This window comes from Streptomyces chlorus, from assembly GCF_042655885.1.
Lineage (GTDB): Bacteria > Actinomycetota > Actinomycetes > Streptomycetales > Streptomycetaceae > Streptomyces > Streptomyces chlorus.
Window position 1 is genome coordinate 56,812 of the sequence record NZ_JBHSOA010000051.1, and the last position, 96,727, is coordinate 153,538.

At 69.1% G+C, this 96,727-nt stretch carries 84 protein-coding genes, 2 tRNA genes and 4 pseudogenes (1 of these 90 cut by a window edge); 41 read left to right on the forward strand and 49 right to left on the reverse strand.

Annotation, left to right across the window (positions count from 1 at the left end):
- The 3 genes from ACFPZI_RS22880 to ACFPZI_RS22890 all read right to left on the reverse strand — a co-directional run.
- Positions 1-1,099, reverse strand: partial view of a serine/threonine protein kinase gene (locus ACFPZI_RS22880; RefSeq protein ID WP_381365988.1) — the 5' portion only. 629 nt of this gene lie to the left of the window's left edge; the window shows 1,099 of its 1,728 coding nt (coding positions 1-1,099); the start codon lies at positions 1,097-1,099; its stop codon lies beyond the left edge, outside the window.
- A gap of 141 nt (positions 1,100-1,240) precedes the next feature.
- Positions 1,241-3,487: a murein biosynthesis integral membrane protein MurJ gene (gene murJ, locus ACFPZI_RS22885; protein ID WP_381365991.1), complete on the reverse strand. Its 2,247-nt coding sequence runs from the start codon at positions 3,485-3,487 to the stop codon at positions 1,241-1,243.
- 44 nt (positions 3,488-3,531) lie between these two features.
- Positions 3,532-5,946 carry a DUF6049 family protein gene (locus ACFPZI_RS22890; protein ID WP_381365994.1) on the reverse strand — a complete coding sequence of 805 codons (2,415 nt, stop codon included), beginning with the start codon at positions 5,944-5,946 and terminating at the stop codon, positions 3,532-3,534.
- A 249-nt stretch (positions 5,947-6,195) separates the two neighbouring features.
- On the opposite strand from ACFPZI_RS22890, the gene ACFPZI_RS22895 reads away from it, so the two are divergent.
- Complete coding sequence (locus tag ACFPZI_RS22895) at positions 6,196-7,662, forward strand: CCA tRNA nucleotidyltransferase (RefSeq protein ID WP_381366376.1); 1,467 nt, start codon at positions 6,196-6,198, stop codon at positions 7,660-7,662.
- A 101-nt stretch (positions 7,663-7,763) separates the two neighbouring features.
- On the opposite strand, the gene ACFPZI_RS22900 is transcribed toward ACFPZI_RS22895, so the two are convergent.
- The 4 genes from ACFPZI_RS22900 to ACFPZI_RS22915 form a co-directional block, all read right to left on the reverse strand.
- Positions 7,764-8,267 carry an LppU/SCO3897 family protein gene (locus ACFPZI_RS22900; RefSeq protein WP_381365997.1) on the reverse strand — a complete coding sequence of 168 codons (504 nt, stop codon included), beginning with the start codon at positions 8,265-8,267 and terminating at the stop codon, positions 7,764-7,766.
- 123 nt (positions 8,268-8,390) lie between these two features.
- Positions 8,391-9,653 (reverse strand): MFS transporter, encoded by a 1,263-nt coding sequence (locus ACFPZI_RS22905; RefSeq protein ID WP_381365999.1) that lies wholly within the window; start codon positions 9,651-9,653, stop codon positions 8,391-8,393.
- A 97-nt stretch (positions 9,654-9,750) separates the two neighbouring features.
- Positions 9,751-10,833 carry an inositol-3-phosphate synthase gene (locus ACFPZI_RS22910; RefSeq protein WP_381366002.1) on the reverse strand — a complete coding sequence of 361 codons (1,083 nt, stop codon included), beginning with the start codon at positions 10,831-10,833 and terminating at the stop codon, positions 9,751-9,753.
- 43 nt (positions 10,834-10,876) lie between these two features.
- Positions 10,877-11,560 carry a PadR family transcriptional regulator gene (locus ACFPZI_RS22915; RefSeq protein ID WP_381366005.1) on the reverse strand — a complete coding sequence of 228 codons (684 nt, stop codon included), beginning with the start codon at positions 11,558-11,560 and terminating at the stop codon, positions 10,877-10,879.
- A gap of 397 nt (positions 11,561-11,957) precedes the next feature.
- Between ACFPZI_RS22915 and ACFPZI_RS22920 the strand changes: the two genes are divergently transcribed.
- On the forward strand, positions 11,958-14,666 hold the full coding sequence (locus ACFPZI_RS22920) for a transglycosylase domain-containing protein (protein ID WP_381366008.1): 2,709 nt from the start codon (positions 11,958-11,960) through the stop codon (positions 14,664-14,666).
- Positions 14,667-14,765: 99 nt separating this feature from the next.
- A complete protein-coding gene (locus ACFPZI_RS22925; protein WP_381366379.1) occupies positions 14,766-16,241 on the forward strand; it encodes a glycosyltransferase family 87 protein in 1,476 nt (491 codons plus the stop codon).
- 220 nt (positions 16,242-16,461) lie between these two features.
- Here ACFPZI_RS22925 and ACFPZI_RS22930 read toward each other — a convergent pair whose 3' ends face one another.
- From ACFPZI_RS22930 to ACFPZI_RS22940, 3 genes are all read right to left on the reverse strand, one after another.
- Positions 16,462-17,493, reverse strand: coding sequence for an alanine racemase (locus ACFPZI_RS22930; RefSeq protein WP_381366010.1), 1,032 nt, complete (start codon positions 17,491-17,493; stop codon positions 16,462-16,464).
- Positions 17,494-17,584: 91 nt separating this feature from the next.
- Positions 17,585-18,706 carry a peptidoglycan bridge formation glycyltransferase FemX gene (femX, locus tag ACFPZI_RS22935; protein ID WP_381366012.1) on the reverse strand — a complete coding sequence of 374 codons (1,122 nt, stop codon included), beginning with the start codon at positions 18,704-18,706 and terminating at the stop codon, positions 17,585-17,587.
- A gap of 163 nt (positions 18,707-18,869) precedes the next feature.
- Positions 18,870-19,184, reverse strand: a complete 315-nt coding sequence (locus tag ACFPZI_RS22940; RefSeq protein WP_381366015.1) for a hypothetical protein — start codon at positions 19,182-19,184, stop codon at positions 18,870-18,872.
- Positions 19,185-19,502: 318 nt separating this feature from the next.
- Between ACFPZI_RS22940 and rpsF the strand changes: the two genes are divergently transcribed.
- The 4 genes from rpsF (at position 19,503) to rplI (ending at position 21,214) form a co-directional block, all read left to right on the forward strand.
- Complete coding sequence (gene rpsF / locus ACFPZI_RS22945; protein WP_055571119.1) at positions 19,503-19,793, forward strand: 30S ribosomal protein S6; 291 nt, start codon at positions 19,503-19,505, stop codon at positions 19,791-19,793.
- Positions 19,794-19,870: 77 nt separating this feature from the next.
- Complete coding sequence (locus ACFPZI_RS22950; RefSeq protein ID WP_381366018.1) at positions 19,871-20,470, forward strand: single-stranded DNA-binding protein; 600 nt, start codon at positions 19,871-19,873, stop codon at positions 20,468-20,470.
- A 42-nt stretch (positions 20,471-20,512) separates the two neighbouring features.
- A complete protein-coding gene (rpsR, locus tag ACFPZI_RS22955; RefSeq protein WP_381366021.1) occupies positions 20,513-20,749 on the forward strand; it encodes a 30S ribosomal protein S18 in 237 nt (78 codons plus the stop codon).
- An 18-nt stretch (positions 20,750-20,767) separates the two neighbouring features.
- A complete protein-coding gene (gene rplI, locus ACFPZI_RS22960) occupies positions 20,768-21,214 on the forward strand; it encodes a 50S ribosomal protein L9 (protein ID WP_381366024.1) in 447 nt (148 codons plus the stop codon).
- Between the two features lie 93 nt (positions 21,215-21,307).
- Here rplI and ACFPZI_RS22965 read toward each other — a convergent pair whose 3' ends face one another.
- Positions 21,308-22,645 (reverse strand): MATE family efflux transporter, encoded by a 1,338-nt coding sequence (locus ACFPZI_RS22965; RefSeq protein WP_381366027.1) that lies wholly within the window; start codon positions 22,643-22,645, stop codon positions 21,308-21,310.
- Between the two features lie 458 nt (positions 22,646-23,103).
- Here ACFPZI_RS22965 and dnaB point away from each other — a divergent pair, with 458 nt between their 5' ends.
- The 3 genes from dnaB to ACFPZI_RS22980 all read left to right on the forward strand — a co-directional run bounded on the left by dnaB (position 23,104) and on the right by ACFPZI_RS22980 (position 26,885).
- Positions 23,104-24,582, forward strand: coding sequence for a replicative DNA helicase (gene dnaB, locus ACFPZI_RS22970; RefSeq protein WP_381366029.1), 1,479 nt, complete (start codon positions 23,104-23,106; stop codon positions 24,580-24,582).
- Positions 24,583-24,731: 149 nt separating this feature from the next.
- Entirely contained in the window at positions 24,732-25,409 is a 678-nt protein-coding gene (locus tag ACFPZI_RS22975) for a methyltransferase domain-containing protein (RefSeq protein WP_381366032.1), read from the forward strand.
- Between the two features lie 90 nt (positions 25,410-25,499).
- Complete coding sequence (locus tag ACFPZI_RS22980) at positions 25,500-26,885, forward strand: serine hydrolase domain-containing protein (RefSeq protein WP_381366034.1); 1,386 nt, start codon at positions 25,500-25,502, stop codon at positions 26,883-26,885.
- Positions 26,886-26,984: 99 nt separating this feature from the next.
- On the opposite strand, the gene ACFPZI_RS22985 is transcribed toward ACFPZI_RS22980, so the two are convergent.
- Together ACFPZI_RS22985 and ACFPZI_RS22990 are read right to left on the reverse strand one after the other, a co-directional pair.
- Positions 26,985-27,437 (reverse strand): GNAT family N-acetyltransferase, encoded by a 453-nt coding sequence (locus tag ACFPZI_RS22985; RefSeq protein WP_381366037.1) that lies wholly within the window; start codon positions 27,435-27,437, stop codon positions 26,985-26,987.
- Between the two features lie 38 nt (positions 27,438-27,475).
- The gene (locus tag ACFPZI_RS22990) at positions 27,476-27,940 is read right to left on the reverse strand and encodes a MarR family winged helix-turn-helix transcriptional regulator (protein ID WP_381366040.1); all 465 of its coding nucleotides are present in this window, start codon (positions 27,938-27,940) and stop codon (positions 27,476-27,478) included.
- A gap of 143 nt (positions 27,941-28,083) precedes the next feature.
- Between ACFPZI_RS22990 and ACFPZI_RS22995 the strand changes: the two genes are divergently transcribed.
- The gene (locus ACFPZI_RS22995; RefSeq protein ID WP_381366043.1) at positions 28,084-29,292 is read left to right on the forward strand and encodes an MFS transporter; all 1,209 of its coding nucleotides are present in this window, start codon (positions 28,084-28,086) and stop codon (positions 29,290-29,292) included.
- 161 nt (positions 29,293-29,453) lie between these two features.
- On the forward strand, positions 29,454-29,876 hold the full coding sequence (locus ACFPZI_RS23000) for a GlcG/HbpS family heme-binding protein (protein WP_381366046.1): 423 nt from the start codon (positions 29,454-29,456) through the stop codon (positions 29,874-29,876).
- A gap of 74 nt (positions 29,877-29,950) precedes the next feature.
- Here the strand turns inward: ACFPZI_RS23000 and ACFPZI_RS23005 are convergent, their stop codons facing one another.
- From ACFPZI_RS23005 to ACFPZI_RS23030, 6 genes are all read right to left on the reverse strand, one after another.
- Positions 29,951-30,823 (reverse strand): GNAT family N-acetyltransferase, encoded by an 873-nt coding sequence (locus tag ACFPZI_RS23005; protein WP_381366049.1) that lies wholly within the window; start codon positions 30,821-30,823, stop codon positions 29,951-29,953.
- 152 nt (positions 30,824-30,975) lie between these two features.
- Complete coding sequence (locus ACFPZI_RS23010) at positions 30,976-31,458, reverse strand: NUDIX domain-containing protein (protein ID WP_381366052.1); 483 nt, start codon at positions 31,456-31,458, stop codon at positions 30,976-30,978.
- Between the two features lie 87 nt (positions 31,459-31,545).
- Entirely contained in the window at positions 31,546-32,448 is a 903-nt protein-coding gene (locus ACFPZI_RS23015) for a LysR family transcriptional regulator (protein ID WP_381366055.1), read from the reverse strand.
- A 225-nt stretch (positions 32,449-32,673) separates the two neighbouring features.
- Entirely contained in the window at positions 32,674-33,846 is a 1,173-nt protein-coding gene (locus ACFPZI_RS23020) for a cystathionine gamma-lyase (RefSeq protein WP_381366058.1), read from the reverse strand.
- Positions 33,843-34,334 (reverse strand): low molecular weight protein-tyrosine-phosphatase, encoded by a 492-nt coding sequence (locus ACFPZI_RS23025; RefSeq protein ID WP_381366061.1) that lies wholly within the window; start codon positions 34,332-34,334, stop codon positions 33,843-33,845. Before ACFPZI_RS23025 ends, ACFPZI_RS23020 begins: the two co-directional genes overlap by 4 nt.
- Before the next feature lie 5 nt (positions 34,335-34,339).
- A complete protein-coding gene (locus ACFPZI_RS23030; RefSeq protein WP_332429359.1) occupies positions 34,340-34,717 on the reverse strand; it encodes a phage holin family protein in 378 nt (125 codons plus the stop codon).
- A gap of 59 nt (positions 34,718-34,776) precedes the next feature.
- Here ACFPZI_RS23030 and ACFPZI_RS23035 point away from each other — a divergent pair, with 59 nt between their 5' ends.
- The 4 genes from ACFPZI_RS23035 (at position 34,777) to ACFPZI_RS23050 (ending at position 37,018) form a co-directional block, all read left to right on the forward strand.
- On the forward strand, positions 34,777-35,094 hold the full coding sequence (locus tag ACFPZI_RS23035; RefSeq protein ID WP_381366382.1) for a cupin domain-containing protein: 318 nt from the start codon (positions 34,777-34,779) through the stop codon (positions 35,092-35,094).
- A gap of 150 nt (positions 35,095-35,244) precedes the next feature.
- Entirely contained in the window at positions 35,245-35,457 is a 213-nt protein-coding gene (locus ACFPZI_RS23040) for a DUF5326 family protein (RefSeq protein WP_055592340.1), read from the forward strand.
- Between the two features lie 302 nt (positions 35,458-35,759).
- A complete protein-coding gene (locus ACFPZI_RS23045) occupies positions 35,760-36,485 on the forward strand; it encodes a helix-turn-helix domain-containing protein (RefSeq protein ID WP_381366385.1) in 726 nt (241 codons plus the stop codon).
- 98 nt (positions 36,486-36,583) lie between these two features.
- Entirely contained in the window at positions 36,584-37,018 is a 435-nt protein-coding gene (locus ACFPZI_RS23050) for an SsgA family sporulation/cell division regulator (RefSeq protein WP_381366065.1), read from the forward strand.
- Positions 37,019-37,225: 207 nt separating this feature from the next.
- Here ACFPZI_RS23050 and ACFPZI_RS23055 read toward each other — a convergent pair whose 3' ends face one another.
- Complete coding sequence (locus tag ACFPZI_RS23055; RefSeq protein ID WP_381366388.1) at positions 37,226-39,001, reverse strand: YibE/F family protein; 1,776 nt, start codon at positions 38,999-39,001, stop codon at positions 37,226-37,228.
- Positions 39,002-39,318: 317 nt separating this feature from the next.
- Here ACFPZI_RS23055 and thiC point away from each other — a divergent pair, with 317 nt between their 5' ends.
- Together thiC and ACFPZI_RS23065 are read left to right on the forward strand one after the other, a co-directional pair.
- Complete coding sequence (gene thiC, locus ACFPZI_RS23060; RefSeq protein WP_381366068.1) at positions 39,319-41,133, forward strand: phosphomethylpyrimidine synthase ThiC; 1,815 nt, start codon at positions 39,319-39,321, stop codon at positions 41,131-41,133.
- Between the two features lie 142 nt (positions 41,134-41,275).
- A complete protein-coding gene (locus tag ACFPZI_RS23065; protein WP_381366070.1) occupies positions 41,276-41,962 on the forward strand; it encodes a TerD family protein in 687 nt (228 codons plus the stop codon).
- A gap of 183 nt (positions 41,963-42,145) precedes the next feature.
- Here the strand turns inward: ACFPZI_RS23065 and ACFPZI_RS23070 are convergent, their stop codons facing one another.
- The 3 genes from ACFPZI_RS23070 to ACFPZI_RS23080 form a co-directional block, all read right to left on the reverse strand.
- Positions 42,146-43,015, reverse strand: a complete 870-nt coding sequence (locus tag ACFPZI_RS23070; RefSeq protein ID WP_381366073.1) for a hypothetical protein — start codon at positions 43,013-43,015, stop codon at positions 42,146-42,148.
- A 183-nt stretch (positions 43,016-43,198) separates the two neighbouring features.
- Positions 43,199-44,290, reverse strand: a complete 1,092-nt coding sequence (locus ACFPZI_RS23075) for a metallophosphoesterase (protein ID WP_381366391.1) — start codon at positions 44,288-44,290, stop codon at positions 43,199-43,201.
- Positions 44,291-44,737: 447 nt separating this feature from the next.
- The gene (locus tag ACFPZI_RS23080; protein ID WP_381366076.1) at positions 44,738-45,850 is read right to left on the reverse strand and encodes a LacI family DNA-binding transcriptional regulator; all 1,113 of its coding nucleotides are present in this window, start codon (positions 45,848-45,850) and stop codon (positions 44,738-44,740) included.
- Positions 45,851-46,397: 547 nt separating this feature from the next.
- Here ACFPZI_RS23080 and hisC point away from each other — a divergent pair.
- The 5 genes from hisC (at position 46,398) to ACFPZI_RS23105 (ending at position 55,100) form a co-directional block, all read left to right on the forward strand.
- Positions 46,398-47,477 (forward strand): histidinol-phosphate transaminase, encoded by a 1,080-nt coding sequence (hisC, locus tag ACFPZI_RS23085; protein WP_381366078.1) that lies wholly within the window; start codon positions 46,398-46,400, stop codon positions 47,475-47,477.
- A 264-nt stretch (positions 47,478-47,741) separates the two neighbouring features.
- The gene (locus tag ACFPZI_RS23090) at positions 47,742-49,247 is read left to right on the forward strand and encodes a cytochrome ubiquinol oxidase subunit I (protein ID WP_381366081.1); all 1,506 of its coding nucleotides are present in this window, start codon (positions 47,742-47,744) and stop codon (positions 49,245-49,247) included.
- Positions 49,248-49,268: 21 nt separating this feature from the next.
- A complete protein-coding gene (gene cydB / locus ACFPZI_RS23095; RefSeq protein WP_381366084.1) occupies positions 49,269-50,273 on the forward strand; it encodes a cytochrome d ubiquinol oxidase subunit II in 1,005 nt (334 codons plus the stop codon).
- Positions 50,274-50,285: 12 nt separating this feature from the next.
- Positions 50,286-53,837: a thiol reductant ABC exporter subunit CydD gene (gene cydD / locus ACFPZI_RS23100; RefSeq protein WP_381366087.1), complete on the forward strand. Its 3,552-nt coding sequence runs from the start codon at positions 50,286-50,288 to the stop codon at positions 53,835-53,837.
- Between the two features lie 198 nt (positions 53,838-54,035).
- Complete coding sequence (locus tag ACFPZI_RS23105) at positions 54,036-55,100, forward strand: M23 family metallopeptidase (RefSeq protein WP_381366089.1); 1,065 nt, start codon at positions 54,036-54,038, stop codon at positions 55,098-55,100.
- An 81-nt stretch (positions 55,101-55,181) separates the two neighbouring features.
- Here the strand turns inward: ACFPZI_RS23105 and ACFPZI_RS23110 are convergent, their stop codons facing one another.
- Positions 55,182-56,108, reverse strand: coding sequence for an HAD family hydrolase (locus ACFPZI_RS23110; RefSeq protein WP_381366393.1), 927 nt, complete (start codon positions 56,106-56,108; stop codon positions 55,182-55,184).
- A gap of 147 nt (positions 56,109-56,255) precedes the next feature.
- Entirely contained in the window at positions 56,256-57,149 is an 894-nt protein-coding gene (locus ACFPZI_RS23115) for an LLM class flavin-dependent oxidoreductase (RefSeq protein ID WP_381366091.1), read from the reverse strand.
- Positions 57,150-57,250: 101 nt separating this feature from the next.
- Here ACFPZI_RS23115 and ACFPZI_RS23120 point away from each other — a divergent pair, with 101 nt between their 5' ends.
- From ACFPZI_RS23120 to ACFPZI_RS23135, 4 genes are read left to right on the forward strand one after another with little or no spacing between them, the layout of a single operon-like run.
- Positions 57,251-57,562 (forward strand): hypothetical protein, encoded by a 312-nt coding sequence (locus tag ACFPZI_RS23120; protein WP_381366094.1) that lies wholly within the window; start codon positions 57,251-57,253, stop codon positions 57,560-57,562.
- A gap of 52 nt (positions 57,563-57,614) precedes the next feature.
- Positions 57,615-58,820 carry a hypothetical protein gene (locus ACFPZI_RS23125; RefSeq protein ID WP_381366096.1) on the forward strand — a complete coding sequence of 402 codons (1,206 nt, stop codon included), beginning with the start codon at positions 57,615-57,617 and terminating at the stop codon, positions 58,818-58,820.
- 49 nt (positions 58,821-58,869) lie between these two features.
- Entirely contained in the window at positions 58,870-59,151 is a 282-nt protein-coding gene (locus ACFPZI_RS23130) for a hypothetical protein (RefSeq protein WP_381366099.1), read from the forward strand.
- Positions 59,148-59,540 (forward strand): DNA-binding protein, encoded by a 393-nt coding sequence (locus ACFPZI_RS23135; RefSeq protein WP_381366101.1) that lies wholly within the window; start codon positions 59,148-59,150, stop codon positions 59,538-59,540. The genes ACFPZI_RS23130 and ACFPZI_RS23135 overlap by 4 nt, the downstream gene beginning before the upstream one ends.
- A 305-nt stretch (positions 59,541-59,845) precedes the next feature.
- Here ACFPZI_RS23135 and ACFPZI_RS23140 read toward each other — a convergent pair.
- From ACFPZI_RS23140 to ACFPZI_RS23155, 4 genes and pseudogenes are all read right to left on the reverse strand, one after another.
- Positions 59,846-60,085 (reverse strand): annotated as a pseudogene (locus ACFPZI_RS23140) (LLM class flavin-dependent oxidoreductase); the annotation flags it as partial.
- Between the two features lie 113 nt (positions 60,086-60,198).
- Positions 60,199-60,561: a hypothetical protein gene (locus ACFPZI_RS23145; protein WP_381366104.1), complete on the reverse strand. Its 363-nt coding sequence runs from the start codon at positions 60,559-60,561 to the stop codon at positions 60,199-60,201.
- A 74-nt stretch (positions 60,562-60,635) separates the two neighbouring features.
- Positions 60,636-61,871 (reverse strand): SWIM zinc finger family protein, encoded by a 1,236-nt coding sequence (locus ACFPZI_RS23150; RefSeq protein ID WP_381366107.1) that lies wholly within the window; start codon positions 61,869-61,871, stop codon positions 60,636-60,638.
- Positions 61,868-64,717, reverse strand: a complete 2,850-nt coding sequence (locus ACFPZI_RS23155) for a DEAD/DEAH box helicase (protein WP_381366110.1) — start codon at positions 64,715-64,717, stop codon at positions 61,868-61,870. The genes ACFPZI_RS23150 and ACFPZI_RS23155 overlap by 4 nt, the downstream gene beginning before the upstream one ends.
- Before the next feature lie 277 nt (positions 64,718-64,994).
- Between ACFPZI_RS23155 and ACFPZI_RS23160 the strand changes: the two genes are divergently transcribed.
- A complete protein-coding gene (locus ACFPZI_RS23160) occupies positions 64,995-65,243 on the forward strand; it encodes a type II toxin-antitoxin system CcdA family antitoxin (RefSeq protein WP_381366113.1) in 249 nt (82 codons plus the stop codon).
- Positions 65,240-65,641 carry a DNA-binding protein gene (locus ACFPZI_RS23165; protein WP_381366115.1) on the forward strand — a complete coding sequence of 134 codons (402 nt, stop codon included), beginning with the start codon at positions 65,240-65,242 and terminating at the stop codon, positions 65,639-65,641. Before ACFPZI_RS23160 ends, ACFPZI_RS23165 begins: the two co-directional genes overlap by 4 nt.
- 162 nt (positions 65,642-65,803) lie before the next feature.
- Here ACFPZI_RS23165 and ACFPZI_RS23170 read toward each other — a convergent pair.
- From ACFPZI_RS23170 to ACFPZI_RS23185, 4 genes and pseudogenes are all read right to left on the reverse strand, one after another.
- Positions 65,804-66,022, reverse strand: a pseudogene (locus ACFPZI_RS23170) (LLM class flavin-dependent oxidoreductase); the annotation flags it as partial.
- Between the two features lie 83 nt (positions 66,023-66,105).
- Entirely contained in the window at positions 66,106-66,564 is a 459-nt protein-coding gene (locus ACFPZI_RS23175; RefSeq protein WP_381366117.1) for a hypothetical protein, read from the reverse strand.
- A gap of 32 nt (positions 66,565-66,596) precedes the next feature.
- Positions 66,597-67,145 (reverse strand): RNA 2'-phosphotransferase, encoded by a 549-nt coding sequence (locus tag ACFPZI_RS23180; RefSeq protein WP_381366119.1) that lies wholly within the window; start codon positions 67,143-67,145, stop codon positions 66,597-66,599.
- Positions 67,146-67,349: 204 nt separating this feature from the next.
- Positions 67,350-67,642 (reverse strand): annotated as a pseudogene (locus tag ACFPZI_RS23185) (SDR family oxidoreductase); the annotation flags it as partial.
- Between the two features lie 202 nt (positions 67,643-67,844).
- Between ACFPZI_RS23185 and ACFPZI_RS23190 the strand changes: the two are divergent.
- From ACFPZI_RS23190 to ACFPZI_RS23215, 6 genes are all read left to right on the forward strand, one after another.
- A complete protein-coding gene (locus ACFPZI_RS23190) occupies positions 67,845-68,864 on the forward strand; it encodes an ABC transporter ATP-binding protein (protein ID WP_381366396.1) in 1,020 nt (339 codons plus the stop codon).
- The gene (locus tag ACFPZI_RS23195; RefSeq protein ID WP_381366121.1) at positions 68,854-69,771 is read left to right on the forward strand and encodes an ABC transporter permease subunit; all 918 of its coding nucleotides are present in this window, start codon (positions 68,854-68,856) and stop codon (positions 69,769-69,771) included. The genes ACFPZI_RS23190 and ACFPZI_RS23195 overlap by 11 nt, the downstream gene beginning before the upstream one ends.
- Positions 69,768-70,679: an ABC transporter ATP-binding protein gene (locus tag ACFPZI_RS23200; protein WP_381366123.1), complete on the forward strand. Its 912-nt coding sequence runs from the start codon at positions 69,768-69,770 to the stop codon at positions 70,677-70,679. The genes ACFPZI_RS23195 and ACFPZI_RS23200 overlap by 4 nt, the downstream gene beginning before the upstream one ends.
- Positions 70,680-70,690: 11 nt before the next feature.
- Complete coding sequence (locus ACFPZI_RS23205; RefSeq protein WP_381366125.1) at positions 70,691-71,410, forward strand: ABC transporter permease subunit; 720 nt, start codon at positions 70,691-70,693, stop codon at positions 71,408-71,410.
- A gap of 271 nt (positions 71,411-71,681) precedes the next feature.
- Complete coding sequence (locus ACFPZI_RS23210; RefSeq protein WP_381366398.1) at positions 71,682-71,867, forward strand: SGM_3592 family protein; 186 nt, start codon at positions 71,682-71,684, stop codon at positions 71,865-71,867.
- Positions 71,868-72,236: 369 nt separating this feature from the next.
- Positions 72,237-72,321 (forward strand) — tRNA-Ser (locus tag ACFPZI_RS23215).
- Positions 72,322-72,386: 65 nt separating this feature from the next.
- On the opposite strand, the gene ACFPZI_RS23220 is transcribed toward ACFPZI_RS23215, so the two are convergent.
- The 9 genes from ACFPZI_RS23220 to ACFPZI_RS23260 form a co-directional block, all read right to left on the reverse strand.
- Positions 72,387-73,190 carry an HAD family hydrolase gene (locus ACFPZI_RS23220; RefSeq protein WP_381366127.1) on the reverse strand — a complete coding sequence of 268 codons (804 nt, stop codon included), beginning with the start codon at positions 73,188-73,190 and terminating at the stop codon, positions 72,387-72,389.
- Positions 73,187-74,464 carry a serine--tRNA ligase gene (gene serS, locus ACFPZI_RS23225; protein ID WP_381366130.1) on the reverse strand — a complete coding sequence of 426 codons (1,278 nt, stop codon included), beginning with the start codon at positions 74,462-74,464 and terminating at the stop codon, positions 73,187-73,189. The genes ACFPZI_RS23220 and serS overlap by 4 nt, the downstream gene beginning before the upstream one ends.
- Positions 74,465-75,061: 597 nt before the next feature.
- Positions 75,062-75,994, reverse strand: a complete 933-nt coding sequence (gene pheA / locus ACFPZI_RS23230) for a prephenate dehydratase (RefSeq protein WP_381366133.1) — start codon at positions 75,992-75,994, stop codon at positions 75,062-75,064.
- A gap of 91 nt (positions 75,995-76,085) precedes the next feature.
- The gene (gene efeB, locus ACFPZI_RS23235) at positions 76,086-77,378 is read right to left on the reverse strand and encodes an iron uptake transporter deferrochelatase/peroxidase subunit (RefSeq protein WP_381366136.1); all 1,293 of its coding nucleotides are present in this window, start codon (positions 77,376-77,378) and stop codon (positions 76,086-76,088) included.
- Positions 77,379-77,384: 6 nt separating this feature from the next.
- Positions 77,385-79,493, reverse strand: a complete 2,109-nt coding sequence (locus ACFPZI_RS23240; protein WP_381366139.1) for a copper resistance CopC/CopD family protein — start codon at positions 79,491-79,493, stop codon at positions 77,385-77,387.
- Between the two features lie 13 nt (positions 79,494-79,506).
- On the reverse strand, positions 79,507-79,950 hold the full coding sequence (locus ACFPZI_RS23245; protein WP_381366401.1) for a copper chaperone PCu(A)C: 444 nt from the start codon (positions 79,948-79,950) through the stop codon (positions 79,507-79,509).
- A gap of 110 nt (positions 79,951-80,060) precedes the next feature.
- Complete coding sequence (locus ACFPZI_RS23250) at positions 80,061-80,711, reverse strand: SCO family protein (protein ID WP_381366142.1); 651 nt, start codon at positions 80,709-80,711, stop codon at positions 80,061-80,063.
- A 92-nt stretch (positions 80,712-80,803) separates the two neighbouring features.
- Complete coding sequence (locus ACFPZI_RS23255) at positions 80,804-81,562, reverse strand: YcnI family copper-binding membrane protein (RefSeq protein ID WP_381366145.1); 759 nt, start codon at positions 81,560-81,562, stop codon at positions 80,804-80,806.
- 249 nt (positions 81,563-81,811) lie between these two features.
- Complete coding sequence (locus ACFPZI_RS23260; RefSeq protein ID WP_381366148.1) at positions 81,812-82,690, reverse strand: hypothetical protein; 879 nt, start codon at positions 82,688-82,690, stop codon at positions 81,812-81,814.
- Between the two features lie 220 nt (positions 82,691-82,910).
- Between ACFPZI_RS23260 and ACFPZI_RS23265 the strand changes: the two genes are divergently transcribed.
- Positions 82,911-83,375 carry an ATP-binding protein gene (locus ACFPZI_RS23265; protein WP_381366151.1) on the forward strand — a complete coding sequence of 155 codons (465 nt, stop codon included), beginning with the start codon at positions 82,911-82,913 and terminating at the stop codon, positions 83,373-83,375.
- A 168-nt stretch (positions 83,376-83,543) separates the two neighbouring features.
- Here ACFPZI_RS23265 and ACFPZI_RS23270 read toward each other — a convergent pair whose 3' ends face one another.
- Positions 83,544-85,055 carry an aminopeptidase P family protein gene (locus ACFPZI_RS23270; RefSeq protein WP_381366154.1) on the reverse strand — a complete coding sequence of 504 codons (1,512 nt, stop codon included), beginning with the start codon at positions 85,053-85,055 and terminating at the stop codon, positions 83,544-83,546.
- A 337-nt stretch (positions 85,056-85,392) separates the two neighbouring features.
- Complete coding sequence (locus ACFPZI_RS23275) at positions 85,393-86,943, reverse strand: PP2C family protein-serine/threonine phosphatase (RefSeq protein ID WP_381366157.1); 1,551 nt, start codon at positions 86,941-86,943, stop codon at positions 85,393-85,395.
- Positions 86,944-87,473: 530 nt separating this feature from the next.
- On the opposite strand from ACFPZI_RS23275, the gene ACFPZI_RS23280 reads away from it, so the two are divergent.
- The gene (locus ACFPZI_RS23280) at positions 87,474-88,139 is read left to right on the forward strand and encodes a bifunctional DNA primase/polymerase (protein WP_381366160.1); all 666 of its coding nucleotides are present in this window, start codon (positions 87,474-87,476) and stop codon (positions 88,137-88,139) included.
- A gap of 455 nt (positions 88,140-88,594) precedes the next feature.
- On the opposite strand, the gene ACFPZI_RS23285 is transcribed toward ACFPZI_RS23280, so the two are convergent.
- From ACFPZI_RS23285 to ACFPZI_RS23295, 3 genes are all read right to left on the reverse strand, one after another.
- Positions 88,595-89,584, reverse strand: coding sequence for a DUF5926 family protein (locus tag ACFPZI_RS23285; RefSeq protein ID WP_381366162.1), 990 nt, complete (start codon positions 89,582-89,584; stop codon positions 88,595-88,597).
- Positions 89,585-89,798: 214 nt separating this feature from the next.
- The gene (locus ACFPZI_RS23290) at positions 89,799-90,350 is read right to left on the reverse strand and encodes an ATP-binding protein (RefSeq protein WP_381366165.1); all 552 of its coding nucleotides are present in this window, start codon (positions 90,348-90,350) and stop codon (positions 89,799-89,801) included.
- Between the two features lie 242 nt (positions 90,351-90,592).
- Positions 90,593-91,420 carry a glycerophosphodiester phosphodiesterase gene (locus ACFPZI_RS23295; RefSeq protein WP_381366168.1) on the reverse strand — a complete coding sequence of 276 codons (828 nt, stop codon included), beginning with the start codon at positions 91,418-91,420 and terminating at the stop codon, positions 90,593-90,595.
- Positions 91,421-91,729: 309 nt separating this feature from the next.
- Between ACFPZI_RS23295 and ACFPZI_RS23300 the strand changes: the two genes are divergently transcribed.
- Entirely contained in the window at positions 91,730-93,343 is a 1,614-nt protein-coding gene (locus ACFPZI_RS23300) for a S1C family serine protease (RefSeq protein WP_381366171.1), read from the forward strand.
- A 65-nt stretch (positions 93,344-93,408) separates the two neighbouring features.
- Positions 93,409-93,495: transfer RNA gene (locus tag ACFPZI_RS23305), tRNA-Ser, on the forward strand.
- Positions 93,496-93,656: 161 nt separating this feature from the next.
- Here ACFPZI_RS23305 and ACFPZI_RS23310 read toward each other — a convergent pair.
- Both ACFPZI_RS23310 and ACFPZI_RS23320 read right to left on the reverse strand, forming a co-directional pair.
- The gene (locus tag ACFPZI_RS23310; protein ID WP_381366174.1) at positions 93,657-94,232 is read right to left on the reverse strand and encodes a hypothetical protein; all 576 of its coding nucleotides are present in this window, start codon (positions 94,230-94,232) and stop codon (positions 93,657-93,659) included.
- A gap of 498 nt (positions 94,233-94,730) precedes the next feature.
- Complete coding sequence (locus ACFPZI_RS23320; protein WP_381366177.1) at positions 94,731-95,612, reverse strand: bifunctional DNA primase/polymerase; 882 nt, start codon at positions 95,610-95,612, stop codon at positions 94,731-94,733.
- Positions 95,613-95,969: 357 nt separating this feature from the next.
- Here ACFPZI_RS23320 and ACFPZI_RS23325 point away from each other — a divergent pair, with 357 nt between their 5' ends.
- Positions 95,970-96,296: a hypothetical protein gene (locus tag ACFPZI_RS23325; RefSeq protein WP_381366180.1), complete on the forward strand. Its 327-nt coding sequence runs from the start codon at positions 95,970-95,972 to the stop codon at positions 96,294-96,296.
- 233 nt (positions 96,297-96,529) lie between these two features.
- Positions 96,530-96,727 (forward strand): annotated as a pseudogene (locus tag ACFPZI_RS23330) (lipid-transfer protein); the annotation flags it as partial.

Here is a 96,727-nt window from a genome sequence, read left to right on the forward strand (position 1 = left end):
GGGCCTTGCCCGTACGGCTCTGCAGCGGAGGCGGTGGGACAGGAACCGGCTGTGTGACGCGTACGCCCGGCCGGGGTGCCGGACGCCCGTAGGAGCCCTGCTGGTAGGTCGTGCGCTGGTAGTCCGGTGGGGTGGTGAACGCGGGCTCCGGCGGGCGGATGCGGGGCATCTCGCCGATCGCCTTCACCAGTTCCTCCGGTGTGGTGCAGGGGGACTCGTGGCGGGACGCGGTGGCCCCGTCGTTGGCCAGGGCGCGCATGGCGAGCTCGGACAGGCCGCGGTGGACGCCGGCCCGCACCTGGTCGGGCGGGATCAGACCGATGTCCTTCGGTAGCCCGGACAGACCGTAGGCGTCACTCTCGTACGGCCAGCGCTGAGTGAGTGCCGCGTACAGCAGGGCACCGATGGACTCGGTGTCGGCGCGCTGCGGGGTGTCGGAGTCGATACCACGCAGCGCCGCGTTCACCGCAAGGCCCCGGATGCGCCATTGGCCGGTCGAGGTGCGCAGTACCGCGTTGGGGTTCAGACGCAGATGGGCGAGTCCCCCGCGGTGGGCCGCGGCCATGGCGGAGGAAATCTGACTGGCCATCTGGTAGGCGTCGTACACCTCCAGCGGGCCGGCCGCCAGGAGGGCGGTCAACTCGGTCGCGTCGGGGAGCCATTCGTGGACGACGTAGACGATGTCGTCCTCCTCGACGGCGTCCAGGACCTGAACGAAGCGCGGGTCGCCCAGCAGGGCGGAGGAACGGGCCGCGGCCAGGACGGAGCGGGCACGCGAGTGATCCGCGGGCAGGATGTGCACGCCGACGGCGCGACGGAGCATCTCGTCCACCGCACGCCAACTGCTGAATCCGTCCAGACGGGTGACGCACTCTTCGAGGCGGTAACGTCTGGCGAGCTTGTGACCGCTGTGCAGTTCGAGCGGCGACGTCTTCTCGGAACCGTTGGTCCCTGTGTTCTCCTGTGCTGCGTCGCTGTCCGTGTCCTGCTCCCGGTTCTTGGCCACCCCGTCGGCCGTGGACTGGTCCGCCTGCGCGGTCAGCGACTGTTCGCCGCTGTTGTCTGCCACGTCGACGGCAGCTGTGCTCCGTTCTGCCACCGTCGTTCCCTGCCTCCCCATCCATGTACGCGTCGGGCGACGGCCCGTGCGTGCCGTCCGACGCCGAAACCAATTGTGCCCACAGTCTGCCGCTATGCACGACACGCAAGGGCTGACGATGGTTGTGCGCCTACCCCCGCCTCAGCGTCCCAGGCGCCCGCGGACCATACCGACCAGCGAGTTGACCTCCACAATGCGCATCCGGCGTGCGGCGACGAAGAAGACGCCGAGCAGCACGGCTCCTCCGACCAGCAGCGCGGCGAAGGAACCGCCGACGCCCTGACCGAGGGTGTGCCCGATCCCGTAGCAGACCGCACCGGCGAGGAGCGCGGCCGGAACCGAGGCGATGCACAGCCGGGCGTACGTCCGCAGGACTCGGGCGCCGTCCAGGTCTCCGCCCAGTTTCGTGCGCAGCCGCCGCCAGGCGATACCGACGCCGGCCGCGTAGGCCACACCGTACGAGGCGGCCATGCCGACCACGGCCCAGCGGGCCGGGAGGACGAAGTAGCAGACCGCCGAGGCGACCGCGTTGACCGCGGCCACGATGACCGTGTTGTAGAAGGGAGTACGGGTGTCCTCGTAGGCGTAGAAGGCACGCAGGACGACGTACTGCACGGAGTAGGGAATCAGGCCGAGGCCGAAGGCCATCAGCATGTAGCCCATGTTGGTTGCTTCGCTGGTGCCCGAGGAGCCGAAGATCAGGGTGCACATCGGGATGCCGAGCGCGATGAAGCCGAAGGCGATCGGCACGATCGCGACGGCCGTGGTGCGCAGGCCCTGGGAGATGTCGTCCCGGACGGCGCCGCCGTCGTCCTCTGCCGCCGAGCGGGAGATACGGGGCAGCAGGGCGGCCATCAGAGAGACGGTGATGATGGCCTGGGGCAGGCCCCAGATCAGCTGGGCGTTGGCGTAGGCGGCGAAGCCGGTGCCCTGGACGTCGGAGTCCAGGCCGGCAGCGGTGGAGAGCTGGGTCACGACCAGCGCGCCCGCCTGGTTGGCGAGTACGAACAGGATGGTCCACTTGGCGAGCATCGCCGCCTTGCCCAGCCCGTGGCCCTTCCAGTCGAAGCGCAGACGGATACGGAATCCCGTCTCGCGCAGGTACGGGATCATGGCCAGGGCCTGGACGATGAGGCCGAGCAGGACACCGATGCCGAGGAGACGCTGGCCCTCCGGCGGGATGCTCGTGACGGTCATCTGCGAGTTGGCGGCGGTGCCGTAGACATAGATGAACGTACCGAGCGTCACGATGATGACGATGTTGTTGAGGACCGGAGTCCACATCATCGCGCCGAACCGTCCGCGTGCGTTGAGGATCTGTCCCATCACCACGTGCACGCCCATGAAGAAGATCGAGGGCAGGAAGTAGCGGGTGAAGGTGACGGCGACCTCGTTGGCCGCGGGGTTGGAGGCGACCGGGTTCGACAGCGCACGCACGAGAAGCGGCGCGGCGAGCCACGCGACGGCGGTGAGCGCGGCCAGGGCCGCCATCACGAGGGTCAGCAGCCGGTTGGCGTACGCGATGCCGCCGTCGGCGTCGTCTTTCATGGCACGGACGAGCTGCGGCACGAAGACGGAGTTGAGGCCGCCGCCGACGGTGAGGATGTAGATCATGGTCGGCAACTGGTACGCGACCTGGAACGAGTCGCCGAGGAGGCCCAGACCGAGCGCTGAGACGATCAGCGCGGACCGGATGAAGCCCGTGAGGCGGGACACCATCGTGCCCGCCGCCATCACGGCGCTGGACTTCAGCAGTCCCCCGGCCCGGCCACCCTTCTTCGCGGGCGCCGCGGGAGCCGGTTCCGGCACTGGGGCCTCGGCGACCGGAGGCGGCGTGGCGCCCGCGTAGTGGCCAGGGGCCGCGGAGGCCGGGCCGGGCACGGAATCGTAGGGCTGACCGGGGTGCCCCCCGCCCTGCTGCTGGTCGCGGAAGAGATGGGCAAAGGCGCCGGGCTCATGACGTGGCTCCCCGACCTGGCCGACCAAGTCGTCCACGCCCACGAACTGCGTCGTGCGGGGGTCGTCCCCGTACGGGAGGTGCTGGGACGGACCGTCCGGCTCCGGCGCGGGGGCCTGGGCCCACACCCGGGGGTCGGGCGCGTACGGCGACCGGGGCGGCTGCCCGTACAGCGGCTGCTGAGGGGGGTATGTGCCCGGTGGGGGCGGGGGATGTGCCGCGCGGTCGTACAGGGCCTCGGCGACCGGGTCCTGGGCGGCGATGTCCTGCGCCCGGTAGGGGTCCTGGTCGTAGGTGTCCTGGAGGTACATATCGGCGGGCGGCTGCGGCGCCTGGTCGTGACCGGGCGGCGGGCCCCCCTGGGGGTCCGACTCGGGATGGCCCGAGTTGACCGCGGCATGGCCGCGGTCACCGTCGTACGGCGCGTTCATGGTTACCCCACCTCATCGTCCCGGGCCCACCGGCCACGACAACCTCAACGGTCCACTCTCTCACCCGTGCCGGACGGGCCTGCGTTTTCCGGTGCGGTGTCCGATACCGGGTCACTCGGCTGCTCCGGGTCGTCCGTCTCGGAGCCGGCTTCCGGTTGCTTCGTCTCAGGGCCGTTCTCCGGCTTCTTGGTAGGACGCTCCGCGGGGGCGTTCGGGTTCTGCGGGCCGTCGGGGCCCTCGCCCTCCACGCGGTTCTGCTCCTGGGCCTCGCGGGCTGCGGCACGCTTACGTTGCGTGTACATCCGGAAGCCGGCGAGGACGAGCAGCAGCACGCCGCCGCCGATGACCAGCATCACCGTGGCGGTGATCTCGGTGACCTTGACGTCGAAGGTGACGGGCTCGCCATACTTCTGGCCGTCCTGCGTGTACAGCTGGGCGATCACCGTGGCCCGGCCGTTGGCGTTGGCGGACGTGGTGAACTTCACCGACTGGCTGTGCCCGCCGGAGACGGTGACCGGCTGTTCCTCGTAGGCGTCGCCGCCGATCTCGAGGCGGGTCGGGTTGGTCGAGGTGAGCCGCAGCGTCAGGTTCTCGACGCCCTGCACCAGGTTGTTCTGGACGGTTACGGGGATGGTGGCGCTGCGGCCGGAGAGCTTCGTCTCCGACTTGTCGATCAGTTTCACCTGGTCGAGGAGTCCGTCGAGGTACGCCTCGACACCGCTGCGGTAGGTGGCAGCCTCGGCGATCCGGCCGCGCCAGGAGACGGACATCCCGCGGTTCAGGGCCCGGCCGAACGGGGTCACGACCCGGGACGGGTCCGAGAGGATCACCTTGAACGTGTCGAGCTTGTCCTGAGTCCTCGCGATCTGCTCGAACGCGGACCGTGGCAGCTCCTGCTTGCGCAGCGAGGAGGGGTACGAGGAGGCCGCGGGGACCTCGGTGGTGGCGGCAGGGTCCGGTTCGGCCTTCGCGGCAGCGGTGAGGTCCTCGGACTTTGACCAGTTCCCTTCCTGGACCGCCTTCAGCGCCTCGGCCATCGTCTGGGCCTGGCTGGCGGTGGGGGTGCGCTGCGGGGCGACGACGACGCTGCGCTGCCGGCCGGTCTGGAGGCCCAGCGCCAGGCTCTGGGCCAGGAACCGCTGCACGGCGAGTGTGGACGTTGAAGCCTTGGTCATGTCGCCCTGGAACACGGTGGACAGCTGGGCGTCCGCGACGACCGCCGTGGTGCCGCCGCCGATGGGGCGGGCGGCCGAGGGCGTGTACGCCAGATCGCCGGTCTCCCGGAAGTTGTCGCTGCGGGCGATCACCTTGTCGGCTCCTGCGGAGGTGGCGACCTTGAGGATGGAGGGGTCCACCGCCCCGTTGACGGGCCAGGCGAAGTCCGTGGTCGGTTTCACGTGGAGGATCGGCTCCACCGTGTTGACGATGACGTCTGTGGCTTCTTTGAGACGGCTCAGGGAGCCGGTGACCGAGGTGCCGTTGTGGGCGAGGGAGGCCAGATCCGGATCGCCGAAGGGCAGCGCGACGACCTCCTTGTCCTTCACCGCGCTCTGCACGTTGGCGAGCCACCGCTTGGCGGCGGCCTGATGGCCGCCGGCCGTGGTGGTGTCACCCGAGCCCTGGACTTCGTAGCTCTCGGTCATCGCGTCGACGGATGCCAGCAGATCCGGATCGATCACCCAGGTGATGTCGAGGTTCTTGCCCAGCGCCACCATCTGGTCCAGGCGGCCGCCAGGGGCGATCTCCTTGGCCAGATCGTCGTCACGGAGGACCGGAGTTTGTTGCTCGTTGGAGTCCGTCTCCGCCGTGGTGTGGACCGTGGAGATCAGCGGCCACAGAAATGTCGTGCTCGTCTTCGTGTCGACTTCATCGGGCTGCCACGGCAGGAGCGTCCGCCGGACACCGAGGGTCTGTTCCCAGGGCTGCGCGGCGGTCTGCCCGGAGAGGGCCACGGCCACTTGGTAGACGCCGTTCTCCCTCAGGTTCAGCTCGTCCACCGGTACGGAGATGCTGAAGCGCTGCGAGACGCCAGGCGTGAGTTCGGCGTACTCCTGGGCGTACTTGTCATCGACCTCCGGGCCGATGACGCTCTGGACGTCGTCGCTGTCCCGGGCGACGCTGTCGATCCCGGAGCGGGTGTTCAGCAGGGGACCCACACGCAGACCGACATGGGCGTCGGTGACCGCTTGCTTGCCCTTGTTGGTCACCGTGCCGGAGACCGTGACGGTGTCGTCCTCGCCGGGGACGCTGGGCGTGAGCGAGTTCACGGAGACGGAGACCGAGCCCGCGCCGGAGGCGGCCTGCACGGAGCTCTCTGCGGTGGCGGCCGCCGGGGGCGCGGTGGGCCACTGGAGCAGCCCCGTCAGCAGGGGGACTCCGGCGAACAGGGTGCCGGTGCGCCGCAGCCAGCAGCGGGCAGGTGAGGGACGCATCCCCTGGAAGTCTGCCGCCTCGGCCACGTGCTCGCCCGTCCCTCGTCGTCAGTGGTCGTCGTATGTGCGTCCACGCATGGTAACGATGCCCGGTGAGGCTGAGTGCCGCGGACCGGTCCGCAAGATCGGGTCAGCCGCCGTACTGTCCTGTATGTAGCTATATGGGAGAGTGCTTTCCGTATCCCGGGCACCGGTCCTGTGCGGGGACTGTGGGAGGTGACCGGGCAGATCAATGGAGGAGCTTCCGGCCGCCAGAGCCACGTACCCTTTTCTGTTGTGCCGAACGCCAACGAACAAACCAGTGCCCTGAGCCAGGTGCAGGACCGAGCGGTGAATGAACTGCTGCGAGTCGCCCCGGTCGCCGACGACCTTGCCCGCCGCTTCCAGGAGGCCGGGTTCTCACTTGCTCTGGTCGGTGGCTCGGTCCGGGACGCGCTGCTCGGCCGGCTCGGCAACGACCTGGACTTCACCACCGACGCCCGCCCGCAGGACGTTCTGAAGATCGTCCGTCCGTGGGCGGACGCCGTTTGGGAAGTGGGTATCGCCTTCGGCACGGTCGGGGCCCAGAAGGAGGCCCGCGTCGGAGACGTTGATCGAAGCTTTCAGATCGAGGTGACGACCTACCGCTCGGAGGCGTACGACCGCACGTCGCGCAAGCCTGAGGTGGCGTACGGCGACTCCATCGAGGAGGACCTCGTCCGTCGTGACTTCACCGTGAACGCTATGGCCGTCGCGCTGCCCGAGAAGGAGTTCATCGATCCGCACGGTGGTCTGGACGATCTCACGGCAGGTGTGTTGCGTACGCCGGGCACCCCCGAGGCATCCTTCTCGGACGACCCATTGCGGATGATGCGGGCCGCGCGCTTCGCCGCTCAGCTCGATTTCGAGGTGGCTCCTGAGGTGGTCGCAGCCTTGCGGGAGATGGCTGGACGCATCGAGATCGTCTCCGCCGAACGAGTACGGGACGAGCTGAACAAACTGGTTCTGTCCGCTTACCCCCGCAAGGGACTGGCCCTGCTCGTCGACACCGGGCTTGCCGACTATGTGCTGCCCGAACTGCCGGCCCTGCGTCTGGAGAGTGATGAACACCACCGGCACAAGGACGTCTACGAGCACACGCTGATCGTCCTGGAGCAGGCGATGGCCCTGGAGGACGACGGCCCCGACCTGACCCTCCGCCTGGCGGCCCTGCTGCACGACATCGGCAAGCCGCGCACGCGCCGCTTCGAGAATGACGGCCGGGTCTCGTTCCACCACCATGAGGTGGTGGGGGCGAAGATGACGAAGAAGCGCCTGACGGCCCTCAAGTACTCCAACGAGTTGGTGAAGGACATCTCGCGCCTGGTCGAGCTTCACCTGCGGTTCCACGGCTACGGCACGGGAGAATGGACGGACTCCGCCGTCCGCCGTTACGTTCGCGACGCGGGGCCGCTCCTGAGTCGACTCCACAAGCTGACTCGCTCGGACTGCACGACACGCAACCGTCGCAGGGCGGCCGCCCTCTCGCGTGCGTACGACGGCCTGGAGGAGCGGATTGCGAAGCTTCAGGAACAGGAGGAGCTGGACGCCATCCGTCCGGACCTCGACGGAAACCAGATCATGGAGGCCCTCGGCGTCAGCCCCGGGCCGGCCGTCGGTCAGGCGTACAAGCACATGCTGGAACTGCGACTGGAGAACGGTCCGATGGAATACGACGCGGCGGTGGCGGCCCTCAAGGAGTGGTGGGCCGGGCAGCAGGACTGAGAGCGTGGAACCGGCTCATGTTTCACGTGAAACATGAGCCGGTTCAGGATGCACGGAGGGGCGGTGTTTCACGTGAAACACCGCCCCTCCGTGTGCCTGCCTTACTTCTTGTAGTCCTTCAGGCAGAGCAGGAAGTCCTTGCCGTCGCCACTCTGGGTGTACACGTACTGGAAGTCCTTGGCCTCGACCTCGCACTTGCTGGAAGCCAGAGTGTCGGAGAGGAACGAACCGTCGATCTTGGCCAGCACCTCGTACTGAGCGTTCGAGGAGTTGCAGTCGACGACCTCGAGGTCGGGATTGTCGTCACTGGTGCTGCCACGGTGCATGCAGTCGCCGACCGCCGCGGTGTTGGCGTCGTCCCGGCTGGAGATGAAAGCGCCGATGGCCGCACCGACGAGCACCACGATGATGACGATGTTCTTGATCGTCTTGAAGCCGATCTTGCGGCGCGGCTGCTCCGGGGGGACGGGGGCGCCCTGCGGGGGGAATCCAGGCTGACCGGCCTGCTGGGGAAAGCCCGGCTGGCCCTGGGCGAAGGGGTTCTGGCCCTGGGGCTGCTGCTGGCCCTGAGCGAACGGGTTGCCCTGAGGCGGCGGAGTGGTCACTTGGAGGTCCCCCTGGAACACGAGTGCGTGGCGTGAATTACGTGTTGATCAGACGCACGTAAGTTACCGGGCGCCACTGACAACGCCCTTCCGTGCGGGAGTTCTGTGGCGTTGATGTGACACTTACTGCCGTTCAAAACGGCTGATAGCTATAGCTACTGCCCCGTAGATAACGGCGATTGTTACCACCAGAGGGGCCGATCGGCCGTCCGGCGGCAGCATCAGGGCGGCCGTTGCGGCGGCCCCGACGAAGGCCACGTTGAACAGGACGTCGTAGAGGGAGAAGATCCGGCCACGGAAGGCGTCGTCGACGGAGGACTGGACGATGGTGTCCGTGGCGATCTTCGCGCCTTGGGTGGTCAGGCCCAGGACGAATGCCCCGATCAGCAGGGGGACGCTGGCGAAGGGCAGGCCGAACGCGGGCTCCAGGACCGCGGCGGCCGCCGCACACAGCATGATCCAACGGCCGGGCCCGAACCGCCCCGCGGCCCAGGGGGTCACGACGGCAGCGACGAAGAAACCGGCGCCGGACACACCCAACGCCAGGCCCAGGAGGGCGAGTCCCTCCTCCGTCGTGTCGGTCAGGGCGTACCGGCACAGCATCAGCAGCATGACGAGCATGGCGCCGTAGCAGAACCTCATCAGGGACATCGCGGTGAGCGCCCAGGTGGCTTCCCTGCGCGAGGGCGCTGCCAGGTGGCGCAGACCTGCCAGCAGATCGTGAGCGGTGCCGGTGAGCGCCGTGGCCAGCCCCGGCTGCACCAGTACCCGGTCGGGGCCCAGCAGTTCCTTCGCGATACGCAGCGATGCCAGAGCCGCGCACAGGTACAGCGCCGCGCCCACGAGCACCACGGCCGCATCGGAGTCGGAGACGACCAGACGTACGAGGAAGGCGAGTCCACCGCCCGCGGTCGCGGCGAGCGTTCCGGCGGTCGGGGAGAGGGAATTGGCGACCATCAGCCGCTCGGAGTCCACCACGCGCGGCAGTGCGGCGGAGAGGCCGGCGAGGACGAAGCGGTTGACGGCGGTCACGCACAAGGCGGAGGCGAAGAGCAGCCAGTCCGGGACCTGGCCGAGGATCAGGACGGCGGTCACCGAGGCCATCAGCGCGCGCAGCAGGTTGCCGTACAAGAAGACCTGGCGGCGGCGCCAGCGGTCGAGCAGGGCCCCGGCGAAGGGGCCGACCAGGGAGTAGGGGAGCAGCAGGACCGCCATCGCGGAGGCGATCGCCACGGCCGACGTCTGCTTCTCCGGTGAGAAGACCACGTAGGAGGCGAGTGCGATCTGGAAGGCGCCGTCGGCGCCCTGGGAGAGCAGCCGGATGGCGAGCAGGCGTCTGAAGCCCTGAAAACGCAGCAGGATGCGTAGGTCACGGACGACGGCCATGGGGCACAGCCTCACATACGGGAAGGGTCCCCGGGACATACGCCCCCGGGGACCCTCAATCACCACACGTCAGGTTCTCACCCGCAGGAGGTGGGTCCTAGCGCTCGATCTCACCCGCGATGAACTTCTCCACGCTCACGCGGGCTTCGTCGTCGAAGTACTGCACCGGCGGGGACTTCATGAAGTACGAGGAGGCCGACAGGATGGGGCCGCCGATGCCGCGGTCCTTGGCGATCTTCGCGGCACGCAGGGCGTCGATGATGACACCGGCGGAGTTCGGGGAGTCCCAGACCTCGAGCTTGTACTCCAGGCTGAGCGGGACGTCACCGAACGCGCGGCCCTCGAGGCGCACGTAGGCCCACTTGCGGTCGTCCAGCCACGGGACGTAGTCGGACGGGCCGATGTGAACGTTCTTCTCGCCGAGGTCCCGGTCGGGGATCTGGGAGGTGACGGCCTGCGTCTTGGAGATCTTCTTGGACTCCAGGCGCTCCCGTTCGAGCATGTTCTTGAAGTCCATGTTGCCGCCGACGTTCAGCTGCATCGTGCGGTCCAGGACGACACCGCGGTCCTCGAACAGCTTCGCCATGACGCGGTGCGTGATGGTGGCGCCGACCTGGGACTTGATGTCGTCACCGACGATCGGCACCCCGGCCTCGGTGAACTTGTCCGCCCACTCCTTGGTGCCGGCGATGAACACCGGGAGGGCGTTGACGAAGCCGACCTTGGCGTCGATGGCGCACTGGGCGTAGAACTTCGCCGCGGCCTCGGAACCGACGGGCAGGTAGCAGACCAGGACGTCGACCTGCTTGTCCTTGAGGACCTGGACGACGTCGACCGGCTCCTCGGCGGACTCCTCGATGGTGGCCTGGTAGTACTTGCCGAGACCGTCGAGAGTGTGGCCGCGCTGGACCGTCACACCGGTGCCGGGGACGTCGCAGATCTTGATGGTGTTGTTCTCAGAGGCGCCGATGGCGTCAGCGAGGTCGAGGCCGACCTTCTTGGCGTCCACGTCGAAAGCGGCGACGAACTCGACGTCGCGGATGTGGTAATCGCCGAACTGGACGTGCATCAGGCCCGGCACCTTGGACGCCGCGTCGGCGTCCTTGTAGTACTCGACGCCCTGCACCAGTGACGCGGCGCAGTTGCCCACGCCGACGACGGCTACGCGAACCGAACCCATTCCGGTTGCTCCCTGTGTGTACGAGTGAGGCCCTGAGCGGGACTCACGTGGCGGTGTCGTCGGGCGAACCGGTCCGGGGGTTGTCCCCGGGCCGGGGCAGGTCGCCCGACGCTCCAGATGTGGTGTCCTGTTGAGGGGGCGCCCCGGAGGCGGGACCCTTCAGGTCCCGTCCGGCCCGCTCGCTCTCGATGAGCTCGTTCAGCCAGCGCACTTCCCGCTCCACGGACTCCATCCCGTGGCGCTGGAGCTCGAGCGTGTAGTCGTCGAGACGCTCCCGGGTCCGGGTCAGCGAAGCGCGCATTTTTTCCAGGCGCTCCTCCAGCCGGCTGCGGCGGCCTTCCAGCACACGCATGCGTACGTCGCGTGATGTCTGTCCGAAGAAGGCGAACCGCGCGGCGAAGGTCTCGTCCTCGTACGCGTCGGGGCCCGTCTGGGAAAGCAGCTGCTCGAAGTGCTCCTTGCCGTCGGCCGTCAACCTGTAGACGATCTTGGCGCGGCGACCCGTGAGCGGAGCGGCGAGGGCGTCCTCGGTGGTGTTCCCCGGTTCCTCGATCAACCAGCCGTTGGCGACCAGCGTCTTGAGGCAGGGGTAGAGCGTTCCGTAGCTGAAGGCACGGAACACACCCAGTGACGTATTGAGTCGTTTGCGCAGCTCATAGCCGTGCATCGGGGACTCGCGGAGCAGGCCGAGGACGGCGAACTCGAGGATCCCGGAACGCCGGCTCATCGTCGCCTCCTCTCTGTCGCGGTCGTGCCGTGACGGTCTCTTGGGTGGCTCATCGCCATCTTTATGCCGAGCTGATGTATCGACTCGATACATCATGACGATAGAACGACCTTGCGGCTGGGGCAAGAGGGGGTGTGGTGAACGGGATCACATCCCCGATTCAATGCGAGCAAGTTGCCTGATTTGAGCTGAACTTCTGTGCTCGGCGGGTTTTGGCGGTGCGTAGTCTGTGCGCCATGCACAACACCGGGAACCGAGCTACGCGTGGGGGCGTCCTCGTCCCTGGTGCAGTACGGGATGAATGCGGGGTCCACCGCATCCGTACTTCGGGGGGACCGGAAACCAGTTGCCGTTTCCAGGCGCGCGAGAAGGCGCCTGCCCGAGGAGTAGTCGTTCGATGAGCGAGCACCGTCGCAAACCGCCGCAGCCGCAGGGAGGCGGACGTGCCGAAGCCCGGCGCGGCCAGTCCGGCTCGTCCTCCGGCCGCCGCGCGGCACCGCGAGGCGCCACCGGGTCTCCGTCCGATTCCTATGAGTCGGACTCCCGCGACTCGGGTGGTGAGGGCCATACCTATGGAAGCCGCGCCGAAGCACGACGCGCGGCACAGAGAGGCGGGGGCCGTCGGGCCGGTTCCACCGGGCCCGGCCGGGGGCGGTCGACGCCTCCCGGCAAGAAGCGGATCATCGACTATCCGCGTCACGACAAGGAGGGCTGGCGTCGCTGGATGCCGTCCTGGAGGCTCGCCACCGGGCTGTGCATCACGTTCTTCGGCAGCATGGTGGCCGCCGCGGGGATCGGGTACGCACTGGTGAGCGTGCCCGATGTTGCCAAGACCGCCAAGGCACAGAACAACGTCTACTACTGGGCCGACGACACGCAGATGGTCGCGACGGGTGGTGAGCGCAACCGCCAGAACGTCAATATCGAGCAGATCCCCAAGGCGATGCAGAACGCGGTCATCTCCCAGGAGAACAAGACCTTCTACGAGGACAGCGGCATCGACCCCAGGGGCATCGCCCGCGCCGTGTTCAACATGGCCAGGGGTGGCGAGACGCAGGGCGGATCCACGATCACCCAGCAGTACGTCAAGAACGCCATGCTGGACGACCAGTCGCAGACGATCTCCCGAAAGGCCAAGGAGATGTTCGTCTCGATCAAGGTGGGCACCACTGTTGACAAGAACGAGATCCTCAAGGGCTACCTGAACTCGGCGTACTACGGACGTGGGGCCTACGGGATCCAGGCCGCCGCCCGCGCGTACTTCGACAAGGACGCATTCAAACTCAACGAAGGCGAGTGCGCCTTCCTGTCGGCGATCCTCAAGGGCGCCACCTACTACGATCCGGCGGGTGCGACCTCCATCGACCCGGTCGGCGCCACTCCCGAGGCTAACAAGAAGCGCGCCCTGACCCAGATGCAGGACACGCTGGAAAAGATGGTCGAGTACGACCGTCTGGATCCCGCGATCAGGGCCAAGTACACCAAACTGCCCAAGTGGCAGAACCCCCGGTCGAACACCGCGCTGAGCGGGCAGATCGGTTACCTCGTGGACCTCGCCAAGGCGTACATCGTCAACAACAGCGAGGAAACCGGAATCACCGCCAGACAGCTGGAACAGGGCGGCTACTCGATCTACACGACCTTCGACAAGAAGAAGGTCGAGGCGCTCGAGAAGTCGGTCACGAAGATCTACAAGAAGAACATCAAGCCCGAGGAGCGCCCGAAGACGGACACCCACGTCCAGTTCGGCGGGGCCTCGGTGGACCCGGCGACCGGGGCGATCGTGGCCATCTACGGCGGCGTCGACGCGACCAAGCACTTCACCAACAACGCCGACGCGACCGGTGCCCAGGTCGGTTCGACGTTCAAGCCGTACGTACTGGCGGCCGCCATGAAGTGGGGCGTCCGGGACCCCGAGGGGGACCCGGTACAGGCCCAGGACGAGCGTACGAAGGTGTCCGAGAAGAGCCTGTACAGCGGCAAGAACAAGCTCAAGATCAAGGAATACGACGGTTCGGTCTGGCAGAACGAGAAGGGCAAGCAGTGGGAGCAGACCAATGACGGCGACGAGTCGTACGGCACTGCGCCCGACTACAAGATCGATCTCCGTGAGGCGATGCGGGATTCGGTGAACTCCTCCTTCGTCCAGCTCGGCGTGGATGTCGGCCTGGACAAGGTGAAGAGCTCCGCGGTGGACTCCGGACTCCTGGAGAGCAGCCTCGCCGGAACGAACTACCCGTCGTTCTCCCTCGGTACCTCCAACCCCAGTGCGATCCGCATGGCGGGTTCGTACGCCACCTTCGCGGCCAGTGGCGAGCAGCGCGATCCGTTCTCGGTCAAGAAGGTGACGGACAAGGACGGCACGGTCTACACGCACAAGACCAAGACCGAGGAGGCGTTCACCGCTCAGGTCGCCGACAACGTCACGGACGTCCTGAAGACCGTCGTCGAGGACGGAACCGGTACCAACGCCCAGCTCGAGGGCCGCGAGGTGGCCGGCAAGACCGGCACCACGGACGGCAACAAGTCCGCCTGGTTCGTCGGCTACACCCCACAGTTGTCCACGGCGATCAGCATGTTCCGGTACCCCGATGACGAGAGCATCAAGAACCGCCAGTTCCTGAAGATGTACGGCACGGGCGACCAGGACAAGATCCACGGCGCCTCGTTCCCGTCCGAGATCTGGGCCGACTACATGGAGGCCGCGCTGAAGGGCCAGAAGGCTCTGCCCTTCCCGACGCCGGAGCCCATTGGCGAGATCGTCAACGACACTCCGTCGCCGACCGCGACTCCCTCCCCCTCGGAGACCGAGGAGGAGACTCCGTCGGCGTCCCCGACCACTTCGGAGCCGGAGCCGGAGCCGGAGCCCAGTCGCCCCACGCAGACCGAGACCACCACCTGTGGAGTCTTCGACTTCAAATGCGAGGACGACACGGGCGGCACCGGGCCAGGTGGCTCGGACGCCGGCGGCACGGACGGCGGGGTGACCAGTTCACCGTCGGCTTCGCAGTCGGAAGAGGAAGGCACCAACCGGGGCAACGGCAACGGCAACGGCAACGGCAACGGCAACGGAAGCGGCAGTCTCTTTGGAGGCCCGGCCGGGTAGCCGCACTTTCGCCCGACTTGGGTGTTTCACGTGAAACATGGGCCGCCGTACCCCTCGGGTGCGGCGGCCCTCGGCATAGGCCCCGGCACGTACGGCAGGATGTGCGGCATGCCCAGTGGAGAATCGACGCAAGCGAGCGTCCACGAGCCGGAGCTGGTGGAGCCGACCCGGGAGGACAAGGTCGCCAAGGCCGGTAGTGAGCTGATCGGCGGCCCGCTCGGGCGGCGTGCCCTGCTGGGGACGTCCTGGTGGACCCCGGTCCGGGTGATCGCGCTCGTGGCGATCGGTATGTTCACCCTCGGCTTGGTCCAGAAGGCGCCCTGCTACAACGGCGCGTGGTTCTTCGGCGCCGGCTCCCAGTACACCCACGCGTGTTACTCGGACATCCCGCACCTCTACCAGGGACGGGGCTTCGCCGACGGCCTCGTACCGTACTTCGACCAGCTCCCCGGCGACATGCAGTACCTCGAGTACCCGGTGCTGACCGGTGTGTTCATGGAGGTCGCGTCCTGGCTCACCCCCGGCAGCGGGAGCATCCAGGACCAGGAGCGGTGGTACTGGATGGTCAACGCCGGGATGCTCATGGTGTGCGCGGCCGTCATCGCCGTCTGCGTGACCCGTACGCACGCTCGGCGGCCCTGGGACGGCCTGCTGGTCGCCCTGGCGCCGGCCTTCGCCCTGACCGCGACCATCAACTGGGACCTGCTGGCGGTCGCGCTGACGGCCGCCGCGATGCTCATGTGGTCGCGTAGCCGGCCTCTTGCCTTCGGAGTTCTCCTGGGGCTGGCCACGGCCGCCAAGCTCTACCCCGTGCTCCTCCTGGGACCGCTGCTGGTGTTGTGCTGGCGTGTCGGACGCTGGCGGGAGTTCGGGAAAGCCCTGGGGGGTGCCGTCGTCGCCTGGGCCGTGGTGAACGGGCCGGTGATGTTCTTCGCCTTCGACGGCTGGTCGAAGTTCTACACGTTCAGCCAGGAGCGGGGCGTCGACTTCGGGTCCTTCTGGCTGATCATCGCCCAGAACTCGTCCGACCCGCTCAGTACCGAGACCGTCAACACCCTTGCCACACTGCTGATGCTGCTGTGCTGCGTGGGCGTTGCCGCGCTGGCCCTCACGGCTCCCCGCCGGCCGCGCTTCGCGCAGCTCGCCTTCCTGGTCGTCGCCGCGTTCATCCTCACCAATAAGGTCTACTCGCCCCAGTACGTCCTGTGGCTGGTGCCCCTGGCCGCCCTGGCCCGGCCGAAGTGGCGGGACTTCCTGATCTGGCAGGCATGCGAGGTGGCCTACTTCCTCGGCATCTGGATGTACCTCGCGTACACGACCAGCGGAGACGCCCACAAGGGACTGCCCGCCGACGGCTACCACTGGGCCATCGGTCTGCATCTGCTCGGGACGCTCTACCTGTGCGTCATGATCGTGCGCGACATCCTGATGCCGGACCGGGACCCGGTGCGCCGGTCCGGTGGCGACGATCCCTCGGGTGGGGTGCTGGACGGGGCAGAGGACGCCTTCGTGCTCGGTCCCGCTGCTCGGCCCGCTCGGGACACCGGGCACTTCGACGGGCCGCAGATCGAGTGAGGCAAGGCCGACGCCCCGGGCGGTTCGCTCTGAGCGAACGACCGGAGGCCGGGCGGGTGGCCGGTCCGATGACAGGTCACCCCGGATGCTGGTGAAGGCACGAGAGAAGGGCCGTGCACGGGAGCACCGTGCACGGCCCTTCTCGTTGTCCTGGCGCCCGCTCAGGCGCTTGCCACTGGCTTCCCCGCCTGCCTTCTCGCTCTCCCGTGCCTCGTGCCGCTCAGCGGTCGAGGATCCGGTCGAACTGCGTGGTGGTGTGCCGCAGGTGGGCCACCAGCTCTTCACCGACCTGCGGTTCCGGCGCGTCCGAGGGCACGAACAGGATCGACACCTGCATGTGCGGCGGTTCGGCGAACCAGCGCTGCTTGCCGGCCCAGACGAACGGAGAGAGGTTCCTGTTCACCGTGGCCAGTCCGGCGCGGGCAACGCCCTTGGCGCGCGGCATGACGCCGTGCAGAGCCTTGGGCGCCTCCAGGCCCACCCCGTGCGACGTGCCCCCCGCCACGACCACCAGGAAGCCGTCGGACGCGGCCTTCTGTTGCCGGTAGCCGAACCTCTCGCCCTTGGCTATGCGCGTGACGTCCAGGACGGCACCACGGTATTCGGTGGCCTCGTGGTCCCCCAGCCACAGCCGCGTGCCGATCCGGGCGCGGAACCGCGTCTGCGGGAACTGCTGCTGCAACCGGGCGAGTTCCTCGGCCTTGAGGTGACTGACGAACATGGTGTGCAGGGGGAGGCGGGCTGCTCGCAGTCGGTCCATCCAGCCGATGACCTCCTCGACCGCGTCCGAGCCGTCGGTGCGGTCCAGGGGCAGATGGATGGCGAAACCCTCGAGCCGGACGTTCTCTATGGCGGAGTGCAGCTGGGGCAGATCCTGCTCGCTGACGCCGTGCCGCTTCATCGAGGACATCACCTCGATGACCACCCGGGCGCCGACCAGGCCGTACACGCCGTCGATCGACGAAACCGAGCGGATGACCCGGTCGGGCAGCGGGACGGGTTCCTCGCCGCGCCGGTACGGCGTCAGCACGAGCAGATCGCCGCCGAACCAGTCCTTGATCCGGGCAGCCTCGTACGTCGTGCCGACGGCCAGGACGTCCGAGCCCAGCCGGGTGGCCTCCTCGGCCAGCCGCCCGTGTCCGAAGCCGTAGCCGTTGCCCTTGCAGACCGGGACGAGTCCCGGGAACTGCTGCTGCACGTGCTTGTGGTGCGCACGCCAGCGCGCGGTGTCGACGTAAAGCGTGAGCGCCATGGCCGGACCTGGAACCTTTCTCGTGGCTGCGGTGTGTCGGAGGGTTGAGAGCTGTGGGAGCTGGTGGAGCGAGCTGTGCGCGGAGCCGGTGTCAGCGGCGCGACATGTAGATGTCGAGCGCCTTGTGAAGCAGCTTGTTCAGCGGGAAGTCCCATTCGCCGAGGTACTCGGCGGCCTGGCCGCCCGTGCCCACCTTGAACTGGATCAGGCCGAAGAGGTGGTCGGTCTCGTCCAGCGAGTCGGAGATGCCGCGCAGGTCGTAGACGGTGGCGCCGAGCGCGTAGGCATCGCGCAGCATCCGCCACTGCATCGCGTTCGAGGGCCGGACCTCACGGCCGATGTTGTCGGACGCGCCGTAGGAGTACCAGACGTGACCGCCGACGATCAGCATCGTCGCCGCCGACAGATTGACGCCGTTGTGCCGGGCGAAGTACAACCGCATGCGGTTGGGGTCCTCGCTGTTGAGGGCGGTCCACATGCGCTCGAAGTACGACAGCGGGCGAGGCCGGAAATGGTCGCGCACGGCGGTGATCTCGTACAGCCGCTGCCACTCGGGCAGGTCGTTGTAGCCGCCCTGGACGACCTCGACACCGGCCTTCTCGGCCTTCTTGATGTTGCGGCGCCACAGCTGGTTGAAGTTCTTGTGGACCTCTTCCAGAGAGCGGTTCGCCAGCGGCACCTGGTAGACGTAGCGGGGCTGTACGTCGCCGAAACCGGCCCCGCCGTCCTCGCCCTGCTGCCATCCCATACGGCGCAGCCTGTCGGCGACCTCGAAGGCACGGGGCTCGATGAAGTCGGCCTCCAGGTCGCGCAGACGCTTGACGTCCGGGTCCTGGATGCCCTTCTTGATGGTCGTCGCCTCCCAGCGGCGGATGATCACCGGCGGGCCCATCTTCACCGAGAACGCGCCCTGCTGCTTCAGGTGCGCGAGCATCGGCTCGATCCACTCCTGAAGATTTGGCGCGAACCAGTTGATGACCGGACCTTCGGGGAGGTAGGCCAGGTAGCGCTTGATCTTGGGGAGCTGCCGGTAGAGGACGAGGCCGGCGCCGACCATCTCGCTGGTCCGGTCGTCGAACCAGCCGAGGTTCTCCGCGCGCCATTCCGCCTTGACGTCCGACCAGGCCGGGACCTGCATGTGACTCGCCGACGGCAGGCTCTGGATGTATGCCAGATGCTGCTCTCGGCTGATGGTCCTCAGGGTCAGGCTCATTCGGGGCGCTCCTCGGGCTGGTGTGTCCCCATGGGTTCAGGGGCTCCGGCTCTCGCGCGAAGCCTACTGCGCCGTGGGTGCGCCCCGGTTGGGTGCACGGGACCTGCGCCCCGGCCCGTCACGGCCGGGGCGCTCCACGGTATGCGGGAGGAGGTGCCCGGTGTCAGTCGATGACCCCGCCGAACAGGCCGCCGTGCGACATGCCGAGGAAGAAACCGATCGCCGCGGCGCCCAGCCCCAGGATCAGGCCGAAGCGACCCCGCGTCGTCTCCGAGATCCACTGGCCGTACGCGCCGGTGAGGATTCCCACCAGGCCGGCCCAGGAGCTGAGCAGGTGCAGATGGTGGAACATCGCGGTGACGAGGGACGTGACCCCCAGCACCAGGGTTACCGCGAGCAGGGTGTCCTGGACTGGGTGGGGCTTGCCGTCCGTGGCGAAAAGGCCTCCGGCGGTGTTGGGTCGCAATGCCTGTGCCATGGGCACCTCCTGCGAAAGGCGGCGCATCGTAGCGCCGTACACACCCGATGTGTACAGACTGACGGGCTTCCGGGCCGGATTTCAACCGGAAGCCGCTGTGCGGGTACTCTGTACCGTCTGCACCGGTGTCTGTTCGGACAGATCCAGTCACGTTCAGGACAGGACCACGGGTCCGTCCCGGCCGACCTGGAGAAACCGCCACCCGACCTCGATTGTCAGTGGCGGCTGTTCTACTGACGGGCATCGTTGCGCAACGCATCACGACCCTCCTGCCACGGAACGACCGTGGCCGCTGAGTCCAAAGGAGGTGGGTTCCACATGCGTCACTACGAGGTGATGGTCATCCTCGACCCCGATCTCGAGGAGCGTGCTGTCTCCCCGCTGATCGAGAACTTCCTTTCTGTCGTCCGGGACGGCGGCGGAAAGGTCGAGAAGATCGATACCTGGGGGCGTCGTCGTCTCTCGTACGAGATCAAGAAGAAGCCCGAGGGCATCTACTCGGTCATCGATCTGCAGGCCGAGCCTGCGGTCGTCAAGGAGCTCGACCGCCAGATGAACCTGAACGAGTCGGTCCTCCGGACCAAGGTCCTCCGCCCCGAGAACCACTGAGCCCTTCCGCTCAGCTGGTCTCGGGATCCGAGTAGCAGCACAAGCAGCCAGCAGCAAACCCGCCGAGAGGTTCCCCCATGGCAGGCGAGACCGTCATTACGGTTGTCGGCAACCTTGTCGATGACCCCGAGCTGCGCTTCACCCCGTCCGGTGCGGCCGTCGCGAAGTTCCGTGTCGCGTCGACTCCCCGCACCTTCGACCGCCAGACGAATGAGTGGAAGGACGGCGAGAGCCTGTTCCTGACCTGCTCGGTCTGGCGTCAGGCGGCGGAGAACGTCGCCGAGTCGCTCCAGCGAGGCATGCGCGTCGTCGTGCAGGGCCGGCTGAAGCAGCGGTCCTACGAGGACCGTGAGGGCGTCAAGCGCACGGTCTACGAACTGGACGTCGAGGAAGTCGGCGCCAGCCTGCGCAACGCCACGGCCAAGGTCACCAAGACCACCGGCCGCGGTGGCCAGGGTGGTTACGGCGGTGGCGGCAACCAGGGTGGTGGCGGCTGGGGCGGAGGCTCCGGCGGCGGCCAGCAGGGTGGCGGCGCTCCGGCCGACGACCCTTGGGCATCCGGCGCTCCCGCCGGCGGCCAGCAGGGTGGCGGCGGCCAGGGCAGTGGCGGCTGGGGCGGAGGCTCCGGCGGCAGCGGCGGCGGTGGCGGCGGCTACTCGGACGAGCCCCCCTTCTAGGCGGGGCCGCACCACACTTCTTGATCACACAGGAGATACATCATGGCGAAGCCGCCTGTGCGCAAGCCGAAGAAGAAGGTCTGCGCATTCTGCAAGGACAAGGTCAAGTACGTGGACTACAAGGACACGAACATGCTGCGGAAGTTCATTTCCGACCGCGGCAAGATCCGTGCCCGTCGCGTGACCGGTAACTGTACCCAGCACCAGCGTGACGTCGCCACGGCTGTCAAGAACAGCCGTGAGATGGCGCTGCTGCCCTACACCTCCACCGCGCGATAAGGGAAGGGTGACCGAATCATGAAGATCATCCTCACCCACGAGGTCTCCGGCCTCGGCGCCGCGGGCGATGTCGTCGACGTCAAGGACGGTTACGCTCGCAACTACCTGGTTCCGCGGAAGCTCGCGATCCGCTGGACCAAGGGTGGCGAGAAGGACGTCGAGCAGATCCGTCGCGCTCGCAAGATCCACGAGATCCAGACCATCGAGCAGGCCAACCAGGTGAAGGCCCAGCTCGAGGGCGTCAAGGTCCGCCTCGCGGTCCGCTCAGGCAACGCCGGTCGTCTCTTCGGTTCCGTCACGCCGGCCGACGTCGCTTCCGCGATCAAGGCCGCGGGCGGTCCCCAGGTCGACAAGCGTCGCATCGAGCTTGGCGCGCCGATCAAGACCCTCGGCGCCCACGAGACGTTCGTGCGTCTGCACCCCGAGGTTGCCGCCAAGGTCGACCTCGAAGTTGTCTCGGAGTAAGTGCTGCTCGTTGTAGCAGGGGGATGGGGCCGTACCTTTCGGGTGCGGCCCCATCGTCGTTTCACGTGAAACGCGGGGTTTCACGTGAAGCGGTCAGAGTGCGGCGCCGGTGACGACCCAGCGGCCCGAGCGGGTACGGAACCACAGGGTCAGCAGCCGAACGGTCATCATGAGCGTCATCGTTCCCCACAGTGCGGTGAGCCCACCTCCGAACGCCGGGACCAGCAGGGCGAACGGAGCGAAGACCACCAGAGTGACCAGCATCGCCCATGCCAGGTACGGCCCGTCGCCCGCACCCATCAGCACCCCGTCCAGAACGAAGACGATGCCGGAGATCGGTTGGGACAGCGCGACGATCATCAGAGCTGGCAGTGCCGTGTTCGTGACCGTGGAATCGCTGGTGAACAGAGGCAGGAAGACCGGCCGGGCGAGCACCACGACCACACCGAGGACGGCCCCGACTGCGAAGCCCCACTCCACCATGCGACGGCATACCTGGCGGGCACCCTGGGCGTCTCCGGCTCCCAGGTAGCGGCCGATGATGGCCTGCCCGGCGATCGCGATGGCGTCCAGCGCGAAGGCGAGCAGGCTCCATAGGGAGAGGATGATCTGGTGAGCCGCAATGTCGGAATCGCCGAGTCGGGCAGCGACGGCGGTGGTGATCATCAGGATGGCCCTGAGTGAGAGGGTCCGTACCAGCAAGGGCGCACCGGCCTGGGCGGAGGCTCTGATCCCCGCGAGGTCCGGGCGTAGTGAGGCGCCGTGCTTGCGCGCGCCCCTCAGCACCACGATCAGATAGACAGCGGCCATGCCCCACTGGGCGATGACCGTGCCCCAGGCGGAGCCCGCGATACCGAAACCGGCGCCGTAGACCAGCGCGACATTGAGAACGCCGTTGGCGGCGAAGCCGCCGACGGCGACGTAGAGAGGGGTCCGGGTGTCCTGCAGTCCGCGCAGGACACCGGTCGCGGCGAGCACGATCAGCATGGCCGGTATGCCGAGTGAGGAAATACGCAGATAGGTGATCGCGTAGAGGGATGCGGTGTCCGAGGCGCCGAACAGATCCACGAGGGCGGGTGCCGTGGGCAAGACCACGGCGACGACACCGGCACCGAGGAACAGAGCGAGCCAGATTCCGTCCATGCCCTGGCGGATGGCTGAGGGGAGGTCGCCGGCACCGACTCGCCGGGCGACGGCGGCCGTGGTGGCGTAGGCGAGGAAGACGAAGACACTGACGGCGGTCATCAGGAGGGCCGAGGCGATGCCGAGTCCGGCGAGCTGTGCTGTGCCGAGATGGCCGACGATGGCGCTGTCCGCCATGACGAAAAGGGGTTCGGCGACGAGGGCGCCGAATGCCGGTACGGCCAGCATGATGATCTCGCGGTCGTGCTGCCGTCGGACGGCTCGAGGGCGCGCGGGGGCCTGTGTCATGCGCACCAATCTAATCGTCCACAGGTAAGAGATGCAATGCACCAGAGACCCTTACGTGATGGCGCAGGGTGTGTGCTTGCGTACAGGGCTTGGGGAGATCTTGGCCGGAGAGGAATTTTTTTTGTTCTGCACAGGCGGTGGATGAGGAAATGCCAGCTCAGAGCCCTCCTTGCGGATCAATGAGGGTCTTGTTCACAGGGCTGTCCACCGGGTCGTGCACAGGTTTGGCGGACTTCTCCACAGCATTGGGCCGGTCGTCCACATGCCCTGTGGATAACCAGATTGGCTGACGGTGCAGAGGGGCCTACGGTGGTCCGGCACCCGCTCCGTCTGCCGGTTTCCAAAAAGTCATAAAACCGGCGCGCGACAACCGGAGTCGGGCGTCCTATTTGTCAGTGCCGTGCCGTAGAAAGAGGGGCACGGTGAGGTCCGCTCGGCGGACGGGAGGAGGTGGCTCGGTGAGCATTTCCGAGCCCTTGGACGACCCGTGGGCCGACAGCGGACCCAGTGATCGTCTGCCCGCCTCCCGGCGCCATGAAAATGGAGGCCGCGGCCGTGACGAGCAGCACGAGCGCGGCCGGGATTCCGGCGGATGGGACGGCACGGGCTCTACGTTCGAGCGGGTGCCGCCGCAGGACCTCGAGGCCGAGCAGTCCGTTCTGGGCGGCATGCTGCTGTCCAAGGACGCCATCGCCGATGTCGTAGAGATTCTCAAGGGCAACGACTTCTACAAGCCGGCTCACGAAACCGTCTACACAGCCGTTCTCGACGTCTATGCGAAGGGCGAGCCGGCCGACCCCATCACGATCGCCGCGGAGCTGACCAAACGCGGTGAGATCAACAAGGTCGGCGGGGCCTCGTATCTGCACACCCTCGTCCAGACGGTGCCCACGGCGGCCAACGCGGCGTACTACGCGGAGATCGTGCACGAGCGCGCCGTGCTGCGCCGCCTGGTCGAGGCCGGTACCCGCATCACACAGATGGGGTACGCGGCCGACGACGACGTTGACGAGATCGTCAACCGGGCGCAGGCCGAGATCTACGCCGTCACGGAACAGCGCACCAGTGAGGACTACCTCCCGCTCGGCGACATCATGGAGGGCGCGCTCGACGAGATCGAGGCGATCGGCTCACGCAGCGGTGAGATGACCGGTGTGCCCACGGGGTTCACGGACTTCGACTCGCTCACCAACGGGCTGCACCCGGGGCAGATGATCGTCATTGCCGCGCGTCCCGCGATGGGCAAGTCCACGCTCGCGCTGGACTTCGCCCGTGCCGCGTCCATCAAGCACAACCTGCCGAGTGTGGTCTTCTCGCTCGAGATGGGGCGCAACGAGATCGCGATGCGCCTGCTGTCCGCCGAGGCTCGGGTTGCCCTCCACCACATGCGGTCCGGCACGATGACCGACGAGGACTGGACCCGCCTGGCGCGCCGGATGCCGGACGTATCGGCGGCACCGCTCTACATCGACGACTCCCCGAACCTGTCGATGATGGAAATCCGCGCCAAGTGCCGTCGGCTGAAGCAACGCAACGACCTGCGGCTGGTCGTCATCGACTACCTCCAGCTGATGCAGTCCGGCGGCTCCAAGCGGGCGGAGAGCCGTCAGCAGGAGGTCTCGGACATGTCCCGTAACCTCAAGCTGCTCGCCAAGGAACTGGAGCTCCCGGTCATCGCGCTCTCCCAGCTCAACCGTGGTCCCGAGCAGCGCACCGACAAGAAGCCGATGGTCTCCGACCTGCGTGAGTCGGGTTCCATCGAGCAGGACGCCGACATGGTCATCCTGTTGCACCGCGAGGACGCGTACGAGAAGGAGTCCCCGCGCGCGGGCGAGGCCGACCTGATCGTGGCCAAGCACCGAAACGGCCCGACGGCGACCATCACGGTCGCCTTCCAGGGCCACTACTCCCGCTTCGTGGACATGGCACAGACCTGACCGATTCCCTACCTGCCGGGTAGCACCGCCATCAGCCGCACTGTTGACTCTTCCGTATGTCCACGACTCTCGGTGTCTCCCGACCTGACCAGGCCGCCTACATGCTCCGAGCGGCAGCCGGTGCCGGCCACGGCTACAAGTGGGAGTTGATGAATCTGCTGGACGTCCAGCCGGGGCAGACAGCACTCGACGTGGGATGCGGTCCGGGTGCCGACCTGCCGGCGCTGGCCGAACGCGTCGGCGTCAGCGGCACGGTGATCGGAGTCGACCGTGACCCGGCGATGCTCACCGAGGCCCGTCGGTGCACGAAAGACCTGTCGGCAGTGGAGATCCGGGAGGGAGACGCTCACTCCCTGCCCGTCGCGCCGGGGTCAGTGGACCGGGCCAAGATCGATCGGGTTCTCATGCACGTCGCCGAGCCCGCCGATGTCCTGGCGCAACTCCACTCGGTCACCCGGTCAGGTGCGCGGATCGGTCTTGCCGAACCTGACTGGGACACCCTGATCGTCGACGCGGAGGATCTCGGCACAAGCCGCGCCTTCACGCGCTATACCACCTCGGAAGTGGTCCGTCACGCCACCATCGGCCGCAGCCTCGCCCGCCACGCCGAGCGAGCCGGCTTCACCGTCGAGACGGTGATCGCCGCGACACCGGTCTTTCTCGACTTCCAGGACGCGGATTACACACTGGGACTGGGCCGCAACATGCAACAGGCCATCCAGGAAGGTCACATCGACGAAGAACGTGGCCGTCGCTGGTTCACCTCTCTTTCCGAGGGAACCTTCTTCGCTTCCTTCATGCTTGTCAGCGTGGTCTGCTCTCGCTGACGAACATCCAGGACGGACGCGGCGCCGGCCGCTCCGGCGTCCGGCTGCCGGCTTCCTACGGGCGGAGCCCGCACCTGGTGAACTGAGGGTATGACGACTCATCAGGAAGAACTGCTGGCCAGTACGCGTCGGGCATTGCTGCACCGGATTGCCGCTGCCCAGGCGGAGGAGCGTGCTCCGTCGCTCGTCGCGACCGTGGTCCGGGGTGGAGAGGCCGTATGGACAGGGGCGCGGACGTCGGTGGAGGGGCATGCGCCGGACGAGGACGTGCAGTACCGCATCGGCTCCATCACCAAGACGTTCACCGCCGTACTGGTTCTCCAGTTGCGCGATGAGGGGGTAATCGACCTCGGGGATCCGCTGGAGAAATACCTGCCGGGTACGGGCGTGGGGGAGGCGACCCTTGCCGAGCTGCTCTCGCACGCCGGTGGTCTGGCGGCCGAGACGCCGGGGCCCTGGTGGGAGCGCACCTCCGGCTCACTGCGGCCCGACCTGGCCGATGTCCTGGGCGAGCAGCCCCTGGTGCACCCGGTCGGTCGGCGGTTCCACTACTCGAACCCCGGATACGCGCTGCTCGGCGCGGTCGTGGAGAAGCTGCGCGGTGCCACGTGGGAGAAGGTACTCCGACGTGACGTGCTTGAGCCCTTGAACCTGAGCCGGACGGGTGTGCGCCCGAAGACGCCGCATGCGGGTGGCTGGGCGGTGCATCCGTGGGCAGACGTGATGCTGCGCGAGCCGGCCGAGGACCTCGGGCGGATGGCGCCGGCGGGACAACTCTGGTCCACCACAGGTGACTTGGCGCGTTTCGCGGCCTTCCTGACCAACGGGGATGCACGCGTACTGAGTATCGAGTCGTTGCGGGAGATGAGGAGACCTGCGGCACCGGCAGAGGCGACGGACGTGGCGAGCGGCTATGCCTATGGCCTGGGGCTGGAGTTGCGTCACCGGGACGGGCGGGCTCTCGTCGGGCACACCGGATCGCTGCCGGGCTTCCTCGCCTGTCTTGCGATCGGAGTGGAGGACGACGTGGCCGCGGTGGTCCTGGCCAACTGCACTTCGGGGCCGATGCTGTTCCCGGTCGCTGCCGATCTCGTCCGGATCGTCGCCGAGGCGGAACCTCGTATCCCTGCTCCCTGGCGGCCATTGCGGGAGTTTGATTCCACGGTGCTGGAGCTGGTGGGCCAGTGGTACTGGGGGACGCAGGGCTTCGCTCTGCGGCTGCCGGCCGACGGGCTGCTGTCGTTGGAGCCGCTGTCCGGCACGGGCCGTCGTGCCCGCTTCCGCTCGAACGGCGACGGAACCTGGACCGGACTGGAGGGTTACTACGCCGGAGAGCTTCTGAAGCCCGTACGGCGGCCGGACGGATCGGTGAGCCATCTGGACCTCGGGTCCTTCGTGTTCAGCCGTCAGCCGTACGAGGACGGGGCTTCTGTGCCGGGTGGAGTGGATCCTGAGGGATGGCGGGGGATCGGCTAGGGCTCGTACACCCAGCCTGCCCGGGGGTGTCTCGGAGGGCTTAGGAGCCTCCGGGGATCCCCCCAGGGCTGTTTCACGTGAAACAGCCCTCCGTCGTCCTTACAGGGCCAGCTTGAAGCCCACATGGGAAGCCGAGAAGCCGAGCCGTTCGTAGAACTGGTGGGCATCGGTGCGGGTGTTGTCGGAGGTCAGCTGGACCAATTGGCAGCCCTGACGGCGGGATTCGCCGATGGCCCACTCGATGAGCCGGGTCCCCAGACCGCTGCCGCGCTCGTCGGCGTGGATGCGGACGCCTTCGATAATCGATCTCGTGGAGCCGCGACGGGACAGCCCGGGAACGATCGTGAGCTGGAGCGTGCCGACGACACGGCCCTTGTGGACTGCGACGACCAGGTGCTGGTTCGGATCGGCGCTGAGCCGCTCCAGCGCGGCCAGGTACGGGCCGAGGTCGTCCGGAGACTCGCGCTGCGCCCCCAAGGTGTCGTCCGCGAGCATGCCGACGATCGCGGGGACATCGTGGGCGGCCGCGGAGCGTATCTCAAGATCTTCCATGGCGGCACCTTACGCAGATACGTGCCGACGCGGTCGGCTCATGCCGGTACGGACGCCTTCAGTGTCTCCACCGTGCGGACCAGCGGGGCCAGGTCGGGGTTCTTCGCCGCCGCGTCGAGCGCCTCACGCAGTGCGGAGTCGTTGGTCGGCCGTGCCCTCTCGAGAAGAGCGAGGCCGGCCTGCGTGACGTTGGTGTAGATGCCGCGCCGGTCCGTGGGGCACAGGTAGCGCTCCAGTAGTCCACGGTCCTCGAGTCGGGTGACCAGGCGGGTGGTGGCGCTCTGGCTGAGTACGACCGCGTCTGCCACCTGCTTCATCTGGAGATGCCCCCCCTCGCCGTCGTGTTGTCGGCTCAGCACGTCGAGCAGGGAGTACTCCCGCACGCTCAGATCGTGGTGGGCCTGGAGAGCCCGCTCGATGTGGGCCTCGATTCTCCCGTGCAGCAGGGAGAGCGCGCACCAGCCCTGCGCAAGGGCGGTGAGTGTGGGGTCCGTGGCTGTCATGGGCGTTTCCCTCCGTCCAGGAGCTGCTGGAACCAGGGTAGAACAGTAACGAAATAGCCCGCGTTTGCATGTAGTCCGCGTATGCAATTATTGTCGGAGCGCGCAAAGTCATTCTGTAATCGTTTGGGAAGGGCTGTCTCCTCATGCCTCTCGCGCTTCTGGCCCTCGCGATCGGGGCCTTCGGGATCGGAACGACCGAGTTCGTGATCATGGGTTTGTTGCCCGAGGTCGCTGGCGACTTCGGCGTCTCCGTCCCCACGGCCGGTCATCTGGTGACCGGCTACGCCCTGGGTGTCATGCTCGGCGCCCCGCTGATGACCGTGCTCGGCACCAAGATCTCCCGCAAGCGGATGCTGATGCTGCTGATGGGCCTGTTCATCGCCGGGAACCTGCTCTCGGCCCTGGCCCCGGTCTTCGGTCTCATGCTGCTCGGGCGGGTGATCGCCTCGCTGGCCCACGGCGCCTTCTTCGGGATCGGCTCGGTGGTGGCGGCAGGTCTGGTCGCCCCGCACAAGAAGGCCGGAGCCATCGCCCTGATGTTCACCGGGCTGACCGTGGCCAATGTCGTCGGTGTCCCCCTGGGCACCCTTGTCGGCCAGTCGGCCGGTTGGCGCATCACGTTCGGGCTCGTCGCCGTGCTCGGTGTCATCGGACTGGCCGGCATCGCCGGGCTCGTTCCCGACCTTCCCGCGCCCGAGGGCGTACGGCTACGTCATGAACTGGCCGCCTTCAAGAACGTCCAGGTACTGCTCGCCATGGCGATGACCGTCCTCGGATTCGGCGGTGTCTTCGCAGCCATCACCTACATCGCGCCGATGATGACGCAGGTCGCCGGCTTCGCGGACGGATCCGTCACCTGGCTGCTGGTCCTCTTCGGCCTGGGCATGGTCGGGGGCAACCTCGTCGGCGGCAGGTACGCGGACCGCGCCCTGATGCCCTTGCTGTACGTGTCCCTGGGCGCTCTCGCCGTCGTCCTCGCGCTCTTCACCCTGACCGCACACCACAAGGTCCTGGCGGCTGTCACGATCATCCTGATCGGCGGCCTGGGCTTCGCCACCGTTCCGCCTCTGCAGAAGCGTGTTCTCGACCAGGCTCACGGTGCCCCCACGCTGGCCTCGGCCGTGAACATCGGCGCCTTCAACCTCGGCAACGCCCTGTCCGCCTGGCTCGGTGGCCTGATGATCGCGGCGGGCCTCGGCTACACCGCGCCCAACTGGGTCGGCGCCGTCCTCGCCGCGAGCGCCCTGGTGCTGGCCTTCGTCTCCGCCGCCCTCGACCGTCGTGACAAGGCCCTCAGCGCCGTGGACGCCGACCAGGTGCCCGCCGAGCCGCAGGCCGCGATCCCCCACTGACCGGGACGCCTGTGGACACGGAGGGTGCGAGGGCGGCCCCTTCACCTTCAAGCAGGCCCCCTTGCCGCCCCAGCCGACATCACCTTCACCACCGGCATCACTTCCCTCACGGACCTCACCGCTTCAAGCGGCATCACCCGTACACCGAGGAGTACCTGTTCATGAGCACCACCACCGCTGTCGCCCCGCTCACCACCGCCGACGCCGAGGCCCTCGTCATGGCCGCGCACCAGGCCGCCGAAGCCGCCGGGGTCACGGTGAGCGTGACCGTCCTGGACGCGGGCGGGCATCTGCTCGCCTTCCGGCGGGACGACCGTGCCGTGCTGATTTCCGGCGAGACCAGCACCCGCAAGGCATACACCGCTCTTCAACTGAACGCGCCCACCGCCGACCTCGTCGACGCCGTACAGCCGGGAGGGATCTTCCACACCCTGCCCACCGCACTGGACCGGCCGTTGCTGTTCATCGCTGGGGGCGTGCCCGTCCGGCGTGGCGGCCGTCCGATCGGCGCGATCGGCGTCGGCGGCGGTGCACCGGAGCAGGATCACTCCTTCGCCACGGCCGCCGTGGACACGCTCGTCTAGGACCTGCGGTGCCCATGGTGCGTACGCCGGTTCCCGACGCTTCCGGGAACCGGCGTCGCCGTGCCCGGAAGGAGTCAGCCTGCCGCGACCGTCACAGGGGCGAACCTTCGAGTCCAGTCGCCGGGTAGCTCCGTGATTCCGTACGTCATCACGGCGTTGAAGGCGATGGATTCCAGACCGTGGCCCTTTGCCCAGGCCAGCAACTCTTCGTGCCGCACGTCGATGTCGGTGCGCAGCGGCCGGTCGGTGTGGGCGGCGAGCGAGGCGAGGAGCGCCGTGGCCGTGAGGGTGTCACGGGCGATCAGTGGGCCCACGACGTGGGTGTCCATATTGGGCCACGCGGCGGCGTAGCCGACGATCCGGCCGTCTTCCTCGGCCACGCGCAACTGGTCGGCGAATGCGGGCAGCCGGGTGAGGATGTGTGTGCGGTCCGCCCCGAACACCTCCTCGTCGAGCCGGAGGAGGGTGGGCAGGTCCCCGGCGGTCGCGGCTCGGGTGGACACCCCCGCTACGGGTTCGCCCGCGCCCGGGACGAAGTGCCCGCGGAGCATCTCAGCCCGGCCGGTGACCTTGAAACCGAGCTTTTCGTAGAGCGGGCGGCCGTTTGACGTCGCGTGCAGTGTCAGTGGTGTGGAGTCCATGGCCGAGACCACGCGGCGCATCAGATGGCGTCCGACGCCCTGCCGGGCATGCCGTTCCGCGACCAGAACCATGCCGATGGCGCCGAGTGTGGGTTGTTCCTGAGGTCCGTACTCGGTGACGACGCAGGCGGAGGCCAGCCCGCCGTCGGGATCATCGATGCCGTAGCCCTTCCCGGCGGAGAGGAGGAGTCCCCACTTGTGCTCTTCGCGTGGCCACCCCCGGTCCTCGGACAAGTCGGCGCAGGCGGAGAGATCGCGGAGTGTCAGGCGACGGATGGGCAGAGAAGCAGGGGGAGGTGTCGGCACGCAGGTCAGGCTGTCCGACGTCGACTGGCGGCGTCCACTTGTTTCCAAAGATCGAGGCGACCTTTCGGTCACGCAGAGGCGGACGCGGGACGCGGTCGCAGATACGGGATGTTTCACGTGAAACGCGCAAAACCGGTGAGTTGTCGAGTGGGTCAGTCCAGGTCGGGGGCCTGCAGGGCGCGCACACCCTCGATGTTGCCGTCCAGATAGTGCCGCAGCGACAGCGGGACGAGGTGGACGGAGGCGATGCCCACGCGAGTGAACGGTACGCGGACGATCTGGTACTCGCCGGCAGGCTCGTCGACCTCTGGGCCGTGCCGCAAGGACGGGTCCATGGACTCGAGGTGGCAGACGAAGAAGTGCTGCACCTTCACACCGGTGGCGCCGCCGTCCGCGCCGATGTGCTCCACCGTGTCGACGAAGCAGGGCACCACATCGGTGATCTTGGCGCCGAGTTCCTCGTACACCTCTCGGTGGAGAGCGTCGACGACGGTCGAGTCCTCCGGCTCGACACCGCCACCCGGGGTGACCCAGTAGGAATCCACGCCGGGCTTGGTGCGTTTGATCAGGATCAGGTGGTCGCCGTCCAGCAGAACGGCTCGAGCGGTGCGCTTGACCACGGGTCGGACGGTCATGGAGGAAATGTGGCCCAGCTTGTGCCACGTGAAACATCGCGACACATCACCGGCCGGATTTCCGGCGTGGGCCGCCCGGCCGGAGGGTCAGCACCAGTCGGTGGCCGCCTGCTGCAGTGCCTCATGAGCGCGTGCGACATGTGGCATGGCCAGGGTGCCGTTTCGGACCACCAGGAAGTACGTACGCAACGGCGGCACCGCGGGCTCGTGCAGGGCGGTAACCTCCCCCCGCTCGAGTGCGGCCGCACACAGATACCGGGGCAGCACAGCCAGCCCGGCACCCGCGACGGTGCAGGCCAGCACCGCGCGTAGATCTGGGACGACGACGGCGCCCGCGGTGACAGGCCGGGAGTCGAAGACGGAGGCCCAGTAACGGGAGACGAGAGGGAGCGACTCGTGCACCTCGATCACCGGGATCTGTTCCAGAGCGGACACCCCGGTGGGGTGAACCATGCCGGCACCGAACCGCTCGGCCCAGCGGGGCGCGGCGACCAGGACGTGTTCCTCGTCGCAGAGCGGAGTCGCCGAAAGCAGTGCGCCGCGTGGCCGGACCGCACTGATGGCCAGATCGTGTCGCCCGGCGGCCAGCCCTTCCAGCGTCTCCTCGGCGGTTCCGAAGGAGGCGCGCAGAGCGAAGCTCTGGCCGTTCCGGGTCAGTGCGGTGAGCGCGGGTACTGCCCGCTCGGAGGTGAACTCCAGAGGTCCTGCCAGGTGCAGCGTCCGCGAGGAGGAATCCTCGTCGAGCCCGGTCTCGGTGATTTCCACCAGGGCGTCAAGGTGGGGCGCGGCTTTGTGGGCGAGTTCGTCCCCGATGGTCGTGGGTGTTACGCCGCGGGCCTGCCGCAGGAACAGCGGCCGCCCCAGTTGCCGCTCCAGGGTCCGGATCTGGGAGGTCACCGCCGGCTGGGAGAGGCCGAGCAGGGCGGCGGCACGGGTGAAGGAACCGGCTCGGTGCACGGTTACGAAGGTCCGCAGCAAGGCCAGATCCACAGCACACCCTCCCGTTTGTCGGCCCCGCTGCCGCTCCGGCACAACTATAAATATGTCGATAGGTCGCTGTCGCTACAGTGATTGGACACTGACACTAAGTCAACTAGCCTTGGTCGCGCGGTTCTTCGTCCGCGTAGAACCGGGACGGTCCGAGCCACGAGGGGGGAGGCTCGGACCGTCCGGCGTCGGGAGCCGGGTGCCTGACGGGCCGCCCGGGCGGACCGGTCAGCCGGCCGACTCGTCCAGTGCGCGCAGCACGTCCGCCACCAGATCGGCAGGGTCCTCGACACCGACGGAGAAGCGGACGAAGCCCTCCGGCACCGCGTCCCCGCCCCAACGACCCCGTCGCTCTGCTGTGGACCGCACACCGCCGAAGCTCGTCGCATCGTCCACGAGCCGCAGCGCGTCGAGGAAACGATCCGCACGCACCCGTGAGGGCAGCGTGAAGGACACCACGCACCCGTAGCGCCGCATCTGCTGCGAGGCGATCTTGTGCGAGGGGTCGTCCGGCAGTCCCGGATAGCGCAGCCCCGTCACCTCGGGCCGTTCCCGCAGCGCCTGGGCGAGTGCCAGCGCCGTGGCGTTCTGCCGGTCGACCCGCAACTGGAGCGTGGCGATCGAACGGTGCGCGAGCCAGGCCTCCATGGGGCCGGTAATAGCACCGGCGATCTTGCGCCAGCGGCGTACGGCGGCCATCGCCTCGGCGTCGTGGCCGGCGACGTATCCCAGGAGGATGTCGCCGTGTCCGGTGAGCTGCTTGGTACCGCTGGCCACGGTGAAGTCGGCACCGAGCTCCAGCGGGCGCTGGCCGAGCGGGGTCGCGAGAGTGTTGTCGACGGCGACCAGTGCACCACGTGTGTGTGCAGCCTTGGCGAGCCGCCGCACGTCGCACACGTCGAGTCCGGGGTTCGACGGAGTCTCGATCCACAGCAGCCTCGCGCCGTCGAGGAGATCGAGCTGGGCGTCGCCCCTGGTCGGTGCGGTGCGCACCTCGATGCCGTATGCCTCCAGCTGAGCGCGCACCAGGGGCAGTGCCTGATAGCCGTCGTTCGGCAGGACAGCCACATCCCCGGCGCGGAGCTGGGAGAAGAGCACCGAGGAGATCGCGGCCATGCCCGAGGGGAACACCAGGGTTTCGACGCCGTCCTGCCCCGGCGCCTCCAGCTCTCCGATGGCCCGCTCCAGTAGCGTCCAGGTCGGGTTCTCGTCCCTGCCGTAGGTGTAGGGGCCGGTGGGGTCGCCGGGCAGGTGGAAGTGGGCGGCGAAGACGGGTCCGGGCAGGGTCGGTTCGTGCTTGACCGGCTCGGGCAGCCCGGCCCGTACCGCGCGCGTGCCCTCCCCAGGAGACGCTCCCCCCGAGCCCGCCCCGTAGCCGCCGGTCATCCTCGAATCGCTCATGCCGCCCGTCCTTCCGCCTGCTCACGTACCGAGGAGAGCAGTCCTGCGCTCGCCGCCTCCACCATCTCAAGGCATGCGTAGAAGCCGTCCGCCTTCCTGTAGTAAGGGTCCGGCACGTCCAGATCGTCGCCTGCTCCGGGGTCGTACGAGCGCAACAGGCGCACCTTGCCCACGTCCCGCGGGGTGGGGGCCAGGCGGCGCAGGGTCCTGAGGTGGCCCGTGTCGAGGGCGATGACCAGATCGAGGCGGGCGAACCAGGAGGGGTCGAACCGCCGGGCGGTGTGGTCGGCGGCGTAGCCGTTCTCCTCGAGGACGGCCACCGTGCGTGGATCGGCGCCGTCGCCCTCGTGCCAGCCGTCGGTGCCGGCGCTGTCGACCTCGACCACGCCGTCGAGGCCGGCCTCCGCGACGCGCGCGCGGAAGACGGACTCGGCCATCGGGGAGCGGCAGATGTTGCCGGTGCAGACGAAACAGACGCGGTAGACCATGGTGCTCAGTCTCCGTCGGGCAGGACGACGTTGAGGGCCCAGGAGACGACCGAGATGACCAGACCGCCCAGCACGGCCGTCCAGAAGCCCTCCACATGGAAGCTCAGGTCGAACACGTCGGCGAGCCAGGAGGTGAGCAGCAGCATCAGAGCGTTCACCACCAGCGTGAACAGCCCGAGAGTCAGGATGAGCAGCGGGAGGCTGAGGAGCTGCACGAGCGGCTTGACCAGGAAATTCACCACGCCGAAGATCAACGCGACGAGTATGAGGGTACCGATCTCCTTGCCCGTGCTGTCGCCGGTCAGGGTGATCTTGTCGATCAGCCACACCGCGACCGCGAGGGCCGCGGCGTTGGCGATCGTCTTGACTACGAAATTCTTCATGTGTCTGATCGTGGCAGACAGGACCGGACATGAGCAGTGAGGCAGGGGCGGACAAGGCTATGAAGGCATTCCGGCTGGACGAACTGGAGGCCGAACGCGCCGCCAACGAGGGCGCCTACCTCCAGTTCCTGCGGGAGCGGAACATGTCGGTCGGCCTGTACGCCCTGGACGCGGGCGAGCAGGATCCACAGCAGCCGCACGGCCAGGACGAGGTGTACTTCGTCGTCAGCGGCAGGGCGGCGATCACCGTCGGCATGGAGACCACGCAGGTGGCCCGCGGCAGCGTTGTGTACGTGCCGGCCGGGGCCGCGCACAAGTTCCACCACATCAGTGAGGACCTGAGGGTCCTGGTGGTGTTCTCTCCGCCCGAGAGCTGAGCCGCGGTCTCCGGGTTCCCTAGGGGACCGCTCAGGGGAGGACAAGGGGTCCGAGGCCCCCGGCAGGGCTCCTGTCGTCCTAGCATCGAGTGCAGGACATCATTCACGCGACCCGGTACGAGACGGGCGGAGCAGGTAAGGACGAAGGCGATGCGAGAGATCTTCATGGGACTGCCGTGGTGGGTGAAGTGGATCGCGGTGCCGGTCATCGCCCTGGTCGTGTTCGGCGGCCTGATAGCCAGCGTGGTCGGGTTCGTGGTCTATCTACTCTTCAAGGTGCTGGTCTTCGTCGCCCTGGTCGGCGGACTCATCTACGTCGTACGGAAGTTCACGTCGAGTTCGACGTCGCGCGGCGACTGGTGAGCCTCACGGGGAGCCGGTGAAGCGGTAACAGCCGACGCCGGTTCCCTCGGGCGGGGGAAGTTTCCCGGACGGACCGTCTGTCTGGGATGACAGACGGTTAGAGTCCGGAAGGCCATGCGGGGACGATCCCCGCGAGCGGCGTACACCCCCACCCGTGTTCCCCCGCACGGGCTGCCCCCTCGCTCCGGGAGTGACCCTTGGCCACGGCTGCCACCGTCCCCGCACATCTGTCCGCCGTTCCCTGCCAGCCCCATGCGCGCGCGGCGTCCGAGCCGGCGCCCACCGCGACCCTCATCGGCTCGGTGCAGCGCGCGATGCGTCTACTGGAGTCCGTCGCGGGACACGAGTGCGGGGCCCCGGCCAAACAGCTGGCCCGCGAGACCGGACTGGCGCTTCCCACGGCCTATCACCTGCTGCGCACCCTTGTGCATGAGGGCTATCTGCGCCGCGACAAGGGGCTGTTCTTCCTCGGCGACGCGGCCGAGCGGCTGACCAGCAGCGGAGCCCCGCAGAAACGTCGCAGCACGGTCGTTGCCGCGCTCGCGCGCTGGCGTGACGCGATCGGGGCTCCCGTGTACTACGCGGTGTACCGCGAGGGCGAGATCGACCTGGTGTGCGTCTCCGACACTCCGGGCAATCCCGCGGTCCAGGAATGGGCCGACTTCCGGGCGACCGGCCACGCGCACGCCATCGGACAGTGCCTGCTGTCCCAGCTCGACGAGGTCGCCCGCCGGGACCACCTCGACCGCTACCCGGTGCAGCCCGTCACGCCGTATACCGTGCGTGACGGGCACAGCCTGCTCCGGCGCCTGGAGCGGACGCGTCGCATGGAGCCGGTGTTCGCGCGTCAGGAGTACGCGCTGGGGACGGTGTGCGCAGCCGTCCCGATCACGGCCGGTGCCACGGCCGCGACGATCGCCGTCTCCCTGCCGGTGCACCAGGTCCACCGGTTGCACCCTGCCGCCCAGCAGTTGCAGGCGGAAGTGGGCCGACTGCTGGGGCCGTTGGCACTCTCTATCAGTATCTGAAAACTCACTCCTTGTAATTCGCCGTGTACGTTGAGCAAGATTCACCCAGTGTCAGGGGTCCATTCCCGGCCGGTTCGTAGCGAATGACGGGGTAGGCGATGCGCGAGTCCGTGCAGGCAGAGGTCATGATGAGCTTTCTCGTGTCGGAGGAGCTGTCCTTCCGTATCCCGGTGGAGCTCCGCTACGACACCTGTGATCCCTACGCCGTACGACTGACCTTCCATCTCCCGGGTGACGCGCCGGTGACCTGGGCGTTCGGTCGGGAGCTGCTGATCGACGGCGTGGGCAGACCGTGCGGCGAGGGCGACGTACGCGTTTCACCGGTCGGCCCCGACTCCCTGGGCGAGGTGCTGATCCGGCTTCAGGTCGGAGGCGACCACGCGCTGTTCCGTTCGTCGACGGCGCCGCTCGTGGCCTTCCTCGACCGCACCGACAAACTGGTGCCGCTGGGTCAGGAGGGGGCGCTCGCCGACTTCGACGCCCATCTCGACGACGCGCTGGATCGCATTCTGGCGGAGCAGAGCGCCGGGTGAAGCGTTCCGCATCCGGGCGGCCTGCGGCGGAACGCTTCACCGTGTTCCGCCAGACCGGGCAGGAACGCTTCCGCAGTGGCGACCGAGCGGCTCCGGTGCCGGACTGACCAGCAGCCTGTAGTCGGCGGCCGATTGCCGGAGGGTGGGTTGCCGGGAGAGTGGCCGCGGACGGTCAGAAGTCGCCGGCGCGGTCCGGCGCCGGCGGGGTCAGCGCTTCCGGCGCCTGCCCCGCCCGCCGCGTGCCGGAGCCGACCGGACGCCTTCCTTGGCCGCCGCCTGCGCGGTCGGACGGTCGGCCGAGACCACCAGGGCGGCCAGCACTGTGGTGACCGGCACCGAGGCGACCAGGCCGATCGAGCCGATCAGCGTACGCACGATCTCCTCCGCCACCAGCTCGCTGTTGGCGACCGTTCCCACGCTGCTCTGCGCGATGGAGAACAGCAGCAGCAAGGGCAGCGCGGCGCCCGCGTAGGCGAGGACCAGGGTGTTGACGACGGACGCGATGTGGTCGCGACCGATGCGGATGCCCGCGCGATACAACCCGCGCCAGCCCATCGACGGGTTGGCCTCGTGCAATTCCCATACGGCCGACGTCTGCGTGACCGTCACGTCATCGAGCACACCGAGCGATCCGATGATGATGCCGGCCAGCAGCAGACCGCTCATGTCGATTTCCGGGTAAAGGCCGTGAATCAGACCGGTGTTTTCGTCGGTGTCGCCGGTCAGTGCCGCCCAACTGATGAAGACCGAGCCCAGAACGCCGATCAGCAGCAACGAGATCAGGGTGCCGAGCACAGCCACGGAGGTGCGCGCCGACAGTCCGTGGCAGAGATACAGAGCTTGCAGCATGATGGCGCTCGCCCCCACCACCGCCACGACCAGGGGGTTCGAACCCTGCAGGATCGCGGGCAGGATGAAGAAGTTCAGCACCAGGAAGCTGATCGCCAGCGCGACCAGGGCCATCACACCGCGCAGCCGTCCGACAGCGACGACGGCGACCGCGAAGATGCCGGCGAGCAGGGCCAGCGGTACGCGCCGGTTCACATCCGCCACCGAGTACTGGAGGTCCTTCGGAGCGGAGGGCTCGTAGGCGACCACGACCTCCTGACCCTCGCTCAGCTGCCGTGACTGGTCCGGCTGCACGATCTCGGTGAAGGTGCGGCCCGCATCGTTGCCGGTGTCGACCCGGATCGTCGCTTTCTTGCACGTGCCGTCCGCCTGCTGCTGCGCGGAGGACCCCTCGGCGGTCGAGGTATCGCCGGTCGGGATGCCTCCGGACGCGTTGACGGACGAACAGCTCACCTCGACCACCTTGGTGACCGTGGCCTGCTGCGTCTGCCGGTCGAAACCGACGCCGGTCCGCTCGTGCCCGGGTGTGCCACCCGGCCACAGCACCGCGAGGCCGATCAGCACCGCCGCGCCGAACGGGATGAGGACCGCCGCGATGACCTTGCGCAGGTGCTTCGAGACGGGAGCGGCCGGGCCGTGGCTGTGACTGTGCCCGTGCCCGCCATCGGCGCCCGGACCATGTTCGTGCCCGCCGTCGCCCGGAGGCGGACCGCCGTGCCCGCCGTCGGAGTTCGGGCCACGCCCGTGGCCGCCGACACCGGGGTCCGGGCTGTGGTCATGACCCGGACCGTGATCCTGGCCGCGGGCTCGCCCCTGCCCTTGTCCTCCCTGCCCTTGTCCTCCCTGCCCGTGCCCGTGCCCCTGCCCGTGGCCCTGACCCGAGCGGCCCGCGCCGGGTCCGGGAGTTCGACCGGGAGGTCCGAAACCCGGGCCTACGAGCCCCGGACCAGCGGGCCTATCGGGAACTCTGGGGTCAGGGTCTCCAGGGCCGGGCAGGTGGCTCTGTGTCGCCGGTGCCTCGCCGGGGCCGTGTCCATGCCCGAACCAGCCTCCGGAGCCGGGGCCGTCTCCCTGAACGTCCCCACGGCCCAGGCCGGTGCCGGCTGCGGGTCCTCTGCCACGGCCGTCGCCGATTCGGGCGCCGGAGTCACGGGATGGTTCGGGTGGCGGGTACGGGGGAGGTTGCGTCGAGGTCACCGCCTGATCATCGCAAGAACAATGAGAGCCCTCTGTTCACCGCGCCAGAATTCCCGCTAGCGTGGAGGCACCTTTTTGTACACGCGGGAGCTCGGAGCACCGGGCTGAGAGGGCGCTGACCTCCGTCCCAGCGACGTTTCACATGAAACATCACTTGTCCGAGTGATGTTTCACACGGAACGCCGGCAGATGGAAGCCGCTGCGTCGACCGCTGAACCTGTTACCGGGTAATGCCGGCGTAGGGAGTAGGTCTCATGACCAACAAGGACGCACGCACGCCTGCCTTCACCCAGAATCCGACGGAAGCGTCGGTGTGGGAGGAGGCCGGGAAGTCCATCGGCTGGCACAAGGCGTACGTCGAGGGCACACGCCCCGACCTGCGGGTGCCGGTCCGTCAGGTGCACCTCACCAACGGGCAGTCGGTCACGTTGTACGACACGTCGGGCCCGTACACCGACCCCCTGGTCGACACCGATGTGCGCAGAGGACTGGCGCCGGTGCGGGAGAGCTGGGTCATCGCGCGCGGTGACACCGAGGAGTACGCGGGCCGTCCGGTCCGCCCCGAGGACGACGGGATCAGGCACACCTCGCCGCGCGGTGGACTGCGCAATCTCGACGCGGTGTTCCCGGGTCGGCCCCGTCAGCCGCGCCGGGGCCACGCGGGCAGGGCGGTCACGCAGCTGGCGTACGCACGCCGCGGTGAGATCACGCCCGAGATGGAGTACGTGGCCATCCGGGAGAACGTATCGCCGGAGGTCGTGCGTGAGGAGATCGCGGCAGGCCGCGCGGTGCTGCCCGCCAACGTCAACCACCCGGAGATCGAGCCGATGATCATTGGCAAGCGGTTCCTGGTGAAGGTCAACGCCAACATCGGCAACTCCGCGGTGACCTCCTCCATCGAGGAGGAGGTGGAGAAGATGACCTGGGCGACCCGCTGGGGCGCCGACACGGTCATGGACCTGTCCACCGGTCGCAACATCCACACCACCCGGGAGTGGGTGCTGCGCAACTCCCCCGTCCCCATCGGCACCGTGCCGCTCTACCAGGCGCTGGAGAAGGTCGACGGCAGGGCCGAGGAGCTGACCTGGGAGATCTACAAGGACACCGTCGTCGAGCAGGCCGAACAGGGCGTGGACTACATGACGGTCCACGCGGGTGTACGGCTGGCGTACGTGCCGCTCACCGCCCACCGCAAGACGGGCATCGTTTCGCGCGGCGGCTCGATCATGGCGGCGTGGTGCCTGGCGCACCACAAGGAGTCGTTCCTGTACGAGAACTTCGAGGAACTCTGCGAGATTCTCGCGGCGTACGACGTCACATACTCGCTTGGCGACGGTCTCCGGCCGGGCTCGATCGCCGACGCCAACGACGAGGCGCAGTTCGCGGAGTTGCGCACGCTCGGGGAACTCAACCGGATCGCCAGGCGTTTGGATGTGCAGACCATGATCGAGGGCCCGGGACATGTCCCGATGCACAAGATCAAGGAGAACATCGACCTTCAGCAGGAGATCTGCGATGAAGCTCCGTTCTATACGCTCGGCCCGCTGACCACGGACGTCGCGCCCGCATACGACCACATCACCTCCGGTATCGGTGCGGCGATGATCGCCTGGTGGGGTACGGCCATGCTCTGCTACGTCACGCCCAAGGAGCACTTGGGCCTGCCGGGCCGCGACGACGTCAAGACCGGTGTCATCACCTACAAGATCGCCGCCCATGCCGCCGACATCGCCAAGGGGCATCCGGGGGCGCAGGAGTGGGACGACGCCCTGTCCGACGCGCGCTTCGAGTTCCGGTGGGAGGACCAGTTCAACCTGGCTCTCGACCCGCACACGGCACGGGAGTTCCACGACGAGACGCTTCCGGCGGAGCCCGCGAAAACGGCGCACTTCTGCTCGATGTGCGGGCCGAAGTTCTGCTCCATGAAGATCAGCCGGAGCATCACGGAGCGGTTCGGAGGGTCCCCGGCGGAGGGGGCATCGGCCGAGGAGGTCGCCGAGGGGATGCTGCGGAAGTCGAAGGAGTTCGCTGAGGCGGGCAACCGTGTGTACCTGCCGTTGACGGACTGAACGAACAGGCGGACCGAATGAACAAAGGGGCGGGCCGTTCGGGCCCGCCCTCTCCCCTCCCGGGAGGACGGGTCGGCAGACTGGATGTCATGACAGCGAGATCAATGAGCAAGGGTCCAACCTTCCCCTCGACGCCCAGGCGGTGCGCGTCGAGCTCGCTTGGGCCGCTGTGGCCGGTGTGCCCGACATCGACGGGTCGGCTCTGCTGCTCACGGAAGCCGGGCGGGTACGGGACGACGCTGACTTCGTCTTCTACAACCAGCCGTGGCACACCTCCGGCGCCGTGACGCACCTGGGGAAGCGGAGCGCCGCCGGCGCCGCGACCGACACGGCCGAGGTGGACCTGCGCCTGCTGGAACCGGCCGTCGAGCGAGTCGTGCTGTGCGCGTCGTCCGGGGGCGGGACGTTCGGCCAGGTGCCGGGACTGGTGCTCAGGCTGCTTGTCGCCGGTACGGGGGCCGAGATCGCGCGGTTCGACATGGTGGCCGGGAGGGAGACCGCGTTCATCGGCGGTGAGCTGCACCGGCGTCAGGGAAATTGGAAGTTCTGCGCGGTGGGGCAGGGGTACGCCGCGGGGCTCGCGGGGCTGGCCACCGACTTCGGTATCGCCGTGGACGACGCCCCCCGGCGGCAGCGGACTCCACGACGCATCTGGTTCCACCACGGCATCTGGCGCGACGACGCCTCCTGTCGCGATCGCAGTGCCGCCAGTCCCGCCCGCGGTACCCACCGCCCCGTCCCAGCCCTCGGTCGCGCCGGCCGCCTCCGCCTGTCCGAGTTCCCCCAGTGGATCGCCGCAGCGGGCCGGGCGGGCATTTTTCATCCCTGATGACCACTGCCCAGGCCTGTACGGGCACAGGGCGGCGAGCACCTGGCTCACGCCCCTCGGCGCGGAGCCTCTGGGACGGGCTCCGCCGATGAGGGAGCGCAAGCCGACGGCTGGGCCGTCGCATGCTTCGGCGTATCTGGTGGGACCGGCTCCGGTTGGGCCGGCTTTATTCGATTGTTCCGGCTACTCGGGCTTGTGTTCCGGCCCTCCGAAGTCCGGGCTGCTGTAGTCCGGGCTCGAGTAGCTCGGCCGCCGGCCTCGGTTCGTACCCTCGCCGGGGCTGGTGAACCCCGGCCGGTCGTAGCCGAGATGTGGGATGCGGCCGGCCGGTTCGGACGGCGTCGCGTAGTGCAGTGCGGCCGCCGTACCCGGGTCGGCGAGCGTGTCCCGCAGGAACGGGATGATTCCCTGTTCCCGCAGTGCCTCGTGCCAGGCTTCCCTGGCCAGGGTCAGCTCCTTGTCGGCTTTGCCGTACGGTCCGCTTCGGGCCGAGGGCTTGTTGCGCAGTGCGGTCAGCAGCAGGCCCACTGCGGCAACCAGGATGCCGACCGCGGTCACGGCGCCGAATGTCCAGCCCGTGATGAGCATGGTCCGGGCGAAGGCCGCGCCGGGGTCGAGCATGCGCAGGATGTAACCGACGAGCAGGAATATCGCGGCCGCGGTTCCGGCCAGAACAGGTGCCAGAACGGCGACGATGGCGACGGCGCCCGCGCCGGCGGTCTCGGCGACCTCTCCCATGGTGGTGGCGAGCCCCGCCGTCTCCGGCTCCGGCTCGGAGGAGCCGGACGCCCGAGTGGACGGGGTGGACGACGCCGGTGGCCGGCGCAGTTCCTCGCGGACCTTGGTGTAGTGCCGGTATTCGGTTGTCGCGGCCACCGTGATGGTCGCGGTGGCGTTGAGCGCCATCGTGCGCAGTTGTTCGGAGGTGAGCCGCTGTCCGACAGTGGCCAGTTCCGGGCGTTGTGGTGCGGAGCGCAGCACCTCATCGAGAATCCGCACGTAATCCTGGCGGTCCTCGGTCAGCAGATGCTGCGGAACGCTGTTCATGTGCATCCCCCGATGCTCCGTAGGGCTTGTGACTCGGCATGCTGACGAGCCGTTGGGCAGAAACGGAGGGGAGCCTGCTACGGATAAGTCGATGGTAGAGCGCCAAGGGTGCGCCGTGACAGGGGGTTTACCGAAATTGGCCCAGGTTCGGTGCGGTGCCGGGCCGCGGGTGCCGGGCCCGGCACCCGCTCACTGGGCGAGCGGCAGTTGCTGGACCAGCAGCTTTCCGTCCATCGTCACGCCACCGTCCATCGCGATGGCCAGTCCCTCGGCGTAGACGTGCGGACCCTCGACGACGGGACCGTTGTCGTCCTCGCCGTCCTCGGAGCCTACTTCGCCCAGCAGATACGGAATGGGGCTGTGTCCGTGAACGACCCGGGTGCCGCCGTACGTATCCAACAGCGAGCGCACCGCTTCGGCGCCGCCCTCGTCGCGGAAGGAGAACCGCTTGGTGAGCTTGCGGAACAGGTCCCAGACCTCGTCGGCGTCGTTGCGGGTGAGCGTCTCGCGGACGGTGTCGTTGACTTCCTCGATGGAACGGCCGTAGTCGAGGTAGGCGGTGGTGTCGGAATGCAGCAGCAGATGGTCGTCGACGGCCTCGACGGCGTCCAGGCGGGCCATCCACTGCAGATGGTGGTCCTGAAGGCGGTCCATGTCGGTCTTCTGCCCACCGTTGAGCAGCCAGGCGGCCTGGAAGGTGGCGGTGCCCGCGCCGGAGTTGACGGGGGTGTCGCCGAACCGCTTGGCGCCGAGCAGCAGCAGTTCGTGATTGCCCATCAGGGCCTTGCAGTAGCCGCCGGCCGCGGCGGCCTCGGCGGACAGCCGCATCACGAGGTCGATGACGCCGATGCCGTCCGGCCCGCGGTCGGTGAAGTCGCCGAGGAACCAGAGCCGCGCGGGGCCGGCGCGCCACTGGCCCGCGGAGTCGATGAGGTCCTGCTCCTGGAGGGCGGCCACCAGTTCGTCGAGGTAGCCGTGGACGTCACCGACCACGTACAGCGGGCCGGGCCCGGTGGCGGGCTGCGGTGCGGGTACGGACGCGGGGTCGACGGTCACCTGCACAGTGTCACCCCGATTGATGACCGGGAGGTCCCGTTGCGTGGGCGTGTATCCCTCCGGGTGGCTCGCCTCGGAGGGCGGGGCCACATCGCCGGGGTGCATGCTGTGGGCGTACGGACCGGTCTCGTGGACGTAAGCGGGCACCCGGAAGTCGCGCACCGTCGCTGTGCGCTCCACCGCGGGTCCCTGACCGGCCCCCTGAGTCATCGACCCCTCCACCATCAAGCCGCAACTGCACCGCGTCGGACTGCCTGGTCGCAGCGGCCCGCGGTGTCGTGGGCCCATCATAGGAATGCGGATCGCGCTGTGTGATGACCCAGGGGTGGTGAATCGGCGCACGAGTCCAGTCAGCGGCCGCTTTCGTTCTATTTTGGTCAGGTCTTCGGCTTTTGTTCAGGGCCTCGGCCGCCCAGGTGCCGTCCGGCGGTGCGGGCTCCTCACGGGACCGCGGACGCTGCCTCCGGGAGGCAGGCCCGTTTCCGCGGAGGAGGGCTCCGAGGGGGCCGGAGGAGCGGCGGAGGGAGTCGGCGCCGCCTCACCCCCGTGGGGGCAATGGCTTTACCCCTCCGGGGCCGCCGCCTCACCCTCCGCGAATCCGGCCGGGCCGTTCCCTCCGGGAGTCGCTGCCACCGAGCCCCCTCCGCCCCGCTGTCGAGCTCTCGCCGTCCGTCAGGTCCGTTCCGGTGACCGCGGCGGGCTGACCGTCGTGCGCGGCGGGCGGCGCTGCGACGAGGTGCGCACGATCAGCTCGGTGGGTATGACCTGCGCCACCGTGTGCTCGGCGTCGACGCCCTCGATCGCGTCGATGAGCAGTTGAACCACGGCCGTGCCGATGCGGCGCGGTTTGAGCGAGAGCGTGGTGACGGGAGGCTCGGTGTTGGCGTAGACGGTCGACTCGCTGCAGCAGACCAGCAACAGGTCGTCCGGGACGCGCAGGCCGTAGCGGCGGGCGGCGGCGAGCAGATCGGTGCCGTTCGGATCGAACAGGCCGTAGACGGCGTCCGGGCGGTCGGGACGGGCGAGGAGTCGGTCGGCGGCGACGGCGCCCGCGCACGGATCGTGCGCCGGATAGGCCTCGTACACCGGATCCTGGCCGACGCGTTCGCACCAGTGCAGATATGCGGTGGTCGACAGGTGGGTGTACATGTCGGTCGTGGTCCCGGTCAGCAGGCCGATGCGGCGGGCGCCGGCGTCGGCCAGGTGGTCGAGAATCCCGAGGACCGCTGCTTCGTGGTCGTTGTCCACCCAGGCCGTGACCGGGAGCGAGCCGGCCGGGCGGCCGTCGGAGACGACCGGTAAACCCTGCCGGACCAGTTCGCTGACGACCGGATCCTGGTCCGAGGGGTCGATGACGACCGTGCCGTCCAGAGCGACGTTGGACCACACGTCGTGGCGGGAGGTCGCGGGGAGGATCACGAGGGCGTAGCCGCGGGCCAGGGCTGCGGAGGTGGCGGCACGCGCCATCTCGGCGAAGTACGCGAACTCGGTGAAGGTGAAAGGTTCTTCCCCGTACGTGGTCACGGTCAGGCCGATGAGCCCCGACTTGCCGGTGCGGAGCGTACGGGCGGCGGCCGAGGGACGGTAGCCCAGTCTGTCGGCGACCTCGCGGACGTGGCGCCGGGTGGCGTCCGGGAGCCTGCCCTTGCCGTTGAGGGCATCGGAGACGGTCGTGATGGATACTCCGGCTGCGGCGGCCACGTCCCTGATGCCCGCCCGACCCGGCCTGCTGCTTCGGCGTGAGGTTTCCGTGCGGCTCACCTGGTGCTTCCCTGCTGCTGTCATGGCGAGCCGATATTAGGGCTCATGCGGTGGGGTAGGGCGGACGCATATGCACGCATTGGCAGGAACGTTTATGCATGATCATTAAGCGGTAATTTCCTTGGAAAGCAAGGGTGTTGAACGTTTCAATATCAGGTTCTGGCGTGTCGACGCATGTGGGCCTGCCGAGGGGGCGATGTTGCGAAGAGGTCTCAACTCACCTGCACGAGGGATGCGCGCCACGGCGCGAGCCACCGGCGCGTAGATATATGTGAGGCGCGCCCCCTGTCTGGGCGCCCTTTGTGCGCCTTCGTAGGGTGATGCCCCTGTTGCTGAAGGGCCTGATGTGGCTCATGGGGCTGATCGCCCTGGCGGTTCCACGGGGCCGGCACACCCCGTGATGTCCCTGCCGCCGCGCACCGCGGCCCTCCCCCTCGGCCCGCACCTCGGCAGGTCCGTCCTCGTCACCGCCGCTGTACGCGCATACGCAGCGACGCCGAATCCTCATAAGGTGAGGAGTATTGGATGTCGGCGGCGGCCAAGAGCCGCCGGTCTTTGGAGGAGGACTGCGGTGAGCGAGACGAGCCCCAAGCTGCGCGCCGAGCTGGAGGGTATCCCCACGTACAAGCCGGGCAAGCCGGCGGCGGCCGGGGGGCCGGCGGCCTACAAGCTGTCCTCCAACGAGAACCCCTATCCACCGCTGCCGGGGGTGATGGAGGTTGTGGCGTCCGCGGCGTCCTCCTTCAACCGCTACCCCGACATGGCCTGTACGTCGCTGATGGAGGAACTGTCCGAGCGCTTCGCCGTCCCGGTCTCCCACCTGGCCACCGGCACCGGTTCGGTCGGCGTCGCCCAGCAACTGCTGCAGGCCACCTCGGGCCCCGGGGACGAGGTGATCTACGCGTGGCGTTCGTTCGAGGCGTACCCGATCATCACCAGGATCAGCGGTGCCACCCCTGTGCAGGTGCCGCTGACGCTGGGCGATGTACATGATCTGGACGCGATGGCCGAGGCGATCACCGAACGGACCCGGCTGATCTTCGTCTGCAACCCCAACAACCCGACCGGCACGGTGGTGCGGCGGGCGGAGCTGAAGCGTTTCCTCGACCGGGTGCCCCGTGATGTCCTGGTGGTGATCGACGAGGCGTATCGCGAATTCATCCGCGACCCCGAGGTCCCGGACGGCGTGGAGTTCTACCGGGATCGGCCCAACGTCTGCGTCCTGCGGACCTTCTCCAAGGCCTACGGTCTGGCGGGGCTGCGGATCGGCTTCGCGATCGCTCACGAGCCGGTGGCCGCGGCGCTGCGCAAGACGGCGGTGCCGTTCGGTGTGAGCCAGCTCGCGCAGGACGCCGCGATCGCCTCGCTGCGCGCCGAGGACGAGCTCATAGGCCGGGTCGGTTCGCTGGTGTGTGAGCGCAACCGTGTCATGGAGGCGCTGCGTGCGCAGGGCTGGAAGGTGCCCGAGAGCCAGGCCAACTTCGTGTGGCTGAGGCTGGGGGAGCGCACGACGGCGTTCGCGCAGGCGTGCGAGCAGGCGGGCGTGATCGTTAGGCCCTTCCCCGGCGAGGGTGCGCGGGTGACGGTCGGCGAGGCCGAGGCCAACGACATCTTCCTGAAAGTGACGGAAGCCTTCCGCAAGGAGCTGTAGCCGCATACGGCCAGGTGCAGGTGCAGGTGCAGGTGCAGGAGGGCCGGGCGACGGGGCAGCCGCCGCCCGGCCCTCCTGTGTTTCGACCGTTACCGACAAGGGGTTGACGTCACAGGGGACCCCCCTTCCGAATACGAAAAGCGGTAGGTCATAATTGCTTGTGAATGTGAACGCGTTCACAAGCGCATCCCGTTTCCTCCGAGATGCGGTGGGCGAACAGGGTTAAGCGGTCATTGCGACCACGGCGATGTAAGGAGCGGCGACGTGGACCTGGCTCTGGCGCCGGAGACACTGGCGCGATGGCAGTTCGGTATCACCACCGTCTACCACTTTCTCTTCGTTCCTCTGACGATCTCGCTGGCCGCTCTCACGGCCGGGCTGGAGACCGCCTGGGTGCGCACCGGGAAGGAGAAGTACCTCAGGGCGACGAAGTTCTGGGGGAAGCTCTTCCTGATCAACATCGCGATGGGTGTGGTCACCGGCATCGTGCAGGAGTTCCAGTTCGGCATGAACTGGTCCGACTACTCGCGGTTCGTCGGTGACGTCTTCGGTGCCCCACTCGCCTTCGAGACCCTGATCGCCTTCTTCTTCGAGTCCACCTTCATCGGCCTGTGGATCTTCGGCTGGGACAAGCTGCCCAAGAAGATCCACCTGGCCTGCATCTGGCTCGTCTCCCTCGGCACACTGGCGTCGGCGTACTTCATCCTGGCGGCCAACTCCTGGATGCAGCACCCGGTCGGCTACCGGATCAACGAGGAGAAGGGCCGGGCGGAACTTACCGACTTCTGGCTGGTGCTCACTCAGAACACCACGCTCAACCAGGTCTTCCACAGCTTCTCGGCGTCCGCGCTGACCGGCGGCGCCTTCATGGTGGGCATCGCCGCCTTTCACCTCATGCGCAAGAAGCACATCTCGGTGATGCGGACGTCGCTCCGGCTCGGCCTGGTCACCATGGCCGTCGGAGGCATGTTCACCGCGATCAGCGGAGACACCCTCGGCAAGGTCATGTACGAACAGCAGCCCATGAAGATGGCCGCCGCCGAGGCGCTGTGGGACGGCGAGGGGCCGGCGCCGTTCTCCGTGTTCGCGTACGGGGACGTCGACAAGGGGCACAACGAGGTCGCCCTGGAGATTCCCGGGCTTCTGTCCTTCCTCGCCCACGGTGACTTCGAGTCGTACGTGCCCGGCATCAACGACACCAATGAAGCCCTGCAGGAGCAGTTCGGCCCCGGTGACTACAAGCCCATCGTCCCGGTCGCCTACTGGGGCTTCCGCTGGATGATCGGCTTCGGCATGGCGTCCTTCTCGCTCGCGCTGCTGGGGCTCTGGCTGACGAGGAAGAGGTTCCTGTTGCCGGCCGCCCTGCGCACCGGGGAGGACGAGGTGCCGCATCTGGTGCTGCTGAAGAAGCCGCTGGGCGCGAGGCTCAGCCGGCTGTACTGGCTCCTGTCGCTCTGGACCATGGCGTTCCCTCTGATCGCCAACGCCTGGGGATGGATCTTCACCGAGATGGGCCGGCAGCCCTGGGTCGTCTACGGCGTGCTGCAGACCCGGCACGCGGTTTCCCCTGGGGTCTCCCAGGCCGAGGTCATCACCTCGATGACCGTTTTCACCCTGCTGTACGGCGTTCTGGCCGTGGTGGAGGTCAAGCTGCTCGCCAAGTACGTCAAGGCGGGTCCGCCCGAACTCACCGAGGCCGATCTCAATCCGCCCACGAAGATCGGTGGCGATCTCCGGGACGCCGACAAGCCGATGGCCTTCTCGTACTAGGCCCGAGGGAGCCGCAGAGTCATGGAACTGCACAACGTCTGGTTCGTTCTGATCGCCTTCCTGTGGATCGGCTATTTCTTCCTGGAGGGCTTCGACTTCGGGATCGGCATCCTCACCCGGCTGCTCGCCCGTGACCGCACCGAGAAGCGGGTGCTGATCAACACCATCGGCCCCGTCTGGGACGGCAACGAGGTATGGCTGCTCACGGCCGGAGCCTCGACCTTCGCGGCCTTCCCCGAGTGGTACGCCACGCTCTTCTCCGGCTTCTACCTGCCGCTGCTGGTCATCCTGGTCTGCCTGATCATCCGCGGTGTCGCCTTCGAGTACCGGGCCAAGCGGCCGGAGGAGCACTGGCAGCGCAACTGGGAGACGGCGATCTTCTGGACCTCGCTCATCCCCGCGTTCCTCTGGGGCGTGGCCTTCGGCAACATCGTGCGCGGGGTGAAGATCGACGCCGAGTTCGAGTACGTGGGCCACGTCTGGGACCTGCTCAACCCGTACGCGCTGCTGGGCGGTCTGGTCACGCTGACGCTCTTCACCTTCCACGGTGCCGTGTTCGCCGCGCTCAAGACCGTCGGCGACATCCGGGACCGGGCCCGGCGGATGGCCCTGCGGGTAGGACTGATCACCGCCGTTCTCGCTTTGGTCTTCCTGGTGTGGACACAGGTCGAGCGCGGTGACGGGTCGAGCCTGGTCGCGATGGTCGTCGCGGTCGCCGCCCTGGTCGCTGCCCTGGTGGCGAACCAGGCGGGGCGCGAAGGCTGGTCGTTCACTCTGTCCGGCGTCACCATCGTGGCCGCCGTGACGATGCTCTTCCTGACGCTCTTCCCGAACGTCATGCCGTCCACGCTGAATGCGGAGTGGAGCCTCACCGTCAGCAACGCCTCCTCCAGCGACTACACGTTGACGATCATGACCTGGCTCACGGTGATCGCCCTGCCGCTCGTCATGCTCTACCAGGGCTGGACGTACTGGGTCTTCCGCAAGCGGATCGGCACCCAGCACATCACCGATCCCGTGCACTGAGGTGTGTTTCACGTGAAACCAATCGACCCACGACTGCTCCGTTACGCCCGCGCCACACGGCTTTTCCTGGTGGCGGTGGTCGCCCTGGGCGTCGTCGGCGCGGTGCTGGTGATCGCTCAGGCCATGCTCATCGCCGAGGTGGTGGTGGGTGCCTTCCAGCACGGCGTGGCCGTGGCCGACCTCGGCACACCCCTGGTGCTTCTGGCCTGTGTCGCGGTCGGCCGTGCCCTGGTCGGTTGGCTCACCGAGCTGGCCGCGCACCGGGCGAGCGCGGCAGTCAAGTCGGAGCTGCGGGGCCGGCTGCTGGAGCGGGCGACGGCACTCGGCCCGGGGTGGCTGACCGGGCAGCGGACCGGCTCGCTGGTCGCCCTGGCGACCCGCGGGGTCGATGCCCTCGACGGGTACTTCTCGCGTTATCTGCCCCAGCTGGGGCTCTCGGTGGTCGTTCCGGTGGCGGTGCTGGCGCGGATCGTCACCGAGGACTGGGTCTCGGCCGCGATCATCGTCGTCACCCTGCCGCTCATCCCGGCCTTCATGATGCTGATCGGCTGGGTCACCCAGTCCCGGATGGACCGGCAGTGGGAGCTGCTGTCCCGGCTGTCCGGCCACTTCCTGGACGTCGTGGCGGGGTTGCCGACGCTGAAGGTGTTCGGACGGGCCAAGGCGCAGGCGGAGTCGATCCGGCGGATCACCGCCGAGTACCGCAGGGCGACCATGCGGACCCTGCGGATCGCCTTCATCTCCTCCTTCGCGCTGGAACTCCTCGCCACTCTCTCGGTGGCACTGGTCGCCGTGACGATCGGCATGCGGCTCGTGTACGGCGACATGGACCTGTACACCGGCCTGCTCATCCTGATCCTCGCCCCCGAGGCGTATCTGCCCCTGCGGCAGGTCGGCACGCAGTACCACGCGGCGGCGGAAGGGCTGGCCGCCGCAGAGGAGATCTTCGAGGTCCTGGAGACACCCGTACCGGCACCGGGGGCCGGGGCGGTGCCGTCGGGTGCGCTGTCCTTCGAGGGCGTGACCGTCCGCTATCCCGGACGGTCGGCGGACGCCGTGTCGGACGTGTCCTTCTCCGTCGAACCCGGTGAGACGGTTGCGCTCGTCGGGCCGAGCGGGACGGGCAAGTCGACGCTGCTGAACGTGCTGCTGGGCTTCGTGCGGCCGGCCGAGGGGCGGGTACGGATCGGGGGAACGGATCTCACCGGTATCGATCCGGCCCAGTGGCACAGCCAGGTGGCCTGGGTGCCGCAGCGACCGCACTTGTACGCCGGGACGGTCGCCGAGAACGTACGCCTGGCCCGGCCCGACGCGGACGACGACGCCGTCCGACGGGCTCTGCGGGACGCGGGCGCCCTGGAGTTCGTGGACGCGCTGCCCGAGGGCACCGGCACGGTACTGGGCGAGGACGGGGCGGGACTGTCCGCGGGACAGCGGCAACGGCTCGCGCTGGCCCGTGCGTTCCTCGCGGACCGGCCCGTGCTGCTGCTCGACGAGCCGACGGCCACGCTGGACGGCGCCACCGAGGCCGAGGTCGTGGCGGCGGTACGGCGCCTGGCGGCCGGCCGGACGGTGCTGTTGGTGGTGCACCGGCCGGCGCTGCTCGCGGTGGCAGACCGCGTGGTGCGGCTGACGGAGCCCGCGCCCGGCGACCGGCCGCTGCCCGAGCACGGTGACACCGTCCTCGGTGCCGACCGGGAACGGGCGGACGTCCAGCCCGCACTCGACTGGGAACGGGCGGAGGAGTCCGAGCCCGCCGACTCCGCAGGCCCGGCGTCGGCCGAGCCGGCCGCGGAGGCCGGAGCGGGGGGCGTGCTGGCCCGCGTCCGTGCCATGTCCGGTGCCCGCCGGGGGCGGCTCACGCTCGCACTGCTGCTCGGCAGCCTCGCGCTGGGCAGCGCCGTGGGCCTCATGGCGACGTCCGGGTATCTCATCTCCCGTGCCTCGCAGCAGCCGCCCGTGATGTACCTGATGGTCGCCGTCACGGCGACCCGGGCCTTCGGTATCGGGCGGGCCGTGTTCCGGTACGCCGAGCGGCTCGTGTCGCACGAAGCGGTTCTGCGGATGCTGGCCGACACCAGGGTCGCGGTGTACCGGCGGCTGGAGCGGCTGGCGCCCGCCGGACTGCGCGGGGTCCGCCGGGGCGATCTGCTCTCCCGGCTGGTCTCCGACGTGGACGAGCTTCAGGACTACTGGCTGCGCTGGCTGCTGCCGGCGGGTGCGGCGGTCGTCGTCTCGGCACTGTCGGTCGGCTTCACGGCCTGGCTGCTGCCCGAGGCCGGTGCCGTCCTCGCGGTCGGGCTGCTCGCGGCGGGGGCGGGGCTGCCCCTGCTCACGGGCGCCGTGGCCCGGCGTGCGGAGCGCAGGCTGGCGCCCGCCCGCGGAGTCCTCGCGACCCGTGCCACCGACCTGCTCACCGGGACCGGGGAACTGACGGTCGCCGGGGCTCTGCCCGCACGGACCGCCGAGGCCCGGCGGGCCGACGGCGTGCTCACCCGGATCGCCTCGCGTGCCGCCACCGCCACCGCTCTCGGCGACGGGCTCACCGCACTCGTCTCGGGCCTGACCGTCACGGCCGCAGCCCTCGTCGGCGTCCAGGCAGTGGCCACTGACCGGCTGGACGGAGTGGCGCTGGCCGTCGTCGTCCTCACCCCGCTCGCGGCCTTCGAGGCCGTACTCGGGCTGCCGCTCGCCGTGCAGCACCGGCAGAGGGTGCGCAAGAGCGCCGAGCGCGTGTACGAGGTCCTGGACGCCACGGTGCCCGTACAGGAGCCGGAGCAGCCCTGGCAGGCGCCCGCGTCGCCGTTCCCGCTCGTGGTCAAGGGACTCGAGGCCCGGCACGCCGGGCAGGAACGGGACGCCCTCGCCGGACTGGACCTGACACTGGAGCAGGGCCGCAGGATCGCGGTGGTCGGCCCGTCCGGCTCCGGCAAGACGACGCTCGCACAGGTGCTGCTGCGGTTCCTGGACCCGGGCGCCGGTTCGTACACGCTGGCCGGTGTGGACGCGTACGCCCTGGACGGCGACGACGTACGAGGGCTGGTCGGGCTGTGCGCGCAGGACGCCCACCTCTTCGACAGCTCCGTACGCGAGAACCTGCTGCTCGCGAAGCGCGAAGCCACCGAGGACGAACTGCGCGACGCGCTCGCCCGGGCCCGGCTGCTGGAGTGGGCCGACAGCCTGCCCGACGGCCTGGACACACTCGTCGGCGAGCATGGGGCGCGGCTCTCAGGCGGTCAGCGGCAACGCCTGGCACTGGCCAGGGCGCTACTCGCGGACTTCCCCGTGCTGGTGCTGGACGAGCCCGCGGAGCACCTCGACCTGCCGACCGCCGACGCACTCACCGCCGACCTGCTGGCCGCCACCGAGGGCCGTACGACGCTGCTGATCACCCACCGGCTGGCCGGGCTCGAGGCGGTGGACGAGGTGATCGTGCTGGACGAGGGGCGTGTGGTGCAGCGCGGTGCGTACGGGGAACTGGCCGCCGTGGCCGGCCCGTTGCGGCGGATGGCGCGGCGCGAGGCAGAGTCGGACCGGCTGGTGGAGCTGGTGGAGGTGGGCTGATCGGGCACGACGGGCGTGCGTGACGAGGCGGGTGCGCCCGGGGACGAGCGTGCGTGACGTGAGAATGTTCGACGAGTTGTCAATCTCGTCCCGGAGGGCCCTGTTCGGCGGTATCGCTGGTCCATCCGGGTCGTACGGTCCCCCAGGCGTACGAGATGAACAGGACCGTGGGCCGGGGCGGGGACCAGGATCGCTGTCATGCGCCTCACCCGCCGTCATCCGCTGCTCGTCGCCGTGCCGTTGTGCGCGCTCGCCGTGCTCGCCGCCCGGCCCACCGACGGAGGGGGCGACGGCCCGTACGCTCCCGGCCACGGTCCGGAATCCGGGGCCGGCGCACAGGTGGCGCGGCTCTACAAGGAGGCGGCCGCGGCGACACTGAAGTACGAGACAGGCCGCCGCCAAGCCGGCCGGCAGCGGGCCGAGGTACGACGGCTGGAGAAGCTGCTCGACCGGGAGCGCCAGGAGTCCGAGGTCCTGCGCGATGACCTCGGCCGCATCGCGAGGTCCCAGTACCGCAGTGGCGGCGGGCTGCCGCTGACCGCGCACATGATTCTCGCGGACGACCCGGAGGAAGTGCTGCGCGGTCAGCGTGCCGTGTGGAAGGCGAACCTGACCCTCGACAACGCGATCGAGAAGAACGCGCGGGCCGAGGCCCGGCTCGCCCGCGACGAGGCGAGGGCAGAGGGGGCGTGGAAGGCGCTGGAGAAGCGGAACAAGGAACTCGCCGACCTCAAGAGCGGCATCGGGCAGAAGCTCGATACGGCGCGGTGGCAGCTACAGGGCCAGGCGGACGCCTCGGTGGCGGCCGGTTCCTGCCGCGGAGCGGTGCGGCTCGATCAGCCGGAGACCGGGTTCACCGAATCCTGGGTGGCGCCGGTGGAGACCTACGTGCTGTCCGCGTCCTACGGAAGCGGCGGTGCACGCTGGGCGAACCGTCACACCGGCCAGGACTTCGCGGTGCCGATCGGCACGCCGGTGCGGTCCGTGGGCATGGGCAAGGTGGTGAAGGTGTCCTGTGGAGGGGCCTTCGGTATCGAGATCGTGGTTGAACACACGGGCGGCTACTACACGCAGTACGCCCACCTGGCCGCTGTCGCCGTGGACCAGGGCGAGCGCGTCTCGCCCGGCCAGTGGATCGGCCAGTCCGGGACCAGCGGCAACTCCACCGGGCCGCACCTGCACTTCGAGGTGCGGGTCACGCCCGAGATGGGCTCGGCAGTGAACCCAGTGTCGTGGCTGGCGCAACGCGGGCTGACGCTCTGAGCGAGCACCGGGCCCGGCCCGCTCTGCCGTTCACGTCGGGCCCACCCGAGGCGGTCGACCCACCTGGATGATCGGACCCGGTCACGGCCGCCGGCTCAGCAACTGTTCGATCACCACGGCCACGCCGTCCTCGTTGTTGGCGACCGTGCGTCCCGAGGCGGCGGTGAGGACGTCCGGGTGGGCGTTGCCCATCGCGTAGGAACGGCCCGCCCAGGTCAGCATTTCGATGTCGTTGGGCATGTCCCCGAACGCCACGACCTCCTCGTGCGAGATCCCGCGCTCGGCACAGCACAGGGCGAGTGTGCTGGCCTTCGACACGTCGGGACCACTGATCTCCAGCAGGGCGCTGGGGCTGGAGCGGGTGACGTTGGCGCGGGTGCCGATGGCCAGCCGGGCCAGGGTGAGGAAGGCATCGGGGTCGAGCTCGGGATGGTGGGCGAGGATTTTGAGTACCGGCTCGCCGTCGGCGGGGCCGCCCGGTGCCAGCAGTTCCTCGGCCTGGGCGAGGACGTCCGGTATCTCCATGTGCAGCTTCGGATACGCCGGCTCCTGGTTGAAGCCGTAGGTCTGCTCGACGGCGTAAACGGTGCCTGGCGCCGCCTCACGCAGCAGTCGCACCGCGTCCAGCGCGTTCTGCCGGGCCAGCTCGCGCACCTTCACGAAACGGTGGGAACCGGCACCGCCGTGAAGGTCGACGACGGCGGCGCCGTTCCCGCAGATGGCGAGCCCATGGCCGTGGACATGGTCGCTGACGACGTCCATCCAGCGGGCCGGGCGGCCGGTGACGAAGAAGACCTCGATGCCCGCCTCCTCGGCGGCGGCCAGTGCGGCGACCGTACGGGGGGACACCGACTTGTCGTCGCGCAGCAGGGTGCCGTCGAGGTCGGTGGCGATGAGCCGCGGCGGGGTGACAGGGCTGCCACCCCGCTCGAGCGAGGTCGAGAACTGGGGGGAGCCCGGGGTCTCGGGCTGTGCGGTCGCTGAGGTCACCCGGTCATTGTCCCGTATGAGCCCGCACGGCCGTGCGGCACTCCGTACATGTGAGGGGTTACCGCTCTCGGTGAGCTGCCGAAACGGTTGAGGCGGCCGAATCTGCGGCAGTGGCGGTGAGGATCGGCTCCGGACGTCTATCCGGCTCGTCGGCCGGCCGCCCGCTCAGCCCAGCTGGGTCGGCGCCTCCATGGCGATCCGCTCGAAGATCTTCTGGTCCGCCGCGAAGTCCGAGTCGGGGATGGGCCAGTGGAGCACGATCTCGGTGAAGCCCAGCTCCGCATGACGGCCGGCGAAGTCGACGAACGCGTCCAGGGACTCCAGCGGGCGCCCCCGGTCCGGGGTGAATCCCGTGAGCAGGATCTTGTCCAGCCCGGCCACGTTCCGCCCGATCTCGGCACAGGCATCGGCCAGCTTCTCCAGCTGACCGCGAAGGGCGTGCACCGACTGTTCGGGTGTGCCGTTCTCGTACAGCTTGGGGTCGCCCGTGGTCACCCACGCCTGCCCGTGATGGGCGGCGAGCCGCAGCCCGCGCGGTCCGGTGGCGGCCACGGCGAACGGCAGCCGGGGCCGCTGCACGCACCCCGGGATGCCTCGGGCCTCGTGCGCCGCGTAGAAGTCGCCCTCGTACGACACGGAGTCCTCGGTGAGCAGTCGGTCGAGCAGCGGTACGAACTCGGCGAAGCGGTCCGCCCGCTGGCGCGGGGTCCACGGTTCCTGGCCGAGCGCGGTGGCGTCGAAACCGGAGCCGCCCGCGCCGATACCAAGGGTGATGCGTCCGCCCGAGATGTCGTCGAGGGAGATCAGCTCCTTGGCCAGGGTCACCGGGTGCCGGAAGTTCGGCGAGGTGACGAGCGTGCCCAAGCGGATACTCTGCGTCACCATTGCCGCGGCCGTGAGCGTGGGAATGGCACCGAACCACGGCCCGTCCCGGAAGGTCCGCCATGAAAGGTGGTCGTACGTGTACACGGCGTGGAACCCGAGTTCTTCGGCCCGCCGCCAGGTCTTCTGTCCTTCGGCCCACCGGTGGATGGGGAGGATTACCGTGCTCAGACGCATGACCCCGACGATACGCGGGCTTCCCGACGCCACGGATATGCCGACGGAGCAGATTCGGGAAGCCAAGCCGACGTCGTGATGGAGGCCGCTACCGTGGCGACATGGGCACGCTGAGCAGGGCTGAACTCGAGGCCATGATCGAAGAAGCGACTATCGACGCCTACAACGAGGACGAGCAGCTGACCGGTCTGTTCACCATACTTGAGGAGTACCTCGACCTGCCCTTCACCACCGCGGTTCTCGGCGTCGAGGTAACTGTGTACGGCGTCGACCTCAGGCCCGACGGCAGGGTCGTCGCCCTGTGCTCTCGTGGCCGTGTGCGGCATCCGATCGGCATCCTGGAGCTGCCGTTGCCCAGCCCGGCGCCCGAGGGGGCGGAGTGGATCGAGGCGTACCGCCACTGGGCCGGTTGAGGCCGAACACCTCTCACTTCACGCGGAACTGGCTCGTACGAAAGGGCTGAACGTGGCTGAGGCCGTACCAGGCGCGCACCAGGGTGTCGGTGAACCGTCGCTGATCGATCTCATCGAGCGAAGCGCCGAGTTGAAAGCAAAACTGGTCACCTTCGCTCAGAGCGCCCGCTTCGACCGGTGGCTGACGCCCCTCCTGCTGGAAGCCGCAGGGCCTGAGCGGCAGCTGGACGAGGGCGAGGCGATCCGCATCATCGACCACTTCATCCTGCGGTACCGCCTGCCGGACGGTTCGACCGTGGTGGACCGGTTCGTCGCCGGACGGAAGGACTTGACCGCAGTCGACCGGGAGATGCTGCTCGGTTGGCGTGACCCGGTCGAGGGCATCTTCGAGATCCAGCGCAAGGAGAAGGACGCCGTCGTCCTGCTGAACCTGGTCGACGACCTGGAGTACCGCACGTACTCCAATGCGGGGCGGGCGGCGTTCCGTGGAGTGTCCAAGGGGAGCTTCCTGCACACCTGCCTGGTACCCGTCCACTCGGCCGGCGGGGTGTGGCTGGTGTCCGGGGCGATGTCGAGCTACCCCAAGTCCAGTGCCACCGAGATCGCCCAGGCCGCTCTCCATCTGGCCACCAGCCGGCCCGAACTGGTCTTCCGTAACCCCGCGAAGATCGAGCAGGGCTGGCAGCGGATGCGGGAGGACCGGGCCGCGTTCGTCGAGTTCTTCGGAGGCGACGAACTGGTCCTTCCGCCTGCCGAAGCCAAGGACCTCCTCAATGGCTACTACTGTCACCGCCAAGAGGCCGCCATCATCGGACAGCCCGACCGTGCCCGGGGCAGGCGACTGCCCGGCCTGGACCTGCCCTTCTTCGAGCTGCCGGGAGAACTGGCGGACTCGGACACCATCGGTGTCATCTACGACCAGGTCGATGGACTCAACTTCTACGCGGACTACGGGATGCTGCGGGACCTCTTCGCGGACCCGGCCCTCGCGGGCCGCAAGCAGCATCAGGATCTGTTGCGCACGTACCTGCGCGAGGAGTCGATCGCGCCGCTGCCGATCCGCCGACTGGCTGCCGCTTACCCGGAGCCAGCCGACGTGGTGTTCCGAAAGCTGCTGCGGAAGCCCGGATTCACCTGGAGTGAGCACGGTGAGACGCTGCTGCGCCGATACAAGCCCTGGTACTACGAGAACGAGCCGCGCCCCGGGGTGTCCGTCATCGGTGACCGCCTCAGCAGGCTCGCTGCCGGCCGCAGGTAGTCACCGTGAAGCGCCAGCAGATTAATAAGTTACATACTACACTTCCCCTATGGACGCGCCCCGCCCCGGCAAGACCCGAGTCACCAGCGTCTCCCTACGCGCCGAGACCCTGGAAGCGATCCGCGCACGCGCCGGCAAACAAGGCGTCTCCTCCTATATCGAGGAGGCCGTACAGCGGCAGCTCCAGCGCGAGGCCATCGACGAGTACATCGCCACCGCTGAAGCGGAGCACGGCCCTGTCGACCCTGCCGAGGTGTCCGACAAGGCCGAACGCATCCGCGCCCACCACGCTGCCCACCGCGGTGAGTCCGCTCCAGCGGACGCCGTATGAGCGGGACTCTCGTTCTCGACAGCGAGGCCCTCTCCAAGCTCTCCCGTCGGCACCGCGACATGACCGTATGGCTGGACGTCGCCCGCAGACTGGACCTGCTCGTCGTGACGAGCGCCGCCACGCTGGTGGAGGCACGCGACCCGAAGGTGCCGCAGGCGGCGTTCGACCATGCCGTTTCCCTGGCCAAGGTGCGCCCCGTCACGGAGGAGATCGCCCGTGCGGCAAGCAGACTGCTCGCCGCAGAAAGCCTGCACGGTCACAAGTACGCCATCGACGCGATGCTCGCGGCCACGGCTCACGTGGAGCAAGGTGACGTCACTGTCATCACGAGCGACACGGATGACCTGCTCCGACTGTGCCACCCTCGCATCGCCGTCGAGCCGATCTAGCGCCTGTCCGGCGGGTCAGGCTGCGAAACGGCAGCGGTGCTTTTTCGTTGCTGGTGAGGGGTGTCTGGTGTGTGCAGCTGCAAGGCGGAGGAGGACAACGGTCGGGGTCTCCCCTGCTCGAGCTGAGCCGAGAGCTCGGGGGAGGAGCGTCGGCAACCGACGACAACGCCGCTGGGGGCACCCCCTGCTCGAAGAGCTTGGGGGAGGGCGCACCAGACATCGCGCCCTCGGCATGATTCACCGGACAGGCCCTGAGCGCCCACGTCGGCCCTTCCTGCACCCTGCCATGTTTCCGCAGGTCAGCGCGTGATGGGTGAAAAAGGCTTGACTGAGGTGACGAGCGTGCCCAAACGGATACTCTGCGTCACGACGGCTGCGGCCGTGAGCGTGGGAATGGCACCGAACCACGGCCCGTCCCGGAAGCTGCGCCAGGAGAGGTGGTCGTAGGTGTAGGCGGCGTGAAACCCGAGGTCTTCGGCGCGCCGCCAGACCTGCTGTCCCTCGCTCCAGCGATGGATGGGAAGGATTACTGTGCTCAGTCGCATGCCTACGACCCTATGCTCCGGTGACTGCGAGCAACGGGAGCACTAGACCTCCCCGGCTGGGGCTGCGTCGGTCCGTGCTGAGCCTGTGCGTTTTAGAGCGGTACCGGCACCCTTCAGCCCTCGCGGTAGCGTGCGAAGACGCGGGCGCGTTCCTGCTCCCAGGTCCAGTCCGCGGCCGTCCGGTGGAACGGGGCCCCGTTCGCCAGCTCGAAGAACTGGCCGGCGGGTCTGCCGGTTGCCTTGAGGATCACGATGGCGGAGAGCATGGGCTCAAGCCCCTGGCTGTCCCGGCGGCAGGCGTCACCCAGCAGGAAGCTGATGATCGGGCCGCGGTAGTGGACGCTGTGTTCCTTCGCCTTCAGCTCTTCGCTGAGGGACTTGTACCAGCCGTCGGTGCGGCCTTCCCGTGCCCAACGCCGAAGGATTTCCACAGTTTCGTCCAGCGCTGCCATGTACTCGGCGTCGTCCCGTCTCATCCGACCCCCCTCGTCCTCGATGGCTCCTCCACCGTATTCGGCAATGGTCGACGCCATGCGCACCACCGCTGTCGTTACGTCCCGGTCCGCTGCCAGACCGCGGTGAGCGCGGTAACGGGGTCGGTGTCGGCCGGCGCGGCCGGCCACCATTCGCCGTCGTCTTCCTGGAGGTAGGGGTACCAGCGGGCGTCGGGGCCCAGGCGCAGCTGGATGCCGTGGTCTGTGAGGGTGAGGCGGTTGCGCCAGGCCCTGAGGGACACGGGGGCGGTGGTCATCTCTGTGAGCGCCGTGTTCAGGGCGGTGCGCGCGGCCGTCATCGCTGCCGAATCGGGGGTGTGGGGGTGTTCGGCGACGGTGAGGCCCCTCGCGCCCCCGTGGCGCCAGGCGCGGGTGAGGCGGGCGAACGCGGCCGGTTTGGCGCCGGTGTTCTCGATGAGGTGGTGGAACCACTCGGGGCCGGGAGCGCTCGCGGCGATGCGTACCGCGTCCTGGTGCCGGGTCAGGTGCAGATCGGCGGTGTCGCCTGCGAGGAGCCGCGCGGCGCGGGCGGCCGCGTCGGTCATGAGGCGCTCCAGGTCCGTGGCGGCCAGACCGCTGCCGGGCGGCGGGGTGATGGGGAGCGCGGCGGTGTGGGCGGCTGGTGCGGGGTTTTCGGGCAGCTGGGGAGTGTGTTCGGCCCAGCGGGTATACGCGGCGGCGGCAGGGAAGCCGGTCGGGGTCGGTGGGCTCGCGGTCTCCTGGGTTGCCGTACGACGTGCACGCAGAAGGGCGAGGACCTCCTCACGGCTGCGACCGCGCAGTGCGAAGAGGACGAACGGGTCGGCGTCGATGGTGGCGGCGATGGTGTAGCAGAGCGCGGCGGCGTGCTTGCAGGGGTACCCCCAGTCGGGGCAGGAGCAGTCCGGGTCGAGTTCGGTGGGCTGCGGGAGCAGGGGGACGCCTGCCCGGCGGGCGTCGTCGACGAGTTCGGCGGGCATTTCGCCGTCGAGGAGCGCGGCGAGATGCCCGGCACGGGCCGCGATGGTGTCGAGCAGGGTGTCCCACTGGGTGTCGGTGAGGACGGGCAGGTGGACCGAGGAGCGGTAGGGGCGCGGCTGGCTGCCCTGGACGGCGGCCTTGACCTGGCCCGGGGCGATGGTGACCGGGCCGACCATGCCCTTGCGGGCGTAGGTGCGTCCGCGGGACAGACGTCCGGCATCCAGGGTGGAGTCCTCCAGGGCCGTCACCCATGCCTGCCCCCACCAGGTCGCGGCGAAGGCGCGCCTGCCGCGGGCGGGCGCGCGGCGCTGGCCGGGCAGCGAGGGGCTCATGACTGCCTCCCCAGGGCGACGAGTTCGGCGAGGTCGGCGTCGGACAGTTCGGTCAGGGCGGCCTCACCGGAGCCGACGACGGCGTCGGCGAGCGCGCGCTTGGATTCGAGCAGCTTGGCCACCTTGTCCTCCATGGTGCCCTCCGCGATGAGCTTGTGTACCTGAACGGGTCTGTCCTGGCCGATGCGGTAGGCGCGGTCGGTGGCCTGGTCCTCGACGGCCGGGTTCCACCAGCGGTCGTAGTGCACGACGTGGGTGGCGCGGGTGAGGTTGAGTCCGGTGCCCGCCGCCTTCAACGACAGCAGGAACACCGGCACTTCACCGCGCTGGAAGCGTTCCACCATCTCCTCGCGCCGGGTGACGGGTGTGCCGCCGTGCAGGAAGAGGGCGGGGGTGCCGCGCTCGGCGAGATGTTTCTCCAGGAGGGTCGCCATCTGCTTGTACTGGGTGAAGACCAGCACCGACTCGCCCTCTGTGGTGATGGTGTCGAGCAGTTCGTCGAGCAGGTCGAGCTTGCCGGAGCGGCCGCGCAGCGGCGTGGACTGGCGCAGGCTGTGCTCTTTCAAATACTGGGCCGGGTGGTTGCAGATCTGCTTCAGCGCGGTGAGCAACTTGAGCACCAGGCCACGGCGGGCGATGCCCTCGGATTCCGTGATCTTCGCCATGGTCTCGCGGACCACCGCCTCGTACAGGCTGGTCTGCTCGGCCGTCAGCGAGACGACGCGGTCGGTCTCGGTCTTGGCCGGCAGTTCGGGCGCGATGCCCGGGTCGGACTTCCTGCGGCGCAGCAGGAACGGACGGACGAGACGGGACAGACGCTCGGCGGCCTCGGGATCCTCGCCCGACTCGATGGCGCGGGCGTGCCGGTCCCGGAACGCGGTGAGCGAGCCGAGGAGTCCGGGTGTGGTCCAGTCGAGGAGCGCCCACAGTTCGGAGAGGTTGTTCTCCACCGGGGTACCGGTGAGGGCGACGCGGGCGCGGGCGGACAGGGCGCGCAGCTCGCGGGCGGTGACGGCGTAGGGGTTCTTGACGTGCTGGGCCTCGTCGGCGGCGACCAGCGACCAGGCGGCCTCGGCGAGGACTGCGCGGTCGCGGCGCAGCACCCCGTAGGTGACCAGGACGATCTCGTCGCCGGCCAGGTCGTCGAGGTGGCGGTCGCCGCCGTGGTAGCGGCGCACGGGAGTGGAGGGCGCGAACCTGGCCGCCTCGCGCTGCCAGTTGCCGAGCAGGGAGGTGGGGCAGACGACGAGCGTGGGGCCCGCGGTGGCGGGGTCGGTCTGGCGGTGCAGGTGCAGAGCGAGAAGAGTGATGGTCTTGCCCAGGCCCATGTCGTCGGCGAGGCAGCCGCCGAGACCGAGCCCGCACATCTCGGCCAGCCAGGCAAGGCCCCGCTTCTGGTAGTCGCGCAGTGTGGCTTTGAGCGCGGCGGGCTGCGGGGCGGGAGTACGTGACTCGGGATCGCGGATACGAGCGACGAGGTCGCCGAGTGCGCCGACCGCCTCACAGGGGATCGGCTCGCCGTCCCTTTCCACCTCGCCGGTCAGCGCGGCGCTCAGCGCCTCCATGGGGGTGAGCGGCTCCATCCGGCGGCGCCGGGCGCGGGCCACCAGCTTCGGGTCGGCGACCACCCACTGGTCACGCAGCCGGACGAGGGGGCGGCGGGTCTCGGCGAGGGCGTCCATCTCGGCCTCGGTGAGCGGCTCGCCGCCGAGCGAGACCTGCCAGCGGAAGTCGAGGAGGGCGTCGGCGTCGAGGAGACCGCCCGCGCTGGAGCCAGGGGCGGTGCGCTGCCCGATCTCCGCGGTCGCGGTGAGCGCCTTGACCAGCTCGCGCGGCCAGTGCACGTCGATACCGGCCGCGCGCAGCGCGTCGGTGGCGTCTCCCAGCAGGTCGAAGGCTTCGTCGTCGGCCAGCCGGAGTTCGTCGGGTGCGGCGTCCTTCAGCAGCCGCTGGAGCGGTGGCCAGACGCGGGCACCGCGGCGCAGTGCGAGCAGCGTCTCGGTCTCGGCGCGCGGGCCGAGCAGCCGCTCCACCTCGGCCGGCTCGCTCCACAGCCGTGCGGCCTCGACGACGAGCGCCGGATCCGCCGCGGTGTGCAGCTGCAGGGCGGCCCGGAACTTCCGGCGCCGCCCCTCGGGCAGGTCGACGCGCAGGGAGACGCCGACCTCGGCGGTGAATGCGGCGGTGGTCTCGTCGGCCCACTCGCGCAGGGCGGGCACGGCACGTGCCTCGCGCCAGGCGTACGGCAGCGCTCCCATGGCGAGTGGCGCGGCCGGAGTACGGACCAGGTCGTCGGCGACCGCGTCGCAGAACTGGCGTACCAGCTCAGCCGGTTTGGCGATCCGCAACGGAGACGGGCCGGCCTCGGGCAGGCAGTGGGCGTGGGGCGGGAACGCGGCGGCGAGGGCGTCCAGCGTCTGCCGCTGGGCGGCGGTGAAGGGGCCCGCCTGCCAGGTGTCGTAGCCGGCAGGGGTGAGGGCCGGGTGGAGCCGTCCGTCGGCGAGCAGCCGCAGCGCGAAGCGGGCAGCGGCCTGCCAGGCGGCGGCGGACGGATGCACCGGCTGTGCCCCGGCCAGGGTGGCGACGGCGAGGGCGACGGGCAGCGCGTAGCCCTCCACCCTGCGCCGTCTGACCGAGCGGCCGTGCGGCAGCACCAGCTCCGCCGACTCGGTCTCCACACCCGTGGGCGGCATGCCGTCCGCGCCGGTCGTCCCGGCAGGCTTCCAGAGCAGCAGCCGTCCCAGTCGGGCCGGCTCTCCGGGAAGGAAGACCGCCGCCCAGCCTTCATCGAGCAGAGCCCGCGCCCAGGTCGTCGCCTCGCTCGTGGCCAGCGGCGGCGCGCTCATGGGGGTCCCAGGCGACCTTCGTCCGACGACCTGTGCCACTCGATTCCGTCCCATCATCTGCCCGGTGGGCGCCACAGCCCTGCTCTCCAACGGACTTCACCACGCGCCGTCACCCACCGGCAAGTTCGGGCCCTGCCTTCACCGGCGGGAACCGGCCTGGTGTGTCGGGGGTGCCGTGGTCTGGCTGACGCGCCGGGCAGCCGGGGCCTTGGCCGTGGGCGAGGGAACCGTCGACCGGGGCGACCCGAGAGAGTGCATACCGCAGCATGCTCATGGCGTGGCGGACACGACACGCATCACGGTGACGCTGCCGACCGATCAGGACGCCGAACTGCGCAAGCTCACCGACAACGTCTCCGGTTACGTCGCCGAGGCGGTGGCCCGGCAGTTGCGGCACCAGTTGCTTGGTGCCGATCTGGAGCGTCACCAGGAGGAGTACGGGGCCTTTACCGAAGAGGAACTGTCTCGGGCCCGCTCCAGGATCTTCGGGGCGACAGACGGTGAAGGATCAGCGAGCGCGGCGTGAACGGGCACGTCGAAACCGTGGTCCTGGATTCCCAGGGGCTCTCGGCCTGGATCGCGCAGGACCGCAAGATCCTCGCCATGTTCCAGGTGTTCCACGCCATGGGTGCCGATTTCGTCATCGGCGCCCACACGATGGTGGAGGACAGCCATGCTCGGGTGAACATGCCCTGGCTGCGGGGGGTTCCCTCCCGTGTCAAGGTCGAGCCGGTGACCGAGGACGTGGCCAGGGCCTCCGCCGAGTTGCTCAAGGCCGCGGGGCTGCACGGTCACAAGTACGCGATCGACGCGACCGTTGCCGAGGTGGCGCTGCGTCAGCCGGACCCGGTGGCCACGCTGACCTCCGATGTCGACGACATGGTCCGGTTGTGCGGCGACCGTGTCCGGCTCATTGGTATTTGAGGACGGCCACAGCAGTTACCCGGGGTGTTCCGGTGTCTGTGGATATCGGCCTCGGCTTCGCTGGGGTTTGTCGTCGGGCGGGGGAGGCGAACGATCGCCCACCATTCGCCAGCTGGGGGGAATCCTCCCTGCTCAGGCCGCGATAGACGAAAAAGACTTGCCCGAGGTGACGAGCGTGCCGAGCCGGAGCCGTTCGGTGGCCGTCGCGGCGGTGGTGAGCGTGGGTACCGCGCCGAACCACGGGCCGTCCCGGAAGGTGCGCCACGACAGGTGATCGTAGGTGTATCCCGTGTGGAAGCCGAGCTCCTCGGCGCGCTCCCAGGCCGAACGGCTGCCCTCGTTCCAACGGCGGTACGGGAGGATCACGGCGCTCAGGCACAGACTCGTGCCGCCGAGCCCAGGTCCTGATGGCCCCCGCCGATGCCCGGGTGTTTCACGTGAAACGGTCGCCACGCGTCCAGCGATCACCGCACGCGCGCACTCAGCCAAGAGGTGAGGACGATCATGGGGATGAACTCCTTGTGCGTCCGGTCGCCGGGCAGCGGCACGATCAGGAAGTGGCCCGGCGGGAAGCGCCGGCTTCGGACGTGGGCGAGGCCGTCGAAGACGGAGCGGAGGAAGGCGGGCACTTCGTCGCGGGGGATGTCGGGGCACTCCACGCCCTCCACGTCGATCAGGGCGTCGTCCTCGGGATAGAGCCGCACGCTGACCCGGGGCAGGCCGCCGAACTCGACGTAGGCCTCATGGGGGAGGGAGCCGTCCGGGTCGGTGGTCACACCCACGCCCGCCGCGGTGCGGCGTGATGTCTGGTCGGCGCCGATGTCATGGGTGACCTCGATCTCGCGCCCGTACCCGTCCGCGAGCGCTCGGAGGGCGGTGACGGCGGCCTCTGTGGTGGGCAGATGTTCCATACCGCTGATCATGCGACGCCGTCGGCCGTCGGGAAACCGCTGCGTCAGTGGCTCTCGGGGAACCGCAGATACCCAGGGGGCACGGCGCCGGTCAGCCACACGCCGTTCGCGCTCACCCGGAAGACACGGCCGTCGCGGTGCATGGCGGCCGAGCCCACGGAGAGCACCACAGGGCGGCCCCTGCGGGCACCCACACGGGTCGCCGTCGCGCGGTCGACGGAGAGGTGCACGTCGTGCCGGTTCATGGGCAGCAGACCTTCGGCGCGGATGGCGGCCAGGTGGCGGGCGACGGTGCCGTGGAAGAGGTACGGCGGTGGGGTGGCCGGCGGCAGTCCGAGGTCGACCTCGATGCTGTGCCCCTGGCTGGCACGGATCCGGGTGCCTTCGACCGCGAAGCGCTGCTTGTCGTTGGCGGCGACGACGTGGTCCAGTTCCGCCCGGGTGAACCGGAAGCCGTGTGCGGCCGCCGCGGCGATCAATGTGTCGATCTCGACCCAGCCGGCCTCGTCGAGGGTGGACCCGATCGCCTCGGGCTGATGGCGCAGATGTCTGGCCATGTACTTCGACACCTTCACGGTGCGTCTTTCATCCATCCGCTCAGCCTGCTGGGAGAGATGTGAATCACGCGATTGATTTTGCCCGGGATGTTTGATCCACAGCAAAGTCTGTTTATCCACAGCGGAGTCGGCCGACCCTGTGGACAACCGTATCGGCGGCTCCCGGATGGTCCCGTCCCGTCGGCCGACGCGGGCCTGGGGTCTCTGGCCGGCCCTCGTCGCGGCCTCACACCGGCGGCTTCACAGCAGCGGCCTCACCCGAGCGATCCTGCGCAGTGCCCTCGGCATCCACCGCGCCAACACGTACGCGCCGCGTGCCTCCGGGGTCACCGGTGCCACTGCATCGTCCCGCACCACCGCGTGCAGAATCGCGGCGGCGACCTTCTCCGGACCTTTTTTGGAGGATAGTTGCGCAACCCGTAGAGGCGGGCCGCCCGCTGCCTGCGGCGCTGTTTTTCCTCGGCGTCCGCGCCCGTGAAGCGCGCGCTGGAGGTGATGCCGGTGTCGACGATGCCGGGGCAGACGTCCGTCACGTTGACTGCGCTCCGTGCCCGTAGCGTGACACCGTGAATCTGACAGCTCGCCGGAGGCCGGGTCAATAGGCGACTCCTGGCTGTGGACAGCTCCCCGGCGGGAGGATCCCCTACGGGCCCGTACAACCAGAGGGGGATGCCAAGACGGCTCTCCGGGCTGACGACCCGCGTGGCGCGGGTCGCTAACGTCGGGGACGTGACTGTGATCGCGACCGAAAGCCTGAGCAAGCGGTTCCCCAGGGTGACCGCGCTTGACCGGCTCTCCATGGACGTCGGGCCCGGTGTGACCGGACTCGTCGGGGCCAATGGAGCCGGCAAGTCTACATTGATCAAGATCCTTCTGGGTCTTTCCCCCGCCACGGAGGGCCACGCCGAAGTGCTCGGCCTCGACGTCGCGACCGAGGGCGCCGCCATCCGGGAGCGGGTCGGCTACATGCCGGAACACGACTGCCTGCCGCCGGACGTCTCGGCCACCGAGTTCGTGGTCCACATGGCACGCATGTCCGGCCTGCCGCCCACCGCCGCGCGGGAGCGCACCGCGGACACCCTGCGCCATGTCGGCCTGTACGAGGAGCGCTACCGCCCCATGGGCGGCTACTCGACCGGCATGAAGCAGCGCGTGAAGCTCGCGCAGGCCCTGGTGCACGACCCGGACCTGGTCTTCCTGGACGAGCCGACCAACGGCCTCGACCCCGTCGGCCGCGACGAGATGCTCGGCCTGATCCGTCGCATCCACACCGACTTCGGCATCTCGGTCCTGGTCACCTCACACCTTCTGGGCGAACTCGAGCGCACCTGCGACCACGTGGTCGTCGTCGACGGCGGCAAGCTGCTGCGCTCCAGCTCCACCACGGACTTCACGCAGAACACGACCACCCTCGCGATCGAGGTCACCGACACCGACGAGCACCCCGACGGCACCCGCGCGGTGCGCGACGCGCTCCACGCGCGCGGGGTGACCGTCCAGGACAGCAGCGGGCTGCCGGGCTCCGGACACGTCCTCCTGCTCACCGCCCGGGGCGAGGAGACCTACGACCTGGTGCGGGACGTGATCGCCGAGCTCGGACTCGGCCTGGTGCGCATGGAACAGCGTCGCCACCACATTTCCGAGGTCTTCACGAACGACACGGACACCGGCGCGGGCACGGACGCAGGTACAGGTAAAAACACCGGGGCCGGCAACGGCGAGCAGCGGAAGGAGGCGGTCGGCCATGGCGGTTGAGCAGCCCCTGCGGACACCCGCACCGACGTCGGGTGACCAGACCCGGATCCACAACATCGGCTACCGCTCCTACGAGGGCCCCCGCCTCGGCCGCTCCTACGCCAGGCTCTCGCTGTACTCGCAGTCCCTGCGCGGCTCCTACGGCCTCGGCCGCTCGGCGAAGTCCAAGGTGCTGCCGATGCTGCTGTTCGTGGTGATGTGCATCCCCGCCGCCATCATGGTGGCCGTCGCCGTGGCCACCAAGGCGAACGAACTGCCCGTCGACTACACCCGCTACGCGATCATCATGCAGGCCGTGATCAGCCTGTACATCGCCTCGCAGGCACCCCAGTCCGTCTCGCGCGACCTGCGCTTCAAGACCGTGCCGCTGTACTTCTCGCGGCCCATCGAGACCGCCGACTACGTACGCGCCAAGTTCGCGGCCCTGACCTCGGCCCTCTTCATCCTGACCGCCACTCCCCTGCTCGTGCTCTATGTGGGCGCGCTGCTGGCCAAACTCGATTTCACCGACCAGACCAAGGGGTTCGCGCAAGGACTCGTCTCGGTGGCACTGCTCTCCCTGCTCTTCGCCGGCATCAGCCTGGTCATCGCGGCGGTCACCCCGCGTCGCGGCTTCGGCATCGCCGCCGTGATCGCCGTGCTGACCATCTCCTACGGCGCGGTCTCCACCCTCCAGGCGATCGCGCACGTCCAGGACAGCTCCCAGGCGATCGCCTGGATCGGCCTGTTCTCGCCGGTCACCCTCATCGACGGTGTGCAGTCCGCCTTCCTGGGCGCGAGCACCACCTTCCCCGGCGGGACGGGACCGTCGAACGGCGAGGGCGTGGTGTACGTCCTCATCACCCTCGGCCTGATCGCGGCCTGCTACGGCCTTCTGACGCGCCGCTACCGGAAGGTGGGCCTGTGACCACGCTCTCCATCGACCACGTCTCCCGCTGGTTCGGCAACGTGGTCGCTGTCAACGACGTCACCATGACTATTGGCCCCGGCGTTACCGGCCTCCTCGGCCCCAACGGTGCCGGGAAGTCCACCCTCATCAACATGATGGGCGGCTTCCTCGCCCCCTCCACCGGCACCGTCACCCTCGACGGCCAGACCGTGTGGCGCAACGAGAAGATCTACCGGCAGATCGGCATCGTCCCCGAGCGTGAGGGGATGTACGACTTCCTCACGGGCCGCGAGTTCGTCGTCGCCAACGCCGAACTGCACGGACTGGGCGCCAAGGCGGCCCAGCGGGCCCTGGCGACGGTCGAGATGGAGTACGCGCAGGACCGCAAGATCGCCACGTACTCCAAGGGCATGCGGCAGCGCGTGAAGATGGCCTCCGCGCTGGTCCACGAGCCGTCCCTGCTCCTGCTGGACGAACCGTTCAACGGCATGGACCCGCGCCAGCGCATGCAACTGATGGGCCTGCTGCGGCGCATGGGCGACGAGGGCCGCACCGTGCTGTTCTCGTCCCACATCCTCGAAGAGGTCGAGCAGCTCGCCTGGCACATCGAGGTCGTCGTCGCCGGCCGGCACGCGGCCAGCGGCGACTTCCGCAAGATCCGCCGTCTGATGACGGACCGCCCGCACCTTTACCTGGTGCGCTCCAGCGACGACCGCGCCCTCGCGGCCGCGCTGATCGCCGACCCGTCCACGTCCGGCATCGAGATCGACCACAGCGAGGGCGTCCTGCGCATCCAGGCCGTCGACTTCGCCCGCTTCACGTCCCTGCTGCCCAGGGTCGCGAAGGAACACGGCATCCGCCTGCTCACGGTCTCGCCGTCCGACGAGTCCCTCGAGTCCGTCTTCTCGTATCTCGTCGCGGCGTAGGAGGCCGAACCATGTACGACCCCACAGTCGCCCGACTCACCTACCGGGCCCTGCTCGGCCGTCGCCGAGCCCTCATCCTGGGCGCCCTGCCCCTGCTGCTGATCGCGATCTCCGTGGCGGTGCGCGCCCTCGCCGGTGCCGACGACCAGACCGCGGCCGACGTACTCGGCGGGCTGGCGCTCGCCACCATGGTGCCGATCATCGGTGTCATCGCGGGAACCGGCGCGATGGGTCCCGAGATCGACGACGGCTCGGTGGTGTACCTGCTGTCCAAGCCGATCAAGCGCCCCACGATCATCTACACCAAGCTGATCGTGGCGATCGCCGTGACGATGGTCTTCTCGGCGGTGCCCACCCTGATCGCCGGCTTCATCCTCAACGGCAACGGCCAGCAGATCGCTGTCGCCTACACGGTGGCCGCGCTGGTCGCCTCCATCGCGTACGCGGCGCTCTTCCTGCTGCTCGGCACGGTCTCCCGGCACGCGGTGGTGTTCGGGCTGGTCTACGCGCTGGTCTGGGAGGCCCTGTTCGGCTCCCTGGTGCCCGGCGCGCGCACGCTGAGCGTCCAGCAGTGGTCGCTGGCGGTGGCCCAGAAGGTCTCCGGCGGCGACCTGGTCACCTCGGACGTCGGTCTCACGACCGCGACGGTCCTGCTGATCGTCGTCACCGTCCTGGCTACCTGGTACGCCGGTCAGAAGCTGCGCACGCTGACGCTCGCCGGGGAGGAGTGACCTCACCCCGTTCCGCTCCGGCACACCGGGCACGAGGACACCGAGGGCTCCGGCTCACGATCCGACAAAAGGACTGATCGTGATGGCGGGTGGGACAGCCGGGCACGACGAACGACGGGAGCACGAGGGCGAGGACCGACCTGCCCACCGACCTGCCCACGGGCCCGTCCACGGGCCCGACGCCCCACCCGGTCACGGGCCGGACCACCGGGCCCGTGACAGGGACGCCGAGGCCGAGGCTGCGGACAGCGTCTCCACCGTCCCGGACGACGTGGTCCTGGACGACGCCTTCATCCGTGCTGCGGAGACCGCCGAGCCGTCCGCCCGCGCCCGCATGCTGACCGAACGCCGGCGGCACGAGGAGCCGGAGCCGCAGCCCTGGCGCTCCGGCGAGCCGCCGGCGGGCTGGTTCTTCAGCAAGGCACGCCGACGCGGGTGGCGCCGCCGCCGGGAGTGAGCGGGGCAGGTCGGCCGACGGTGGGCGGCCGGCCTGCCCCGCTGACGGCGAGGACGGCGAGGACGGCAAGGCCCTCGTGGCCCTCGGCCCCGCGTTTTTGGCATGATCCAGACGACAGGATCTAAATGAGTGGCACCCCACTCGCCCGGCAGGCAGAGTGGTGGTGTCCGCATCGCCGGGAAGGTCCGGTGTCGTGATCCGGGAGAGGAGCGGGACGATGTCCATGCACGGCAGTACGTCCAGCTCCTGCCAGGGCAGCCGACGGCGGGCTCCGGAGTAGTTCCTGCTCCTTTGCCGAGTCCGCCCCACGGGGAGCTGTCCGGGGCGGCCGCTTCGAGCACGCGCATCAGCCGCGTGGGCCGCCCACCCGGAGGATTGGCCGAGAGGTAAGGCACCGGCTTGCTAAGCCGCGGTCGGGCGAAAGCCCGCGCACGTTCGATTCGTGCATCCTCCGCAAGACGTTGAACTCAGCTCTGCTGAGCCCTCCAGTTCCTGAACGGCTCAGCGGGCGTCGCGTCCTCAGCCCAGCAACCGCTCCAGCACCACCGCGATCCCGTCCTCCTCGTTGGAGGACGTCACCTCGTCGGCCACCGCCCGCAGTTCCTGGTGGGCGTTGGCCATGGCGACGCTGTGCGCGGCCCAGGCGAACATCGGGATGTCGTTGGGCATGTCGCCGAAGGCGATCGTCCCCGCGGCCTTCGCCCCGAGCCGACGAGCGGCCAGGGACAGCCCGGTGGCTTTGGACAGGCCGAGGGGAAGCAGTTCGACGATGCCCTCGCCCGCCATGACGACGGTGACGAAACCGCCCGCAGTGTGGGTGGCCACCTCGGCGAGCTCGTCGTCGGTGAGGGTCGGGTGCTGTATGTACAGCTTGTTCAGGGGCGCCGACCACAGATCCGACGCGTCCGTGAGCGGCGTCGAGGGCAGTCTGCCCGTCACCTCGTAGCCGGGGCCGACCAGCACCTCGCCGTCCAGACCGTCGCGGCTCGCGGCCAGGTGCAGCGGGCCGACCTCCGCCTCGATCTTGGCCAGCGCCACCGCGGCCAGCTGCCGGTCCAGCGTCACCGACGTGAGCAGCCGGTGCGCCCCGGCGTCGTACACCTGGGCGCCCTGGCCGCAGACGGCGAGGCCCTGGTAGCCGAGGTCGTCGAGGATGGGCCGGGTCCAGGGGACCGCGCGGCCGGTGACGACGATGTGGGCGGCGCCCGCCGCGGTGGCCGCGGCGAGCGCGTCCCGGGTGCGGCGGGAGACCGAGTGGTCGTCACGCAGCAGCGTGCCGTCGAGGTCGGTGGCGACGAGTTGGTACGGGAACGGCGTGCTCACTTGGCAACCGGTTCCAGGAGCTCCCGGCCGCCCAGGTACGGACGCAGCACCTCGGGGACCCGCACCGAGCCGTCGGCCTGCTGGTGGTTCTCCAGGATGGCCACGATCGTGCGCGGCACGGCGCACAGGGTGCCGTTGAGCGTGGCGAGCGGGCGCACCTGCTTGCCGTCCCTGACGCGGATCTGGAGCCGGCGGGACTGGTATTCGGTGCAGTCCGAGGTCGAGGTCAGCTCGCGGTACTTGCCCTGGGTCGGGATCCACGCCTCGCAGTCGTACTTCCGCGCGGCGGAGGACCCCAGGTCGCCCGAGGCGACGTCGATCACGCGGAACGGCAGCTCCAGCGACGTCAGCCACTGCTTCTCCCATTCCAGCAGCCGCTGGTGCTCCTCTTGCGACTCCTCCGGAGTGACGTAGGAGAACATCTCGACCTTGTCGAACTGATGTACGCGGAAGATGCCGCGGGTGTCCTTGCCGTGCGAGCCGGCCTCGCGCCGGAAGCAGGGCGAGAAGCCCGCGTAGCGGAGCGGCAGCCGGTCGGCGTCGATGATCTCGTCCATGTGGTACGCGGCGAGCGGCACCTCGGACGTGCCGACCAGGTAGAGGTCGTCCTTCTCGAGGTGGTAGACGTCCTGGGCCGCCTGGCCGAGGAAGCCGGTGCCCGCCATGGACTGGGGCCGGACCAGGGCCGGTGTCAGCATCGGGATGAAGCCGGCCGCAGTGGCCTGGGCGATCGCGGCGTTCACCAGAGCCAACTCGAGCAGGGCACCGACGCCGGTCAGGAAGTAGAAGCGCGACCCGGAGACCTTGGCGCCGCGCTCGACGTCGATGGCGCCGAGGATCTGGCCGAGCTCCAGGTGGTCCTTGGGCTCGAAGCCCTCGGCGCCGAAGTCGCGGGCAGTGCCGTGCGTCTCCAGCGTGACGAAGTCCTCCTCGCCGCCGACGGGGACGTCGGGGTGGACGAGGTTGCTCAGCCTGCCCAGAAGCTCCTGCGTCTCGGCCGCTGCCGCGTCTCGCTCCGCGTCGGCCGCCTTGACGTCGGCCGCGAGGGTGCCGGCCCTCTTCAGCAGTTCGGCCTTCTCGTCGCCGGTCGCCTTGGGGATGAGCTTGCCGAGCGCCTTCTGTTCGGCGCGCAGCTCGTCGAAGCGGACGCCGGACGACCTGCGCCGTTCGTCGGCGGACAGGAGGGAGTCGACGAGCGCGACATCCTCTCCACGGGCGCGCTGCGAAGCGCGCACACGGTCGGGGTCCTCACGGAGCAGGCGAAGGTCAATCACGCGGTCAAGGCTACCGGTGTGTGGTGACGCCCCACGACTCACTATTCCACCGGAGCCGCTCGTGTCCCGTTATGGGTGAATTGCACAGTGTGTCCATAGAGGTTGAGCTGAGGTCGTCATGGGGCATCCCGAGGGGGCACTTGGTGTCCATCGGGGACAAGGAGAGTGGCCCACTCCCTGGGGAGAGTCGGTTCGCAGGCTGCCCGTTGACTGGAATCCCTTGCGGAAACGGGATTCGGGGTCCGGTTGTCCACAGGTGTCCACAAGGTTCGGGAAGTTATCCACAGGGTGTGAAGAAAGCCTGTGGACTTCGGAATGAACCATTCCGAAACGCGCGACCGGAGGCGAGGATTCCCGTCGCGAACTCTCTCTTACCTCCACTTTCGGGCGGAAAGTGGTCACCCTGAAGGGTTGACGAAAGGAAAAGGGTGAACGAAGGGTGCCCGCCGGGCGAGTGAACGCGATCATGGACAGTAGGGGGATTTGTCGATGAAACGGCACAGCGCTGTCGACTTGTCCCCGGATCGAGAAGTTGCCCTGTGGATAACTTCTGTGGATAACGAAAATCAGAAAATAGGACTGATAGGACTGGAAATTTCAGAACCGGCCGTCCTGGCAGCGCGCCACCCAGTCCGCCGCGGACGCGAATTCGTCGTCCGAGGTTCCGGGCAGCGGCTTCCGTACCTCAGCCGGCCCCGCATCCGCACGCGGGTACGAACCGAGGAAGCGCACCTGAAGGCAGACCCGCTTGAGACCCATCAGGGTCTCGGCCACCCTGCGGTCCGAGATATGGCCCTCGGCGTCGATGCAGAAGCAGTAATTGCCGATACCGGCACCGGTGGGCCGGGACTGGAGCAGCATCAGGTTGACGCCGCGCGTGGCGAACTCGCCCAGCAGATCGCGCAGCCCACCGGGGTGGTCGTCACGCTGCCACACCACGATGGACGTCTTGTCCGCACCGGTGGGTGCGGCGGGGCGTGCGGGCCGTCCGACCAGGACGAAGCGGGTCTGGGCGTTCTCCGCATCGTGGATCCCGGTCTCCAGGGCCTCCAGCCCGTACCGGGCCGCCGCGAACTCGCCGGCGAAGGCCGCGTCGTACCGGCCCTCCTGCACCAGCCGGGCCCCGTCCGCATTGGAGGCGGCCGATTCCCAGACGACGTCCGGGAGGTGCTTCTTCAGCCAGTTGCGGACCTGTGGCTGGGCGGCGGGGTGGGCGGTGACGGACTTGATCTCCGACAGTCTGGTGCCGGGGCGGACGAGCAGCGCGAAGGTGATCGACAGCAGCACCTCGCGGTAGATCGTCAGCGGGGTGCCCGCGACCAGTTCGTCGAGGGTGGTGGTGATGCCGCCCTCGACGGAGTTCTCGATGGGGACGAACGCGGCCTCGGCCTCCCCGGCGCGTACCGCGTCGAGCGCGGACTGTACGGACACGTGCGGGATCAGCTCCCGGGTGGCCGCCTCCGGGAGAGTACGCAGGGCGACTTCGGTGAAGGTGCCCTCGGGGCCGAGATACGCATAGCTCGCTGGCATGACCTCACCCTAATGGGCCCACGCCGAGGGCATCCCCGGATGTCCTCCCAGGAGTGACATGCGAGTGGCATGCGAGTGATGCGGGGCCACCTCATCCCTCCAGCAACCGCTGCCCCACATACTCGCTCTCCGCCGCGCCGCCCGGCACGGCGTACAGTCCGCTCGCCTCGTGCCGGAGGAACGGCGTCAGCGCGTCGCCCCGGTCGAGCTTGCGCTGCACCGGCACGAAGCCGCGCAGCGGGTCGGCCTGCCAGCAGACGAACAGCAGACCCGCGTCGGGCACGCCGTCCGTGTCGATGCCGTCGTGGTACGAGAGGGGGCGTCGGAGCATCGCCGCGCCACCGTTCTGGTCGGGGCGGGTGATCCGGGCGTGGGCGTTGATGGGGACCACCAGATTGCCCGCGGAGTCCGTCTTCTCCAGGTCCATCTCGGAGATTTCGGTGCCTCCGGACAATGGCGCCCCGTCGGACTTTCGGCGGCCGACAACGGCCTCCTGCTCCTTGACCGCGAGCTTCTCCCAGTCGTCGAGCAGCATGCGGATACGGCGTACGACCACGTAGGAGCCGTTCGCCATCCAGGCGGGGGCACCGTTCGCCGGTACGAAGATCCGCTGGTCGAAGTCGGATTCGGACGGCTTGGGGTTGCGTGTGCCGTCGATCTGGCCCATCAGGTTGCGGGCGGTCATCGGGCGGGTGGTGGCGCCGGGTGAGCGGTTGAACCCGTTCATCTGCCAGCGCACTCTGGCCGCCGAACCGGCGTCCTTCTGCACGGCGCGCAGTGCGTGGAAGGCGACCAGGGCGTCATGGGCGCCGATCTGCACCCACAGGTCGCCGTTGCTGCGGGCCTTGTCGAGGTGGTCCGAGGAGAAGTCGGGCAGCGGGTCCAGAGCCACCGGACGCTGCTTCTCCAGTCCGGTGCGGGCGAAGAAGCTATGGCCGAAGCCGAAGGTGAGGGTCAGGGAGGAGGGGCCTGCGTCCTGCGCCACACCGGTGTCGCCATCGGCGCTCGGCTCGCCTGCCATGAGCCGCCGAGCCGTGTCCGACCAGCGGCGCAGCAGGGCAGCCGCCTCCCTGCGCCCGGCACCCGGGGCGAGGTCGAACGCGATGAGATGACCGCGGGCCGGGAGCCCTTCGGTGATACCGGGCTGATGTTTCCCGTGAAACATTGCACGGCCCTCACCCACGGAGGCCAGCGGGGTGGCTTCGGCCGGTGTGGCGGCGTAGCCCACGGCACCGCCCGCAGCACCGAGCACGAGCCCGGTGGCCCCGGCGGTGCCGAGCAGACGGCGCCGGGAGATGCCCTCCCGGCCGATGGGTGCGGCGGCGCCTTCCCGGGGTTCCGGCGCCGCGGGGATGCGGGCCTCCGAAATGGACTGGTCAGCCATGGTGGTTCAGCCGATCTGTGCGTTCTTCGAGACGGTCACCTGATCGATGTCGGAGGTCCGCACGGTCACCTCGACGGTCCAGTCGCCCGCCATGGGGATCTGCACTCCGCTCGCCGACCAGTGTCCGGTGGCGAGGCGGTCGGGGACGACGGGCAGCGGCCCGATGTCCTTCGCGGAGAGGGTGAGGGCGACCGTGATCTCGGGGACGTCGAAGGCCTTGCCGTCGGTCCGCTCCGCATAGACGTGCAGGTCGTTGCCACCCACGCGCGCGGGGTCCAGGTCGATGGTGACGACGCCCTTGCTGTTCTTGCCGCCGGTGTCGAACGGCATGTTCAGGGTCACCGCACCGGTCCCCTGGGCGGACGAGGACGAGGGCGACGACGGGGCCGAGGACGACGAGGCGGCCGTCTCGGCCTCCTGCTCCGTACGCCCTGGTTCGGTCTGTGTCAGCACGGTGGTGAGCGCGAGCAGGACGACGGCGATACCGGCCTCGGCGAGCACGGAGCGACGCAGTCCGAAGCGGTTCGGGTCGGAGTCCCGCAGTCGCTTCTGCCGGGCGGTCGCCACGGCGGCCCGCTGCCGGGCGAGCTGCGCGGCGCGCGCGGAGTCCCCGCCGGCCTTCGCCCCGGCCCCCGACTTCTCCGACCGGACCTCGGCAGGCCCCGTGTCGGCCGCGGGCTTCTTCCGTTCGGTGTCGGTGTCGGTGTCGGTGTCGGTGTCGGTGTCGGCCGAGGCTGCGGAGGCGGCCGAGGCCTTCTCCGTACCGGCCTTGGCCTTCCCGGTACCGGTGGCCCCGGTACCTTCCTGTCCTGCCCCATCCCTGGCGGCCGACACCGCCGCCACGGTTTCCTCCTGCTCCTCCCGGAGCGTCACCGGCGCACCGGGCTCCGCCAGTCGGGCCGTCCACCTCCGGGAGGCGTACGCGATCCCGACCATGACCACCACGAGCCCGATCTTGACGAGCAGCAACTGCCCGTACCGGGTGTCGGTGAACGCCGACCAGGAGCCGAGCTGCCGCCAGCTCTGGTAGATCCCGGTGACGACCAGCGCGACCACACTGCCGAACGCGAGCCGCGAGAACCGCTGGACGGCGGCCGTGTCGACCGCGGTGTCGGCGGGTGCGCGGTAGAGCGCGACGAGCAGGGCGGTGAGCCCGCCGAGCCAGGCGGCGACGGCCAGCAGGTGGACGACGTCGACCGGCATCGCGATGCCCGGCTGGAGTCCCTGGGAGGCGTGCTCGGACATGGCCCAGCTCGCGGCGAGCCCGGCCGCCACGACCGTCCCTCCGATGGCGAGCCCGAAGGACAGGTCCCGCTTCTCCTCGTCGTTCCGCTGGTACTGGGCGGCGCCGAAGAGCACCGCGATGAACAGCGCCGCCGCGGCGAGCAGCAGCAGCCGTGACACGAGCGCCGCGCCGGTCTTGGTCTGCAGCACCTCGCTGAGCAGCGTCAGGTCGAAGATGTCGCCGACCTTCCCGGAGCTCGTGTATGAACCGCGCAGGAGCAGCAGTGCGAGGGTGGCCGCGGTGAGCGTGAGCCACCCGGAGACGACCAGCCGCTGCACCGCCCGTACCCCGGAGCCGCGCCGCCAGCAGGCGAGTACGAAGGCGGCCCCGCCGACCATGACCACGAACCCGGCGTACGACAGGTACCGTCCGGTGCCGTACAGCGAGCCGACCAGTCCGTCGTCGGAGGCCTGGACGGAGGCTTCGACGGAGGTCTCCGAGGGGGCCCCGACGGAGAAGGTGAAGGCGCCGGCGACGGGATGGCTGTCCGCGGACACCACCTGGTAGGTGACGGTGTAGGTGCCGTCGGGCAGCCCGCCGAACAGCTGCACGGTGTACGTGGTGCCGCTCGCGTCGGCCGGGTCGCCCTTGTCGACCCGCTCGCCCTTGGGATCGAGGACACGCAGGGCGTCGTCGCTCACCGCGACCGGTTCGGAGAAGGTGAGCGAGACCTGGGCGGGGGCCTTGTCGACCACCGTCCCCTGCCGGGGATCGCTGCCGGTCAGCGCGGCGTGCGCGGAGGCGGGAGCGGCCCCGGCGAGGAGCGCGCCGGTGACGGCCAGGAACAGCAGCACCAGTGTCCGGACGCGGGGGGCGATGGTCTGGGTCACAGGGGTTTCTCCCTCAGTGTCCGTGCTTCGGGGTGTAGGTGGCAGGCTTCACCGGAATCTCGACCGTGACGGGGTCGGAATGGGTGAAGCGCAGCTCGACGGAGACCTTCTGACCCTGCTTCGGCCGCCGTGTCAGCTGCTCGAACATCAGATGATTGCCTCCACTCTCGAGCACGAGGCTGCCGTGGGCCGGGATGTCGAGCGCGTCGGCCTCCTGCATGGCCCCGTCGACGGTCTCGTGCACGGTGACGCGGTCGGCGGCGTCACTGCTGACCGAGGTCAGCTGGTCGGCCGCGCCGCCCTTGTTGCTGATGACGAGAAATCCGGCCGCCATGTCCGAGACCGGCTGCGGCATGTACGCGGAGCCGACGGACAGGTCCGCCTCGCCGTCCGAGCCCGAGCTGTCCGAGTCCGAGCCACCGCAGCCGGCGAGGGTCAGCACCCCGGCGACGGCCACCGTCGCGAAGGCGTGCGGCCTCCCAAGGGGCCGCTTCCCGGTGAGCCGCTTCCCCGCGAGAGGCCTCGCCTCGGACCGCCTCACCGCATGAGGCTTTCCCGCAAGCCGTCTCACGGGTTCTCACCCTTGATGATCTTGGGGAGGTCCGCGGTGTAGTCCTCGACGGTGGCGTCCTCGCCGTAGAGGAGGTAGCCGCCGTCGGTCTTCGGGGAGAAGGCGATGACCTGGGTGCCGTGGTCGGAGACGACCTGGCCCTTGTCGTCCTTGCGCGGCGCGTTGATCGAGATGCCGAGGGTGCGGGCGCCGGCCTGGATCGTGTCGAAGTCGCCGGTCAGGCCGACGACCTGGGAGTCGATGCCCTTGAGCCACTTGCCGAGCGCGGCGGAAGTGTCCCGCCCGGGGTCGGTGGTGACGAACACGACCCGCAGCTCGTCCTGCTGGTCCTGGGACAGCTGCTTCTTGGCCACCGCGAGGTTGTTCATGGTCAGCGGGCAGACGTCGGGGCAATGTGTGTAGCCGAAGTAGACCAGCGTGGGCTTGCCGGCGGTCTCCGCGCGGAAGTCGTACTCCTTGCCCTGCGTGTCGGTGAGGACGAGGTCCGGCTTCTCGAACGGCTTGTCGAGGACCGTGGCGGCCTTCTCCGCGCCGGCCTCCTCGGAGACCACGGCGACGGGCTTGCCGCCGTCGCCGCTGCCGCAGGCGGAGAGGGTCAGGGTGGCGGCGGCGAGCAGGGCCGCTGCCACGGAAGTCTTCTTGCGCATGATGGTGTCCAGAATGTAGGTGCTCCGGCGCGCACCGGGGCTCCACGGGGCCGTGGGCGGCCCCGGTGCGCGCCGTTGAACAGAGGGAGGGCTCAGGCGTCGGCGCGCCGACGCCCGGCGAGTACGCCGTAGGCGACACCCGCGGCGCCGACCACGATGCCGACGATGCCCAGGACCCGGGCGGTGGTGTCCGTGCCACCCGCGTCCTCGGAGTCGGCCGCCGCGGTGGTCTCCGCGGAGGCGTCCTCGGTGTTCTCGTCGGACTTGGCGTCCTCGGCCTCGCCGTCCGACGTACCGTGCGCGTGACCGTCGGCGGAGGCCTCGGCCAGGGCGAGCACGGGGGCCGGGAAGTCGGGCTCCTCCTGGTCCTCCTTCGGCACCTCGATCCAGCGGACGACCTCCTTGTTGGAGTACGTCTGCAGCGCCTTGAAGACCAGTTCGTCGGCGTCCTCGGGCAGTGTGCCGACGGACACCGGGAACTTCTGGAAGAAGCCGGGTTCGATGCCGTCGCCGTCGGCGGTCCAGGTGACCTTGGTGACGGCCTCGTCGATCTTCTTGCCGTGCATCTCCAGCGGCTTGTCCAGCTTGGACTTGGTGACCTTGACGTCCCAGCCGTCGACCGGCTGTGGCATCACGGAGGCCAGCGGGTGGTCGGTCGGGAAGGTCACCTCGAGCTTGGTCGTCGACGCGTTGTCGCGCTCGTTGGGGACCTTGAAGTTCACGACCGCGTAACCGCCCTTGGCCGCCTCGCCCTCGGGCTGCACGCTGACGTGCGCGAAGGCGGGGGCGGACAGGGTGAGGACGGCGACACCGGCGACGGCGCCGACGGCGGCGATACGAGAAGCCTTCATGGCAGAAGCACTCCGCTTCAGTTGGTTTTCGCTGACGGTCAGGGATTTGCGTACGGTGCGTACGTCTCCGCCCGTCGGCGGCGACCGGGCCACAGACGGCTCGTCGTACGAGGAAAGTACGAGCGGAGCGAGCCAGAAGTACGAGGGAAGTACGCGGGAAAGCGGGCGCACACGCGCGTGCCGTGCCGCACGCGGGCGCCCCTCTCCCGGCCGGAGATCCGGCGGTGGCGGAGTGGCGGCCCGGGCGCGTCAGGCGGCGAGGGCGAGTGCGGTACCGGCCGGGGGCGGACCCCGGCGGATCACCGTGTGCTGGAGTGCGGTGGTACGGGGCGTGGACGGCACCGCCGGTACGGTGCGCAACCGGCGCGGGGCCACCTGCGGAGCCCCCGGGAGACCCGCGCGCAGGGCGAGCACCAGTGCGAGTGCCGCGCGAAGAGACCGTACGAGGGCGCCCTCTGCGACGCCGTGCGCGGACAGTTCGGTGAGCCGCAGCAGAGCCAGGTCGCCGCGGCGCAGCAGCCAGCCGGTGGCGAGTGCCACGAGGACGTGCATGAGCAGCATCGGCAGGGACGGCAGCAGCGGCATCGACGAGGCCGCGGCCGAGGGGTCCGTGGCGAGGGTCAGGACGCCGTCCTGGGCATGCCCTCCGTGGATGCCGCCGGCCATGCTCCCCTTATCGGCGGTGTCCGGGTGGATCCGGGCGTCGGTGAGGATGCGCTGCGCCTGTGCGGGGCTGATGGCAGCCGTGCCCGCACCGCACAGCAGCCGGGCCGCCTGCTCGATCAGCGAGGCGTCGGACATGGCTGCGGACACGGACTCGGACGACGATGCGTTCGCGGTGGTCGCGGCGCCGTGCTGGCCGATGCCGAACGTGGTGTGCAGCACCGTCTGGCAGACCGCCAGCAGAGTGGCGATGCCCGGAAGGGACCGCGCACGTCCGGCGAGCGGTACCGCGGTCACGAAGGTCCCGAAGAATCCGATGCCGAGCGTCCACAGCGGAAGGGCGGCGTGGGAGGCGAGTGTGTGGCCTGCCCCGGCCAGCACGACGCAGACCGCGGCGAACACCGCGGCCCGCAGCATCCGGAGCCCGCGTCCGGAGCGCATCGTGTGCGGATGGGGGGCAGTCATGGCGGCCTCATCATCGCACTGGGCCTCCGGCCGCCGTACGGCAGGTCCGCAAGGAGAGCTACGGCCGGAAGATCACTTATGTGGTGAGGTGCCCTACATACACCGGTCGGCTCCACGGCGCACCCGCCATATGGGGGTTATCACGTCAGCGGGACGCTTACAAGCGTGTACGCAGGGCAATAGGTAACGGTATGTCGAGCCGCGGCCGGGAGGCTGGAGCATGAGCATCTGGTGGTCACTCCATCTGCGCCGTGATGCTGCGAGTGTGCCGCTCGCGCGTCGCCTTCTTCTCGGCGCGATGGAGACCGCGGGCGTCGACCCCGATATCTCCTACGACCTCTCCGTCGCCCTCACCGAAGCCTGTGCGAACGCCGTCGAGCACGGCGGGGGCGCCGCCCGGGGAGGGTTCTCGGAGGCGTATCGGGTGACCGCCTATCTCGAGGGCGAGAAGTGCCGTATCGAGGTCGCCGACGTGGGCCCCGGCTTTCCCGCCGTGGCCGGCGGCCGCGCCCACCCGCCGGCCCACCCCGCGCCGTACGACGCGGAACACGGCCGCGGCCTCTGTCTCATCCAGGAGCTCGCCGACCACGTCCACATCGGCAACAAGCCCGATCGGGGCGGCGCCGTGGTGAGCTTCGACAAGATCCTCAAATGGCGGAAGGGCGCGCCGCTGATGGCGGTGTGACCTCACCACAGGATCGGGAATCCGCGGGCGCGCGGAAGCACACCTGATCGCACCGAGCCCGATCACGGTGCACCTGATCACACTGCGGCCAGGCACCCCGCGCGGGGTGCCCGGCCGCAGTACGCGCATCAGCCCATCGAGCGGGTCCATCGGCCCCTCGTTCGGCGGTCAGCCCTTGAGGGCCGCCATCCATGCCTCGACCTCGTCCGACCGCCTGGGCAGCGCGGCGGAGAGGTTCCGGTTGCCGTCCTCGGTCACCAGGATGTCGTCCTCGATGCGGACGCCGATGCCCCGGTACTCCTCGGGGACGGTCAGGTCGTCGGCCTGGAAGTACAGGCCCGGTTCGACCGTGAGCACCATGCCCGGCTCCAGGGTGCCGTCGACGTACGTCTCGGTACGGGCGAGTGCGCAGTCGTGGACGTCCAGGCCGAGCATGTGGCCGGTGCCGTGCAGTGTCCAGCGGCGCTGCAGACCCAGCTCCAGCACTCGCTCCACCGGGCCCTCGACCAGACCCCACTCGACGAGCCGCTCGGCCAGGACCCGCTGGGCGGCGTCGTGGAAGTCCCGGAACTTGGCGCCGGGCTTCACCGCCGCGATACCGGCCTCCTGGGCGTCGTACACGGCGTCGTAGATCTTCTTCTGCAGCGTGCTGTACGTGCCGTCGATCGGCAGCGTACGGGTGACATCCGCCGTGTAGTACGTGTGCGTCTCGACACCGGCGTCGAGCAGCAGGAGGTCGCCGGAGCGGACCGGGCCGTCGTTGCGCACCCAGTGCAGGGTGGTGGCGTGCGGGCCGGCGGCGCAGATGGAGCCGTAGCCGACGTCGTTGCCCTCGACCCGTGCGCGCAGGAAGAACGTGCCCTCGATGTAGCGCTCGCTGGTGGCCTCGGCCTTGTCGAGGACCTTCACGACGTCCTCGAAGCCGCGCGCGGTGGAGTCGACGGCCTTCTGCAGCTCGCCGATCTCGAAGGCGTCCTTGACCAGCCGTGCCTCGGAGAGGAAGACGCGCAGCTCCTCGTCGTGCTCGGCGGTGACCTTGTCGGTCAGCGCCGTCTCGATGCCGGTGTCGTGCCCCCGCACGACGCGCACCGGGCCGGTGGCCTCGCGCAGGGCACCGGCCAGCTCGCGCACGTCGGCGGCGGGGATGCCGTACCGCTTCTCGGCCTCGGTGAGGGAGTGGCGGCGGCCGACCCACAGCTCGCCCTGGCCGTCCAGCCAGAACTCGCCGTTCTCGCGGTTCGAGCGCGGCAGGAGGTAGATCGTCTCCTGGTGGCCGTTGGCCGTCGGCTCCAGGACGAGGACGCCGTCCTCGGTCTGGTTGCCGGTGAGGTAGGTGTACTCGACCGACGCGCGGAAGGCGTACTCGGTGTCGTTGGACCGCGTCTTCAGGTTGCCCGCGGGGACGATCAGACGCTCACCCGGGAAGCGCGCGGACAGCGCGGCGCGGCGGGCGGCGGTCTCCGCCGCCTGGGGGATCGGCTCAAGGCCGCGCAGCTCGGTGTCGGCCCAGCCGCTCTTCATGTTCTCGGCCAGCTCGTCGGACACGCCGGGGTAGAGGCCGTTCTTGCGCTGCTTGACGGGCTCTTCCTCGCTGGCCTCCGGGCCCGCCGCGGCTTCCGGACCTTCCGGGCCTGGCCTACCGGCGGCCTCGTCGAACGCGGTCGGGAGCTCTTCTGCCACAGCGGTCATCCTCCTCGGTAAGGCTCTGGACCTCCCCCAGGGTGTCGGTTTCGTCCGGGCCGGGGGACCTCCTCCATCGTACGGTTACCGACGAAACGGTCACTGAGGGGAAGGGCCCGTTACCGAAGGTGCGTGGAGGGTGACGAGAGCGGGAGCGAGCACAGGCACAGGCACATGCGCATGCACAGGCACAGGCACCGCACAGGCACGGGATCGGGCACCGCACCGCACAGGATCGGGCACCGGGCCAGCCGCGAACCGATGCCGCGAACCAGTACGGCGAACCGGTACCTTCCTGCCTGTCCGGCACCGTCTCCTCCCGCCCCGCCCGGGACGGCTACTCGAACCGCGCGGCCAGCAGGACGACGTCCTCCGTGGAGTCCCTCGTCCCCGTACCCTCGGGCAGCACGGTGCGCAGGATGTGGTCGGCGATCGCGCCAGGGTCGCGCCGCAGTGTCCGGGGCACCCCGGCGGCAGCCGCGTGCAGCCGCGCGAAGGCGCGGTCGGTGGGATCGCCGGTACGGTGCAGCAGCCCGTCGGTGTAGAGCAGAACCGTCTCTCCCGGTTCCGCGTGGACTTCCACGCTCGGCGCCTCCCAGCAGGCGAGCATGCCCAGGGGGGCTGAGACCGATGTCTCCACGAACTCCGTGCGGCGCTCGCCGAGCAGCAGCGGCGGACTGTGCCCGGCGCCGGCCAGTGTGATCCTGCGCAGCGTGGGTTCGCAGTAGCCGAACAGCGCGGTGGCCGACCGGGCCGGTTCGGTGAGCCTCAGCAGCAACTCCAGGTCGGACAGGACGGCGACCGGGTCCTCTCCCTCCATCACGGCGTACGCGCGCAGGGACGCTCGCAGCCGCCCCATCGCGGCGACCGCGCTCGGCCCGGCCCCGGTGACGGACCCCACGGCGAGACCGAGAGCGGCGTCCGGAAGCGGCAGCGCGTCGTACCAGTCGCCGCCGCCGTACGGGGAGGTACGGTGCCGGGCGGCGAGCTGGACGCCGGGGATCCGGGGCAGGCGTGAGGGGAGGAGCTCCTCGGACATGGTGGCCATGGACGTACGCGTGCGCTCGAGTTCCAGGAGGCGGGCGAGATGCTCGGCGGCGTACCGGGCGTAGAGGCCGATGAGGTGTCGCCGGCGTTCCGACGGTTCGGCGGGTTCGTCGTAGAGCCATACCGCGGCGCCCAGGCGCCGTGCCGCCTCCGTTGCCTGCGTGGTGCCCGTGTCGGCCGCGGCCTCGGGGGTGAGGGGCAGCGTGTAGCTCGCGGCATAGCCGAGGCGGGCGGCGACCTCACGGTGCCGGGGGTCGAGCCCTTTCTCGGCGAGCAGGTCGGGTACGGCGATGCCGTCGTCGGTGCCGGGCAGTCCGTCGAGGATCCTGCCGTACGGTACCGCGCTGCGCGGGATCGTCTCGATGTGGCCGAGATCGGCGTGGGCCAGGCCAAGACCGATCATGGTGTCGGGGCCGCGACCGTCGGCGGGTTCCAGGACGACGAGACCGCGCCGGGCGCCCACCAGGCCGGCGCCGGCGCGCAGCAGTTCCTGGAGTGCCTCGTCGAGGGAGCTCGTGCGGGCCAGGCGTTCGGTCAGCTCATGGAGGGTCGTGAGGTCGGAGACCCATCCCGCGAGTCGGTCCTGAAGAAGCGCGCCCGGTGCGTTCTGGGGGTTTGCCGGGGCGGCCGGGGAGGTACCCGTAGCAACGGACGCGACAGTGTGTGCGGGGACCGGAACCGTTGAATCGATTCCAGCCACTTTCGGAGGGTGCGGGGCGTTCATGGCGTCCGGCTTTCCTGCCGGTACGAACTGCTCAAAAGCATCGCAAACCCCCATGTCATCCTGCGCCGCCGGCAGTGTCTCCACATGTACACGTTCTCGTGAGGAGATGTCCAGCATTGTCCTACTGGGATTCCTGGTGTCCGTGGGTTCGGAGGGAGTCCGAAGGGAACTCGCTCCCACCCTCTTGTCGAAAATGAAACTTGGCTTGAAACTGCCTCAGGGGGAGGCTGATTGCGGTCGACTGGGCTCGCTCGACGGAGCGTCACAGCGGTCGTGATGGGTACGTACTCGGAGAAAGCCAGGGGTGGTTGGGAATCACCCGGGAACCTGGCGACGGACCCGGGCGTCTTAACCACCGACGACCGTGCCCCATCCTCCCGTGGCGGAGGCGGAGAGAAACACGTGCGACGGTAAACGCCAGACTTCGCCACCCCCACGCCACCCCCGTGCTTCAGATCGACGCGCAGTATGGGTGGTACGGCCGCGGAGGCAGTCCTTGCTCGGCCCATAGGGGCTCCCCTTGCCCGGTGCGGGGGTGTGATGCGCCAGCAGGTACGCACAGTAGGTACGCACAGTTCAGTGATCGACTCATGTTGTGATGTGGACCACGGTGTTGCCAGGCGTGCAACGGAAAGGAACGAGCGCTCATGCGCGAGATCCTCGGAAGGCGACGCAGGCTCCTGTCCCGGCGAGGCGACAGTGGGCCCCAGCTGATCGAAGCGGCCCTGACCTTCGCCTCGGACTGGCAGTGGCCGCTACTCCCGGGTGTGGCGACGGACCCGCAGGGCGGGTCCCGCTGCGGCTGCCCGGACCCCGAATGCACAGTGCCGGGCGCCCATCCCTTCGACCCCGGGCTCCTCGCCGCCACCACCGACGCGCGCATGGTGCGCTGGTGGTGGGGCAACCGGCCCACGGCGCCCGTCATCCTGGCCACTGGGGGCAGGGCGCCCTGCGCTGTCTCCCTGCCCGCCGTGCCGGCTGCCCGGGCCCTGGGCGCCCTCGACCGGCTCGGCATGCGGCTCGGCCCGGTCGTCGCCTCGGCGGACCGCTGGTCGATCCTGGTCAAGCCGTACTCCCTGGAGCAGCTGGGCGAGCTGCTGTACGCCAAGGACTTCGTCCCCGGATCCCTCCGCTTTCACGGTGAGGGCGGCTACCTCGCCCTGCCCCCGTCCACCACCGGCCTGGGCGATGTCCGCTGGGAGCGCGCGCCGCTGCCCGGCTCGGCCTCGCCCTGGGTGCCCGATGTCGAGGCAGTGGTGGACGCCGTGGTCGAGGCCCTCACCCGCGCGGGTGTGAGCGCGCCCGAGATGTAGCGGCTGCCGACCCGCGCGGCGTCAGGCACTTCCTGTCGCCGTGCGGCATCTGGCGGCTTCGCCGTTTCCACGGCCTCCACCTGAGCCTCAGTGGGGCGGCTTCGAGCGGTACTGCACGCCGGTTACGCAGAAGCGGAGTTCGGGAACCGGGCCGGACGCGGGCCGCTGTCGTGCTGCGTTCCGGGAGCAGTCGACCGAGGGAACGCGGTTGACATGCGCCCGCGTTCTGTGAAGAAGAGTGGTCACGCAAAGACCCGGTTGCTGGCGACGGGGGATGCACCAGCAACCGGGCTACTGGAACGGTAACAAGAGATCGGCTGTTAGCAAATTCGATCTCAGCTTTTCCGGTCACCGATTGGCTTGTCGCCACCGGGCGTTGTGGATGAAGCCAGTCATGTGGGCCGGACGGTCGTACCGACCGGGTAGTCAGCACGACCGGGGAGCGTGCCCGGGCCTCAGCTGAGGGTGACCTGACGATTGGTCAGACCCCCGCGCGCGCGGCGCTCGTCGGCGGTGAGCGGGGCGTCGGTGGCCAGGGCTGCGGCGAGGCGCTCGGCGAACTCGGCCGCCGGCTTCTCCACGTCCTCGGCGCCGACTCCGCTGGGCAGGTCCCAGACCGGGACGGTGAGTCCGTGAGCGCGGAAGGAGCCCACGAGACGGGTCCCCTCACCGAGGGAGGAGCGGCCCGCCGCGTGCAGTCGTGCCAAGGCGTCCAGAAGCTGCTCCTCGGGGTGCGGCATGACCCACCGCAGATGGTTCTTCTCGGGTGTCTCGCACCAGTACGCGGAGTCCACGCTCGAGAGCTTGACGGTCGGGATGGCCGCCGCGTTGGCCCGCTCCAGGGAGGCAGCCACGTCCGGGGTGGCATTCTCCGGGTCGGGGACCCAGAACTCGAAGCCGCTGTGCACCACCGGCTCGAACGCGCCCTCGGGGTCGAGGAGATCCTGCAGCCGGGGCCCGTCGGCCGGAGCGCGGCGGGCCTGCACCGGGGTGCCCGGATCGGCGATGAGCGCGCGCCGGAGGGTGTCGGCGAGGTCGCGGCTGATGTCGCCGGATGACGTGTCGTTCTGCAGGCCGAGGAGGACCGAGCCGTCGTCACGGCGCAGCGCGGGCCAGGCCATCGGCAGCACGGTGGCCAGGGTGACTGACGGGACGCCGTCGGGCAGGCCGTCCTTGAGGGGCAGCTCGACGGTGGCCGCCGGCACCAGTTCGCGCAGCGCCACCCAGTCGCACTCGCCCGGCAGCGCTTCGAACGGGCGGTGCACCAGTTCGGTCACGGCGTGCGCGGCGGCACGGCCGTGGCAGGCCTTGTAGCGGCGGCCGCTGCCGCAGGGGCAGGGCTCGCGGGCGCCGACGACCGGAAAGTTTCCATCAGCGCCTGCGGCGCGGGCTCCGTCCGTAAGCTGCGGGCGCTTGGCCTTGGTCTGAGGGCGCTTCTTGGCCATCGTGGGTGTCTCCCGGTTACGGCTCGTCTCGTACGGGCGGGAGCCTAGTCGTTCACGACGCGGCTGACGGGACCCTGTGGACAACATGCCGACTATGGACAACGCGCGAGCCGTACGGGACCGGGTCCGTGCGAGGCGACTGCGAGGCGGCCGACAGTGGCTGACGGTGGACGACCGCGCGGAGTGGTCGTGGGATCGCCGCGCGCGTGCGTCGTCAGTCGAGGCGGTCGAAGGCGTCCGCGAACTCCAGGCCGGACATCTCGGACACCGTGGGGGCTGTCACCCGCGCGGCGAAGTCGTCGCGCCGGTGTCCGGCGTCCGGGTCGTGCACGTCGTCATGGACGACGACCCACACCGTGACCTCGCCCGGTACCTCGTCGCGTACGCCCCAGTCGTCGGCCAGTGCCGTGATGATGTTCAGCCCCCGGCCGCCGTGCGCGGTGACCGAGGGAGTCGCCGGTGCCGGCCGGGTAGGGCCTCCGCCGTCCGTGACCTCCACGACCAGCCGTCCGCAGGGATCCACCCGCCAGGCCGCGCGGACGTCGCCGTCCCCGGCCAGGGCGTCGCCCAAGGGTCTGCCGTGTTTACACGCGTTGCTCAGCAGTTCGGAAAGGATCAGTACGGCATCGTCGATGACCGTGTCCGCCACGCCGCCGTCGCGCAACTGCAGACGCATACGGCGCCTCGCTTTCCCCACGCCCGCAGGGCCATGAGGTACGGCCATGCTCGACGACGTGGGCACCTCCTGTGCCACCATCAACGCCACCCCCGAGACCTCCTTCGCCCCACGCCACGGTGTGAATGCCCCATGGGCCTGAACCGGAAACCGGCCAATCCATGTGCGGTGACGCACTCGAAACAATCGATCATGTATCGAATGCGCCGGAGCACTCCCCGTAATCGAGTGGCTGGATTTAGTCGATGTGGCCGAGAGGTGAGGATGGAGCGAGAAGGGATCCGTGGTCAAGAGTCCGGCGCGGACGGCGCGGCCGATCCGCCCTGTGTCGCTCAGCGGCCGAGCTGGTCGAGCACTGCGCGGGGGCGGTTGGTGATGATGGCGTCGACCCCGAGACCGACACAGGCGTCCACGTCCTGGGGGTCGTTCACGGTCCACACGTGTACCTGGTGGCCGGACCGCTTCAGGCGCTCGATGTACGCGGGGTGGCTGCGGACGATCCGGATCGAGGGGCCCGCGATCGGCACCCCTTCCGGCAGCCGCCCGTCGCGCAGGCGGGGCGAGGCGAACTGCATGAGGTGGACCGTCGGCAGGGTGGGCGAGGCGGCATGCACACGATGCAGTGACCGCGCGGAGAAGCTCATCACGCGTACCGGGGACTCCTCGGGGGTGCCGGGTGCGTCCAGGCCGAACCTCTTCAGCAGGAGCAGCAGCCGCTCCTCCACCTGTCCTGCCCACCGCGTGGGGTGCTTGGTCTCGATCGCCAGCTCCACTCGGCGGTCGGCGTCGGCGACGAGCTCCAGCAGCCGCTCCAGGGTGAGGACGGAGGTCGCCTCCCGGTCCTCCGGCCCGTACTCCCAGTCAGGCTCCTCGATCCGTCCCCCGAGCGGGTCACGGGTCTTCCAGGAGCCGAAGTCCAGGGTGGAAAGATCGGAGAGCTCCAGGGCCGACACCGCGCCGCGACCGTTGGACGTACGGTTGACGCGGCGGTCGTGAACGCAGACGAGATGACCGTCCGCGGTCAGGCGTACATCACATTCGAGCGCGTCCGCACCGTCTTCGATCGCCTTGCGGTACGCGGCCAGGGTGTGCTCGGGGGCGTCCTCGGAGGCTCCGCGGTGGGCGACGACTTGGGTCGGGCGCTGACGTGCATGGGTCACCGCGTCATGGTGCCATCGCGTGGGGGTACTTGTGCGGTCGCGTGGGTGGCGAGGACGTGGGCGGCGCGGACGACTGATCGGAGGCATGGGATTGGTGCACCCTTAGTGAGTAATGCCCTATGTAAGAAAGGGTCTCGCACCCACAGGAACGGCTTATGGTGCCCTGACGGCCCATGGTAAAAGCTGACGTCATACAAAGAGACATGCACAGCTGAAGCGCGCCGGACTCGTCGACATGCGTGATCGAGCGTGAATGAGCGTGACCGAGTGCGACCTGGAACAACAGCCGTGGATCGAGGAGAGAGAGCTGTGAGCACCGAGAACGAGGGCACAAGCGAGGGCGCATCGGTACCCCCGGCCCCGTCCGTACCGCCCACGCCGGTGGACGCTCCCGCTGCTCAGGCACATCCGGAGCGTCCGGCTCCGGACGGGGGCAGCCCGACGATCCCCCTGCCCCTGGTCCCGCCGAACGCGCCCGGTACGGCACAGGGCCACGGTTCGTCGCAATACCCGGGATACGGCGACGGCGGCGACCGCGGCGGATACGGCGAGCCGGCCGGACACGCCGCCCAGGCCGCCCACGCGGGCCAGGGAGGCTATGGCGCCCAGGACCAGCCCCCCGTCGGCCCTCCGCCGGGAGCCCCGGTGGGAGCCCCCGCGGGAACCCCCTCCCCGCCCGACGCCTCCTGGCCCCCGCCCCCGGCGCCGGGCACCCCGTCGTACGACGGTGGCGGCGCCGGTGAGGGAGCCGGTGGTGGCGCGGCCGGATGGGGCTCCTCCTACCAGGAGCCGGCGCCGAAGAAGGACGGCAGGCGTGGCCGCCTGGTCGCCACCGTCCTGGTGGCCGCACTGGTCGCCGGCGGCCTGGGCGGTGGCCTCAGCTACACGCTGGTCAAGAACAACGACGACGGCAACGGCTCGACGACCATCTCGTCGTCCACCAGCGGCGGCAACGTCAAGCGCGACCCGGGCACGGTCGCGGCGGTGGCCGCCATGGCGCTGCCGAGCACCGTCACCATCGAGGCGGAGAGCAGCAGCGGCGAGGGCGGCACCGGCACGGGATTCGTGTTCGACACCCAGGGGCACATCGTCACCAACAACCACGTGGTGGCGGATGCGGTGGACGGCGGCAAGGTCGCGGCGACCTTCCCGGACGGCAAGAAGTACGACGCCGAGGTGGTCGGTCACGCCCAGGGCTACGACGTCGCGGTCATCAAGCTGAAGAACGCCCCCTCGAACCTGAAGCCCCTCACGCTGGGCAATTCCGACAAGGTCGCCGTCGGTGACTCGACGATCGCCATCGGCGCCCCGTTCGGCCTGTCCAACACGGTGACGACCGGCATCATCAGCGCGAAGAACCGTCCCGTGGCCTCCAGCGACGGCACCGGCAGCCAGGCCTCGTACATGAGCGCCCTGCAGACCGACGCCTCGATCAACCCGGGCAACTCCGGCGGACCGCTGCTGGACGCCCAGGGCAACGTCATCGGCATCAACTCCGCCATCCAGTCCACCAGCAATGGCGGTTTCGGCACCGGCCAGTCCGGCTCCATCGGCCTGGGCTTCGCCATCCCGATCAACCAGGCCAAGTACGTCGCCCAGGAACTGATCAAGACGGGCAAACCGGTGTACGCCAAGATCGGTGCTTCGGTCTCCCTGGAGGAAGGCACGGGCGGGGCGAAGATCACCGATCAGGGTGCCGGCGGCTCCGAGTCGGTCGATCCCAACGGTCCCGCCGACCAGGCCGGCCTGCGGCCCGGTGACGTCATCACCAAGCTCGACGACCGCGTCATCGACTCCGGCCCGACCCTGATCGGCGAGATCTGGACCCACAAGCCGGGCGACAAGGTCACCCTCACCTACGAACGCGGCGGCAAGGCGCAGACCACGGAACTCACCCTGGGCTCCCGCGTCGGCGACAGCTGACCCCACCCCGCCCCCACCGACCCGTTACCCTTGTCCCCGCGCCGCCGATCATCCGGCGAGCGTGGGGAGGTGTGCCCGAGCGGCCTAAGGGAACGGTCTTGAAAACCGTCGTGGCAGCGATGTCACCGTGGGTTCAAATCCCACCGCCTCCGCTTGCTGAGCAGTGAGAACGGCCCCTGACCAGGTCATACGGTCAGGGGCCGTTCTGCTGCGTGCTGCCCGCTCGTCACCGTGTCTCCCCGTGCTTTCCCGCTCGATCGGGCACGCAAGGGGCACGGAAGGGCTCCAGGCCGACCACCACATCAGGCTGGGGTCAGAACTTGCGGCACGGGGTCCGCGCCAGCACACCGGTGCCGGACACAGGAGTTTCCGCCGTGAGGGCGAGCGGACTGATGCCGAGTACGGCGGCGATCTCGGGGGCCATGTCATTGGTGGCCCACGCCCATTCGTCTTCGTCCTCTTGGCTCTCGGTCGCCGCGTCCCAGCTCGGGGACAGCCCCAGTTCCTCGCGGCGGCGCCGCTCATACGGCAGCGGCTCCCCCAGCGTCAGGTAATGGTCCTCGCCCTCGTCGGTCTCGCAGTAGCGGCGCGTTACAGTGCCACGCTCCGCGATCATCCAGGCGGATCCGGTGCCCTGCGCGCCGTAGTAGTAAGCCTGTGCTTGCCCGTACCGGGCACTGAGTTTCTCGCACATGCGCAGCACGGAGTCTGAACGCTCCCTGTCGCAGGGATCGCACCACCGGCCGATGACCAGGGTCCACCCGTCAAGTTCCGGGCTTACATACACCCGGGCAAGCCCCTCGGCGGCGTTGTGGCTGTCCGCGTCGATGATCTCCTGCGCGGAGCTGAACGAGACGGGCGCGGAATCCGTCAGGCCCAGGACGTCCATGACTCCGGACTGATCCCCGGTCGGCACCGCGATCCAATGAAGCCAGCACGCCGTGAGCGGCTCAGGTACATCAGTCATGGAAGTTCTCACAGGGGCACGATGACACACGCCTCTCGGCAGCTGGGTTCCTCATGTGACACTCACGCTGAGGCGCCGGCCTGCAAACCCGATAGGGCCGGCCCTGCTAACGACTGATCGGAACCTCGTAGACGATCTCGCAGAGAGCGGCGGGCACCACGATGTCCGCGGTCTCCACGGGCTGTCTCTGGTCGCAGACCGTCATCCACAGCATCCAGCGCGTCCACGGCGGCCTCCCCGGCCTCGATGTCACTCATCACGTCAGTCATCAACTGTCGTTTCCAGCTCGGGAGTTACACCGTTGACCGTACAGACCCGGTCTAGGGCGGTGACGCATCCGGGGCTTTCGGTTTTCGTCAGGCGGAGGGGGGCTGGGGGGAAGGGCAGAGAGGAGAGGGTGGGGCGGGCTGTGAGTTGTCGTCAGGGGTGGTGGCCTGTCATGCGGGCTGCAGAGGCGATCGTCGCGCGGGCCTCGCGTTCGGACAGGCCCGTGGTGAGGGCCGCCTCTACCAGGGGGTCCACCAGGGCGGAGCCGATGCCGTCCTCGTAGGCGCGGCAGGCCGCCCAGAACAGGCGGGTGTTGCGCTGGCCCTCGTGCGCCGCGAGGACGAACTGGACGAGTCCCTGCCCGTGACCGCCGGTCGACGGGGGCGTGGGGTGGTGGGCGCGGGGCGGTGGCAGCAGGAGCCGCAGGAGGGCGGGAGGGCAGGCGGCGGGGGCGAGGTGTGCGGTACCCGGGGCGGCGGTGTACGTGCCGTGGTCCGTACGGGAGCCGGGGCCGACCAGGTAGCCGCCGGCGCCCCGGATGTCGATGCCGGGGGCGAGTCGGCTCGCGGAGTTGGGGACGACGACGTCGGGTGGGCCGCTGAGCCACAGGTGACGGCCGCCGCTGGGGGTCAGGACGACCACCGTGGCGGGAATCGTGAACAGGTGGCGCAGGGCCAGTTCGCGCAGGGCGGCGGAGGGGTCGGAACTGGTCTTCGTGTCCAGGTCGACGCCGATGAGGTGGTGCGGGGGCAGGCCGCAGGCGATGCCGTAACCGGTGGCCCTGGGGGCGGCGGTGAACAGTTCGCGGATGCGGGTGGGGTCGGTGGAGGCGTCGTGGACACCGTGTCCTAAGCGGCCGCACTCGCTGCGGCAGCGCGTGGTGGGGCCGGGTCCGGAGTCGGTTTCGTCGCGGTGTGGGGAACGCAGTGCGGGGAGTTTCGTCCGGGACAGCGGGATGACGGCCAGTCCGCGTTCGGCGGCTGACAGGGCGTGCGCGAGGGCCAGCGTCGTGGCCTGCCGGGCGGTGGTGGCCATACTTCCATATTCGTACCTGTGTTCGAAAAAAGGAAGGGGGAGTCGGGGCGACGCGCCGGGGTTCGGGTGATGGGCAAGAAATGTGCCGGAACGCTTCACCTCTTGTGGCGCTTGGCGTGGAGGGCTCTTGCCGGGCAGAAGGGGTGGATTGGGGGGCGAGTAGGGGTTTATCGACTTGTCCTCACGCTTGCGTGCGAATGATGGCTTCAGGGGTGGTTCACGGGGATTCGGTGGGCAATCCTGATCTTGCGACGTCGAGAACAGCCGGGGCGGTCGGCCAACTTCCCTGGTGACAGCCGTACATCGGGCACACGCGGTCATGAGCCGGTGCGTCCTTGGTTCTGGAGGAAACACAACATGGCAAGCATCCGTACCGCCCGCGTCATCGCCGCCGTCTCCGCCCTTCCGCTGGCGGCAGTCCTCTTCACCGGTGTCGCGGAGGCGGACAACGGCGCTTTCGCGGACAACGGTTCGAGTGCCACGGCTGCGAGTGCCACGGCGGGCGTGGTCGGCAGCGGCGTCGGCGGGGACAACTTCGGCAACTCGGCCACCACGCAGCAGCAGGCCGTCGGTTCCGGCGCCTCGAACCAGAGCAACACCGCCCAGGTCAATGGCTCCGCGTTCACGGCCGTCAATCAGGGCAACGACAACGTGGCGATCAACTTCACCCCGCTGTGGGGGTGAGGTGAGGGGGCCGGCGGCCCTCTGACGGCGTGTGAGGTGTACCTCGTGGGGTGCGAGGCGTGTGCGCGTCGGTGCTTCGGTGCCGCCGGGCACACGCCTTGCGGGGCCGTGCTTGTTGATCGGAGTGGGGGGGGAGGGGGCGGCCGGTCCGTGTGCGGCTGCGGGGGGACGGCCTTGACAGGAGGTGGGATCTGACGGGCAGTCGGGGAATCTCATGAGGGATGCAGGGGGGGAGACGGTATCCGTACGTCTACGGGCTGACCCCTGAGGCGTTCGGGCAGGTGGCCGTGGTCGTCCGGAAGTACGCGGCGACCAACCCGGCGGCGTACTTCCACGGCCGGCCGATCAGCCTCGCCGACCGTGCGGCCTCGCGGTGGATCGTAGAGCCGCTGCGGCTGCTGGACTGCTGCCAGGAGAAGGGCAGCGGGCAG

What these genes read in the sequence shown, in the direction of transcription:
- murJ (WP_381365991.1), bottom strand. Translation starts at nt 3,487, where the DNA reads ATGAACGCGCCGTACGACGGTGACCGCGGCCATGCCGCGGTCAACTCG.
- ACFPZI_RS22905 (WP_381365999.1), bottom strand. Translation starts at nt 9,653, where the DNA reads ATGGCCGTCGTCCGTGACCTACGCATCCTGCTGCGTTTTCAGGGCTTC.
- ACFPZI_RS22910 (WP_381366002.1), bottom strand. Translation starts at nt 10,833, where the DNA reads ATGGGTTCGGTTCGCGTAGCCGTCGTCGGCGTGGGCAACTGCGCCGCG.
- ACFPZI_RS22915 (WP_381366005.1), bottom strand. Translation starts at nt 11,560, where the DNA reads ATGAGCCGGCGTTCCGGGATCCTCGAGTTCGCCGTCCTCGGCCTGCTC.
- ACFPZI_RS22920 (WP_381366008.1), top strand. Translation starts at nt 11,958, where the DNA reads ATGAGCGAGCACCGTCGCAAACCGCCGCAGCCGCAGGGAGGCGGACGT.
- ACFPZI_RS22925 (WP_381366379.1), top strand. Translation starts at nt 14,766, where the DNA reads ATGTGCGGCATGCCCAGTGGAGAATCGACGCAAGCGAGCGTCCACGAG.
- ACFPZI_RS22930 (WP_381366010.1), bottom strand. Translation starts at nt 17,493, where the DNA reads ATGGCGCTCACGCTTTACGTCGACACCGCGCGCTGGCGTGCGCACCAC.
- femX (WP_381366012.1), bottom strand. Translation starts at nt 18,706, where the DNA reads ATGAGCCTGACCCTGAGGACCATCAGCCGAGAGCAGCATCTGGCATAC.
- ACFPZI_RS22940 (WP_381366015.1), bottom strand. Translation starts at nt 19,184, where the DNA reads ATGGCACAGGCATTGCGACCCAACACCGCCGGAGGCCTTTTCGCCACG.
- rpsF (WP_055571119.1), top strand. Translation starts at nt 19,503, where the DNA reads ATGCGTCACTACGAGGTGATGGTCATCCTCGACCCCGATCTCGAGGAG.
- ACFPZI_RS22950 (WP_381366018.1), top strand. Translation starts at nt 19,871, where the DNA reads ATGGCAGGCGAGACCGTCATTACGGTTGTCGGCAACCTTGTCGATGAC.
- rpsR (WP_381366021.1), top strand. Translation starts at nt 20,513, where the DNA reads ATGGCGAAGCCGCCTGTGCGCAAGCCGAAGAAGAAGGTCTGCGCATTC.
- rplI (WP_381366024.1), top strand. Translation starts at nt 20,768, where the DNA reads ATGAAGATCATCCTCACCCACGAGGTCTCCGGCCTCGGCGCCGCGGGC.
- ACFPZI_RS22965 (WP_381366027.1), bottom strand. Translation starts at nt 22,645, where the DNA reads ATGACACAGGCCCCCGCGCGCCCTCGAGCCGTCCGACGGCAGCACGAC.
- ACFPZI_RS22975 (WP_381366032.1), top strand. Translation starts at nt 24,732, where the DNA reads ATGAATCTGCTGGACGTCCAGCCGGGGCAGACAGCACTCGACGTGGGA.
- ACFPZI_RS22980 (WP_381366034.1), top strand. Translation starts at nt 25,500, where the DNA reads ATGACGACTCATCAGGAAGAACTGCTGGCCAGTACGCGTCGGGCATTG.
- ACFPZI_RS22985 (WP_381366037.1), bottom strand. Translation starts at nt 27,437, where the DNA reads ATGGAAGATCTTGAGATACGCTCCGCGGCCGCCCACGATGTCCCCGCG.
- ACFPZI_RS22990 (WP_381366040.1), bottom strand. Translation starts at nt 27,940, where the DNA reads ATGACAGCCACGGACCCCACACTCACCGCCCTTGCGCAGGGCTGGTGC.
- ACFPZI_RS22995 (WP_381366043.1), top strand. Translation starts at nt 28,084, where the DNA reads ATGCCTCTCGCGCTTCTGGCCCTCGCGATCGGGGCCTTCGGGATCGGA.
- ACFPZI_RS23000 (WP_381366046.1), top strand. Translation starts at nt 29,454, where the DNA reads ATGAGCACCACCACCGCTGTCGCCCCGCTCACCACCGCCGACGCCGAG.
- ACFPZI_RS23010 (WP_381366052.1), bottom strand. Translation starts at nt 31,458, where the DNA reads ATGACCGTCCGACCCGTGGTCAAGCGCACCGCTCGAGCCGTTCTGCTG.
- ACFPZI_RS23020 (WP_381366058.1), bottom strand. Translation starts at nt 33,846, where the DNA reads ATGAGCGATTCGAGGATGACCGGCGGCTACGGGGCGGGCTCGGGGGGA.
- ACFPZI_RS23025 (WP_381366061.1), bottom strand. Translation starts at nt 34,334, where the DNA reads ATGGTCTACCGCGTCTGTTTCGTCTGCACCGGCAACATCTGCCGCTCC.
- ACFPZI_RS23030 (WP_332429359.1), bottom strand. Translation starts at nt 34,717, where the DNA reads ATGAAGAATTTCGTAGTCAAGACGATCGCCAACGCCGCGGCCCTCGCG.
- ACFPZI_RS23035 (WP_381366382.1), top strand. Translation starts at nt 34,777, where the DNA reads ATGAAGGCATTCCGGCTGGACGAACTGGAGGCCGAACGCGCCGCCAAC.
- ACFPZI_RS23040 (WP_055592340.1), top strand. Translation starts at nt 35,245, where the DNA reads ATGCGAGAGATCTTCATGGGACTGCCGTGGTGGGTGAAGTGGATCGCG.
- ACFPZI_RS23050 (WP_381366065.1), top strand. Translation starts at nt 36,584, where the DNA reads ATGCGCGAGTCCGTGCAGGCAGAGGTCATGATGAGCTTTCTCGTGTCG.
- thiC (WP_381366068.1), top strand. Translation starts at nt 39,319, where the DNA reads ATGACCAACAAGGACGCACGCACGCCTGCCTTCACCCAGAATCCGACG.
- ACFPZI_RS23070 (WP_381366073.1), bottom strand. Translation starts at nt 43,015, where the DNA reads ATGCACATGAACAGCGTTCCGCAGCATCTGCTGACCGAGGACCGCCAG.
- ACFPZI_RS23075 (WP_381366391.1), bottom strand. Translation starts at nt 44,290, where the DNA reads ATGGTGGAGGGGTCGATGACTCAGGGGGCCGGTCAGGGACCCGCGGTG.
- ACFPZI_RS23080 (WP_381366076.1), bottom strand. Translation starts at nt 45,850, where the DNA reads ATGACAGCAGCAGGGAAGCACCAGGTGAGCCGCACGGAAACCTCACGC.
- cydB (WP_381366084.1), top strand. Translation starts at nt 49,269, where the DNA reads ATGGAACTGCACAACGTCTGGTTCGTTCTGATCGCCTTCCTGTGGATC.
- ACFPZI_RS23105 (WP_381366089.1), top strand. Translation starts at nt 54,036, where the DNA reads ATGCGCCTCACCCGCCGTCATCCGCTGCTCGTCGCCGTGCCGTTGTGC.
- ACFPZI_RS23115 (WP_381366091.1), bottom strand. Translation starts at nt 57,149, where the DNA reads ATGCGTCTGAGCACGGTAATCCTCCCCATCCACCGGTGGGCCGAAGGA.
- ACFPZI_RS23120 (WP_381366094.1), top strand. Translation starts at nt 57,251, where the DNA reads ATGGGCACGCTGAGCAGGGCTGAACTCGAGGCCATGATCGAAGAAGCG.
- ACFPZI_RS23130 (WP_381366099.1), top strand. Translation starts at nt 58,870, where the DNA reads ATGGACGCGCCCCGCCCCGGCAAGACCCGAGTCACCAGCGTCTCCCTA.
- ACFPZI_RS23135 (WP_381366101.1), top strand. Translation starts at nt 59,148, where the DNA reads ATGAGCGGGACTCTCGTTCTCGACAGCGAGGCCCTCTCCAAGCTCTCC.
- ACFPZI_RS23145 (WP_381366104.1), bottom strand. Translation starts at nt 60,561, where the DNA reads ATGAGACGGGACGACGCCGAGTACATGGCAGCGCTGGACGAAACTGTG.
- ACFPZI_RS23150 (WP_381366107.1), bottom strand. Translation starts at nt 61,871, where the DNA reads ATGAGCCCCTCGCTGCCCGGCCAGCGCCGCGCGCCCGCCCGCGGCAGG.
- ACFPZI_RS23155 (WP_381366110.1), bottom strand. Translation starts at nt 64,717, where the DNA reads ATGAGCGCGCCGCCGCTGGCCACGAGCGAGGCGACGACCTGGGCGCGG.
- ACFPZI_RS23175 (WP_381366117.1), bottom strand. Translation starts at nt 66,564, where the DNA reads ATGATCAGCGGTATGGAACATCTGCCCACCACAGAGGCCGCCGTCACC.
- ACFPZI_RS23180 (WP_381366119.1), bottom strand. Translation starts at nt 67,145, where the DNA reads ATGGATGAAAGACGCACCGTGAAGGTGTCGAAGTACATGGCCAGACAT.
- ACFPZI_RS23195 (WP_381366121.1), top strand. Translation starts at nt 68,854, where the DNA reads ATGGCGGTTGAGCAGCCCCTGCGGACACCCGCACCGACGTCGGGTGAC.
- ACFPZI_RS23205 (WP_381366125.1), top strand. Translation starts at nt 70,691, where the DNA reads ATGTACGACCCCACAGTCGCCCGACTCACCTACCGGGCCCTGCTCGGC.
- pheA (WP_381366133.1), bottom strand. Translation starts at nt 75,994, where the DNA reads ATGCCAGCGAGCTATGCGTATCTCGGCCCCGAGGGCACCTTCACCGAA.
- efeB (WP_381366136.1), bottom strand. Translation starts at nt 77,378, where the DNA reads ATGGCTGACCAGTCCATTTCGGAGGCCCGCATCCCCGCGGCGCCGGAA.
- ACFPZI_RS23250 (WP_381366142.1), bottom strand. Translation starts at nt 80,711, where the DNA reads ATGCGCAAGAAGACTTCCGTGGCAGCGGCCCTGCTCGCCGCCGCCACC.
- ACFPZI_RS23255 (WP_381366145.1), bottom strand. Translation starts at nt 81,562, where the DNA reads ATGAAGGCTTCTCGTATCGCCGCCGTCGGCGCCGTCGCCGGTGTCGCC.
- ACFPZI_RS23260 (WP_381366148.1), bottom strand. Translation starts at nt 82,690, where the DNA reads ATGACTGCCCCCCATCCGCACACGATGCGCTCCGGACGCGGGCTCCGG.
- ACFPZI_RS23265 (WP_381366151.1), top strand. Translation starts at nt 82,911, where the DNA reads ATGAGCATCTGGTGGTCACTCCATCTGCGCCGTGATGCTGCGAGTGTG.
- ACFPZI_RS23275 (WP_381366157.1), bottom strand. Translation starts at nt 86,943, where the DNA reads ATGCTGGACATCTCCTCACGAGAACGTGTACATGTGGAGACACTGCCG.
- ACFPZI_RS23280 (WP_381366160.1), top strand. Translation starts at nt 87,474, where the DNA reads ATGCGCGAGATCCTCGGAAGGCGACGCAGGCTCCTGTCCCGGCGAGGC.
- ACFPZI_RS23285 (WP_381366162.1), bottom strand. Translation starts at nt 89,584, where the DNA reads ATGGCCAAGAAGCGCCCTCAGACCAAGGCCAAGCGCCCGCAGCTTACG.
- ACFPZI_RS23310 (WP_381366174.1), bottom strand. Translation starts at nt 94,232, where the DNA reads ATGGACGTCCTGGGCCTGACGGATTCCGCGCCCGTCTCGTTCAGCTCC.
- ACFPZI_RS23320 (WP_381366177.1), bottom strand. Translation starts at nt 95,612, where the DNA reads ATGGCCACCACCGCCCGGCAGGCCACGACGCTGGCCCTCGCGCACGCC.
- ACFPZI_RS23325 (WP_381366180.1), top strand. Translation starts at nt 95,970, where the DNA reads ATGGCAAGCATCCGTACCGCCCGCGTCATCGCCGCCGTCTCCGCCCTT.